This window comes from Pseudomonas moorei (genome assembly GCF_008801475.1).
Classification (GTDB): domain Bacteria; phylum Pseudomonadota; class Gammaproteobacteria; order Pseudomonadales; family Pseudomonadaceae; genus Aquipseudomonas; species Aquipseudomonas moorei.
The window spans coordinates 1-113,796 of sequence record NZ_VZPP01000008.1; the positions used below are offsets into that span (position 1 = coordinate 1).

Below are 113,796 nucleotides of genomic sequence, written 5' to 3' on the forward strand. Positions count from 1 at the left end.
AGGTCTTGAACAGCTGGTTCTTGGCGGCGATGGATTTGATCATCGCCAATGCATCGGCTTCGCTCAGGCCATCTTCCAGGCCCAGCACGCTGGTGCCCTTGATGCTGTCGGGAATCACGCTGGCGCTGAGGGCTTCGAGGGAATCGAAGCCGAGGCTGTTGAGCATGGCTTGCTCGTCACCGGCGCGCGGGCCGATGTGGCGGGCGATGAATTCGTTACGGGTGTCGAGGAGGGTGGTCATACAGAATCCTCACGCGTCGGTCTGGTCTTGGATCAGGCGTTCGTAAGCGGCTTGATCGAGCAAGCGGGAAATCGCCGACGCGTCAGCAGGCTGGAAGCGGAAGAACCAGCCTTCGCCCAGCGGATCTTCGTTGACCAGCTCAGGGTTCGCGTCGAGCGCCGAATTCACTTCCACCACCTCACCGTCCAGTGGCATGCCGATGCTGCTGGCGGCCTTCACCGACTCCAGCACCGACACTTCGGTGCCAGCGTCGAAGCCGCCCAGTTCAGGCACCTGGACAAACACCACATCCCCCAGTGCCTGTTGGGCAAACGCCGTGATGCCAACGGTCACCGTGCCGTCAGCTTCGGTGCGCAGCCATTCGTGGTCGACGGTAAAACGCAATTCGCTCATATCTACTCCTCATTGTTCTGACTCATTCGCTGCAAGTGGCGAATGACGATGGGCAGGCTCGGTTGGGTGGCGAGCGTGGCTGAAGGAGTCGTAGCAAGGGCGGTGCCAATTTTGATTTATTGTTATAAATCAATGACTTGATGATGGATTTGGCTGTTTTGCGGTTTGCTCGTGTATTGAAATCAATACAGGCAGACCAGCAACAGGGGGCGGAGTCCGGGCCAGACGGGTTGAGGTGGTTTTGTCTTGGATTCGATACGCCGTATCGATTTGCATACATTGTTGGGCGGCACTCGAACCCTATGGGAGCGGGCTTGTCGGGTCGCCGCATCGCAGCGATTTCGGTGTGTCAGGTAACGAAAATGGTGACTGACATGGCCTCATCGCGGGCAAGCCCGCTCCCACAGGGATTTTCAGTGTTGCTGAAACCGGCTGTCAGGCCTTGTTGGGAATCCCGTACTTGCGCAAGCGAACGGCGATGGCGCTATGGGAGGTCTGCAAGCGTGCCGCGAGCAATCGACTGGACGGATAGCTGCGATACAACTGCTCAAGCAGGTCCTTTTCAAAACCTTCGACAGCCTCTTCCAGGCTGCCCACCTCGCCATCGTTCCGGCGCTCCACAGCGGTCCTGGCAATGTCGAGGTCGTCGAGGTCGACCAAGGGGTTTTCGCAAATCGCCGCCGCGCGGAAGATCACGTTTTGCAGTTGCCGCACATTGCCCGGCCAGCGGTTGCCGAGCAGGGCGGGAAAGGTGCTCGGCGCCAGGCGGCAGACCGGCCGCTGGATCTGCGCGCACGCTTGCTGCATGAAGTGCTGGGCCATCAGCAGGATGTCATGGCCGCGTTCGCGCAGCGGCGGCACTTGCAGGTTGAGCACGTTGAGGCGGTAGAACAGGTCTTCGCGAAAGTGCCCTTCGCTGACCATTTTTTCCAGGTCGCGGTGGGTCGCGCTGAGGATCCGCACGTTGACTTTGACCTCGCGATCACCGCCCACGCGGCGGAAGCAACCATCGCTCAAAAAGCGCAATAACTTGGCCTGCAGGTACGGCGACATTTCCCCCACTTCGTCGAGGAACACCGTGCCCTGATCGGCCAGCTCCAGCAGCCCGAGTTTGCCGCCCCGTTGGGCACCGGTGAAGGCGCCGGGGGCGTAGCCGAACAGCTCGCTTTCGGCCAGGCTCTCCGGCAGTGCCGCGCAATTGAGGGCCAGGAACGGCTTGTCACGACGACCGCTGATGGCGTGGCAGGCGCGGGCCACCAGTTCCTTGCCAGTGCCGGTTTCGCCCTGGATCAGCAGCGGTGCATCGAGGGCCGCGACCCGTTGGGCCCGGGCTTTCAGCGCACGGATCGGCGGCGATTCGCCCAGCAGCGCATCGAAGCCTTCGGCGTGATCGTGGTGCAGCGCCGACAGGCGTTCGCCGATGCGGTTCGGTTGATAGAGAGTGAGCAGGGCGCCGGCATCGGTGATCGGCATGGCGTCGAGCAGCAAGGTGTGGCCGCCGAGGCTGACTTCGCGCATGGGCAGACGAAAGCCGTGGGCGATCAGCGTCGGTTGCAAGTCGGGATCATCGAACAGCGTGCCCAGGGATTCACCGGCCGGTTCGCGACCGCACAAGGCGATCAAGGCCGGGTTGGCCAGCAGCACATGACCGCGATCATCCACCGCCAGCACCGGGTCGGAACTGGCGGCGAGCAAGGCATCCAGTTGCAGGCGCCGGCGTTGTCCCGGAAGGATGTCGACCAGGGTCACCGCTTGTACCCCGCGCACGCCGAACAGCGCTTCGCGCAACTCCTCCAGCACTTCGGCGCCGAGGGTCGGGGCATCGATGTAGACGTTTGGCGGCACCATTTCCACGGCGTCGAGGTTGAAGCTGCGACCGCCCAGCAGGGCCAGGACTTCCTGGGTAATGCCGACGCGGTCGATGAAGGTGACGTGGATGCGCATAGGTGGCCTTGACCGGTGATGAAGCGAAACGTTGCGTCGATGAGTATGGCGGGCGCCGTTTGAATTTGGCGAGCCGTCAATGCTTCTCGGGGGCTGGCGTTTGGCGGGAACAGGCCGCCAGGTCTTCGAGAAACGCCTGCAGGATCGGCGGTGGCGCCGTGCCGCGACGGGTGATCACGTCGAACGGCGACATCAGCTGCAAACTGGCGGGCGCCAGTTGGTGCATCTCGCCGGTCTTGATCCACTGCGCGGCAAAATGCGCCGGCAGAAAGCCCAGGTAAGCGCCGGAGATGATCAGGATCGCCAGGGCCTCGATGTTGTCCACGGTCGCCGCCGCCTTGCTCACGCCCAGGTGTTCCAGGTCGTATTGCTGCATGTAGCCGCGCACGACGATGCGGCTGGCGGCAATCTCTTCGAGCAGTTCGTCACCCTCGGCCTTGCTGCCAAACAGCGGATGCCGCCGCCCGCAATACAGCCCCAGCGCTTCCTGGTACAGCGGCGAATGCAGCAGGCCCGGCACGTAGATCGGGAAGTGCCCGATGGCCAGGTGCAGTCGCCCGTCGAGCACGCGCTCTTCCAGTTCGGCGGGGGTGCCGACGTACACGTTCAGGTGCACATCGTGGCCACGGGAGACGAAGCGCTGAGTGGTGCGCGGGATCGGCGAGTCGGGGTCGGTGATGGTGGTGTCGATGATCCCCAGGTTGAGCTTGCCGCTGATGTGCTGCTTGAGCACGTCAGCGTCCATGCAGAAATTTTCCACCGCCGAGAGCAGGCGCTGGGTGGCTTCATGAATCGCCACGCCTTGCTCGGTCAGGCGAAAGCCGCTGCGCCCGCGCTGGCAGAGTTTGACCCCAAGCCGGGTTTCCAGATGGGTCATCTGTTCGCTGATGGTCGACTGGCCGGCGTTCAACGCCGCCTGCGCAGCGGAAAACCCGCCGCAGCGGACAATGGTGGCAAAGACCCTGAGTAACTTCAGGTCGACATCGTGCAGTTGAATCACCTGGGACCTCCCGCCTGTGGATGCATCGGCAATGCCGATATGAGTATCTGATGTTTAGCATTTTTTCCACGAAAAGCTGCGCCCATAGTCACTCCAACGGCGGTCGCCTTGCAGTCCGCCAGGCCGATAACAAGAAGTGGAGAGGCTAGAAATGTCGAACAATGGTTATGAATCCGGTCGCCTGAACCTGCCATTCGTGGGTCATTGCACCTTTGGCAAGTCCCCGGTGTGCACCGACTGGGATGCCCTGGATGCCGACGTCGCGGTGCTCGGCGTGCCCAATGACATGGGCACCCAGTGGCGCTCCGGCGCACGCTTCGGACCACGCGGGATTCGTGAGGCATCGACGCTGTTTTCCTTCGGCCATGCCGGTGCCTACGACCACGAAGACGACGTGATGTACCTGACCGCCGCCGACGTGCGCATGGTCGACGTCGGTGATGCCGACATCGTCCACACCGATATGGAAACCAGCAACAAGAACACCGAATACGCCGTGCGCAAGATTCTCGATGCCGGTGTCATGCCGGTGGTGCTCGGTGGTGATCACTCGGTGCACGCCCCGGTCATCAAGGCGTTTGAAGGCCGCGGCCCGATCCACATCATCCACTTCGATGCGCACCTGGATTTCGTCGACGAGCGTCACGGCGTGCGTTACGGCCACGGCAATCCGCTGCGCCGCGCATCGGAAATGAACCACATCGTCGGTATGACCCAGATGGGCATCCGCAACGTCTCGTCGTCCAACCGCGACGACTACGAAGCGGCCCATGAAGCCGGTTCGAAAATCCTTTCGGTGCGCGATGTGCGCCGACTCGGCGTCGAAGGCGTGCTGGCGCTGATTCCGCAGAACATCAACTACTACATCACCATCGACATCGACGGTTTCGACCCGTCCATCGCCCCCGGCACCGGCACCCCGAGCCACGGCGGCTTCCTCTACTACGAAGTGCTGGAAATCATCCAGGCCCTGGCCAAGCGCAGCAAAGGCAACATCGTCGGCATGGACCTGGTGGAGGTTGCACCAGTCTACGACCCGACCGGCATGACCTCGATTCTCGCCGCGCAACTGCTGCTCAACAGCATCGGTTTCATCTTCCACGAGCGGGGCAAGGTGCGTGCGGCCCAGAGCGAAGCCACCCCAGCCTGATATCGAAACCACTAAACCCGGCAGGACCCGACTGCCGGGCAGAGAGAATAAAAATGGACACGATCGTCAAAAGTTACCTGCAAAAATTCGGCGTCTCCGAGGCCACCCAGACCTTCCTCGGCAAGGTCCAGAAAATGTTCATCGGCGGTGCCTGGGTCGAGGCCAGCGATGGCCAGACGTCCGAAGTCATCGAGCCGTCGACTGAAGGCCTGATCACGCGCATTCCCATGGGCACCACCGCTGATCTGGACCGTGCCGTGCAAGCCGCCCGAGCCCAGTTCGACGGCGGTGCCTGGCGCCAGGCCAAACCGGCCGAACGTGAACGGCTGATGCAACGCCTGGCCGACCTGATCGAACAGAACGCCGCCGAGCTGGCGGAAATCGAATCGATCGACATGGGCAAGTCGGTCGCCTTCGCCAAGGACGTCGATATCCAGGGTACCGTCGATACCCTGCGCTACTTCGCCGGCTGGGCCACCAAGCTGCACGGGCGTACCGTCGAGCCGTCGTTGCCGGGCAATTACCTGGCCTACACCCGCAAGGAAGCGGTGGGCGTGGTCGGTGCCATCGTGCCGTGGAACTTCCCGCTGCAAACCATGGCCTGGAAGCTTGGCGCGGCCCTGGCCACCGGTTGCACAGTGGTAGTCAAACCGGCTGAGCTGACTTCGCTGTCGGCCCTGCGTTTTGCCGAGCTGGTACAGGAAGCGGGCATCCCGGACGGGGTGATCAACATCGTCACCGGGCGCGGCAGCGTGGTCGGCGCAGCCATGGCCACCCACCCTGGCATCGACAAACTGACCTTCACCGGCTCGACCCCGGTCGGCCGTACCGTGGGGCGCGCCGCGCTGGACGACATGAAGCGCCTGACCCTGGAACTGGGTGGCAAATCACCGGTCATCGTGTTCGCCGACGCCGACATTCCGGCGGCGGCGCAGGCGGTCGCCAACGGGGTGTTTTTCAACTCGGGACAGGTATGCGACGCGGGCACACGGGCCTATATTCACAGCAGTGTCTATGACCAATTCCTGCGCGAGTTGATCGCCTATACCCGCACCCTGAAGATCGCGCCGGGGATGGACCCGGACTGCTTCATCGGCCCGCTGGTCTCGGCCCTGCAAAAGCAGCGCGTGACCGAGTACATCGAAACCGGCAAGCAGGAGGGCGCCCAGTTGGTCTACGGCGGCCAGCCGGTCGAGGGCCCTGGCTTCTTCGTCGAGCCGACCATTTTCGCCCATTGCCGTAACGACATGCGCATCGTCCAGGAGGAGATTTTCGGTCCGGTGCTGGTCACCGCACCCTTCGACGATGAGGAACAGGCACTGGCACTGGCCAATGACTCGCCCTATGGCCTGGCGGCGGCCCTGTATTCCAATGACCTGGGCAAGGTGCACAGCCTGATTCCGCGTCTGAAGGCAGGCTCGGTCTACGTCAACGCCCACGGCACCCTCGACCCGTCGATGCCGTTCGGCGGCTACAAGCAGTCCGGGTTCGGCAAGGACCTGGGCGCCGAGCAGCTGGACTACCTGCTCGAGACCAAGGCGGTCTGGATCACGCTGCCCTGAGCCATTCCTGCCTGCCGGGCACCAAGGACAATGCCAGGCAGGCAAAGGGGACACCTGTGGCGAGGGAGCAAGCTCCCTCGCCACAGGACCCGAAAAAATGCGGTTTTTTCGTCATGATCTTCCAACAATAAGAGTCCATCATGAACACAAACGCCAAGTCCGCCCCGAGCGTGTCGGTCCTCGATGACAAAATCGTCGTCGAAAGCCATTCGATTGACTTCATCCCCGAGAACGAGCGCACCGACAAACTGTCGAGCCAGGGCCCGTTCTGGTTTCTCGGTAACTTCACCTTTTTCACCATGACCATCGGCTTCGTCGGCCCAAGCGTCGGCCTGACCGCGCTCTGGACCACGCTGGCCGGTACGCTGGGCATCATGTTCGGCACGCTGTTCATGGCCTTTCATGGATCCCAGGGCCCACACCTGGGTCTGCCACAGATGATCCAGTCCCGCGCGCAGTTCGGTTATCGCGGGGTGATTCTGGTGCTGTTGGCGACACTGTTCGTGTTCGCCGGCTTCAACATCGTCAACCTCGTGCTGATGATGCAGGGACTGCACACGCTATTCGGCTTCAACCCCGCCGCGATTGCAGTGGCGGTGACAATACCGGCGGCGGTGCTGGCGATCCTCGGGCATGACTGGATGCACCGCAGCTTCAAATGGGCACTGTACCTGTCGTTGCCACTGTACGGCCTGGTGACCCTGGCGGTGTTGATGGGCTGGGTGCCGGATGCGGTGTTGCCGGCGCTCGGCGCCGGAGAAGTGGCCCCGGCACCGTTGGGTTTCAACTGGACCGGTTTCATCGCGCAATTCGCGGCCGCGGCGAGCTACAACATCGCTTACGCCCCGTACGTATCGGACTACTCGCGTTACCTGCCGAAGAACACCTCCAGCGGCAAGCTGATCGCGGTGGTGTTCCTGGGCGCTTCGTTGTCCGGTGCCTGGATGATTTCCGTGGGTGGCTGGCTGGCCGATCACCTGCACTCCACTGACGTGCTGGTGGCCCTCGGGCAAGTCGGCAACACCGTGTCGCCGCTGATGGGCACGGCCGTTGTGGTGATCACCATCCTGGCGTTCCTGCCGGTGATCGCGATGAACATCTACAGCGCCAAGCTGACCACCCTGACCTGCGTCGACTCGATCAAGCACATCGAACCGACCCGCAAGGCGCGGATCCTGGCCATCGCCTTTGTGATCCTGTTGCAACTGGGCGTGGCCCTGAGCATCCAGAGTTCCGGCAAAGGCCTGTCGGTGCTCGGCATCTACCTGGTGGTGATGCTGTACTTCCTGGTGCCCTGGACCTCGGTCAACCTCACCGACTACTTCTTCGTGCGCAAGGGCCGCTACGCCATCCCGCACTTCTTCATGCCCCACGGCAACATCTACGGCAGCTGGGGCCTGCGTGGCATCGCCGCTTACGCCATCGGCTTCGTCTCGATGATTCCGTTCTTCTACATCTTCGACGGCGTCGAACAGCGCGAAGTGTATGTCGGCCCACTCGCCAAGGCCCTGGGCAGCATCGACATCGCCTGGCTGGTCGGGCTGATCGTATCGGGGGTGGCCTACTACTGGCTGAGCCGCTCGATCGATCTCAAGCGCGAAGAAGCGGTCATCCAGCACATCGAGAAAACGTCCCCGCAATTCACCACTGGCGACAAATTGACCAAGCCGTCGAAGCCCGTTTTCAACGAATCGACGGTCCGGAGATAAATCATGGCTACGCAAAAATACGACTACATCATCATCGGCGCAGGCTCGGCAGGTTGTGTGTTGGCCAACCGCCTGAGCGAAGACCCGGCCACCTCGGTGCTGGTCCTGGAATTCGGTGGCAGCGACAAGAGTGTAGTGATCCAGATGCCCAGTGCGTTCTCGATCCCGATGAACACCAAGAAGTACAACTGGCGCTATGAAACCGAGCCGGAAACCTACCTCAACGGCCGTCGCATTCACTGCCCACGGGGCAAGGTGCTGGGGGGCTCGTCGTCGATCAACGGCCTGGTGTACATCCGCGGTCATGCCTATGACTTCGACGAGTGGGAATCCCTCGGCGCCCAGGGGTGGGGCTATAAAAACTGCCTGCCGTACTTCAAGCGCGCCGAGAGCTACGAGTCCGGCGGTGACAGCTATCGCGGGCAAACCGGACCGTTGCACACCACCAATGGCAACCACATGAAAAACCCGCTGTACGGGGCCTGGGTCGAAGCCGGCGCAGAAGCGGGCTACATCAAGACCGATGACTGCAACGGCTACATGCAGGAAGGTTTCGGCGCGATGCACATGACCGTGAAAAACGGCGTGCGCTGTTCCACCGCCAACGCCTATCTGCGCCCGGCCATGGACCGTTCGAACCTGACGGTGATCACCCACGCGATGACCCGCCAGGTCATCCTCGAAGGCAAGCGCGCCGTGGGCATCATCTATGACCACGGTGGCCAGACCCACCAGGTCTATTGCAACAAGGAAGTGCTGATTTCGTCCGGGCCCATCGGCTCGCCGCACCTGCTGCAACGTTCCGGCATCGGCCCGGCCGAGGTCCTGCGCAAGGCCGGGATCAATGTGCGTCATGACCTGCCGGGGGTAGGGGAGAACCTGCAGGATCACGCCGAGGTGTACATCCAGTTTGGCTGCAAGGAACCGGTGACGCTCAACAGCAAGATGGACCCGCTGAGCAAACTGATGATCGGTTTGCGCTGGCTGCTGTTCAAGGATGGCCTGGGGGCCACCAACCACTTCGAGGCCGGCGGTTTCATCCGCTCCGACAAGGGCTTGCGCTGGCCGGACATTCAGTTCCACTTTCTGCCGGCGGCCATGCGTTACGACGGCAACAAGCCGATCAAGGGCCACGGTTTCATGGTGCTGACCGGGCCGAACAAACCGAAGAGCCGCGGCTACGTGCGCGTGCGCTCCGCCGACCCTTACGAGCATCCGGAAATCCGTTTCAACTACCTGGAGCGCGAAGAGGACCGCGAAGGTTTCCGCCGCTGCATCCGCCTGACCCGCGAGATCATCGGCCAGAAAGCCATGGACCGCTTCCGCGATGGCGAAATCGCCCCCGGCGCGCACCTGACCAGCGATGAAGACCTTGATGCGTTCGTGCGGGACAACCTGGAGAGCACCTATCACCCTTGCGGTTCGTGCCGCATGGGCGAGGACGAATTGGCCGTGGTGGACTCCGAGTTGCGCGTGCATGGCATCGCCGGGCTGCGGGTGATCGATTCCTCGGTGTTCCCGACCGAACCGAACGGCAATCTCAACGCGCCGACCATCATGCTCGCCGAACGGGCATCGGACCTGGTGCGCGGACGCAAGATGCTGCCGGCGTCGGATGTGCCGGTGGGGCTGGTCGAAAACTGGGAAAACAGCCAGCGTTCGACCCTGCCGGGGCGTAACGTGCGGGTCTGAAGGCACTGCAACCCAAGGTGGTAGCGGGCTTGCTCGAGAAGGCGGTGCTTCATTCAACATTCATGTCGACTGACACGGCCGCTTCGCGAGCAAGTCCGCTACCACATAGGGTCGTGTTGTTTTCAGGAAAATATTACCTCTCGATTGAGCCTCCATTGCTAGTCTGTAGATCCTTGAGACCGCAATGGAGCACCCTCATGGCTATCCAGGCCCTGCGCGCCGACGCCTCGCACATCGACAAGATCGCCCCGTTATTCGACGCCTATCGCGGCTTCTACGGTCAGCCATCGAACCTGCCGCAATCCCGTGACTTCATCGCCGAGCGCATCGCCCGTGACGAATCGGTGATCTTTTATGCCGAGGACACCAGCGGCGAAACCCTGGGTTTCGTGCAGATGTTCCCGACCTTTTCCTCCATCGACGCGCACCGCACCTGGTTGCTCGGCGACCTGTTCAGCGCGCCCGCCGCTCGCGGCAAAGGCGTTGGCACCCTGTTGATGAACACCGCCCGCGACTTCGCACGGTTGAGCGGCGCCAAGGGCATGACCCTGGAAACTGCCACCGACAACCACACGGCGCAGCGCTTGTATGAGTCTTTGGGGTATGTGCGCGACCCGGGCTACTACACCTACTGCCTGGATTTGAAGCAGGGCTGAGCCCGGCGCTTCAAATCGCGGATGGCCCTTAACCGAACACCGGCCGGAAGAAACTGCGCTCATAGCTGAGGATGCAGCGGGTTTCTTCGGCATACTTGAACGCGGCGATGCACGCCGGGTCGTTCATCGACTCTTGGCGATAGGTTTCGTAAGCCGCCAGACTGGGGAAGGTGAACATCGCCAGGGCAATGTTGTTGGCACCCTCGGAGGGCAGGAAGTAGCCGTGATGCTGGCCACCGAACTTCTCCACCAGGGGAATCCACAGCTTGCCGTAGTGCTCGAATGCGTCGAGCTTGTAGGGGTCGAGCACGTATTTCAGGTAGCAAGTGACCATCAGTTTTCTCTCCTTATAAAAGTGCAGGCCGGGGTACAAGGGGCACTAGTCTGCCAAGGCCTGTATCAGACTGCCATCAGCGATTTGCGCTCAAGAAGCCGGGAGCAAAAGCTCGCCCTCATAGGCAGGGTGGCGTGCAAGGCGTTTCGCCCATGAACCCGCAACAATCCCTTCGATAAAGGCGCTGGACATGATGAAATGGCCGCCCCTTTCTGCCGTGCGTCATTACTGATCTGGAGCTGTACATGAACAAAGCTGCGGTGCTGACCTTCTTCTTGCTGCTTCAGGCAGGTTTGTCGGGTACGCAAGCCTTTGCGGCCGGTGATGCCGAGGCGGGCGGCAAACTGTTCAAGCGTGTGTGTGGGGGCTGCCATCAGATCGGCGAGTCAGCGCGAGCCTTCTTTGGCCCGCAACTCAACGGCATCATCGGGCGCACGGCCGGAAGCACCACCGATTACCAGTACTCCGACGCCATGAAGTCCTCGGGCGTGGTCTGGACCCGGGAAAAGCTCGCCGCGTACATCGAAGATCCCAAAGCCGTGGTCTCCGGTACACGGATGATCTTCTGGGGCATCAGCGATCAGGAAAAAATCGACGATCTGCTGGCCTATCTTCAGACTTTTCCGGCGCAGTGATCGGCCTGCGAAATGGCCCCCATTTGAACACCCCGTTGCATTCAACCTGACCCACGTATGAATCGCGTCAATCATGAACGCTGCCTTTTCCTTCCAGATTCGCTGGCGCGCATCCAGCAGTCTGAATAGTCCATGTGAACATCCACTTCATTTTTCAGTTTCTTCAAAGAGCGGCATATTTCGTGGGGTGAGAGCGCTTTGCTCGCCTATACTGAAAGATTGAACAGTATGGGTGAGTGCATGTTTCAAGCTATTGAAAAATATGAAAATTTAAAAGCGGCGGTAGCAAGGCAGGTTGCTTGTTAATAGTGTTTTTCTGTGGTGGTTTGGTGTCGTGACGAGGATTTGATATGAACGTCCTGTTGAAAGAACTTCATGCCTATCATCATGAAGTGGCCATGAAAATTACTCAGATCAAAGAGTTACTGAGGAAGCTGAGACATGACACCGATGGTGCTGATGACTGCAAGCTGTTGTTCAAGATGTTGGAAACCTTGCACGGCGATGCAGAGCGACACCACCATGAAAATGAAGAGCTTATTCGGCTGGCCTTGCTAGCGACTGAGGCACCGATTCATCAACGGGTCAAGGATATCGAGCGAGACCATCTGGCATTTGGGCGTATTGCTGGACAGCTGAAAATGTTGGAGGGCACAACCCAGGAAACGAGAGTGATTGCTGACACTGTCGATGACTTCATCAAAAAATATTACGATCACATGGATGCGGAGGAAAATATTTTCTTTCCGGTGGCAGACAAGTGGCTGTCAGACGACCAGTGGCAGGAAATAAAGCGTCAATGGCATTAATTGGAACTCATCGTAAACCTTGAAATTCAGCTACTACGTAGCACTCGACCTCATCCGGTCGTTACGTGGGTATCAAGTCACTCTCCCCGAGCCTCATCGACTCACCGGGGGGCGCGTATATTGACTGTTTTCTCGTTGCAAGTCCCTTCGCTTTGGCGTCTGTGCCGACGACACAAAAATCCTGGACTATCGACCAACGGCCACATGAGCGACATCGTGTTTGCATGGGGCAAAATCTTCCAGGTTGGTCAAGTCCATGCAATGACGCACGGCCATCCCTTTAGCATTTCCACTCACTGACGCAATTGCGCACAGTGATCCTGTTCCGCTTGTCCCGCCGTATACCACACGTAATCAGCGCTCTCGGCGCTCACGGTCTTGCCGGCTTCGGCTAGGATCAACACCAGGCTGTCCTGGCTGGCGCCGAGATCCTTCAAATGCAAAGGCACGCCCAGGTCCTTGCGCACATGGAACGCCCCGGCCAGTAACAGGGCAGGGGTTGGCGCCGCCAGCAGGCGCTCGGCCATGCGCCGGTCGCGCTGCTGCTGGACCGCGAGCATGGCCGGCAGCAGCGTTTCAGGCAGCAACCCGCAGTGGGACGCGCGCAGGTCGTCCAGCAAGGTGGCTTGAACCTGCGGCGTGTTGGACGCTGCACCACTCAGGGTCGGGGGCTGTTGGTAGATCTGCAGGATCTGCGAGCGGTCGAGGTTGGCTGACAACAGCGGGTACGGTTGACGCAACGCATAGTTGACCACGGCCCCGTAAACGCCCCAATCCCAATTGGCTTGCCAGGCCAGCGCCTGATAGGGATCGGTCGGTGGTTGACCGGCACGGCTGGCGGCCTGCGCGGCATCGACCCTGGCCTGTTGGTCGGGGTTGAGCATTTCCATCAGCAGGCTGCCCTGGGGACGTTGTGCCGCCAGTTCGCGCAGCAGCCAGAGTTGCAGGGCGTGGTGGTCGGGGTTGTCGTGTTGTTCGCCGACCAGCACCCGCGGCGCGTTGGCCAGGCGATCGACCAGTTGCTGCGGCGTGAGGCTGCGACCGCTGGCGAGTTCGCGGATGACCCCGAAGTCGGCGTGATCCCGCCCTTGCGGGGCCATCGGTGGCGGCGTCGGTGCCACGAGACGGGATTGGCAGGCCACCAGCAGGCTGAACAGGCAGAGCAACAGAATGCGCATGGGATGTCCTTGTGAGTCGATGGTTGCCTCGCGCACAACGGACACAGGCAGGTCAGCGCGCGATAATCAATGGATGGCCACGTTCCGGGTGCCGCTGAATCAGCACTTGCAGGCCATACACCGCTTCCAGGGTTTCGGCCGTCAGGACTGCGTCCGGAGTACCGTAGGCGCGGGGGCGACCGTCTTGCAACAGCAGCAGGTGATCGCAATAACGTGCCGCCAGGTTGAGGTCGTGCAGGATCACCAGGACGGCCACACCGCGCCCGGCGAAATCGCGCACGGTTTGCAGGATGGTGTGCTGGTGCAGCGGGTCGAGCATCGAGGTCGGTTCGTCGAGCAACAGAATCTGTCCCTCGGCACCGGGCCACAATTGCGCCAGCACGCGGGCCAGGTGCACACGCTGGCGCTCACCCCCGGACAGGGCCAGATAACTGCGTTCGGCCAGGTGCAAGGCGTCGGCGGCACGGAGCGCCTCGGCGACGATTTCGCCATCGCGCACGCGACCACTGGCGTGGGGCAAGCGACCCATGCCCACCACTTGATTGACCGTAAAAGCAAAGTTCAGGCTCGAACTCTGCGGCAGTACCGCCAGGCGTCTGGCCCGCTCCTGACCTGGCCAGCCGGCCAGCGGTTGTCCGTCGAGGCTGACTGTACCTTCGCTGGCGGGCAGCTCATCGCACAAGGCCGCGAGCAGGGTACTCTTGCCGGCGCCGTTGGGCCCCAGGACGCCGAGGACGTGCCCCGCCTGCAACTGGATATCGATGCCCGCCAGCACGGTGCGACGGCCGCGCTGTACCGCCAGGTTGTTTGCCCGCAGCATCAGGAGCGCCCCCGTACCAGCAAGTAAAGGAAGAAGGGAGCACCGATGAGGGCGGTGACGATGCCAATCGGCAACTCGGCCGGCGCCAGCAGCAGGCGCGCGACCAGATCGGCCAGCAACAACAGGCTGGCCCCGGCGAGCAAGGACGCCGGCAACAAGACGCGGTGATCGGGGCCGACCAGCAGGCGCATCAGGTGGGGCACCACCAGGCCGATAAAACCGATCAGGCCCGCGGCCGCCACCGCCGCACCGACGCCCAGCGCGGTGCACAGCACCAGCTCCAGTTTGATCCGCTCGACGTTGAAACCCAGGTGACGGGCTTCCGATTCGCCCAACAGCAGCGCATTGAGTGCCGCCGCGCGACGCGGCAACCACAACGCCACGCCGATCGCGACGATCAGCAACGGCCACAAGCGCGGGTAGCTGGCGCCATTGAGGCTGCCCAGGTTCCAGAACGTCAGGGTGCGCAGCGTGGCGTCATCGGCCAGATAGGTGAACAGCCCGACCCCGGCACCGGCCATGGCCGTCATGGCCACACCCGCCAGCAACATGGTCGCGACGTCGGTCTGGCCATTGCGACGCCCGAAGCGATAAACGATCGCTGTGACGATCAGGCCGCCGGCGAAGGCGCAGACCGACAGCAGGTACGGCTCGATGATCGGCGGCAGACCACCGAGCAGGCTGCCGCCGACGATGGCGAGGGCCGCACCCAGCGCCGCACCACCGGACACGCCGACCAGCCCCGGGTCGGCCAGCGGGTTGCGGAACAACCCCTGCATGGCCACACCCGACAGCGCCAGCACCGAACCGACCGTGATGCCGAGCAAGCTGCGTGGCAGGCGGATCTGGCCGAGGATCAGCTCCGCTTGTTGGGTGTCGCCTCCGTTCAGTGGCAATCCGAGTAGCCGAAACCCGGCCAGCAAGGTATCACCCAGCGGCAAGCTGACCGGCCCGAGGGCCAGGGACATCCAGAACACCAACAGCAGCAACAGGCCGAGGCCTGTCAGCAACGGGCGCGGCCGGATAACCGCCGTCATCGCTGGCCCCCGGCAGTCTGGGCCAGGCACGCATTGGCGCAGAGCAGAAGGGGTTTGATAGGCATCAGGGACTTCCTTGGTCGATCAGAGACATTGACGGTGGGTGCTAAGGCATCGAAGCCTTGGTAGCCGGAGATGATGCCACCGACGCCCGGTTTGCGCACACGCCAAGGCTCCGCGTCCTGGTCCCGGCTGCAAGCTCAGCGGCGCCACAGTTTGCTGATTGCAGAGAAGATCAGGCTTTGCTGGCGGCCAGATAAGCGCCCAAGCGTCGTCCCATTTCCTCGCCCAGTGCCTGCAAGCCACTCAACGGACGGACCATCACCTCGAAATCGACGATTTTTCCTTCTTCGTTGAAACGGATCATGTCGATGCCTTTGAGTTGTTTTTCGCCAACCATGGCGCTGAACTCCAGCACCACATTCAAGCCGTCGTCCGTGGCCAATTCGCGGTGGTAGGCAAAGTCCCGGAAGACGTTGAACACTGTGTTGAGAATCATCGAGACCACCGGCGCGCCGGGATACGGCGTGTGCGCCATGGGCGAGCGGAACACCGCGTTGGGGTCGAGCAAACCGGGCAGGGCATTGAGGTCGCCGCTGCGGATCATCTCGTGCCACTGGTTCAAGGACGCTGCGGCATTGGGATGCAGTTTCAGTCCGGACATTTTCAACTCCTGTTTATTGTTGTGGTTCAAACCTTGTCTGATGCGCTGGCTCGACAGCGCCGGGCAATGGCCCGGGCGGCATCGTCGGCCCACACACTGTAGATCGCCGGGCCTGGATGAAAACCGTCCCGCGCCATCGAACCGGCCACGGGCGCCAGCCGGGTCGTCAGCATCGTACAGTGATCGTTGCCCGCGGCCAGCCCGGCGAGCCGAGTGTTGAAGCGCGCCGCCCGGTTGCCCAGGTACCAGCGTAGCGGTTGCGGCAAGGCGGGAAACAGGTGCATGGGCGGGAGCGGGGACAGGATGATCTGCTTCACCGCGAATTGGTCGCGCAGCACGTCCATCAATCGCTGTTGCAGGGCGATCCACTGCTCGGCCGACAATTGACTCGTGACATCGTTGACACCAATGGACAGCAGCGCCACGTCGAAGCGTTCCGGCGCACGCTGTGCGAGCAGATCCAGCAGCGCCTGGGAGTCCAGCCCGGAGCGCGCCCAGAGCTTCCAGAACACCTGATGATCCGTGGCCAGGCGGCTGACCAACTGGCCGCTCAACGCTTCGGCCTGGGTCGATGCACCCACTCCGGCTGCGGCGCTGTCACCGAGTATCAGCACACGCAGCTCCTCGCCGACGCCAGACACACCTTCGCGTTCGCCCTCGGCTTCCGGCAATTTCGGCGTGACCCGCCGGGTGTACATACCCTGCATGAGCAACACGGGACCGAGCACGATTTTGGCCAGCGTTTCAGTCTTGCTCATGGAGAGGATCCTGTGAGGGGAGCCATAGATTCGCTTAAATATCGCCCACGAAAAAGCCCGGCTGATCAGGCCGGGCTTTTGCGGGGTGCTACGGTAGAGCGAGCGGCTTAGGCAGCGCGATTCTCGATCAGGCGATCGGAACCACCTTCGGCGACAGTGTTGCCTTGCAGATGGTCGGAGCCATCGGCGGCTACGGTGTTGCCTTGCAGATGATCGGAGCCATCGGCAGCGACGGTGTTTCCTTTCAGGTGGTCGGAACCATCGGCGGCGACAGTGTTGCCTTGCAGGTGGTCGGAGCCATCGGCGGCGACGGTGTTGCCTTGCAAATGGTCAGAACCATCGGCAGCGACGCGGTTTTCGATCAGGCGGTCAGAACCCCCTTCAGCCACACGGCTTTCAATCAGACGATCCGAGCCGCCTTCAGCGACGACAGGTTGAGCAGAGGTAGCGGCAAAAGCGTTCACTGCAAAGATCGAAAAAGCGATGCTGAGGAGGGTTTGGCGTTTCATGATCGTGTGCTCCGGGGGTGTTGTTTGTCTGGTATGGAGCTCATGTTACGCCGCGGATTTTTTAAGAGAACTTCATTGAGTCAATGGTGACTATCGACGCAGTCAATGACTGTACCGCTGGCTTTATGTAGGAGCCGGCTTGCCGGCGAAGGCCCTCTCAAGGACGCCATCGACAACCGCGAATACCGCTGGCCTCATTGTTCAGTGATACACAGCTCCCCGGTGGCGCGTATCAGCGCCTGGCCATGCAACGCATCCTTGATCAGGCTGGAACGCTGGGCGGCCAACCAGGCCGGGCAGTCCGGATCCACGCGATAAGGCATGAAATCGGCGTATTGCTGTAACAGACGGTTTTGCAACTCGTCCAGTTGGGGCCTGATTTTATTGAGGTCTGGCCGTGGCTCGTCAGGCGCCTTGCTCGCCGCTTGCCACTGCGCCAGCAACCCGTACTGCACCAGCTTGTTGGCTTCGATCTGGGCGGCGACCAACTCGGCGGCGTCGTCCGGGTCCAGTTTGTGTTCGATTGCCTGCCTGCGGGCATTGGCGATGACCAGCGTCTCCCGGGCGGTATCCTGGATCGGCTTGCCACTGTCCCATTTGGTCAACGCCACCTGATCTGCAAGATTCAAGCGCTCATTGATCGTGGCCAGCAACGGTTGCAGCGTATCGGGTGCCGGGGTGGCAGCGCCGGCCTGGGTGCCGCTGGCGAGAACGCCGAGCAGGGCGCCCGTCAGCAACGGCGAAAGGCGTGGGAAGTGGAGCATAAGCAGACCTCATCGGGAGCGGAGTTCACACAGGGGTGTTATGTAGCACAGGCACGACGAGGGGACGAGTGGTCGCGGCGCAATCAAGCGGACTCAGGCGCGGCCAGCCGCCGCTCAATCTGCGCTAGCTCCCAAGTGCTGAGCAGACTCACCGGGTCGGTGCCGTAACGCTGCCAACCGGCGAGCGCACGACCGTCCGTGCTCAGGCAATGCAGGCAGTGGCGCAGCTGATGCGCCTCGACCTCAAGCATCAGGCGCCAACCCTCGATGTCGACCAGCACCTGGCCGGCCACGGCTTGTTCGTTCAGGCGCTTTAGCGTGCGTATGCCTTGGGCGACGTCACGCAATTGCTGATAAACCTCGCGAGCGGTCAAGGGGGGCACAGGTGTCTCCGATAGATGCATGGCAGGGTGGAGTGGGGTGCCACAGGATAATCGATCAAGCACAAAACGGGCGCCCAAGAAAAAGCCCGGCTGATCAGGCCGGGCTTTTTGCGGGGTATTGCGCCAGGGCGAATGGCTCAGGCAGCGCGGTTCTCGATCAGGCGATCGGAACCACCTTCGGCGACGGTGTTGCCTTTCAGGTGGTCGGAACCATCGGCGGCGACGGTGTTGCCTTGCAGGTGATCGGACCCATCGGCAGCGACGGTGTTGCCTTGCAGATGATCGGAACCATCGGCAGCGACGGTGTTGCCTTGCAGGTGATCGGAGCCATCGGCAGCGACGGTGTTGCCTTGCAGATGGTCCGAACCATCGGCAGCGACGGTGTTGCCTTGCAGATGATCGGAACCATCGGCAGCGACGCGGTTTTCGATCAGGCGGTCAGAACCTCCTTCAGCCACACGGCTTTCAATCAGACGATCCGAGCCGCCTTCAGCGACAACAGGCTGAACAGAGGTAGCGGCAAAAGCGTTCATTGCAAAGACCGAAAAAGCGATGCTGAGGAGAGTTTGGCGTTTCATGATCGTGTGCTCCGGGGGTGTTGTTTGTTGGGTATGGAGCTCATGTTACGCCGCCGGTTTTTTAAGAGAACTTCATTGATGTGATGGTGAACATCGACGGGATTGATAGGGGAATCGACTTACCCTTCGCGTGCGTGATGATCCGAAGTGACTCAGGCAGCGACCGGCATTCCGTCTGTCGCAGGATTTGAACCGGCGTTGATTTATCGCGTCATACAGTTCGCGATATCAACCCTATGGAAGCAACCATGCTTTTGAAGAACAAGAGTCTCATTGCTGTAATGTCCTGCGCCCTGATGCTGGCAGCCGCTCCGTTACTCCCTGCTGATCTGTCGATCATGAACGCCGCCTACGCGAAGGATGGTGGTGGTGGTGGTGGTGGTGGTGGTGGTGGTGGCCATGGCGGTGACGGTGGTGGTCATGGCGGTGATGGTGGTGGCCATGGCGGTGATGGTGGTGGCCATGGCGGTGATGGTGGTGGCCATGGGCTGAGCAGCGATCATGCCGGCAAGGCGGTTCGTGACCACGGGATAAGCGGCAACCACTATGGCAGTGATCGCAATCACGATCGTGGTCATGGCGCGACCACCTCGGGCATCGCCCATTCCAAAGATACCCGCGGCGTAACCAAAGCCTCGGCTATTTCGACCTCGACTCCAGGGGACCACAACACAAAAGGCTTGAGCCGCGCCGGCACGTCGGGAACGAAAAAGTCCTATTGAGTCAGTGGCTGTTGAGTCTTCAATCGCCATCGCGGCTGGCCGGGCAAACCGGCTAGCCGCCGTCCATAGTCAATCCGGCCGCTCGTCATCCGCAGGCACCACTTTCCAACTGTCATCCGGATCAAACAGCTTCATCGACTGCGCCAGCTTCTCGCCGTCAGGCCCCAGGTCTTTCTCGAATACCTGACCGTCATGGCTGATCATGAAACTCATCACGCCACTCTCGCCGTATTGTGCCGGCCAGGCGATCAGTGCAAAGCCCCGACTCATCTTGTCGCCGATCAGGTAGCTATAGGCGCCGCCCGGTGCCGAAGGGCCCTGGCCATCGAGGATGCGGAAGTGGTAACCATGCCAGTCCTGGCCGTCAATGGTCTTGCCGAACTCGGGGCCCAGCGGGCTAATCTGACCACTGTTGTCGTCCGCCCAGTAGAGCCCGTCGTGCTTGCCCGGGGTGCTGAAGATTTTCTGCGCGTATTCAAGTGCACCGTCACCGTCACGATCCACTGACGCGTAGTCCATCTGGGCGTCGTGATAGGCCAGTGCCGACTGCACGGCGGCGAGTTCGTTGCGGCCAATTTGACGGGCACGGATCTCGGCACTGCCGGCCTTGATGTCGAAGCGCCAACCTTGTGCGCTTTTGACCATGGGAATGGGCAGTGTCCAGTGGTCACTGCCCACCGACAGAATGGCCTTGCCATCACTGGTTTTTTCAATGACGTGTTGCTCGCGGTATTGCTTCAAAAACGCATCCACGTCTTTGCGCTCCGCGCCTTCGCGGGGGATGTAGGTGCGCCATTCGTTGCCCAGTAACTCGGTCAGGCGTTTCTGATCGGCGTGTTTTGTGCCCAGTGCTTCGACGAACGCCTGGGCGGCCTTTTCAGGGGTGGGAAACGCCTGCTGTGCCATGACCATGCAGGACCAGGCCAAACCGGCCGTGATCGCCAGGGCACTACCAAGCAGGCCTTTGAGAGCCGGTACTCGAGGATGGTTATTCAACGGCGGCCCCCCCTTTGACGCGCTGGTGGAGTGGAAGGCCGACTGATCTGCTGGCCGGCTGAACGCGAGGCGCTGGGGCGCTGAACGGATGCCTGACTGGCCCGGCCACGACTGGCTTGCAGGTTGGCCTGGGACGGTGAGCGCGCGCCAGCGAAGGCATTGTCGGGGGCGCTGCCCCGGCTGGCGGGCTTCGCGGCCGGCCGGTTTTGCGTGGTCTGGCGTGCCTTTGCATTGTCCTGTGCGCGTTGATTGCCTTGCGCCGTCTCTTTCCTGGGCTGCTGATTGTCCCGGGTATTCCTGGCCGTGCCCTGGCTTCTGTCAGTCGCTTTCGGTCTGTCTGTGGCGTTGGCTCTGTCTGATGCCCTGGATTTGTCTGCACCGGCTTGTAACCGATTGCCCGAGTCTCGCGCCTGGGCTTCGCGCGCACGATCCCGGGCTTCGAGGTTGCTGGTGGCGGGCCGTTCGATGCCGTGCTTGTCCATTGAGCTACGGGCCTTTTCACGCGCCTGAGCGCGCTGGGCATCTTCCCCCCGGTAGGCCTGACGCTGATTGGCGCCGTCCAGTTGACGGCCGTACTGTTCGCGGCTTCTGGTGTCCCGGTAGGGCACGCCATTGCGATGCACGGGGTTGTGCTGCCAGCTGTTATTGGTGATTCGGTTGTTGCCATTGATGTTGTTGTAGCGATTGACGTTGATATCGACGTCGTTATTGCCCCAGTCGCATTCACCCCACAACGCGCCGACGATTGCCACCCCGGTCCCGAACGCCAGCCCGGCCATCAACGCCTGGCCGGGGTAATAGGCCGGCGGCGGTGGGTAGTAAGCCGGCGGCGACGCCGGATAGGGCCAGGTGCCGTAGGTGGTGGTCGGATTATAGGTGGGGACGTACACCACCTGCGGATCGGCGGGCTGAATGATGATGGTGGAGCTGCTGCTGGCAGGGGCCGGAGCGGGGGCCGAACTCGTCGCGGCGGGTGCCGGTGCCGGGGCGGGAGCCGCCACATTCTGGATGGTCACGTTCTGATACTGGTTGCTCTGCAGGTTGCCGGCGGCTTGCGCCTGGCGACGCAAGCGTTGCACGCCCTCCATGACATCGTCCGGTTGCGCCAGGAAGGCATCACCCAAGCGCTGTACCCACACGGGGTCCTGTCCCAGCGTCGCCAGCACCTGGGGGAAGGCGACCAGCGCCTGCACGCTGGGGTCCCATGGTTGGTTCGCCACTTGCTTGACCGCGTCATCGCCCTTGGCGTCCGGATTGGCTTTGGACCAGGTGACCGCTTCGGTCACTTCACCAGGGTAGGTCGTAGCCATCAGTACCTGTGCCAGCAGCGGGTCCGGGTAAAGCGCAATCGGCGCCAGCATTTGATCCAGCTGCTCTTGGGTAAACACGGCATCTTTAACGGGCGCCGGGGCCGGTGCACTGGCGGCTGGGTCGGTGGTGGCGGCATCCGCTGCCTGCGCAAAGCAAGGGGCGCCGCTCAAAAAAACGAGCGTGGACAACGCATAAAGAAATGGAAGGCGCATCGCAGCTCCCTTTGGTCTGGCAGATTTGAAAGGAGTGAATCCATGCCAGGGAGGTGACAACTGACTTTGCAAGCCACGACCTCGATGCCGTGCAGTAATAGTAGCAAACAAAAAATGTCTGCCACTGAATCGGCGGTTCAGTGAGGGGAGCGAATGACTACGCGGTAAGGATGTGTATGCCTGATGGGGGTGGTCGGTCGACCACCCCCGAAAATCCACGAAGGTTATGCACGCGGAAAAGAGGGACCTCAGTCGCCCGTTTTCACCTTGGGAATGTACGCAGCACTGCCGGCTTCATGGGAGTGAGTCAAGCGGGCGCCGTTGTTTGGCCTGGTGGTGATCAACTGATGATCGGCAGTCAGATAGCCCAGGGGCAATCGATTGATGTCCTCGTACGGCTCGACAATGATCGTGCGTTCGGGATTCCAGCGCTCGCCACTTTTCTTTTCCAGCCACGCCATGAGTGCCGCGCTGTCACCGCTGTGCGGAATGTCCGAATCCGGCTGAACGTAATAAAACGGTGAGCTATGGTTTTGCAGGTACATGGGCAACTTGTTGTCGACGTCCACCAACACCAGGCGCCATTCGTTCCACGGCGCCGTTTTGCTGGCTTCGGCACGCACATCCTTGCTGAACTGCATGACCCCGCCGTCTCCGCCGTTGGTCCAGGGATAGACGATCCCCAGAATCAACAACAAAAAAACAGCCGCGCCGGCAATGCCCTTGGTCCAGCCTGGGCCGCTGACTTTACCGGCAGCCTCTCGCTCGGCCATGCGCCGGGTAACCCACCAGGCCGCCAGCAATTGGGCAAACGGCACCAGTGGCAATACGTAATAGCTGCGTCGACTGCCGCTGGCGGTAAAGAACAGGAACAGCAGCCCCAGGCCGCCAATCAGCCAGCGAACGTTGGGCTCGGTGTGCTTCCAGCTGCGCACGGCCACCCACAGGCCGAGTATCCAGCAGGGAGCCCAGGGCAGGGTGTAGACCGGCAGATAAAGCAGATAGGTGTAAATCGGCCCAAATTGGTCGAAAGGCTTAAAGAATCGGACCACGTTTTCCCGAAAGACCAGATCAAGCCCGCTCTGTTCGTAGCTTGGCGTGCCGTAGCGATGCGACAGCAGGAACGGAAGCATGTAGAACGCGCCTGCCACCAGGAGCGCCAGGCACAGGCGGGGATTGAGATGGTTTTTCCAGCGCCCTTCGCCCAGCAAGTGCGGCAGCAGGATCAGCCCGGGAAGAATGAACCCGATCAAGCCCTTGAACAATGAGGTCAGCGCCAGTATCAGGAAAAACACGATGTAGCGACTCAGGCGCGTATCGTTCGGACCGCGCCAATACCACCAGACCGCGCCCAGGACACCGCAAACCGTGAGGATATCCGCCGTGGCGACCCGGGCCCAGAACACGAAAAAGAACGTCGTCGCCAGAAACCAGCCAGCGATCAGGCCGGTGCCTTTGCGATACAACTGTTCACCGATCAGGTAGACCAGCCAGACACTCACCCACGCCGACAAGACTGAGGGCAGACGCAGCGACCAATTCCCAAGGCCACCCATCAAATGGGCAGTGGCGGTAATCAACCAATAGGAAGGCAGTGGCTTGTCATAATAGGGCGTGCCCTTGAGATAAGGGTCGAAATAATCGCCAGTTTGCAACATCTGCAGGGCGATGTTTGCCCAGCGGGTTTCCGGGCCCCAAAGCTCTCTGGCACCTAACCCGAAAAGCATCAAGAGTGCGGACACGCCCAGCAGAAGTATCAGCGCACCCTGTTCACTTTTGAGAAAACTGACTAACGTTTTTTTCATGAGAGTTTCGCACTTTGCGCTCGCCGTGACGTCGGAGAAGCGGCTGGATCTTCAAGGCTATCGGTTGAAATGTGATGGAATTGTCAGTAGATCGCGAATAAATCATTAGTTGCGATTCAAATGCAGTTAACACATGTATTAATGCAGGACTGTGAATAACTGCATAAACAGTTGTTCATGTAAGTCCGCTAGAACGGGGAGGGGCGGTGGATTTGGCTTGATTGGCCCCTTCGCAGCGCCGAGAACGCTGCGATGACGCCGTGTGGTCAGTTGCTTTTAGCTGAAGCCAAATAGTAGGCAACTAATGCGTTGGCATGACCATGGCCGATGCCGTGTTCGGATTTGAGTAAGGCCACCAACTCCATATGCTTCTTGCCACTGACTGATTCGAGCAGATTCAGCCAGTGAGTGACGGGGTGCCCGTACTTTTTTTCAATGGAGGGGAAGTAAGACGCCGGCCCTTTGATTTTTGAGTCTTCGGTCATTAGGCAAACTCCTTTTTGTCAGGGAGGCTTTGTCGGGTGATGACGGCAAACCGGGCGGGTTTGCGAATCCGCAAGCAGTATAGGCAAGGTTGCAAATTTGCCATGACAAGGGACCGCTAAACTCGCTGCCAGGGCTCAAGTCGGACACAGGTTGGACAATCAGGGTGAAACTAATGCGAACACGAAAAAGCCCGGCTGATCAGGCCGGGCTTTGCGGGGTAGTGCGGAGCGAATGGCTTAGGCAGCGCGGTTCTCGATCAGGCGATCGGAACCACCTTCGGCGACAGTGTTGCCTTGCAGGTGATCGGAGCCATCGGCAGCGACGGTGTTGCCTTGCAGATGGTCCGAACCATCGGCGGCGACGCGGTTTTCGATCAGGCGGTCAGAACCACCTTCAGCCACACGGCTTTCAATCAGATGATCCGAGCCGCCTTCAGCGATTACAGGTTGAGCAGAAGTAGCGGCAAAAGCGTTCACTGCAAAGATCGAAAAAGCGATGCTGAGGAGGGTTTGGCGTTTCATGATCGTGTGCTCCGGGGTGTTGTTTGTTTGGTATGGAGCTCATGTTACGCCGCGGATTTTTTAGGAGAACTTCATTGACGTGATGGTGAGCATCGACGGGATTGATAAGGCGAACAGCACACTGCTTGTGGGCGTGATGAAGTGGCGCACCTGTGCGGCAGCGCATTGATTACATTGGGTATCAACTGTAATTCGCGATCACGCCATTATCAGCAATGCCCAGGGGAAATAGAGTCCGCCTGACGATTTCGTTTACTGCGTAGTTAAGGTGCCTTCCATGATTCAGAGCATGATCAAAACAGCGGGTCTGGCCGCACTCCTTGTCGCAAGCGCGGCAATCCCGCTCGCCCAGGCTCAACCCTTGCCAATCGATAAAGTCGGTGCCTTGCATAACGAAGACGTGGAATGGCGCAGCTTTCCGGCTTTCCCGAAAGAAGTGAAACTCGCCGTTATCGCCGGCGATCCCGGTAAACCTGCGCCTTATGTAGTGCGAGTCAAAGTGCCCAGCGGCACCAAACTTATGCCCCATACTCATCCGGAAGATCGTATCTATACCGTCATGTCCGGTGTGTTCTACATCGGCTTCGGTACTGTTTTCGATCCAGACAAACTGGTGGCTTATGGTCCGGGCAGCGTAGTGATACTCCCGGCCAATACACCGCACTTTCACTGGGCGAAATCAGGCGAGTACATCTCGCAAGTCTACGGAACGGGGCCGCTGGGGCTTGAATACATCGATAGCCATGACGATCCGCGCAACGCGTCGAAGTGACAAAACCGTACCCACACCAATACCCCTGTAGGAGCGAGCCTGCTCGTGAAAAACCCAAGGTCGGCGCAGGTATTGTTTTCATGTCAATCCATTCAACGGCGAGACCAAGGGAGTGCAGGTGAACATCCATACCGTTGCGTATATATCGGGTTGTATCAAGCATCGGCCCCCGGATCATCCAAACGCCGGGGCAGGGGAGTATCCGAGCGTTCACCCACGGCTGATACCCTGTATTCATTTTTGAAACTGGCCGGGAGCCTTGCATGAAAGTTGGCGTGATCTCCGATACCCACGGCTTGCTCCGCCCCGAAGCCCTGGCGGCGTTGCGGGGCTGTGAACGGATCATCCACGCCGGTGACATCGGCAAACCGGAAGTTCTCGAACAACTCGCGTCGATCGCGCCCCTGCACGTCGTGCGCGGCAACAATGACCAGACGGCCCCGTGGGCAGCACACATCGCCGACCATCTGTCTTTCGACCTCAATGGCTGGCGTACCTTGCTGGTCCACGACCTGGCCGACGTCCCGGCAGCGCTGGAAGCCGGCACAAGGCTGGTGATCACCGGACATTCCCATCAGCCACGCATTGAATGGCGTGACGAACGACTATTCCTCAATCCAGGCAGCGCGGGGCCCCGGCGGTTCAAGTTGCCGGTGACATTGGTGTTGCTGGAAGTGGAGAAGGGGTCTATTGAGCCGCGATTGGTTTCGTTGTTGGAATGAGGGGGCTGAAGGATTGGCCGTTCCTTGCCCTTGACGGAGGGGGCGGCAGGTACTGTTGAGTCGACAGCGGAACCCTCTGGAGGGTGTTCAATTCGTAAAGCGCTTTTTGCACCACAATGACACCAGAATGCCTGTGGCGATCGACACCATTGGAATGCTTGAAGCAACGCTCAGTGTTGGAAACACCAACAGTATTTGCGAGTCGTTACCGCCGAGCATCATCGAAGCCCCAATCCCCATCAAAATACCCGCCAACAAATGAACGCCAGCCTTTGATGGGGTAAAGGCCTCGAAACGGAAATTTTTCCGGTATACGGTAAAACTCAGCATGCCGGCCAACAACATGACAAACACTGCAATACGCCGGGCGCTGATTGCCATATCGGCTTGCCAGAACATCCGCGAAACATCGTAAAAGAACACACTCGGTGTCCATAGCGGCTCAAACGCATAGAGCGCACTCGTCAACGCACCCAGCAGCATGCTGGAGAAAACCAGGTGTTTATTACCCTGTATGGCGACCAGAAAAATCAGCACCAGCGCCACAACACCGATCAATAGCCAGTAATGGCGGTTGGAAATTTCCGGCATCAGGAGGGTCTTCTGTTCGGGCATCATGCGCATGTAATACCAGAGCACGATGCCCAGGACCCAGCCGATCACGGTGAACAGCTTATTGACATTGCCACAGGCAAACCGGGTCAGCGTACCTACGCTGCAACCGTTGTTCAACACCGATGCCACCCCGAACAACAAGCCTCCCGAAACCAGTAAAGGATAGGAAATACCCGGCGAGTACAGCGGCAGGCTGACCTCGGAGAAACGATAGAGCGGGGCCAGCAGCAACCCGAACAATCCACACGATGTCAGTGCCACAAACAATGTCGGACGCCCCGCCAGCAATTGTTCGCTCGCTTTGACAAGGCACATGCCCATGCGCTGCGAAACCCAGCCAATCAGAAACGCTAATACCAACGCCATCAATAAAGAGAAAACCATGTTCGTGCGCCACCGCTGATTTGGATGGACCGGGCCTTACCAGGCATTAGCGTAGCTCTCGATCTGGCTACCTGTGTATCGGACACGGCCCTGAGCTGACGGTCGCTTTGTATCGCCCACTGGTTTTGTAGAGGTTGAAGGAATGCGCTTGGCCAATTGCTGCCGGTCTCGAAGGGCTATAGTCGACCTACTGCGGACATTGGGTCAGCCCCTTAACTGAATTTCGTTTGACGGTTTTCTTGGTCGTGATGATTTTATGCTTTGTCCAGATTGAGTTTATTGATGCTTACTCAACTGTGTAAGCAGGGTTCCAGGTTTGTTTCAGTTGTTTTGTTTGTATGGTGCTGAGAGTTTCGATTTGATGTAGTCCATATCTAGAGCAATATGTGAAATTTGCAGGTTATTTAACCGATTTAAGAGCTGAAGTTTTTAAGCGGCTGTACTGCGTCGCCTCTTGATAAAAAGTCAATGGTGTCATGTTGCACTATTGCGGATCTCGCTCTGTAAATTAACGTGGCATAGTCATTGCTGATTGAGTGCGCGTAACCGGTTGTCGTTAGCTGACGCGTTAATGCATTGCCAGAAATAACATCAATGTATCGTGTTGAAGCCATCGGTTATGTGCATCGTTTGGTGCGCATGCTGCACTGTGAAAGGGCTATGCTTGACGCGATAAGGCATTTGCAAAATCGGAGATCCTCATGAATGAAGTCTTTCGTGATCACACGCGTGTGGCGGCAGCAATAGCGGCCGTTGTCGACGCTGTGGGGCGCCAGGACTTTTATGCCATCGTGCTGGAGACGCTGGGACAATATATTGACTGTGAGCGTTGGCTGGCTATCAAGTACAGCAGGTTTTCTGCCCCCGAGTTCATTGTCAACACCTCTTTGAGCCACGAGGCGGTTGATCAATATATGAGTCACCTCTACAGGATCGACCCTTTGCTTCGGCTAGTGACAGAAGAGCGTGTGCCCTCTGTTGTAACGTTTTCACTCATGCAAAGTGAGGATGATTCCAACGTTTATTACGATGAAATTTTCAAGTCGGGGCAGATTCTGGACGAGCTGACGCTGATGCTGCCTGTCATCGGAGGCGGCTATCTGGGTTTCTGTTTCGACCGCGAGTACACCCTGTTCAATGAGGATGAAATCGCCTTGTTCACCGCCCTTTACCCCATCATCGTCGCTGCGCATTCCGCGCACATGCGAACGGAGTTTCTGGAGGGGCTCGGCGCCCTGTTCGGGAATGGAAAGGTCGGCGTTCTCACGTTGGGCAGTGATAACAGGATCCTCTATCAAAACCCCGCATGGCACGCTTTGACCGGTCATGCATTCGGAAACGAAACGCTGGAATTCATATTGAGTCAGCCTGAACTGATTGCGGTTCATGTTGAGGGCTTGATTGCCCACTGGGAATATTCCAGAAATGTATCCGCTTCTACGACGAACGTCAGAGCAGTATTTCTCGAACAAAAAAGCGAAGGGTATATACAAACGGATGTCAAAGAGTTCTTCGAACAATTCTATGATGCTTATCACCTCAGTCCGCGCGAGCGACAACTGGTCGAAAAAACCTTACGCGGGTATTCGATGCCCGTGATCGCGGAAAAACTGGACCTTAGTCTGGGAACGGTCAGGAATTATAAACAGCGGTTGTACGCCAAACTCGACATCACCAGCGAACGGGAAATATTTTCTTTATTCATGATGCACATGTTCGGGCAGTCATAACGGCAGCTAGTGCAGATTAGCACTATTGGTGCAGTCGGTGACGGGGGATAACATCGCCCTCAAGGCTCGGCACGCAGCCCCGCAACAACGGTCATTCAGCGGCCGGCCTACAACGATAACAATATGAACTTGAAGACTCGCGGATTACGCGAGCGGCGGGAGTATGCCCATGAACAGCACACCGGTTGGCAGGGACTATTGTCAGGAAAAAGGTCATCACCTCCAACGTGAACTGAACTTTTCCTCCACATTTTCCCTGGCCTTTGCCTTCATATCGCCCATTGTGGCGCTTTACTCCATCTTCGGAATCGGCATTTTAACGGTCGGCCCTGCCTTCTGGTGGGGTTTGGTGGTAGCCATGGCAGGGCAGCTGCTAGTGGCGTTGGTCTTCGCCATGCTGGTATCGAGATTTCCATATGAGGGCAGTATTTATCAGTGGTCCAAGTACCTGCTCGGCAGTCGCTTTGGCTGGTTTGCAGGCTGGACTTACATCTGCACGCTGCCGATCACCATTGCAACGGTAGCCCTTGGTGGCGCGGGATTCGTGGCGCAGCTGTTCGGCATCGATGCGACCGACAAGATGATCAGTGTGCCGATTGCGCTGTTTCTCATTGCATTCGCCACGTGGGGTAATACTCAAGGCCGAAAGATTTTCTCGACCATCGTCTGGCTGTGCATTGCAGCCGAAGTGATCGGTTCGGTCGGCATCGGCGTGCTGTTGCTGGTGGAGTTCAAAGTCAACGCGCTGTCCATCCTGATTCCCGACGCTCAGGTGTTTGCCTGGCCGGAACCAGGTATCTCCGGCTTTTTCTCGTCGAAAGTAGCGCTCGCCATTGCTTACTGCGGTTGGGCATTCGTGGGTTTTGAAAGCGCCGGTGCCGTCGCTGAGGAAGTCAAGGATCCTGAGCGAGCGGTGCCCAAGGCGATGCTGTTTTGCCTGCTGTCGGTTGGCGCGGTGGTGGCATTTTCGGCGTTTTCGCTGATCTTGGCGTTGCCCACCCTGGAATTCCCCGCGGGAAGCGACCCTGTCACGGTGACGCTGATCACCCATCTGGGGCAGATCGCTTACAAGGGCATGCTGGTGCTGTTCATCATCGGATTTCTGGCGTGCATGCTGGGCATTCAGGCGTCGGTATCCCGGGTCATTTGGGCGTTCGCTCGGGACAGAACCATTCCCTGCTCGGATTTCCTCCGACAGTTGAGTGGGGACGACAAATTGCCAACGCGCGCTTTTCTGTTGACCGGCGGGTTATCGGCACTGTTGTTCATGTTGTCTTTCACCAATATTTATCCGCTGTTACTGGCGTTCAGTATTGCCGGGTTTTATCTAGCCTTTGCATTCCCGCTGGTGGGCGCTTGTATCAGCGTATTGAAAGGCGACTGGCGAGAAGGGCCGTTCTCTCTGGGTCTTTTGAGTATTCCCGCCATCTTCGCGGCCACCGGTTGGACCCTATTTGAAGCGGTCAATATTTCATGGCCTCGTTATCCGGAACTTGCCTGGTACGAAAACTGGGCGGTACCGATCATGATTGTTTTCCTGGCGATGGCGGGTTGGGTTATTTATTCGAAATGGGCCTCGCCTTCTTATGCGCACTCTATGTTACGCGCCGTCGCGGATAACGAATAAATCTGGCGAGCCGGTGATGCAAATACATGAAACCGTGAACAGCGAAAGATACCTGACACTTCGTGCACGACTGGACAATGGATTACGGAAACGACTGACACACTCCAGTCCTTCACTGGAGAAACTGTATAACGCCATGGCTTACGGCGTATTTGAACCGGGTAAATGTTTGCGGCCAATACTCGCATACAGTGCGTGTGAAGCCATGGGAGGGCCGCTTGACGCTGCGGACGGTGTCGCTTGCGCGGTGGAGCTGATGCACGCCTATTCCTTGATACACGACGACCTTCCTGCGCTGGACGACGCGCTTGTTCGTCGAGGGAAGCCGGCGTTGCATGTGGCCTACGGCGAAAGCACGGCCTTGATTGCAGGGGATGCCTTGCAGGCACTGGCGTTCGAATCGCTGGCGCAACCATCGACGGTCAGTGTCGGGATTCGGCTGCAAATGGTGGCGGTCATGGCCAGGGCGGTCGGCCCCGCCGGTCTTGCAGGTGGCCAGTTTCTCGACATCACGCTGGCCGGTGCCCGACCGACCCCGGAACAAATCGCTGAAATGCAGCGTTTGAAAACCGGGGCTTTGATCGAGGCCAGTGTGGTGATGGGCGCGATGGCGAGTGGCGCAAACGTGGAAACGAGCCATTTCGTGGCCCTGAGAAAATACGCCGAACAAATCGGCCGGGCCTTTCAGGTGCGCGACGACATTCTGGATGTCGTCGCCGATCCGGTGGCCTTGGGGAAAGCGGTTCACGCGGACCAGCCTGCCGATAAGTCCACGGCAGTTTCTTCATTGGGACTGGAGGGGGCGCGGCATTATGCCTGGCAACTTCTGCAGGGGGCGTTAACGGCATTGGAGGCATTTGGCCCGGAAGCTGATGCACTTCGACAACTTGCACATGTTGTCGTGGAGCGCGACCTCTAGCGATACGAACTTTCGTTCCTTCTTTCATTTAATAACGATAGCAATAGTGCAGATTTGCAGTATTTGAATTCTCCCGTCATGGGTTGAATATGACGGCTATGGCGCTCGAACGCTGATCAGTATTTGACGCGCTTATTTATAAAAACAACGACTGAGGTAATCGTAATGACGATCGAAAGAATGAATTACCCCGACGGTTATTTTCCAGTGGATGAATATCAGGGTCGCTGGAAAAAAGTGGAAGATGAAATGCGCCGGCAGGGTTATGAACTGGCCATTGTCTGGGGCAAGACAGCTGGCCATTATGAGCGGGCCATGGAAACACTTTGGTTGACCAACTTCTGGTCGGAACACTCTGGCCAGGAACCGGATTCCCCAATCTGGAACGCGCGAGGTTTCTGCTGCGTGATACTGGAACTCGGAAAGGAACCGGAACTGCATGCCGACGTGGCGACAGTGCGTCGTCGTATGGTGCGTTGTGGCGATTATTTCTTCAGTGACGACCCGATCAGCAGCGTCGCCAAGGCACTGAACGCGCGCAAGCCACGTCGCAGCGTCGTGTTCGTCGGGTCCGACAATCTGCCGATGAAATACGCCAGGCAGCTCGCGGAGCAGACGCCCGGCATCGAGTTCGAGTATGACGATAACCTGATCCGCCGTTGCCGCCGGATCAAGAGCCCGCGAGAGCTGGACATGTTCCGCGAAGCGGGGCAAATGGTCTCCAGCGCCTTGTACCGCGTGTGCGACAGCCTTTACGCGGGCAAGACTGCGGCCGAGGCGGCGGCAGAGGGCGCTTATGAGCTGACACGTCGTGGGGGAGGCTGGCTGCGGATTCCGGTTAACTTCGGCAACGACGAGGACAGTCAGTTCTTCGAACGTGATCCCATGTACGGGTACTCCATGGGCGCGCCGAGCAAAGGCGATATGGTCCGGACCTGGATCTATGGGCCCACCCATCAGGGGTACTGGCTCGACCCCGGACGCTCGTTGGTCTGCGGCGGCAAGCCCACTCCGGAGCAGCGCTCGCTGCTGGTCGACTCCTACGCCATCACCGAGGCGGTGATGAACTCCGTGAAGCACGGAGCCCGCGTGCTCGACGTGGTGGGCGAGGCCGAGCGTGTGCAGGCACGGGTGGCCGAAGAAGAGGACCTGGCCGCCAAGCAATGGCCGTACTTTGGTCACGGCAATGGCTCCATGTGGGAACACCCGATCATCAACCGGGATTCGGTCACGGCAGACGATATTTTCGAAGAGGGGATGGTCGCCTCCGGGGAATCCTTCATGACGCGAAAAGGTGTCGGCAGCGTGGGGTGGGAGCAGAACTTCATCGTCACCCGGACCGGAATCGAGTTGCTGACAACGACCCCGGTTTTCTGGTTCTGATCGCTAGGCGCACTGTTTGACGTTTCAGGGTGCCGCTCCCATCGACCCAGGTGCGGTGCCCTTTTTTATGGAGGCCCCCATGAACATTTTGCTGGCGCAATTGCCCATCGCGGACGCACACGTCGAGATCAACCTGAGCAACATGCTGTCGATAATCCGCAATGCCCCGCTCGATACGGATTTGATCGTGTTTCCCGAAACGACACTCTCAGGTTTTCCAACCAGGGACGAGATTGATAGCACTGGACTGACCACCCGTAGCAAGCCCATCCGACTCCTTCAGGAGGCGGCACGCAAAAGCAATACCGCCATCGCTTTCGGTTTTTGCGAAGTGGCTGACGGGCGGGCGTATAACACCGCGATGTTGATCAATGGATCGGGGCGCATTGCCCTCAAATACCGCAAGACTCATCTTTGGCCCGATACGGACTGGGGCGTTTTCGATGCCGGCTCGCAGTACGCGGTGTGTGAAATCGCCTCGTTACGCGTGGGCATGCTCATCTGCTACGACATCGAGTTTCCGGAGACCGCCCGCTCGCTGGCCCTGTTGGACGCCGACCTCATCCTCGTACTGGACGGCAACATGGACCCCTACGGCCCCGTACACCGGCGCGCCGTGATCACCCGCGCCATGGAAAACCAATGCTTCGTCGTTATGGTGAACCGGATTGGTGAAGGCAAGGGCCTGTCATTTCCTGGCGAGAGTGTCGCCGTCGATCCGTTCGGAAACGTGCTGGTCGAGGCCACCGACGGACATCCTGTCCGTGTCACGCTGGACCGCGGGCGGATTGAAGAGAGCCGCAACAGCTATCGCTATCTGCGCGACCGACGTCCCGTTCCACTGGGCGTCGAACGGTCTTCTAGTGAAGACGGCGTCGCCAACACGGTCAGCGTCATTCCTGGGTGATCATGCAAATCGGGTCCGGCGACTGCTGAGGTGCGGAGCAGGAATCTCATGTTTTCACGGGTCAGCAGCCGAGCATCGCTGGTGCTCTGACGAACGTGCATCAAACGTGAGCATCCGCCGACCCATGTTCACGCGTTGCCAGCCAGACGAGTGACCAACCCGGCGTCCATGCAACGACGCAGCACCTCGTTGAACAACCAGCGAAAGAGCTCGCTGTCCCGAAAACGGCCGTGTCGATTTTTGGAAAAGATCGAGTGATTAGGGACTTCATCTTCAAGGCTCAAACGGCAGCACCAGCGATACGCCAGGTTCAAATGGGCCTCTTCGCACAACCGCCGCTCTGAGCGAATGCCGTAGCAATAGCCCACGATCAGCCATGCGGATCATCAACTCAGGATCAATCGATGGACGCCCAATCGGGCTGTACCAGCTCGCGCCTCGTACTTCGAGTATGGGCCGTCGATTTCGAGCTCACGAACGAGCATTCTTCAGCGCTGTGGATGGGTTCAGTTGTGGAGGAGCGCCTCTATCATCCGCTATCCCTCGTCACGTTGGCTTCGACACAGCCCGATGTGAATGCACCACGGGGTACTCTGGCTGCCGCTTTTAACAACGAACGGCTCCTGCCACGAACCGAAGGAACGGCAAACGGGGATTGGGATGGCAATGTCCTGTTAGCCCGACAGGGCAAGGCACAGAAAACAATGTCCGACTGATCGCGACAGGCAACAATCGACCCAAAATCTGGCAATCACTATCACTGCCGAGCCGGGTGACTCATCCCGCTTTAAAACATCAATTTTGCTGAGTTCCAGAAAGTTTGAATTACGCGAAATATTAGTATTTACACCATCATGCTCAGTTGTCGAAAACCATCTTTCGTGCGCGGCATGATTAATGCCGTCAACATTGCGCCGGCGTAATTTCAAGCCTTACACTTTAAGGCCATTTAAAAATAGAAATTCCGCCGGGCACATCCATCGCTCATGTTGCGTAGCGAGTATCAGTTTCAATGACAGGAATAAAAAATGAGTTATGAAGAGTTCTCTGACGAGCCTGAAGACGAAGGCTTCAGTCAACTTGCGCGTGCAGCGGCAGCCTCCCGCTGCACGTGGGTGAGTGTCATCGTTAATATCGCGCTTTCGCTGACCCAGATTGCCGTTGGACTGCTATCGAAATCCCAAGGGCTTGTAGCCGATGGCATTCATTCATTATCCGATCTGATCGCTGACTTTGTCGTGTTGTTCGCCAGCCACAAAAGCAAGCAGGAGGCCGACGAAGGTCATCCCTATGGGCATCTGCGTTTTGAGACCGCCGCGTCCATGGTATTGGGAATACTGTTGTTGATCGTGGGTGTTGGCATGATTGGCTCCGCGGTGCTGAAGCTTGAAACCCCCGAATCAATTCCGACGGTGCACGCGGTCGCGTTGTGGGTTGCCTTGGGAGCGTTGGTCGCCAAAGAGTTGTTATTTCGCTTTATGCTGAGGGTCGCCAAAAAAGTTAAGTCCAGCTTGTTGGTTGCCAACGCCTGGCACGCGCGCTCCGACGCCGCTTCCTCCTTGGTGGTGGGCATAGGCATTGTCGGTAACCTGGCGGGATACCCGATTCTTGACCCCATTGCTGCGCTGGTGGTCGGTGGCATGATTGCCAAAATGGGCTGGACCTTCACTTGGGATTCATTGCACGACCTGATGGACCGTGCGGCTGATGAGCAAGAGATCGCAGCGATCCGCGAAACGCTCCAACAAACACCAGGTATCAAAGGTGTCCATGATCTACGTACTCGAAAAATGGGCGACATGATCATGGTGGACGCTCATATCGAGGTGGATGCCTCAATTACTGTTGAGCATGGTCATGCCATCGCCGTGGCGGCCAGGGAGAACGTGATGCAAAGGCACCGCGTTTTGAACCTGATGACGCACGTTGACCCTTGGCATCGCCCGGACCTCGATCATTGATCATTTGCAATACATCTCTGAAGAGTGACGGTAGGGTTATCACGCAAGAGTTTGTATTAAGGTCATTACAATAAAACCTTGATTATTCACGCACGCATCACATTTTTTTCACGTCTTGCAATGCCTGAAATATACAGCCGGGCTTGTGACTGGGAGCGGATCTCAGTTGTTTTAAATGAGTGGATACCGTACTAAATGCCCTGAATATTTAAACAATGACGCCGATAGTATCAACTCAAACTACTGCTCCTTAAGGGGATTAACATGACATCGGCAATAAGCACTTCGACCCATATCACCCTGCCTCAAGCCGCCGCCATCAAACTCGAAAAGCCCCCAACTGTGCAGATAGATAGCGACGGCGATCATGACGGGAGTAAACCGGGCGAAGTCGAGCTGCCAAAAGCTACCTCAGGATCTGTGGGTACCCGCATCAATACCACTGCGTAATGGGCCCCAGGCGTAAACTCAAGACATTAACGTCTGAGAACAAAGCCTGCAGTCCTTCTCATCCGACAAAAAAACGGGCGCCTTCAGCGCCCGTTTTCACTCACTGCGCCCCCTGCGCCCGCAGTCGCCGCCCGATCACATCCATCAAGTCACACCCATCCCGCAGGAAGGATCGCGGGATGGTAAGCAGGACGGCCTGCGTCAGCTATGTCCCGGAGTTTGCACCGAGAAAATTCTGGCGGCGGGCCAAGCACCTCAGCGACAGTAAGTCCTGCCTATTGATTACTCAGTGTAATAAGTGAAATTCAATTCATGGGCTCTATCGCTTTTTGCTCTAGTAATAAGATGCCTCCATCAAACCATCCCTACTGGAGAATCGCGTGAAAAAAACCATTATTGCCGTACTGCTGGCTGCCGCCGCTAACTATGCCAACGCCGGCACGGTATTGGTTGTACTGTCGGATCAGGCTCAACTGGACCTGAAGGACGGCAAGGTCATGCAAACAGGTTTCTTCCTGAATGAGTTAATGCAACCGGTGCAGACCTTCATCGCGGCGGGTCAAACCGTCGTATTTGCCACCCCTAGCGGCAAGGCGCCAACCGCGGACCAGAAGTCCAATGATGTGAGCTTCTGGGGCGGCGATGAAAAGGCCCGTCAGGAAAGTCTCGCGCTGCTGGATACGCTGAAGCTGACCTCGAAGAGCGGCTCGCCGGCAATCAGCTTCGCGCAGGTTCAGAAAATCGGCTACGACAAGTTCGATGCCGTATTCGTGCCTGGCGGCCATATCCCGATGCAGGATCTGCTGAAGGACAAGCAACTGGGCCAACTGCTGACCAACTTCCATGAAAAAGGCAAGATCACCGGCTTCACCTGCCATGGCACCATAGCCATGTTGTCGGCGATCCCGGACGCGCACGGTTTTGTCTCCGCGCTGGAATCGGGCAAACAGCCGGCAGCGCCAGCCAACTGGATTTACAAGGGCTACAAAGTCACCGCCTTCACCGACGCGGAAGAGGAGCAGGCCAAAGGTTTCCTCGGCGGCGGCCATATGAAACTGTTCCCGCAAGATGGCCTGACGGCAGCCGGTGCTAACTTCTCCGAAGCCAAGCCGTGGAGCGAGAACGTGATCGAAGACCGCGAAGTCATTTCCGGCCAGAACCCTCAATCGGCCAAGGCAGTCGCCGTGGCGATGCTGGCGAAACTGAAGTAATCCTGAGCGGTCGCTCCGGGCAAGTCGGGTCGTAGGTGCTGTGGGTCGATCTGCTTCGGCTCCAGCACCACCGTCTATTCCGACACGCTGCAAACTTATGTGTCGGAAGCTGACACCCGCACATTAAGTCCAAGCCCGAGGGTGGCTTCGTAATTCCCTCGTTTAGAGATTTACCACCCGACAGTTTTTGTTCCTGCCTTCCAGTGCGTTGCTTCAAATTCTTGTGCCAACGACGCTATTTCTTGGTAGAGGGTCTTGTACAAAGAACCGGATCGGTCCGAGCCAAAGTCAAGGTGTGATCGATAATCTGCAAAGTCGCACCTCAACTGTCTGCTGATATGCGTTCGACCTGAACAATTATTTGCATGGCACCGGACTAACCCGATACCAAAGTCTTAAGCGACCGGAAATGACCCGGTGAGGCTGGCGACAGACAGAAATTGGCCGATTGCTGATGGTCATAGATGGCTGCAATTGACCGATGTCGAATAAAAAAACGCTCGAGAAAAAAGGGGCATTGCAACGTGGGCGCCGTCCATTTCAGGAGCTGGCTTGGCGGGTCGCCGTATCGCAGCGATGGTCGTTAACAATAAAGCCGGTGGACTGGAAAAACGCGGCGCACTCCAGGGCATCGACAGCAAGCTGGCTCCACAAGTATTGCGTTAGCGTTGTATCCCGGGATTCCGTGAAGAACAAAAAATGCCTCGTCCGACAAAACAAACGGGCGCGGTCAGCGCCCGTTTCCCACTCACTCCGCCGCCTGCGCCCGCAATCGCCGCCCAATCACATCCATCAAATCACACCCATCCCGCAGCGGAATGGCCAGCAATCTGGAAAAATCCGACAACACCACCGTGTCGCAACCGATCTCGGCGCGAAAGGCAATGTTCTCCAGCACCTGCGTCACCGTGCGAATACGGTAATCGGCCATGGCTTGCAGAACGTCGAGTGGGGCTTGGGTATCAATGAACAGCGAGGCGGGAATCATGTCGATTCCGGTGAGAGGCATGTATCGATTCATTCTGAATGATCTCTGTCTGATTGGCTCAAGGCCGTCAATTGGTCATTCTCTGTTGTCAGGTCGCCAAACCCGAATCGCCATTTGGGCGACGGCGCAGACTATAAGCGGCATGGAATCCGTGCGGTAGGTGAGTCATTCCGAGCTTTTTGTAGGACCCATGACGACAAAACCTCGGACTTTTCCCCCCATGCCAGAAATCCCGACCCAACCCTCAAATGTTCATTGCCCCAGGCTCGTAACTCACCGAAGCTATCCTCATCAGCCCTCACGTCGTCGAGATGGACCTCCACCCCATGCAAACCCCCACCCAACCCCTGCGCCCGCTCTGGAAAACCTACCTCCTGTTCCTCGCCCCCATGGTCCTGTCGAACTTCCTTCAGTCCATGTCCGGCACCGTCAACAGCATCTACATCGGCCAAATGCTCGGCACCCAGGCCCTGGCGGCCGTGTCCGGCATGTTCCCCATCGTGTTCTTCTTCATCGCCCTGGTCATCGGCCTTGGCGCGGGGGCAGGGGTGTTGATCGGGCAGGCCTGGGGTTCGCGGCAGACGCATCTGGTGAAGGCCATCGCCGGCTCGACGCTGTTGTTGGGCCTGTTGATCGGTTTGGTGGCGGCGGTGGTGGGGAGTGTGTTTGCGCGGTCGTCGCTGGTGGGGCTGGGGACGCCGGGTGATGTGCTGGACGATGCGGTGGCGTATGCCCATGTGATGTTGTGGTTCATGCCGACGCTGCTGGTGTTCGTGTTGTTCACCCAGTTGCTGCGCGGGGTGAGCGATACCTTGTCGCCGCTGCTGGCGCTGGTGGTCTCGACCTGTATCGGACTGGCGCTGACGCCGGCGTTGATTCGCGGCTGGCTGGGGTTGCCGCCGATGGGGATTCAGAGTGCGGCGTTTGCCGGGTTGGCGGGCAACCTGGCGGCGATGGGCTGGCTGGCGTGGCGCTTGATTCGTAACGGGCATCCGCTGGCGCCGGACCGGGAGTTTTTCGCGGCCATGAAGCTGGACATGGCGATTCTCGGCAAGGTACTGCGCATCGGTTTGCCGACCGGCTTGCAGATGGTGGTGTTGTCGCTCTCGGAGCTGGTGATTCTGGCGCTGGTCAACCAGCACGGTTCCCAGGCGACGGCGGCTTATGGCGCGGTGACGCAGATCGTCAATTACGTGCAGTTCCCGGCGCTGTCGATTGCGATCACGGCATCGATCCTCGGCGCGCAGGCGATCGGGGCAGGGCGCATCGAGCGAATCGGCTCGATCTTGCGTACCGGGCTGATGATCAACTTGTGCCTGACCGGTGGCCTGGTGGTGTTGGGTTACGGGCTGTCGCACTGGTTGCTGGGCTTGTTCCTCACCGAAGAGGCGACGCGAAGCATGGCTGAACACCTGTTGCACATCATGCTCTGGAGCCTGCTGGTGTTCGGCTTCCAGGCGATCATCGGCGGCATCATGCGCGCCAGCGGCACGGTGATGGTGCCGGTGGCGATTTCCATTGTGTGCGTGGTCGGCGTGCAGTTGCCGGCGGCGTACCTGCTGGATGCGCGGTTCGGGCTGCAAGGGGTGTGGATGGCGTTTCCGCTGTCATACTTGGGGATGCTGGCGTTGCAGACGCTGTATTACAACCTGGTGTGGAAGCATCAGAAGATTGAGCGGTTGGTGTAGTTCTGTCGGAATCCGCCTGGGGGGTGTTGCGGCGCGAATGAGGGCGATCCGCTGCAACGGGTTTCAGGTGGATTTAGCCGCCGTTCTTTGCTTTAGTCCTTCTACTGCCGGCTGGCATGCGATTGACACCTCAACCCCTGAGGAAGCCCTGGCCCGGAGAGCTCCATGAACGTTCGATTCACTCGTCTCACCGCTGTGGCGGCCCTCTTCGCGGCGGGTATCCTGCCCGTCGCCGAGGCGGTGGAATACGCCGATGTGAACACCACGGCCAGTACCATCAGCTTTACCTATGACCAGATGGGGTCGAGTGTGTATGGCACCTTCTCCAGGTTCCAGGGCAGCCTCTATTTCGACACGGTCAGGCCCGAGTCGGCCCACGCCAGATTGATCATCGAACTCGACAGCATCGACGCGGGCAGCAGCGACGCGAACAGTGAATTGAAGAAGACCGCCTGGTTTGATACCGCGGCTTATCCGCAGGCGATTTTCGAGTCGACCGGTGTCAAGGACCTTGGCAATAACCGCTATCAGATCACCGGTAACCTCACGCTCAGGGGCAAAACACGGGAGGTGGTGGTGCCGGTTCTGCTGAAGGCGGAGAACGCCATCGGCATTTTCGACGGTCAGTTAACGCTTAAACGCAGCGACTTCAGCATCGGCGAAGGGGAGTTCGCCAGCGGTATGGTTTCCGACGACATCAACATCCGGTTTCGCATGGTCGCGCCCCAACGCAGCGATCATGCATTGCCCGTTACTGAAGGGAGATAGTCATGCCAAAAAAAATCATCATTGCATTTGATGGCACCTGGAACCTGCCGGATCAGGCGCCGGAAATCGACGGCGATTCCAGCACCAACGTCGTTAAGTTACATGACGCGATCCTGCCGGCGCACAAGGACGGCACGGTCCAACTGGCGGTGTATATCCCCGGTGTGGGCACCGATTGGTACGACAAACTGGAAGGCGGCGCCTTCGGGGTGGGCCTGTCCAAGAAGATCAAGGAGGGTTACCTGGCCCTGGCCAAGAGCTACGAAGACGGTGATCAGGTGTACATCATCGGCTTCAGTCGCGGCGCCTATTCGGCGCGCAGCCTGGTGGGGCTGATTCGAAACGTCGGGCTGCTGACCAAAAAACACCTCAATCGTATCGACGAAGCCTACAGCCTGTACCGCACCCGAGATTCCAGTGCCGACACCGAAAACGCCCAGTATTTTCGGCAAAGTTACTCGCGGGAAATCGAGATCCACTTCCTGGGCGTCTGGGACACGGTCGGTGCGTTGGGTGTTCCGTTCAAATCGGCCGAGTGGTTCAACCACAAATATTACGAGTTTCACGATACCGAGCTCAGCGGGATTGTGCGCAATGCCTTCCATGCCGTGGCCATCGATGAGCATCGGGAAAATTACGAATGCACACTGTGGGACCCGATTGCCAAGCCCAATCAAGTCATGGAACAGCTTTGGTTCTGTGGGGCCCATGCCAATGTCGGAGGCGGCTATACCGATAACAACCTGTCGGACATCCCCCTGCGCTGGATGGCCGATAAGGCCATGGACTGCGGGTTGGAGCTGGACCCGATGAAAATTCCCCGGCAACCCAAAACGCTGCCTGATATCACGGATTCCTACAGTGATTTTCTCGGTGGAACCTACCGTTTGCTCAATGCCCGGTATTTCCGGCCCGTCGGCACCAAAACGTTCGGTCAGGAATGCATTGATGACAGCGTGCAGCAGCGCGTAACCACCGTTGGCACGTATCGCCCGAAAAATCCGGTGGGTGTGTTTTTATCAGGCGATTACCGGCCGGTGAACAAGATCAGTTGATCCAGTGTGGCGATGGAACCGGGGGGCGGCGTGCGGCTGACTGAGCATGTCAGCCCCATACCGCAACGCCTCCCGTGGATCGACCAACGCAGGCCAGTAATGCGCCCGGGCACGTTATGATAGGCAGCCCCGCGATCAACGCTTTACCCCAGCCCCCGGAGTCAGCCCGCGCAATGCCCCAGATCAGCCACTTCAAAACCCCGTGCCCCGAGCACATCAACAGCCAGATCCTGCAGATGGTGGTCGATAACCTGACCGACATCAGCATGGTCGCGATCCCGCCCAGCAACCTGTTGTACAACGTCTACCAGTATGCGATCGGCTATGAGGTGCACCTGTATCTGGAGGCGTTGAACGGGGCGAAAGGGATCGATGTGGAGTTGCTGGTCGCCACCGATCTGGACGATCCGGACAAGGTCATCGGTTTTTTGCTGTACCTGCCGGTCAAGGATGATCCCGAGGCCTGCGGCGTCGCCTATATGGCGGTGGATGCCAGCCATCGGCGCCAGGGCGTTGCGCGCAAAATGCTGCGGGAGATGGTCGGTCGCTATCCCCATGCCGAGCTGACCTGCGCGGTGGCCAAGGTGCCGTACTTCGAAGCGATGGGCTTTCAGGTCGTGGGTACGCGCGCGACCCAGGTGCTGATGAACACCCGCGACCACGGCACCGACGGCCTGATGGCGCTGCTGGATGTGGCGTCGATCTACAGCTCCCTGGAGGTGCGGCAGATTCATACCTATCTGCTGCAAAAGCACGGCAAGCGCGCCATGCTCGACGCGGAAAAACAGCGTGACCGGCATCTGGACCAATTGACGCGCAAGGCCAGCGAGTTCGTGCGCGATCGGTTGGGGGAAGACGCCGTGCCAGCCACCGGCCCGCGCTTGCGCCTGGTCTGATAACCCGATCAAAACTGCAGGAGCGAGCCTGCTCGCGAAAAACGCCCGGACACCACGGGCATTCAGACAGCCGGCGTTATCGTTGACGTCCACCGCGGGCAAGCCCGCTCCTACAGGGTGCGGATGTCAGGCAGCACAAAGCCCGGCCATATGCCGGGCTTTTTCTGGTCTGGAAGTCGCGCAGTTAAAAAAGAGCCTCAAAGCTCTTTGATGGGGAGGAAGTGGAGCCATTGAGGCTCAATATGCGCGTGATGCAGGCGGTGAGCTTGATAGGGGTTCAGTACACTCACCACCTGCGCAACGGCTTGAGCAAGCAAGCGGCTGCGCAGAATCATCGTAGAAAGTTGGGGGTTCGACCTCAAGTACCGCTAGTCGAATCACCCCCATAATTGTCAGCTTTTACCCTGCCGCGCACCCGGCCAACCGGCCTGCTGCAAGGCGTCGAGCAGCGTCGGGGCATCCAGTCCCGGTACGGCATGCCCATTGCCTTCGGCGCTGTCGGCGGCCAGCAGGGCGTTGATGATGGCTTCCTCCACCGCTTCGGTGGCCGCCAGGAACAATTCGCTGATGTGATCGTTATTGACCATGCTCAGATTGCCCGTGGTGGGCGCACGTTTGCTCTCGTAGGCGGCGGGCGGCACGTGCGCGTTGCCGGTGGAAAAGGCGATAAAGATGTCACCGCTGTGGTCTTCGTTGCCACCGCCGGTGCGGGCCAGGCCGAGGCTGGCTCGTTGCGCCAGGCGTGTGCATTGGTGTGGCAGCAACGGCGCGTCGGTGGCCAGGCACACCACGATCGAACCCATGCCCGGATGCGGCAGCGACGCCTTGAGGAACGGCGAATCCACCTGTTCCATGTAGCGCCCGACCGGGTAGCCATCGACGCGCAACTCACCGCGAATGCCGTGGTTGGCCTGAACGATGGCGCCGACCGTCCAGCCGCCCTGAGCACTGTCCAGCCGTCGCGAAGCGGTGCCGATGCCGCCCTTGAATTCATGGCAGATCATGCCGCTGCCACCGCCGACATTACCCTCGGCCACCGGGCCGCTTTCTGCCGTTCGCAGGGCTTGGGCGACGTGCTCGACCTGCACATGGAAGCCGTTGATGTCATTGAGCAAACCGTCGAAGGTTTCCAGCACCACCGGCATGTTCCAGTAGAGCCGGCCGTCGTCCGGTTGCTGTTCACGGTCCAGCACGATCAGCGCATCACGCACCACCCCCAGGCTGTGGGTGTTGGTAAAGGCGATCGGACTGGTCAACAGACCCGCTTCGCGAATCCATTCCAGACCGGTCGCGTCGCCATTGCCATTGAGCACATGGACGCCGGCAAAGCACGGTTGCAGGCTGGTCGAACCGGCACGGGGTTCGATCACGGTGACACCGGTGAGGATGTCACGACCCTTGGCGCTGCGGCCGCGTACATTGCTGTGGCCGACGCGCACACCGGGGACATCGGTGATGGCATTGAGCGGGCCGGGTTGCAGTTGGCCAATCTGGATATTGAGGTCGCGGGCACGTGGTTTCATCGGTTTACTCATCTTCGAATTCGTGGGTTGAAAGTGTCTGACTAACAGCGCTGATCCACTTGTGGGAGCGAGCTTGCTCGCGAATGCGGCGTATCAGGTGAAGTGATGTCGACTGACCCTAAGCCTTCGCGGGCAAGCCCGCTCTCACAGGGGCCGTGGTGTGTCATTCGCCGTTCTTGACCTTGCTCCACACCCGCGTCCGCACCCGTTCGGTAGCCGGTGGCAAGGGTTGCAGGGTGAACAGGGTGGCCAGGGCTTCGGCCGACGGGTAGACCGCAGGGTTGTTACGGGTCGCCTCGGCCACCAGGGCCGTCGCGTTGCGGTTGCCGTTGGGGTAGTTGAGGTGATTGCTGACCGGGGCAATGACATCGGCACGCATCAGGTAGTCGATAAAGGCCAGCCCTTGTTGCGGATGCGGAGCATCCTTGAGCAATACCAAGGTGTCGAACCACACCGGTGCGCCTTCCTTGGGCAGGCTGTAGGCGATCTTCACGCCATTGCCGGCCTGCTCGGCGGTGGCCTTGGCTTCCAGCATCGCGCCGGACCAGCCCACCGCGACGCAGATATTGCCGTTGGACAGATCGCTGATGAATTTCGACGAGTTGAAGTAGGCGATATGCGGCCGCAGCTTGAGCAGCAACGCTTCGGCCTTCTTGTAGTCCTCGGGGTTGGTGCTGTTGGGCGGCAGGCCCAGATAGTGCAAGGCGACCGGCAACATTTCCGAGGGCGAATCAAGCATCGCCACGCCGCACTGGCCGAGCTTGGCCAGGTTCTCCTCCTTGAACACCAGGTCCCAGGAATCCACCGGTGCCTTGTCACCCAGGGCCGCACGGACCTTGTCGACGTTGTAGCCGATGCCGTTGGTGCCCCACAGGTACGGCACGGCGTACTGGTTGCCCGGATCGTTGTGGGCCAGTTTCGCCATCAGATCCGCGTCCATGTTGGTGAAATCCGGCATCTGGGCATGGGGCAGCGGGGCGAGGGCGCCGGCCTTGATCAGGGTCGGCAGGCTGAAGTTACTGGCCACCACCACGTCGTAGCCGCTGCGGCTGGTCAGCAGTTTTCCTTCCAGGACTTCGGCGCTGTCGAAGGTGTCGTAGACCGGCTGGATACCGGTGTCACGCTTGAAGTCATGCAGTGTGTTCGGGCCGATGTAGTCGTACCAGTTGTACACGTGCACGGTCTCGCCATCGGCGGCGACCGCCGACAACGAGATCGCCAGACAGGCGCTAAACCCCAGATTGAAATACGAGCGGTGACCACTCATGATGCGGCACTCCTGGCCTGCTGCAGGCCGGTGATAATCAGGAGTCTGCAGCGTATCGACCGGGGTGGCCGTCACCCATTCCCATCATGGGTTACTCGAAAGGGGTAGTGCGTGGACGCGTTGTTGAAAGAGTTACCGCTGCACCAGGGGCTGGCGCGGGTATTCGGTTCGGTGGGCCAGGACGGGTTCTGGCGGGCGCTGGTGGACACCCTGCGTTTGCTGGTGCCGCTGGACAACGCGCTGGTCGCGGTGATGCAGGCGGGAAGGGTGCCCGGCCTGCTGATCGATTTCGACTCCCGGGGCGCTGCCGACGAGCATGAAGAGCTGGCGGATTACTGCGCCGGGATGTACCTGCTCGATCCGTTTTACCTGGCGGTGTGCGCGGGCATCGCCGATGGCTTGCACAGCCTCGACTCGGTGGCGCCCGACCAGTTCCAGCAGAGCGAGTACTACCTGAGTTATTTCCGCTCCGTGGTCGGCGGCGACGAGTTGCAGTTCATGCTCAACGTCGACGGCGCCGTGCTCGGTTTATCACTGGGGCGTTCGACACGCTTCAGCCTCGAAGAGCAGGGCCGCCTGCTGTGCGTGCGCGATTGGGTGCTGGCCGCGATGCGTCGACATTCGCAATTGCTGCCGCCGCAAGGGCCGGCGGCCGAGGCGGTGGCCGGCGATCTGGCGACCTTGCTGGACCGCTTCGATGCACGCCTGTCGGCACGGGAAATCGAAACCGCGCGCCTGATTCTCCAGGGCTTCTCCAGCAAGGCCATCGCCCAGCAAATGGGCATCTCGCCGGAGACGGTGAAAGTGCATCGACGCAACCTCTATCACAAGCTCAATGTGAACGGCCATGGCGAGCTGTTTGCGCTGGTGTTGCGGCCGCGCTGACGCGTTAGTTTTTGCAGGGGCCGCGTACAACCATGGGGCGGTGGTGTTTCAGCTTTGCAATTTGAACACCAGCGCCTTCAACCCGCATTCGATGTCGGCATCCGGAAACTCCGGCGGATTGTCCAGCCGCTCTATGAATTGCAGGCTCGGCGCTTCGCGGGTCACGCCGTCGATCAGGAAGTCGGCACCGAAGGCCGGGTCGTTCATGCAGGCCAGAACAGTGCCGTTTTCAGCGAGCAATTCCGGCAGGCGGCGCAGCACGCGCTGGTAGTCCTTGGTCAGCAGGAAGCTGCCTTTCTGGAACGACGGCGGGTCGATGATCACCAGGTCGTACGGGCCTTTGCCAATGACTTTGCCCCAGGACTTGAACAGGTCGTGGCCTAGGAACGTCACCTTGCCCAGGTCATGGCCGTTGAGCCGGTGATTGTCGCGACCACGGCTCAGGGCCGGGCTGGACATGTCGAGGTTGACCACGTGGGTCGCGCCGCCTTCGATGGCTGCGACAGAGAAGCCGCAGGTGTAGGCGAACAGGTTCAGCACCCGTTTGCCCTCGGCGTTGGCCCGTACCCAGTCGCGGCCGTAGCGCATGTCCAGAAACAGGCCGGTGTTCTGTTTGCGTCCCAGGTCCACCCGGTACTTCAGACCGCCCTCGACAATCGTCAGCTCGTCGATTTCTTCCCCGAGCAACCATTCGGTGGTGCTTTGCAGCAGGTAGCGATGTTGCAGCAGCAGGGTATGCGCGCCGGATTGCGCCCAGACGTCCGACTGCGTGAGTGCCAGCAGAAGCTGTTTCAACGCCTCCAACTGCGCCGCTTCCGGCTCCTTGAACAACGCCACCAGCACCACGCCCTGCAGCCAGTCGACGGTCAACTGCTCCAGCCCCGGCCAGCAGCGGCCACGGCCGTGGAACAGGCGGCGGGTTTCGGCGGGGGCAGCCGCCAGGGCGGTCAGCAAATGTTCGCGGAGGGTGGCGAGGGCTTCAGGGTTCATCGGGTCAGGTCGGTCATTTGAAGGGGGCGGCATTTAACCATAGTTGCGGCACGGGCGGATCACCCAAACCCTGTAGGAGCGAGCCGGCTCCGGGCGGCTCGCTCCTACAAGGGATCGGGTAGGCAGTTATCACGATTTATTTAACTTTACGTGAGGATTTGGCGACCTTGTGCCTCCCATACTCGGCCCCAACGAACAACAACAGCCGGGAGCCCGTCATGTCGCCGCTACCTGCCTCACCCAGAGCCAGCCATCCTCGATGGCTAAGGCTGACCCACTGGCTCAACGCCCTGGCGGTGCTGGTCATGGTCACCAGCGGTTGGCGCATCTACAACGCCTCGCCGATCTTCGATTTCAGCTTTCCCAAGTCGATCACCCTCGGTGGCTGGCTCGGTGGTGCGCTGCAATGGCACTTCGCCGCCATGTGGTTCCTGGCGATCAACGGCCTTGTCTACCTGGCGTTCAACCTGTTCAGCGGTCGTCTGAAACGACGCTTTTTCCCGGTCTCGCCCAAAGGCGTGTTGCAGGACCTGTGGGCCGCGTTGCGGGGCAAACTCGGTCATGCCGACCTTAGTCATTACAACCAGGTACAGCGCGTGGCCTACCTGTTCGTGATGGTCGACATCACGCTACTGGTGCTCTCCGGGCTGGTGCTGTGGAAGTCCGTGCAGTTCCCGCTGCTGCGTGAACTGATGTGGGGCTACGAAGGCGCGCGCCGCGTGCACTTCTTCGCCATGGCGCTGTTGGTCGCGTTCGTGGCGGTGCATCTGGTGATGGTCGCACTGGTGCCAAAAACGCTGGTGGCCATGATCGTTGGACGTAAGGAGCACGTATGAAAAAGCGCATTCAAGGATCGGGTCTGGATGAGTCGTCCATCCTGACCGACGCCCGGAAGATCCTCGCCCCGCAAATCGAAGACCGCTCGCGCCGTTCGTTCCTGCTGCGCGGCCTGACCCTCGGTGGCGTGGCGATGTTGTCCGGCTGCAACCTCACCGACAACGAAAGCGTCAACACCGCCTTGTCGTCGATGTCGCGCTTCAACGATCGGGTGCAGGGTTGGCTGTTCAACCCCAACGCCATGGCGCCGACCTATCCGGAATCGATGATTACCCGGCCGTTTCCCTTCAATGCCTTCTATGGCATCGACGAGGCACCGACGGTGGACGAGGAGAGTTATCGCCTGGAAGTGACCGGCCTGGTCGCCGACAAGCGCAGCTGGCGCCTCGAAGAGCTGCGCGCGATGGCGCAGACCGACCAGATCACCCGGCACATATGCGTCGAAGGCTGGAGCGCGATCGGCCGCTGGGGTGGTGTGCGCTTCAGCGATTTCCTCAAGCGCGTGGGCGCCGACACCGATGCCAAATACGTCGGCTTCAAATGCGCCGACGACTACTACACCAGCATCGACATGGCCACGGCACTGCATGCACAAACCTTGCTGACGCTGACCTACGACGGCGCGGTGTTGCCACGCGAGTACGGCTTCCCGATGAAGCTGCGCATGCCCACCAAGCTCGGCTACAAGAACCCCAAACACATCCAGGCGATTTTCGTCAGCAACACCTACAGCGGTGGCTACTGGGAAGACCAGGGCTACAACTGGTTCGGTGGCAGCTGACGGGCGCCCGGCCATTTCCTTTGTACACACCCCACGCATCAAGGAGTTTCATCATGAAAAAGCTGACCACCGTTGTTCTGTCCATGTGCCTGGCTGTCGGCGCTGCCAGCGTGTTTGCTGCCGATACGATGAGCAATGACAGCATGAGCAAAGACTCGATGTCCAAGGACGCCATGTCCAAGGACACGATGAAAAAAGACGCGATGTCCAAGGACACGATGAAAAAAGACACGATGTCCAAGGACGCCATGTCCAAGGACACGATGAAAAAAGACAACATGTCCAAGGACAGCATGAGCAAGGACACGATGAAAAAAGACAACATGTCGCAGTAAGCCCGGATAGCTATAGACCCTGTAGGAGCGAGCCTGCTCGCGATGGATTTGAGAACACCGCGGGGTGTCAGACACCCCGCGTTTTCTTTGACGTCCATCGCGAGCAGGCTCGCTCCTACAAGTCTTTCGCTCGTCTTGGCGGGGGTATGACTTGAAGTCATGCCCCCATGATTTTTAATGGTTACAGCCCCGCAAACCCCCAGTGTTAAAAAATCGCAAACCAGCTCATCAACAACAAAAAAGAGCGTTTGCAACCATGACTCATCATCACTGCCGCGTCTTCGCCAGCGACCTGCTGCGCTCTTCGATCCCGACCCTTTGCCACGCCATGGCCCACGCCGGCGTGCGCTGCTGACCACCCCCAAACAAATCCCTCTGCGTCCTGAATAGAGAATCGACCCATGAAAGAACTCGACCTGTACATCGGTGAAGGCTTCGAAGGCCCTGGCGTGAACGCCGCGCACATCAACATCCTGATCGGCCCGCGCAACGGCCCGGCAGGGCAAGCGTTCGCCAATAGCCTGGCATCCCCAAGCCAGGGTCATTGCCCGTTCATGGTGATCGCCCAGCCGAACATCCCGGTCAAGCCGATGACCCTGTACGTCAACAAAGCCGCGATCGGCAGCGATCTGCACGGCAACGCCACCTGGGGCGCGTCCCAGGCCGGTATCGCCAAGGCCGTGCTCGAAGCGTTGCTCGACGGCACCCTGCCGCCGGAGGCCGAAGACGAGTGGGCCATCGTCACCGCCAACTGGGTCAACCCGGCCTGCGATGACCTTGATGCGGTGTACCTGAACAACTACAACGCCTGCCGCACGGCGATCCGTGCCGCGCTGACCGGCCAGCCGGAAACCGCGCAACTGGCCGACGTGGTCAATCACATCAGCAACCCTTTCTACACACCAAAAGCCTGAGGTCCGCGCCATGCAATACATCCGTTTGGGCAACTCCGGCCTGCAAGTCTCCCGCCTGTGCCTGGGCACCATGAACATGGGTACCCCGGACTGGAAACCGTGGATCTTCGATGAGAAGAAAAGCGAGCCGATCGTCAAGCACGCCCTGGACAACGGCGTGAACTTCATCGACCTGGCGGACTTCTATTCCGCCGGTGTCGGCGAAGAAGTGGTAGGGCGCATCGTCAAGCGCCTGGCCCGTCGCGACGACCTGGTGATCACCACCAAGGTCGGCTACGGCACCCGCACCGGGATCAACGCCAGCGGCCATTCGCGCAAGCACATCATGGACAGCATCGATGCCTCGCTCAAACGCCTGGACATGGATTACGTCGACGTCTTCATGCTGCATTACTTCGACGTGAACACCCCGGTCGAAGAGACCATGGGCGCCCTGAACGACATCGTGCGCTCCGGCAAGGCCCGTTACATCGGCGTGTCGACCATGCTCACCGGGCAGCTGGCGAAAATCCTCATGGCCTGCGAGCGTAACGGTTGGGTCAAGCCGATCAACATGCAGCTGCAACTGAACTGCGCCTACCGCGAAGAAGAGCGCGAGATGATCCCGTTCTGCCGCGACCAGGGCCTGGGCGTTTCGGTGTTCAGTCCGCTGGCCCGTGGCTTGTTGACCGGTGACGTGCAGTCGACCCGCAACCAGACCGACTTTTTCACCCAGCAGATGTACAGCGACGAAGCCTCGTTCGAGATCGCCCGTTCGGTGCAGCGCGTAGCCCGCGCTCGCGGCGTGTCCAACGCGCAGATCGCCCAGGCCTGGGTCGCCAACCACCCGGGTGTGGATTGCATGCTCGTCGGCGCCGACACCACCGAGCAATTCGACAGTGCCCTGGCGGCCCTGGAGACCAAGCTCGACGCCGAAGAATTGCATGAGCTGGAGCGCAACTACACGCCGTGCGACGTGATCAACGATTACACCGCCGGCAAACGTATCTTGCGTACCGCCCGTCCGGGCCTGGAACGCTTCAACCTGACCGAGGCGGTGGCATGAGCGCATTGATCCGTCACGGCAACTTCATCGATGGCCAATGGTCCAGCGGTGGCCCGACTTACCCGGTATTGAACCCGGCCACGGGCGAGTTGATTGCCGACGTACAAAAGGCCGGTGCCGAAGAAACCAACCTGGCCATTGCCGCCGCCAACCGCGCGCTGCCGGCGTGGCGCAAGCTGACCGCCAAGGAACGCAGCCAGCGCATCAAGCGCTGGGGCGAATTGATGCTGAGCAACCAGAAGGAGTTGGCGACACTGCTCAGCCGCGAACAGGGCAAGCCATTGGCCGAAGCCATGGGCGAAGTGGTCTACGCCGCGAGTTTCCTCGAGTGGTTCGCCGAGGAAGCCAAGCGTGCCTACGGCGACGTGATCCCGAGCCACAAGGCCGATGCGCGGATCATCGTGGTCAAGGAAGCCATCGGTGTGGTCGCCGCGATCACCCCGTGGAATTTCCCGTTGGCCATGGTCACCCGCAAGGTCGGCCCGGCGCTGGCGGCTGGTTGCACGATGATTCTCAAGCCGTCGGAAGAAACCCCGTTGTCGGCGTTCGCGTTGGCGGTACTGGCCGAGCAGGCGGGCATTCCGGCCGGTGTGTTCAACGTGGTGTCCGGTGATGCCGTCGCCATTGGCGGCGCGCTGCAAGCCTCCGGCATTGTGCGCAAACTGTCGTTCACCGGCTCCACCCGAACCGGCAAATTGCTGATGCGCCAGGCCGCCGACACCTTGAAAAAGGTCTCGCTGGAACTGGGCGGCAACGCGCCGTTCATCGTCTTCGACGACGCCGATATCGACGCGGCGGTCAAAGGCGCGATGGCCTCGAAATTCCGCAACACCGGGCAAACCTGCGTCTGCGTGAACCGCTTCTTCATTCAGGACGGTGTCTACGAAGCCTTCACCGGCAAGCTCGCCGAAGCCGTGGCCGCCATGCGTGTCGGCAACGCCCTGGAAGGTGAAACCGAACAAGGTCCGTTGATCAACAGCGCAGCGCTGGCCAAGGTCGAACTGCACGTCAGCGACGCGCTGGAGAAGGGCGCCAAGGTCTTGTGCGGCGGCCGTCGACATGCCTTGGGTGGCACGTTCTACGAACCGACCATCCTTGCCGAAGCCAACAGCGACATGCTGATCGCCCAGGACGAAACCTTCGGCCCGGTGGCCGCCTGCTTCCGCTTCAAGGACGAGGCTGAAGTGCTGCAACGGGCCAACGACACACCGTACGGTTTGTCGGCCTACTTCTACAGCCGTGACATCGGCCGCGTGTGGCGCATGGCCGAAGGCCTGGAAGCGGGCATGGTCGGGATCAACGAGGGGATCATCTCCACGGAGGTGGCGCCGTTCGGTGGCATCAAGGAATCGGGCCTGGGTCGCGAGGGTTCCAGGTACGGTCTGGATGACTACCTGGAAATCAAATACCTGTTGATGGGTGGTCTCTAAGGACGCACACCCCCTGTAGGAGCGAGCCGGCTCGCGATGGACTGGAGAACACCGCGGGGTGCCAGGCTCCCCGCGTTATCGTTAACGATCATCGCGAGCAGGTTCGCTCCCACAAGGGGGGCATCGTTGCCCTAGGGATTACTGACCAGTTCCAGCCACTCGGTAAACAACCGCACCTTCGACAAGCCCCGTTTGTCGTTCGCCACGTCCAGCCAATAGCCGTACGGCCCGACTACTTCCACCGGGGTGATGGGCAACAGGCTGCCGTTGGCCAGTTCCTTTTCGATCATCTGCCGGTCGATCACCGCCAGGCCGCCACCGGCCAGTGCGGTATGGATCACCTGATCCAGGGTGCTGAATTCCAGGCCTTGCCCGGCATCGACATCTTCCCGGCCCATCGCCGCCAACCAGTTCTCCCAGACCTTCAAGCGCTTGCCGTTGTGCAGGATGTGCAGCAGCGGAAATTGCTGCAGGTCCGGTGCCTGGCCATCGATGAACAGCTCCGGGCTGGCCACGGCGATGTGCCGTTCCATCACCAGCAACTGGCTGTGGCATTGGGGGGCGGCTTCGAGGCCGAAGCGGATGTGGCAGTCGATTTCGGCGAGGCTGTCGTGACTGGCCTGATGGGTGACGCTCAGGCTGATGTCCGGGTAGCGCTGGCAGAAGGCGCGCAAGTGCGCCGATAGCCAGCGAGTGGCCCAGGTCGGCGGGGCGACGATGCGCAGGCGCTGACGCAGGTTGGGCACGCGCACCGCCTGCAGGGCACGCTCGATGTGGTCGAAGGCGTCGCTCAGGTGCGGCGAGAGGGCGATGCCGGCCTCGGTCAGGGACAGGCCCTGGGGCGTGCGAATGAACAACGCCACCCCGAGGTAGTCTTCAAGCTGCTTGATCTGCCGGCTGACCGCGCCCTGGGTGACATTCAGGCCCAGGGCGGCCTGGCTGAAACTGCGATGCCGCGCGACCTCTTCGAAGACGCGCAGCATGTTGAGCGAGGGCAGTTGACGCATGGAAGAAGGGGCTCCGTACCTGACGCCGACATGGCTGATGTTCTGGGTGCCTATATGACGGTTAGCAAGGGGCCGATGCAAGTGTTGATTGGGCTGACGCCATCGCGGGCAAGCCCGCTCCCACAGGGATCACCTGACCTGTGGGAACGGGCTTGTCGGGTCGCCGCATCGCCGCGAAGGCGTTCTCACGAACGCCAAATACGCCGGATCAGAAGTAATACCCGATGTTCATGTACAGCTGATTCTCCCACTGGTTCGTGCCCCCGGCACCCAGGCTCTGGGTGTAGCTGCTGCCGCCAATGTACGGATCGTTTTTGCCGAACAGCCATTCGGTGGCGATCCACAGTTTGTTCAGCGAAAACGACGTACCAAGGATCATCCGTTGCGAGGTCTCGAAGTCGCTGGCGGATTTGTCGAAGGCGCTGTAGTTGGCGTAGAGCTTGACGCCGCTGATCTGGTCGAACAGGTACTTGCCGGCCACGTCGTAGCTGACGTCGGCCACATACAGATTGCCGCGGCTGGCAACGTTGTAGGTGCCGTCGTAACCGCCGAGGGTCACCAGTTCATCGGAGCCGAGGTTGCGGGGTGACATCTGCTGGCGCGCCGCCTGCAATTGCACGCCCCACGGACCATTCTTGCCCATGTAGTGCACGCCCACGACGTTGCGTCGGCCGTTGTTGTCGGTGTCCTTGTTCTCCAGCGTCGAGGTCAGGCCGGAGAGGCCGACTTCGGATTTCCATGGCCCCAGGTCCAGGGCCTTGGCCACCCGCAGCACCACGGTGTTGCGTTCCTGGTTGTGGCTGCCATCGGCGACATAGCTGTCGGCTTCGGACACCACGCTGGAGTAGGTAACCCCGTTGCTGGTGCCTTTGCCTTGCCACGCCGGACGCAGGTAGTAACCGGCCTGGACGTTCCAGTCACCCGATTGCTGGATGTACTTGGCGCCGACCTGTTGCACGTCTTCCAGGCCGATGACGTTGCCCAGGGTTTCGTAGAAGGTGCTGCCGAAATACGGCTGCAAACCGAACGGCACGGTGTTCAGGCCCACTTGCACCTGCTGGTCGGGGTTGAACTTGTAGCCGGCCCAGGCGTACTTGGCGAATTGGATGTCGCCGTAGTTCTTGGTGTACTGGTAGGGATAGGAACGCCCGTAGAAGCGGTACTGGGCTTCACCGATCCAGGTGTCGGAGTTGTATTTGGCGCTGAGGAACACCGTGTCCAGGCCGAACTTCTGAATGTCGCGATCCGGGTCATAGTCCCATCGGGCACGCACCGCGCCGCCGAGGTCGAGGTTGTCGGTGACTTGCACGGCCATGGCCGGTGCCGCCAAAGCGCCGAGGACAGGAATTAAAGCAATGGAACGGATAGCGCGTGGGGTGATTGTGCGCACGGTCTTACTCCCGATTTCTGATTTTTATGGGCAACAGCAACCCCGGCCGCGGCGAGCGCCGCAGCACGGGGCAAAGGGTTTTGGCTTCGCCGGGCCTAAGGCCTGATCAATCTCAACGCCGGGCCATCCACCGGCACGGCGGGTATCGCCGATGCACCGGGCGCGGCCGCGAGCAGCGTCTGGGTGTAGCTGTTTTGCGGTCGCAGCAGCACCTGTTCGGCGGTGCCGTATTCGACGACTTCACCCTGGCGCATCACCGCGATGTAATCGCTGATTTGCGCGGCCACCCGCAGGTCGTGGGTGATGAACAAAATGCTCAGGTTCAGTCGCTGTTGCAGTTCGGCCAGCAACTCCAGCACCTGCTTCTGCACCGAGACATCCAGCGCCGAGACGCTTTCATCGGCGATCAGCACTTCGGGGCGCATGGCCAGTGCCCGGGCGATGCCGATGCGTTGGCGCTGGCCGCCGGAAAACTGCCGGGGTTTGCGTTTGAGGGCGTCACGCTTGAGCCCCACCTGTTCCAGCAAATCACCGGCCTCGGCCCACGCATCCCCGGCCGACAAGCCGCGCAGTTGTGCGGCGCGGGCGATGATGTCGCCGACCCGGTGACGTGGATTGAGCGAGCCGTAAGGGTCCTGGAAAATCATCTGGATGCGTCGCCGGTTGGCGGCCAATGCCGAGCCGCGCAGGGCCAGGAAATCGGTGTCACCGACCCAGACGTGACCGCTGTCGCTGTCCACCAGGCGAATGGCCGCCTTGACCAGGGTGCTCTTGCCCGAACCGGACTCGCCGACGATGGCCAGGGTCTTGCCCCGTGGCAGTTGCAGCGAGACATCCCGCAGGGCCGCCACCGATCGACCGCCGACGTTGTAGGTCTTGGTCAGGTGTTCGATGCGCAGTGCCAGCTCTCCGTCGGCGCTGGGCACGTGCAGTTCCGGGTGCAGCGCCGGGACGGCGGCGATCAATTTGCGCGTGTACGGATGCACGGGGGCGTTGAGCACCTGATCGCGCTCACCGATTTCCACCAGGCGGCCACCTTCCATCACCGCGATGCGATCGGCGATTTCCGCGACCACGCCAAAGTCGTGGGTGATGAACAGAATCCCGTGCTGACCGCGTCCACGCAATTCACGCACCAGTTTCAGCACTTGTGCCTGGGTGGTGACGTCGAGGGCCGTGGTCGGCTCGTCGGCGATCAGCAGGTCCGGGCTCATCGCCAGGGCCATGGCAATCACCACGCGTTGGCATTGGCCGCCGGACAACTGGTGGGGAAAGCTGTTGGCGATCCGTGGCGGGTCGGGCAAATGCGTCGAGTCGAGCAGGGCGAGCATGCGTTCCCGGCGCTCGGCGGCGGGCATCTGCGGTGCATGAATGTCGAAGATTTCCTCGACTTGCTGACCGATGCGGATGGCCGGGTTCAACGCCGCCATGGGCTCCTGGAAAATCATCGCGATGCGATTGCCGCGCAACCGGCGCAAGGAGTGTTCGTCCATGCGGCAGATGTCGCCGCCGAGAAAATCGATGACTCCTTCGCTGTGCCGCAAGCCTTTGGCGTAGTCGCCCATGATGGCGGCCGAGAGCACCGATTTGCCTGAACCGGACTCGCCGATCACGCAGAGAATTTCGCCTTTGCGCACATCCAGGTTAATGCCTTGCACGGCGTGGGTGCGGTCGGCGCCGGCAGGCAGTTCGATGGAGAGGTTCTCCACCCGCAGCACTTGTTGCAGATTTTGATGTGGGCTCATGCTCAGCTCCTTGTGCCTTTCTGGGCGTGTTCGTCCAGACCGTCCGCCAGCAGGCTCAGGCCCAGCATCAGGGTGGAGATGGCAATGCACGGGAAGATCACCAGGTGCGGGAACGCGATGGCCATGCTGCGACCTTCGTTGATCATGCCGCCCCAGTCCGGGGTGGGCGGTGGCAGGCCGAGGCCGAGGAAGCCGAGGGCGCCGATCATGATCGCGGTGTAGCCGATGCGCAGGCAGAAATCGACGATCAGTGGGCCGCCGCAGTTGGGCAGGATTTCCACCAGCATGATGCGCAGCGAACCCTCGCCCTGGGTGATCGCACTGAGTACGTAGTCCCGGGAACGGATATCGATGGTCAGGGCGCGCATGATGCGGAAGATCGCCGGGGCGCTGGTGAAGGTCACCGCGATCAGGATGTTCAGTGCCGAAGCACCGAGGGCGATGATGATCACGATGTACAGCACCAAAACCGGGAACGACAGCACGGTGTCGGCGACGTAGGACAGGAACCCGTCGACCTTGCCATTGAAGTAGCCGGCGCACAGGCCCATGGCGATGCCCACGGCGAAGGCCGTCAGCGTCGCCAGGATCGACCAGAACAGTACGGTGCGCGTCCCCCAGATCAGTCGCGAAAGAATGTCCCGGCCAATCAGGTCGGTGCCCAGCAGGAAGCTTTGACCCGAGCCGTAGGCGGTCATTGGGGTCAGCAACGGGCTGAAGCTTTCCAGCGGGTCATGGGGGGCCAGCCACGGGGCAAACGCCGCGATCAGCACCCAGCCACCGACCAGCAGCAAACCAAGCAGGGCCAGGGGATGTTTGAACGATTGCAGGAAGCTCATTGGCCACCTCCGCCAAGACTGCGCAAGGTGATGCGCGGGTTGAGCCAGGTGTAGGCCAGGTCGGAAAAGATTTTGGTCGCGCCGACCACCGCGCCACTGATCATCGCGCAGGCTTCGATCAGGTAGACGTCGTGGTTCAGCGAGGCGGTGTACAGCAACGAACCGAAGCCCTTGTAGGCGAAGAACACCTCGACCACGATCACGTTCGACAGCAGCCACGGGATGTACAGCATGATCACCGTGATTGGCGCGATGAGTACATTGCGCAGGGCGTGGCGCAATACGATGCGCGAGGTCGAGGCGCCTTTGAGGCGAGCGGTGCGGATGTACGGCGCCTGCATCACTTCGACCATCGACGCGCGGGTGATGCGGGCCAGGTAACCGATGCCGAACAGGCACAGCACCATCAGCGGCAGGGCCAGTTCGGCGGCGTTGAAACCGTCGCTCATGCTGCTCACGCCCGGCAGCCAATTGAGCCAGAACACGAAAATCGCCGAGACGAACACCGCACTGGCGAAGTCCGGAATCGAGGTGGTGACGATCGACAGGAACGACACCAGGCGATCAACGAAAGAGCCCTGGCGGATGCCGGCCAGAATACCCAGGGTCAAGGCCACCGGCACCATCACCAGCAGCGCCAGTCCGGCGAGGGTCAGGGTCTGCCCCAGGTTCGGCAGCAGCAGGTTGATCACCGGCTCGCGAAAGTGCACGGACGTGCCCCAGTCGCCACTGACAAAATCCTTCAGCCAAACCAGGTAGCGCCACAGGAAGGGCTGGTTGTAGCCATGTTCCACCAGCCACGCGGCGCGTTGGTCGGCGGCGGAGTAGGGGCCGAGGACGTTGATCGCCACGTCCTCGATGTTCAACTCTAGGGCGACGAACACGATCAGCGACACCGACAAAAGGGTCGCGATCAACGCCAGTAATTTGCGTAACAGAAATTCAGCCATGCTTGCAGGCTCCAGCTAATCAAGGGATGCCGGCCCGCCGCACCCTGGGGTGGGCGAGCGCGTAGGGGGCTGCGCGTCAGGCGCTCAACCAGACTTCATCCATTGGGTAGAAGTCCGAAGGGTGAACCTTGAACCCCTGGACCTTCTTGCTGGTGGCGGTGAACTTGTCGGCCCAGAACGGCTGCACCATCACGCTGGCCTCCTGGAGGATGCGTTCGACGTCCTGCATGGCGAGGGCGCGCTGCTTCGGATCGATGATGCCCATGGCCTTGTCCAGCGCGGCGTCGAACGCCGGGTCGCTGTAATGGCTTTCGTTCCAGGCGGCGCCGCTGCGGTAGGCCAGTTCCAGGGACATCACGCCCAGCGGACGGTGTGCCCAATAGGTCAGGCTGAACGCCGCCTTGTCCCAGATCGGCCAGTACTGGGTGGCCGGAATCACTTTGAGGTTGATGCGGATTCCGGCCTCCAGGCAGTTCTGTTGCAGGATCTGCGCGCAGTCCTGCTCGTAGCGGCCCTGGGTGTTGCCGACGATCAGGTCGATGTCGATGCCATTGGGGTAACCGGCGTCGGCCAGCAGCTTTTTCGCCCCGGCCACGTCCCGTTCGCGTTTGGGCAGCGGCGCGTATTCCGGGTGTGACGGCGCGACATGGTGGTTTTCGCCAAGGGTGCCCATGCCGCGATAGGCGATTTTCAGCATCTGCGCGTTGTCGGCGCACAGCGCCACGGCTTTGCGGATACGCACATCGGTGAACGGCTTCTGGTCGCAAGCCATGCGCATGACCACGGTTTGCGCCGACTTGCAGCTGAGCAACTGCGCGCCCGGCAAGCGCTTGGCCAGGTCCAGCTCGGCCACTGTGACCCGATAGAGCACATCGACCTGACCGGCCTGCAAGGCCGCCAGATGGGTCGAAATGTCGGTGCCCATGTCGACGTAACGCAGCTCGTCGAGGTTGGCCGGTTTGCGCCAGTAGTCTGCCCGTTTGGCGAAGGTCGCCTGTTTGTTGACGGCAAACGACACCAGTTTGAACGGGCCGGTGCCGATCGGGTTTTTCGTCCAGTCGTCACCGGCCTTGAAGCTGCGGTGCACGAGGGTACAGGTGAAGGCGCTGAGCATTTCCGGGATGGCCAGGATCGGACGCTTGAGCACCAGGCGGAACTGGTACGGACCGGTTTTCTCGAAGGAATCGATGTCCTGGAAGGCCGTGCGGTTGACCGACTTGGAGTCGGCGGCGATCCAGCGATGGATGTTGTGTTCGACATCGTCGCTGGTGAACTCGTCGCCGTTGCTCCACTTGACGCCCTGGCGCAGGTTGAAGGTCCAGACCTTGAGGTCTTCGGACGGGCTCCAGCTCTCGGCCAGGTACGGATGGGTGATGTTGTCGGCGTCGACCCAGGTCAGGAACTCCAGGGAGTTGCGCAGCAGGTTCGAGGCTTCGATCCAGGTGATCAGCATCGGGTCTTGGATTTCCTGGATGGCGCAGGCAAAGCGCAGGCTGCCACCTTGGCGCGGCGGCTGTTGCTCGGCGGCGAACGCCGGGTCGCTCAGTAATGCCGAACCGACGAAGGTGCTGGCGCTGGCGACGGTGACGCCCAACAGGACGGCGGTACGCAGGAATTGTCGACGGTTGATCTGGCCATTCGTTACCTGTGAGCACAGGTCTTCCACGGCTGGGTGCGGCGCGGCGCCGTCCAGTGTCTTGAGCTCGTTCATAAAGCCTCTCCGATACGTAGCAAAGTGCGTTTTTCGACTGGCCGCAGCGAGGGCAGGCAGTCTGGAACTCGGGGGATCAAGTCAGCGAAAGAGTCAGCGCCGGGCACCGGGCAGGCGCAGGCGAGGCGGGCGTGAAGCCGGCGGAACAAGGGGGAGGAGGGAGCAGGTGAGGTAAGGCATTGGGGCAGTTCTCATGTTGTTTTTATTAGAGATGCCATCAGTTTTGTCACCGGGGAAAAGATCGACAAACGATTAATTCAGCGAGCAAACGTTCGATAAACGCATGTTACTGGCGCAACGCTAGGTCAGCGCCTGAAATAGACGGGTGAAAGACAGCCCCTGTGGGAGTGAGTTTGCTCGCGATTGCGCTGTGCCAATCGACTTTTATGTGTCAGATACTCCGCTTTCGCGAGCAGGCTCGCTTCCACAGACAAGCCATCTGCGGGATGTGGAAATTGTCCGACACAACACAAAAACGCATGTTGCTCGGGAAATTTTCTCCAAGGCATGGGATGCTTTGCCCCTGGTCAGCCTTCCACGAGTGCCTTTTTCATGAAACGCAAAATGCCCGGCCTGAATGCCCTCAAAGCCTTCGAAGTGGCCGGTAGCACGGGCAGCTTCACCCGGGCCGCCGAGTTGCTCAATGTCACCCAGAGCGCGGTCAGCCGGCAGGTGCGTCAGCTCGAAGAACAGTTGGGCGAGCACCTGCTGGAGCGTCGTCACCATCACCTCGAATTGACCAGCGCCGGGCGGATTCTGCTGCGGGCGTTGCATCAGTCCTTCGACAAGATCGAGTTGACGGTGCGCAGCATCCAGCAGAAAACCCATGCCAATCGCCTGCACATCAATGCGCCGCCGACCTTCACCCATCGCTGGCTGATGCCGCGCCTGGGCAGGCTGCGCGAGCAGCACCCGGACCTGGAATTGAGCATCACCACGCGGTTGCAGGACAGCCTGGCGGAAACCAGCACCCTGGATTGCGCGATCCGTTTTGGCGATGGCGAGTGGGATGGCCTGGACAGTTCGCTGCTGTTCCAGGAACGCCACATCGCGGTCTGCACGCCATCGCTGTATGCGCGGGAGTGGACCGAGCAGGGCATCGACCTCAACCGCTTGACGCTGCTGCACGTGCTGGCCCGGGAAGACCAGCGCTACCTGACCTGGAAGCACTGGCTGGACGCCGCCCGCATCACCGGCGTCGACACCCAGGGCGGTTATGAATTCGATTTGCTGGACCTGGCGATCCGCGCGGCCGTCGATGGCCTGGGCATCACCATTGCCGACTGGCACATGGTGGCTTCGGAACTGGCGGCCGGTCAGTTGACCCAGGTGCTCAACGTGCATGTCGACGGGCACCAGTCCTATTGGCTGGTGACCCGGCCGGAGCAGACGCAGATGCCGCAATTGCAGGCGTTCAGCCAGTGGTTGCAGGAGGAAATCTGGTTGGCGCAGCGGCAGTTGGAGCCCTCAACCGCCGCCATTTGAAACACCACCAATCCCTTGTGGGAGCGAGCAGGCTCGCTCCCACAAGGGATCTCCATCGTTTGTGGAGTAACCTGCATTTTTAGAATGTTACACCGCTCAATAAATCGTTTGTTCAACACGAGCCGTATGCCAAAACTGCTCGAACTGGATAAAAACAACGATGGGCGATTCACATGCGACTCGAGCGAAACTTTATTAATGGTCAATTCATTGAGCCGGCCAGCGCTTCGCTGATTGCGGTCTACGACCCGGCGACCGAAGAACAGGTCGGTCAGGTCTCGGCTGCCACCGCCGATGAAGCCACATTGGCCGTCGAAGCGGCGGCCGCCGCGCAGAAAAGCTGGGGCCAACTGACCAGCATCGAACGCGCCGAACACCTGCGCTCCTTTGCCGACGCTCTTGAAACCCGCGCCGAAAGCATCGGCGAAGCCCTGGCCGCCGAGTCCGGCAAGAGCCTGGCCGACGCCAGCAACGAAGCGCGCTACGCGGCACAGATCACCCGCTATCACGCCGAATGGGCGCGCCGCATCGAAGGCGAGATCATTCCCAGCGACACCCCCGACGAAAACCTGTTCCTGCACCGCGAACCGATTGGCGTGGTCGCGTGCCTGATTCCGTTCAACTACCCGGTCTATACCCTGCTGCGCAAAATCGCCCCGGCGCTGATTGCCGGCAACACCGTGGTCGTGCGCCCGAGCAACAACACACCGATCTCGGCCTTCGAAATCGCCAGGGCGGTGCAGCAATCCGGAATGCCTGCGGGCGTGGTCAACATCCTGACCATGGATCACGCCACCGCCGCCGTGGTTTGTACCCATAAGGCCGTGGGGCTGATCACCTTGACCGGCAGCGTCAACGCCGGTCGCATCGTGCTCGACTACTGCAAGGCCAATATCGCCAAGCCGTCCCTGGAACTGGGCGGCAAGACCCCGGCCATCATCGAAGCCGACGCCGACCTCGAAGCGGCCGCCACGGCGATCGTCGCCTCCAAGACCACCCACTGCGGCCAGTTGTGCACGGCGGTAGAGCGGGTCTACGTGCAGGAAAGCGTCCACGACCAATTCCTCGCCTTGCTCAAGGCAAAAATCAGTGCCGTGGCATTCGGCGACCGGGCCAAGGAGCCAGGCTTCATGGGGCCACTGGTCAACGCCAGCTCGCAACAGAACATTCATGCCATGGTCCAGCGCGCCATCGCCGACGGTGCGGTGCTGGAAACCGGTGGCGTATTGCCTGAAGGCAAGGGCCATTTCTACCCGCCGACCCTGCTCAGCCACTGCCGCCAGGACATGGAAATCATCCAGGAAGAAATCTTCGGTCCGGTGCTGCCGGTGCTCAAGTACCGCGACATCGACGAAGCCCTGGCCATGGCCAACGACCACCAGTTTGGCCTGGCCTCGGTGCTTTATACCGAGAACTACCGCACCACCATGAAAGTCGCCAACGCCATTGAGGCGGGCGAGCTGTACATCAATCGCACCCCGGCCGATCCGTACCAGGGCTTCCATGCCGGCTGGAAACGTTCCGGCCTGGGCGGTGATGACGGCAAGCACGGCATGCTCGAATTCACCCAGACCCGTCTGGTGGTGATGAAGTACTGATTCACCCGTAACACGCCTCACGCTGTCTCTATAAAAACAATTAACAGGGACGCCCGGACCCACCGGGCGCCCGAGGTTTACTCGATGTCCAAGCATGCACCTACTGCTGCCGCTGTTCAGGGTTCGAACGCGGGTTCAAAAAGCCACAGTGACAAGGGAAGTCGCTATGTCCAACTGATGCTGCTGGTACTGGCCGCCGGTGCGATCTACCCGATCCTGTACCTGCGCCAGGTCTACCAGACCACCATGCTCGACGTGTTCCACATCAACCACAGCGAGCTGGGTTACCTGTACTCGATGCTCGGCACGATCTTCCTGCTCAGCTACTTGCCCAGTGGCTGGCTGGCCGACCGTGTTGCGCCGCGCTTCCTGATTTTCTTCTCGCTGGTCGCCACCGGAGCCTTGGGCCTGTGGTACTCCACGGCGCCATCGATGACCGGCCTGATGATCATCTTCGGTTGCTGGGGGCTGACCACCGGCCTGACCTTCTGGGCCTCGGTGCTCAAGCGGGTGAAGATGATTGCCCATCACTCCGAGCAGGGCCGTTTCTTCGGCATCCTCGACGGCGGTCGCGGCCTGGTGGAAGCCTTGCTGGCAACCGTTGCCCTGGGCTTGTTCGCCTTTGCCACCGAAACCCGTGGCGAGTCGGCAGCCGAAGGCTTCAAGCACGTGGTCTACCTCTATGCCTTCACCTGTATCGCCATCGGCTGTGTGCTGGTGCTGATCAAGGACCCGAAGTCGATGGAGGACACCGCGGCGGTGGAGAAGGGCAAGTTCAACCTGCTCAGCGACCTGGCCACGCTGGTGAAAATCCCCGAGCTGTGGCTGGTCACCGCCATCGTGTTCTGCGGTTACCACATCTTCTGGGCCACCTACAGCTTCTCCGACTACCTGCAGGGCGGCGGCATGACCGCGGTCATGGCCGGCACCATCACCACCATCAAGCTGTGGATGCGTCCCATCGGCGGCATCGGCGGGGGCTGGCTGGGTGACAAGTTCTCGAACATTTCGGTGCTGGTCGTGGCGCTGTTGCTGGCCACGCTGGCGATGGTCGGCCTGATCGTGTTCCCGGCGCTCAACAGCATGGGCCTGCTGATCGGCACGGTGATCTTCATCGGCCTGATGACCTACGCCATTCGCGGCCTGTACTGGGCGATCCTCGACACCTGCAACATTCCGCTGCGCATCACCGGCCTGGCCATCGGCATTGTCTCGGTGGTGGGTTACCTGCCGGATGCCTTCATTCCGTTGATCAATGGCTACCTCACCGAACATTTCCCCGGTGCCTTTGGTTACAAGCTGTATTTCGGCTACATCGCGTTCGTCGGCCTGCTCGGGACCCTGGCGGCCCTGACCCTGCGTGCACGTATCCATCGTCAATCTTTGAAAACAGGTGCCTGAGATGAAAATCGTCGCCCTTGAAACCCACATTGTTGCCGTACCACCACCGCACGTTGGCGGCATGTACTGGCTGTTCGTCAAGATCAAGACCGACTGCGGCATCGAAGGCGTGGGTGAAATCTACGCCGCGACCTTCGGCCCCAAGGCCATGCTGCCCATCATCGAAGACGTGTTCGAACGCTACCTGCTCAACCAGGACCCGCACCACATCGAGCGCTTCTTCCGCCAGGCGTACTCCAGCGGTTTCACCCAGCGTCCGGACCTGACCATGATGGGCGTGGTCAGCGGCCTGGAGATGGCCTGCTGGGACATCATCGGCAAAGCGGCGAACAAGCCGGTGTACGAGTTGCTCGGCGGCAAGGTTCACGAACGCCTGCGGTCCTACACCTATCTGTACCCGGTCAACAGCCAGGGCGAGTACGACTACGACGACCCGGACCTGGCCGCCGAGTGCGCCATCGAGAACATGAACAAAGGCTTCACCGCCTTGAAATTCGATCCGGCCGGGCCGTACACCGCGTACTCCGGGCATCAGATTTCCCTGGAAGTGCTGGAGCGCTGCGAAACCTTCTGCCGCAAGATCCGCGAAGCGGTGGGTGACAAGTGCGACCTGCTGTTCGGCACCCACGGGCAAATGGTGCCGTCCTCGGCGATCCGCCTGGCCAAGCGCCTGGAGAAGTACGACCCGCTGTGGTTCGAAGAACCCGTGCCACCGGGCCAGGAAGAGGCCATGGCGCAAGTCGCGGCCAAGACCAGCATCCCGATTGCCACCGGTGAGCGCCTGACCACCAAGTACGAATTCTTCAAGCTGCTGCAGGCGGGCGGTGCGTCGATCCTGCAGATGAACGTCGCTCGCTGCGGCGGTCTGCTGGAAGCGAAGAAGATCGCCAGCATGGCCGAGGCCTATTACGCACAGATCGCCCCGCATCTCTACAACGGGCCGATTGGCGCCGCCGCGAGTTTCCAGCTGGCGACCTGCACGCCGAACTTCCTGATCCAGGAAAGCATCATGACCTGGGGCGGCTTCCATGCCGAAGTCCTGACCAAACCGTTGCAGTGGGAGGACGGCTACATCATCCCGTCCACCGAGCCGGGCCTTGGCGTGGAGCTGAACATGGATGTGGTGCGCAAGCATTCGCCGTACACCGGCGAGCGCTTGCACCTGCAGATGGCGCCGACCCCGGCTGACGTCAAGGACACATCGCCGGCCAAGGGCTGACGGGGACCTTCTGTAGGAGCGAGCTTGCTCGCGATGGATCCGAGAACGCCGCGGGGCGTCAGATGCGCCGCGTTATCGTTGACCCCCATCGCGAGCAAGCGCGCTCCAACAAAGAACCGTTTTTTTGAATAACGACTTACGCGGTAACCGTGCATGACATACGACTACATCATCGCTGGCGCTGGCGCCGCAGGCTGCGTGTTGGCCAATCGCCTCTCGGCCTCCGGGAAACACACGGTACTGCTGCTGGAAGCGGGCGGAAAGGACAGTTCCCTGTGGTTCAAGATCCCGGTCGGCTTCGCCAAAATGTATTACAACCCGACCTTCAACTGGATGTACTACAGCAAGCCGCAAAAACAGTTGGGTAACCGCGAAATCTACGCCCCGCGCGGCAAGGTGCAGGGTGGTTCGGGCTCGATCAACGCGATGATCTACGTGCGCGGCCAGGCCCACGATTTCGACGATTGGGCGGCCAACGGTAACGACGGCTGGGGCTTCAAGGACGTGCTGCCGTACTTCCGCAAACTGGAAAATCATCCGCTGGGCGACAGCGAGTACCACGGCGGCAGCGGCCCGATCAGCATCACCCCGATGAAGGGCCAGACCCACCCGATCTGCGACGTGTTCCTCGAGGGCTGCAAGGAGCTGGGTTACCCGCACAGCGACGATTTCAACGGGCCGAAGTTCGAAGGCGCGGGGATCTATGACGTCAACACCCGCGACGGCCAGCGTTGCTCCAGCAGCTTTGCGCATCTGCATCCGGCATTGAGCCGGCCGAACCTGACCATCGAGCATTACGCCCTGGTCGATCGGGTGTTGTTCGAGAACGGCCGTGCGACGGGAGTTTCCGTCACCCAGCACGGCGTGACCCGGACCTTTATCGCCAACAAGGAAGTGATCCTCTGCGCCGGCGCCGTGGACACACCGAAGATTCTGCAATTGTCCGGTGTGGCCGATCAGGCGCTGCTGGCCAGGCACAACATCCCCTTGGTCAAGCATCTGCCGGCGGTCGGGCAGAACCTGCAAGACCACCTGTGCGCCAGCTATTACTACAAGGCCAATATCCCGACGCTCAACGATGAGCTCAGTTCGCTGTTCGGCCAGTTCAAGCTCGGCCTGCAATACCTGTTCACCCGCAAGGGCGCCCTGGCGATGAGCGTCAATCAGGCCGGCGGTTTCTTCCGTGGCGATGAGCAGCAGGCCAATCCCAACCTGCAGTTGTACTTCAACCCGCTGTCGTACCAGATCCCGAAAAACAACAAGGCCAGCCTCAAGCCCGAGCCGTATTCCGGCTTCCTGTTGTGCTTCAATCCGTGCCGGCCAACCAGTCGCGGGCATATCGAGATTGCCTCGAAAAACCCTCGGGATGCGGCGTTGATCGACCCCAACTACCTGAGCACGCAAAAGGACATCGACGAGGTGATCCAGGGCAGTCGGCTGATGCGCAAGATCATGCAGGCACCAGCCCTCAAGGGCATCACGGTCGAAGAAGTGTTGCCAGGCCCGGCGGTTGAAACCGACGAGCAGATGCTGCAGTACTTCCGCGACAACAGCGGCTCGATTTATCACCTGTGCGGTTCCTGCGCCATGGGGGCGGACACTCAGACGTCGGTGGTGGACAAGCGCCTGAAGGTGCATGGCCTCGATGGCCTGCGGATCGTCGATGCGTCGATTTTCCCCAACGTAACCTCCGGCAACACCCATGCCGCCGTGCTGATGGTGGCGGAGAAGGGCGCTGATCTGATCCTGCAGGACGCCTGACTTTAGCGTTTACCTGTATCAAAAATGAATTTCCGCCGTTTCCGCTGCTCCTACCTGTAGGCAGCGGAATTGAGCCCGCACATTCATTGAGACAATCAGGGAGCGGCACGGTCATGAGTCGAGTACCGACAGCGGGCGAACACCTTCCTGGCGGGTTGATCCTGGTGGTCGAGGATGACCCGCTGATTCTGGAGTTTCTCTGTGAAGTCCTGCAGGACGAAGGCTTTGTGGTGCAGCCGCAGACCAGTGCGGACGCTGCATCCCGGTACCTGGAACAGCATGCGCAGAATGTGCGGATGCTGCTGACGGATATCACCATGCCAGGCAAGCTCAATGGCGCGGACCTGGCCAACCTGTTCGGCGATCGCTGGCCGGGCAAACCGATCATGATCATGTCCGGCTATGAAACCCCCGAAAGCTCGGGCGTGCGGCACGCGGTTTCGTTCATCAAGAAACCCTGGGCGCTGGGACAGTTGCTGGACTGTGTACAAAACGCATTGCAGGGTAATCCTCCGTTGCATTGATCCTGTACATTGGCCGTCACACCCGCCAGATCCTTTAGACAGGAAGGACCGCCTTGTCCGCTCAATCCTCTGTTTTCCATAACCCGTACCGCGCCTTTCTGTTCGATATGGACGGCACCGTACTGACTTCCATCGCGGCCGCCGAGCGCGTCTGGGCGACCTGGGCCGAGCGTCACGGCGTCGATGTCGAGACCTTCCTGCCCACCATCCACGGTGCCCGTGCCATCGACACGATCAAGCGCCTGGCGTTACCCGGTGTCGATGCCGAAGCCGAAGCGGCGTGGATCACCCAGGCGGAACTCGAGGATGTCGACGGGGTGGAAGAGGTGGTCGGCGCGGCGTTGTTTCTCCAGTCTTTGCCGGCGCAGCAATGGGCCATTGTCACGTCCGCGCCGAGGGCGCTGGCCTTGCGCCGAATGGCCGCAGCCGGGATCCCCGAGCCACAGGTGATGGTCACGGCCGAGGACGTCAGCGCGGGCAAACCAGATCCGGCGGGTTATCGCTTGGCGGCCCGGCGGTTGGGGGTCGAGATCACCGAGTGCCTGGTGTTCGAAGATGCCACGGTGGGGATTCTCGCCGCCGAAGCGGCAGGGGCGGATTTGCTGATCATCACGGCCACCCATGAACAACCGATCGACATCCAGCACCCGACCTTGGCCGGTTATGACGTGGTGGCCGTTTCTGTGGATGCCGCCAGTCTGATTCGCCTGCGCACACGCTGACGGGGTTGCAGGCGCTGGCTTGTCGGAACGCCGCCCGGATAAACGCGGCGCACCTGAGTCCATCGCCAGCAAGCTGGCTCCTGCACGTTACACAACCTCGCCTATACCGGCTCGTTCATCAAAGATGATCGGCATCAATCACTGCCTTGGCGAACGCCTGTGGATCTTCCTGGGGCAGGTTGTGGCCGATGCCGCCGTTGATCAGACGGAACTCGTACTTGCCGGTAAAGCGCTTGGCGTAATCCTCGGGGGCCGGGTGCGGCGCGCCGTTGGCATCGCCTTCCAGGGTGATGGTCGGCACGCCAATGGACGGCGCGGTGGCCAGCTTCTGCTCCAGGGCTTCGTAGCGGGATTCACCCTGAACCAGGCCCAGGCGCCAGCGGTAGTTGAACACGGTGATGTCGACGTGGTCGGGGTTTTCCAGCGCCTTGGCGCTGCGGTCGAACGTGGCGTCATCGAACGCCCATTTCGGCGACGCCGTTTGCCAGATCAACTTGGCGAAATCGTGGGTGTTTTTCTCGTAACCGGCACGACCGCGGTCGGTGGCGAAGTAAAACTGGTACCACCACTGCAATTCAGCCTTGGGCGGTAGCGGGTTCTTGCCGGCCGCCTGGTTACCGATCAGATAGCCACTGACAGACACCAACGCCTTGACCCGTTCCGGCCACAGCGCCGAGACAATGTCAGCCGAGCGCGCACCCCAATCGTAGCCACCGAGCACGGCTTGCTTGATCTTCAATGCATCCATGAAGTCGATGACGTCGCTGGCCAGCGCAGCCGGTTGACCATTGCGCAGGGTTTTATCGGACAGGAAATGCGTATCGCCATAACCCCGCGCATAGGGCATCAACACGCGATAGCCCTTGGCGGCCAGCAAAGGGGCGACCGCGTCGTAGCTGTGGATGTCGTACGGCCAGCCGTGCAGGAGAATCACCACCGGTCCGTCGGCCGGGCCCGTTTCAGCGTACGCGACGTTCAACAGCCCGGCGTTGACGTGCTTGAGCGGGCCGAACGGCGAGGGCGCCGCGTAGGTAGCGCTGGCCTCGGTCGCGGCTGGCTGAGCGGCGGCGGTCGATTGCGCGTGGGCCGTGCCGAGCGCGCCGAACAGGCTGAGGGCGAGGATCGACGCGCCGAACAGGTGACGGCGGGTTTTCCCGGTTTCGTGGTTCTGCAGTGCCATCGTCATGTGGATGTCTCCCTTGCAAGCCGTTGGTCAGGAGTTCTGGATGATCCCCTTCAAACCTTGCCTGCATTGGAACGCGGCGATGTATCTGGCCTGTGTCCGGTGCGCAGGCCAGATGCAAGCGGATGTATCGCGATGTCATCCGGATACACTGTGATACATCACGCCACGGGCGGACCGACGTTGTATTCCTCGTCCGTGACTTTTTCCATCCAGACCACACTCACACCGTCCAGCGCTTCCTGGACGCCGATGTGGGTCATCGAGGTGGTGGCGCTGGCACCGTGCCAGTGTTTGTGGTCAGGCGGGCACCAGATGACATCGCCGGCACGGATTTCCACGATCGGTTCGCCTTCACACTGGGTCCAGCCGCAGCCTGCGGTGACAATCAGCGTTTGCCCCAGCGGATGGGTATGCCAGGCGCTGCGGGCGCCGGGTTCAAAGGTGACGCTGACCACGGAAACCCGGGCGGGTGGCGGTGGGGCGTTGAGCGGGTCCATGCGCACGCTGCCGGTGAAGCAGGCTTCAGGGGCTTTTATCGAGGGCTGCGAGCCTACGCGCTTGAGGATCATGATCGGGTCCTATTGATAAATGAACAGGTGCGCCCGGGTTCAGTCATCTGCAGGGGGAATCGACGCTTTGATGACGACCCAGGGGGCATTCAGCACAGCCGTATCAATCTGCGCCTGCCCGCGGGCGAGCGCAACGTACGCGTCGGGTCATTCGGTGTGGAACGGCAAAAAACGCCGCCGAAGGTGTTGCGTTTATCCTTGTTTAATAATAACTGGCTGTTTTCAAACAAATATTTTCTGTTTGGGCTTCACAGGTGCAACGAAAGTTGATAAATTTCCGCCCACTCTCGCACAGGGCCTCACGGGGCTTTAAGTCGCAGATACAGGGGCGTCGCCAAGCGGTAAGGCAGCAGGTTTTGATCCTGCCATGCGTTGGTTCGAATCCAGCCGCCCCTGCCATATTCCTGATGTTCATTCAGTTGCAACTCAGTCGGCAGCTTGAGAATGATCATGAAAAAACGCCAGTCCGAATCGGTCTGGCGTTTTTTTTGTCCGCGATAAAACCCTCCGTTGCCCATCCTTCGTCCCCTCCCGCGGCCACCGATAATGGCCATTACGATCCCCTTTTGGCCAACGCCACGCTATGAAGCGTGCAGTCTGTCAGCAAAAATCGGAACCAGGCTGCCGACCCGGCGCCCCTCGAATCCATAACTAGAATCTTTGATCTTCCTTGCCCTTGGCTGTTTGCGGGCCGCTGCCGTCTCAAAACATAAAAACCAGAGCTGACATTGGGGAACTGATCCATGGACACTATGAAACGCATTTTGGGCGCCACGGTGTGTGGGCTGACGTTGCTGGCCAGCGCCGTGCACGCCGAACAGCGCGAGTTGAGGGTGTACAACTGGGCGGACTACATCCTGCCGTCCGTGCCCAAGGACTTCGCCGCGCAAAGCGGCATCAAAGTCACCTGGGACACCTTTGACACCAACGAGTCCCTGGAAGCCAAGCTGCTGACCGGCAACTCCGGGTACGACCTGGTGGTGCCGTCGAACCAGTTCATCGAAACCCAGATCAAGGCTGGCGTGTTCCAGAAGCTGGACAAGTCCAGGCTGCCCAACTGGAAGCACCAGGACCCGGCACTGCTCAAGTTGCTGGACAAGAACGACCCCGGCAACCAGTACGGCGTGCCCTATATGTACGGCACCGTGTTGATCGGCTTCAACCCGGCCAAGGTCAAGGCTGCGTTGGGTGAGAACGCACCCGTGGACAGCTGGGATCTGGTGTTCAAGCCCGAGAACATGGAAAAGCTCAAGTCCTGCGGCGTGGCCATGCTCGACTCGCCGTCGGAAATCCTGCCCCTGGCCCTTCATTACCTGGGGCTGGACCCGAACAGCCAGAACCCGGACGACTACGAAAAAGCCAAGGCACTGATGCTGAAGATTCGGCCTTACGTCACCTACTTCAACTCCGCCAAATACATGACCGACATCGCCAACGGCGACATTTGCGTGGCCATCGGGTACTCCGGCAGCTTCTACCAGTTCGGCAATCGCGCCAAAGAAGCGGGCAACGGCGTGGTCGTGGATTGGCGCCTGCCGAAGGAGGGGGCGCCAATCTGGTTCGATACCTTCGCCATTCCCAAAAGCGCGAAGAACGTCGAAGAAGCCCACGCGTTTCTCAACAATTTGCTGGACCCGAAAGTCATCGCCCCCATCAGTGACTTCCTGGGGTATCCGAACGCCAACAAGGATTCGCTTGCCCTGATCAACAAGGACATCACCGGCAACCCCGACCTGACGCCGACCCCCGACGCCCTGAAGACCCTCTATGTCGTGCAGCCGTTGCCGCAGAAGCTGGAGCGGGTGCGCACCCGGGTCTGGACCAGCATCAAGTCGGACAAGTAGCCGATCCACGGTGGGAGCGGGGCGGGGCGCTCCCACCTCGGCCCGTCGCTTGCGGCAACCCGACCCTAGAACGTGCAGACGGCATCGGAAAACACCACCCGGCCAAACTGCGCATTCGCATCCAGGGGGGTGATGGCCAGCAATTGGTCCAGGCGAATCTCCTGTTGAGCGTCATCCGTCTGCAGCAGGATGAACTCTTCCTTCTCGCTCGAGGTGCGCGTGGTCAGTGCCTTGGCCACCAGGCGTGCGCCGTCCTTCAACTCGATGTCCAGTCGATAACCGCGCATGCAGGCGATTTCGAGATAGTCATAGAGGTCGCAACTCATGGGCTGGTATTCGTTCATGTCGATTCTCCTGGCAACGCAGCGGTTCGATTGAGCATAGACAGGGCGAGTCAGTAACGATAACGCGTGTGGTCTGGAAAAACGCGGCGTACTGAAGTCCATCGCCAGCGGGCTGGCTCCTACAGGACTGTGCCGTGAGATAGACTCACCCCGGGTCTTCTGAACGCAGGAGTGACACGCGTGGCAGGATTGCAATGGATTCGCTGATCACCGCTGCGGCGCAAGCGCTGGCGGCGGGTGACCCGCTTGGTGCGCTGGACCGGGTGGCGTTGCGCGAGGATGCACCGGCGCTGGCGCTGCGTGGTATCGCCATGGCGCAACTGGGCGATCTGGCGCGGGCCAGGGCACTGGTGCGCAGGGCGGCGCGGGCCTTCGGGCCGAAAGAGGCGGTGGCGCGGGCGCGCTGCGTGGTCGCTGAGGCGGAGATCGCGCTGGCCTCGCGGGAGCTTGGCTGGCCGGTGAAGGCGCTCGACGCCGCGCGGGTCACGCTGGTGGCCCACGGCGATTCCGTCAACGCGGCCCATGCGCGCTATCTGCAGATCCGCCGCTTGCTGCTGATCGGACAGCTCGATGAGGCGCAGGCATTGCTCGCGGACCTCGATCCGGCAATCCTGCCTCCCGCATTGCGGGCCACCCATGAACTGGTGGTGGCGGGAATTGCGATGCGCTGTCTGCGTTCCCAAGCGGCACGGGCGGCGCTCGTCAGGGCCGAACTCGCCGCCCGCCAGTCGGGCATTCCCGCGCTGTGCGCTGAAGTCGACAGCGCGGCACTTTTGCTCAACAGTCCCGCCGCGTGCTTAATCTCCCAAGGCGAACCACGACCCCTGTTGCTCGACGAAGTGCAAGCGCTGCTGGCCTCGACATCGTTGGTGGTCGACGGCTGCCGCTCTGTCGTGCGCAGCGCGGGCATGTCGGTTTCCCTGGCCACGCGTCCGATCCTCTTCACCCTGCTGCGAACCCTTGCCGAAGCCTGGCCGGCGGACGTGTCGCGGGAAACACTGATCGCCAAGGCCTTTCGCCTGAAGCTCAGCGATGAATCCCACCGGGCCCGTTTGCGCGTGGAAATCGGCCGCCTGCGCGCGGCACTGAAACCCCTCGCCAGCGTGACCGCCAGCAAACGCGGATTTGCCCTGGTCCCCCAGGTTTCAACCGATGTGGTGTTGCTCATGCCAGCGGTCGAAGCGCGACATGCCGCGGTGTTCGCCTTGCTCGCCGACGGTGAGGCCTGGTCGAGCTCGGCACTGGCACTGGCGTTGGGCAACAGCCAGCGCAGCGTGCAACGGGCACTCGACACACTGGCGACGGCGGGCAAGGTGCAGTCGTTTGGTCACGGCCGGGCACGGCGCTGGGTGACTGCGCCGGTGCCCGGTTTCGCGACGACCTTGTTACTCCCCGGACCGCCGCCCGGTGGCTAGGATGAACGCCACAACCCCTAGCGAGGAACACCCTCATGAAACAGTCAGCCGCCGAAATCCTCCGTGAATATGGTCCCTTTGCCGATGTCGATAAGGTGCACGGCCTGACCTGGGACGGCCGGCAGGTATGGTTTGCCAGCGGAGAAAAAATCAATGCCCTCGACCCCGACACCGGCAAGACCCTGCGCTCGATCGACGTTGCCGCCCACGCCGGCACCGCCTTCGATGGTGAGCACCTGTTCCAGATTGCCGAGGACCGCATCCAGAAAATCGACCCGCATACCGGCCGGATACTCGGCACCATCCCGGCCCCCGGTGGCGGCAATGACTCAGGCCTGACCTGGGCCGAAGGCACCCTGTGGGTGGGGCAGTATCAGGCGCGGAAAATCCATCAGATCGACCCCGAGAACGGCGCGATTCTGCGCACCATCGAGTCCAACCGGTTCGTCACTGGAGTGACCTGGGTTGAAGGCGACCTGTGGCATGGCACCTGGGAAGCCGAAGAGAGCGAACTGCGCCGCGTCGATCCGCATTCGGGCGAAGTCCTCGAAAGCCTGAAGATGCCGGCCGGTATCGGCGTGTCGGGGCTTGAGTCCGATGGTGGCGAGCGGTTCTTTTGCGGCGGTGGCATGAGCGGGAAGGTGAGGGTGGTGCGCCGGCCTTCCTGATATTTTCGTCTACGAGTCGGGCTTGGTGATCCTGGGAAAAGATCATCAAGCCCGAGTGCCTCTATCTGCACACAGCATCCCGCTGTCCTGAAAATGTACGCCTATGTACAGGTCGTGTACGCCATGGATTCCGAGGTGTACAGTTGAGCGCAATTCTCAGGTAAAGGCGCCAGCCAAGATGTCGCAGACAGGAAAGGGCAAAACCAAGGCTCAGGATGCAGGATGGCGGGGTTCGGTCGATGGCTGGCTGGACGCCGCCTACGATGCGTTGAAGGAATCCGGTGTCGATGCGGTGCGGGTGATGCCGCTGGCCAAGCGCCTGAATTTGTCGCGCACCAGCTTCTATTGGTTCTACGAAGATCGCGAGCAATTGCTGGCGGCACTGCTGGCCCGCTGGCGGGACAAGAACAGTGGCGGCCTGGTCGGGCAGTGCGAGAGTTATGCCGAGAGTATTTGCGAAGCGATCCTCAACGTCTTCGAGTGCTGGTTGAACCCCGAGCTGTTCGACTCGCAATTCGAATTCGCCGTGCGCAGCTGGGCGCTGCAATCGGCGGAGGTCACCGCCGAAATTGCCCTGGCCGATGAGGCGCGCATCAATGCCCTGACCGCGATGTTTCGCCGGTTCGGCTACGAAGCCGAGGCCGCCGACGCGAGGGCCAGGACGATCTACCTGACGCAGATCGGCTACATCTCGATGAAAACCAGCGAGGACATCGTGGTGCGTTTTCGCCGCATCCCGCAGTACGTCACCGTGTTTACCGGCAAGGCACCGAAGCGGCGTGAACTGGATCGTTTCTTCGGCAAGTTCGGTTACGCGGAAAAAGAACCCGGCGTGTTCGGTCCGCTGGTTGAAACCATCGAGGAGCCGGCAGCCGATGAACAATAGAACCCTGGGCATCATTGGCGGTACCGGCTGGCTGGGCCGCGCGATCGCCGAGGCGCTGCTCGACAGCGGTTTCATCGAGCCTGCCGCGCTGCTCATTTCCAACCGCTCGGGCCGCAGCACGTTGCGACCGGACGTGCGGGTGCTGGCCGATAACCAACAGTTGGTGGCGCTCAGCGATGTGCTGGTGCTGTCGATTCGGCCGGAGCAGTTTCGTGAACTGCGGATCGACGCCAGCGGCAAACAGGTGATTTCCCTCATGGCCGGGATCCCGGCCGCCGTCATCAGCGCCGCCACCGGTGCGCAAACGGTGGTGCGGGCCATGCCGAATGCGGCCGTGGAGATCAGGCAGTCGTACACCCCGTGGTACAGCACCGGCGCGCTTGGCGACATGGATCGTCAGTGGCTGCAGCAGTTGTTCGAATGCGTGGGCGCGGCGGATGAAGTGCCGAACGAAGACTGCATTGATTACCTCAGTGCGTTGTCCGGCACCGGGCCGGCGTTCCCCGCCTTGCTGCACCAGGCGCTGGCGAGTCAGGCGGTGGCGGCGGGCATTCCCCATGACATTGCCCAGCGTGCCGCCCGAGGCGTGGTGGTCGGAGGCGGGCAGATGCTTGCCAGTCGTGATCCGCTGCAAATGATCGAAGCGCTGATGGCTTACCGTGGTGTGACGGCGGCGGCCTTGCAGTCGATGAGCGAACAGGGCATTGATGCCATCGTCGGTCGGGCCTTGCAGGCCGGCGCGGAGGTTGCGCGGCGGGGGATGTAGCGAATTCCGATAAAGGCTCTGTGGCGAGGGAGCTTGCTCCCTCGCCACAAGTGAATCGCAGGATCAGAGATCTTTCACCAGCCGCAACGCATCGTAGATCGCCGCATGGGTGTTGCGCGCGGCCACGGCGTCACCAATCCGGAACAGCTGGAATTGCCCCTGGGGATTGGTGACGATGTTTTGCGCCTTGCCGGCGATGAGGTCGTGCTGTTCCACCGCGCCGCCGTTGCTCGAATGCGGGCGAAGCTCGAAGTACAGATCGTCCAGGGGCAGGGTGCCGTGGTTGACCACCACCTGATCGACGATCCGCTGCTTGTGCACCTGGCCGTAATCGCTGCCGAAGGTCGCGAGCAGGCGACCATCGCGTTTCTCGACCGTCTCGACGCGGTAAGTCACGGTGAAGGTGACGTCCAGATCCTGCAGGCTGCGCATGTAGGGCACCAGGTTCATGGCCATGACTTCCGGTGCGAACGAACGGTCAGGCGTCACGATCTCCACGGTCGCGCCGCTTTTGGCGATGACTTCGGCCGCCTGCAACGCGGCATGGTCACCGGCATCGTCGAAGATCAATACATGGCGGCCGGGCTTGATGTCACCGGAAATGATGTCCCAGGTCGACACCACCAACTCGTTGCCCTGGGTCAGCATCTCAGTGTGGGGCAGGCCGCCGGTGGCGACAATCACCACGTCCGGTTCGTGGGCCAATACCGTGTCGGCTTCGGCCCAGGTGTTGAAGTGGAACTTGACCCCCAGGCGCTCGCACTGGGCCATGCGCCAGTCGATGATGCCGATCATTTCGCGGCGTCGCTCATTGAGGGCCGTCAGACGGATTTGCCCTCCGGGTTGATCGGCGGCCTCCAGCACCGTCACATCGTGCCCGCGTTCACCCGCGACCCGCGCCGCTTCCAGGCCCGCAGGGCCGCTGCCGATCACCAGGACTTTGCGCTTGACGGCAGCCTTGGGAATCTCGTGAGGCATGGTGGTTTCCCGGCCGGTCGCCGGGTTGTGGATGCAATAGGCCGCGCCGCCCTGATAGATGCGGTCCAGGCAGTAGTTGGCGCCCACGCAAGGGCGAATGTCTTCCTCACGCTTTTCGATGATCTTGCGCACGATGTGCGGGTCGGTCATGTGCGCCCGGGTCATGCCCACCATGTCGACCTTGCCCGAGGCAATCGCGTAGCGCGCAGTGGCCACGTCCGGAATCTTCGCGGCGTGGAAGGTCGGGAAACCGGTGGCCGAGCGAATTTCGCCGGCGAAATCCAGGTGCGGTGAATTGCGCATGCCCTGGATCGGGATGACATCGGTCAAACCGGCGTCGGTATCGATGTGGCCGCGCACCACATTGAGGAAGTCCACCAGCCCGCTGTCCTTGAGCATGTGCGAAACCTGCATGCCTTCGCTGGCATTGAAGCCCCCCGGCAGTTGCTCGTCACCGGTGTAACGCACGCCGAGCAGGAAGTCTTCGCCCACCCGCTGGCGAATGCCCCGCAGGATGTCGAAGGTAAAACGCATGCGGTTTTCCAGCGGACCGCCGTAGGGGCCGTCGAGTTCGTTGGTCAGCGGTGACCAGAACTGGTCCATCAAATGCCCGTAGGCCTGCAGTTCCAGGCCATCCATGCCGGCCGCCTTCATGCGTTCGGCCGCGTCCACGTAGTCCTTGATGATTCGCTCGATGTCCCAGTCTTCCATTTTTTTCGGGAAGGACCGGTGCGCGGCCTCGCGGTGGTGGGAAGGCGACACCACGGGCAGCCAGTCGGCCTTGTCCCAGCGGGTGCGCCGGCCCAGGTGCGTCAACTGGATCATCACCGCCGCGCCGTGTTCATGGCATTCGTCGGTCAGGTCCTTGAGCCATCCGACCACTTCGTCCTTGTAGGCCAGTACGTTGTTGAACACCGGCGGACTGTCGCGCGAGACCGCCGCGGAGCCGGCGGTCATGGTCAGGGCAACACCGGCCTTGGCACGTTCGACGTGATAGGCGCGATACAGGTCCTTGGGCATGCCGTCCACCGGATAGGCCGGTTCGTGGGAGGTGGTGATGATGCGGTTTCTGAGGGTCAGGTGCTTGATCGTGTACGGCTGCAGCAAGGGATCGCTGGACATGGTGGTGCGCTCCAAAGTGGGCTTCATCAGGCTCGGCGACTTGAAATTAGGATAACTGTACATGTGTGTCAATCCTTCATGACACAGGTGTACATTTTACTTGCGCGGGATAAAAGTCGTGGATAAGATCGGCGCACAAGGAGAAGGGATCGGTCAAACCGACCTGCCGCGCAAGGCTGCATTTTTCACGACCGTAAGGCCGTTCAAATTAAGACAAACCTGCCAATAACAACCAAAACAGGAAGACGCTTGATGAACGCTCATTCGCCGTATCGAAAAACAATCTGTGCCGGATTGATCAGTGTTGCGCTCGCCGCCGGCGCTGCGCTGGCGCAAGCCGCGGAACCCGCGCCGGTGCGTATAGGCTGGGTCAACTGGTCGGACACCGAGATCACCGTCAAGCTGGCCACCACGGCCCTGGAGGACCATCTCAAGCAGCCGGTGAAACTGGTCATGGCCGACATCGGCATCCAGTTCCAGGCGTTGGCCAACGGCAATATCGACCTGATCCCGATGGTCTGGCTGCCGAGCACCCACAAGGCCTTCTACGACAAGTACAAGGACAGACTCGAAGACCTCGGCGTGCTCTATGAAGGGCGGATCGGCATGGCCGTGCCCACCTCGATACCGGTCAGCGAGGTGGCCAGCGTCGAGGACCTGAACAAGCCCGAAGTCAGGGCGAAGTTCGACGGCAAGATCCTCACCTCAGAGGTGGGCAATGGCCAGTACAAGCTCACGGTCAAAGCCATCGACGAATACAAGCTCGACGGCTACAAACTGGTGGCGTCCTCGGAAACCGGCATGCTCAACGAGCTCGATCGCAACCTCAAGCGGGACAAATGGTCGTTGGTCAATGCCTGGAGCCCGCACTGGATGTTCTCCAAATGGTCGCTGCGTTACCTGGATGACCCCAAGCAAATCTTCGGTGGCGCCGAGCAGATCCACGCCATGGCCCGCAAGGGTTTCAGCCAGGAGTACCCGGAAGTGGTGTACTTCTTCGCTCACTACTCGATTCCCAGGGCCGACCTGGAAGCGCTGATGATGCAGTCGCGGCAGAGTTCTCCCGACAAGGTCGTCGCCGACTACTACGCCGCCAACAAGTCGCGCTTCGAAGCGATGTTCGAGGGCAGCGAGCAGAGGGTCAGCAGTCGGCAGCCTTGAGACCGCCTTCGCTGGCTTGCCGGTGAAGGCGTCCATGAGATCGCTATCGCCAGCAAGCCGGCTCACAGGATTAGTTGAAAACCGGCAGCAGGCGCACGTGTGGCCGATCGATCAAGTCGCAGAAAATCCGCGCTAAGTGGCCATGGAAGGTTGCGGCGCGCGATGACAATTCAGGCACCAAACGACGCCTGTCACCAGCAGTGCGATGGCGGCCAGCTCATACCCGTCGGGTAGCCGTTGCTCCCATAAAAAACCAAAAACGAGCGCCGCCAACGTTTCGATCACGAGCACTTGCCCACTGAGTGCCAACGGCAGGAGCCGGCTGGCCTGGTTCCAGCATGCCCCTCCCACCACCGACGACAAAAGTGCCACGCCACCGGCCACCATGAGCCAATGCAGACCCTCGGACGTACCCGGTGTGTCTGCCTGAAAACCGAATACCGGTACCGCCAACAGCAGTGATTGAGCACCGGTCACTACCCCGGTCAACAGTGCCCAGTCAGGGGAGGAGACGCCGGCCACTTGCACTAACCGCCGGGTATTGCTGACCGCGAACCAACTCCAGGTCAGCAATGCGCCTGACGCGCATAAAATCCCGGCGATGTTCGTCGATGTATCGTGCCTGTCGCCATTGATCAGTGCGTGCCAGCTGATCAGCACGACCCCCGCGACAGCGCAGCAAAGCGAAGGGAAGAGCTTTCGCAAGGAAACGGCGTTGGCGTCATGACGCCCGGCCAGGGTGACGAGCACCGGAATGAGCCCGACGATCAGGGACGTGGTAGCGATGCCCACCAACTGGACACCGGTGCCCACCAGTGCGTAGTAAACGAGGTTGCCGATCAGGCTCAGCCAGAAGAGCGATTTCCAGTCGGCGACGGTGAGACTGGCGCAGACACGCCTCCAGCGCGGCATGAGCAGGACGGCCGAGAGGGCGCCGTAGCACAGGAACCTCAGGACCGCGAACTGCAAGCCGCTCAACCCCGGCGTCAGCTGTGGGCCGAGGAAAATCACCCCCCAACACAGGCCCGCGCACACCCCGTAGCCGGCGCCCTTCAACAGTGATCGATCAGCAAACATTTCACCCGCGCCCCCACACCGCAAAGCCTGCAGTCTGGAGCGATTGATCCGGGAAATATTGTCGATAACTCCTGGCTTTTTTACCCAGGCTGTTTTTGAGCCTTGCGATAAACCGCCGGGGTTGTAGCGCTCACACGCTGCATGGCACGGGTCAGCGCCGCCTGATCGGAAAAACCGGCACGCAAGGCGATGTCCGCTATTGGTAATGCGGTGCCACGCAACCATCGTTGAGCTTCGTGAATGCGCAACTGCGTCAACCAGGCTTGAGGGCTCATCGCGAACAATTGCCGGAATCGCTGGTGGAGCTGGCTCATGCTCATGTTGGCTGCTTGAGCCATGGCCTCGTTGCTCCAGTTGGCGCCAGGGTTTGCGCGCAGACGGGCGATCAACTGCTCCATGGGCGACGAAAAGGCGGTATCCGAGCCGAGCGATGACAGCAGCAGGGGGGCCAGTTGGGAGGCACCGATGGACAGTTGCTCTTTACCGATCAACTCGGCGAATTCGATCAGACGCCGGGTCGCCGGGGGGATTGGCACGTATATTTGCCGGGCCAGACGCTCCATCTGGAGCGTTTCCAGCGTCGTCGCTGCACAGTCCAACACCAGAAAACGGCTATCAGCCTGAGCGAGCTGCGAGTGCACTGAGCCAGGCGCTACGAGCGCCGCCAGCGACGGATCGATGCAGCCCCCGCGACCGTCCACGTCTATTTCCATCCGACCACACAGCGGCAGTACCCATTGTGCAAAGTCATGGTGGTGGTGAGGGTTTTCCCCCTCGTAGCGTCGAACTTCAAGGCTTGGAAACATGGGTGCACCATTGCGGCTGTCTGGCGATTCTAGGTTTGGCGTTCCACCGTGCCCGTGCACCGCACGGGTATCAGCGTCAGACGTGGGGCAGCGGATTCTAGCACCTGCCGATCAACCCGTTAATCACGCAGGTTGGTGGCTGGACACTTGCGCAAGTAGGCAAAACCGGGCGCTTTATCTATGGCGCTGGTGAAGGGATCGGCGGTCCCAGGGCGTCTGGCAGACAGAATGCACCCTGTGTGGACGGCCGACCCTATGGCGTGGAAAGGGCTATACGCTGCCTTCTACATCGTCCAGGCTGAAGGTCTCGGTGTGGTCATCATAGGAGAAGATTTCAGCGTAACGCCCCCAGGTGATCACGCTCTCCAATGTTTTCTCCACAAACGCATCGGTCAGTGAATCCTCCAGTTCCTGCTCAAAACGCACCCGCGGCGCGCGGTGGCCGTTTCGTTCCTGCAAGACCTGGCGAATGCGCGCGGCCAGTGGCACGTGTTTGACCAGGTGTTCGGCAAACAGGGCTTTGCGTTCCTGGGTTCCGTAGTCAGCGAATAGCTTGCCGGCCTCGGTGAGGGTGATGTCCGCGCCCTTGAGTTCGGCAAAGCCCAGGTGCTCCAGCATTTCTGCGACCGGGAACAGGTCGTCCACCTCCAGCAAGCGCCGTTCTGCGACGTCGGGCAGGCCTGCTTCACCGTTATACGGCTCGGCCGCCAGCGTTTCGATCAGGCCGGCGATGAGGTTGGTGGAAACTTCCGGCAGCGGGCTGCCCATTTTCAGTTCGGCTTTGCCGGTGCTGGCATCGGCGCTGCGGCGGTCTGTCATCAAGGCATAGATGTCGTCGACCATTTGCCGAAAGGTCGGGTCCAGGCGGTTGCGCGGATGCTCGAAAGGCACTTTGATTTCGGCGACCACACGCCCTGGGTTTGATGACAGGACCAGAATGCGGTCGCACATCAAAACCGCTTCTTCGATGTTGTGGGTCACGATCAGGATGGATTTGATCGGCAGTTGCTTGCCGCTCCACAAGTCCAGCAGGTCAGTGCGTAGGGTCTCGGCGGTCAGCACGTCCAGTGCGGAAAAGGGCTCATCCATTAACAGCAGGGTGGGGTTCACCACCAGGGCGCGGGCAAATCCGACCCGTTGGCGCATGCCACCGGACAACTCCCGGGGGTAGGCGTTTTCGAACCCGTCGAGGCCGATCAGGTCAATCGCCGCCAGTGCGCGCTTGCGGGCAGCCTTGCGTTCGACCTGGAGCGCCTGAAGACCGGCTTCCACGTTTTCGAGGACCGTCAGCCAAGGGAACAGCGCAAAGGTCTGAAAGACCATCGCGACACCTTCGGCCGGCCCGGTGAGCAAGTCACCGTTGTAGCGAACTTCCCCCGACGACGGCGCTATCAGGCCGGCAATGATGCGCAGCAAGGTGGATTTGCCGGAACCCGAGCGGCCCAGCATGCCGACGATCTCGCCTTCTCGCAGGGTCAGGTCGACATCGCTGAGCACTTGCAACTCGTCCTTGCCCTTGCCAAACGCCCGGCTCACGTTGTTCAGCGCATAGATTTCGGGGGATGCCTGTGTGTGTTCTGTAAAGGTATTCATGACATCGAATCCCGTTAGTTGAGACGGAGTTTGTTTTCAGCAATGGCGTACATCGGCCGCCATACTGCGCGATTGAAGGCCACGACGAAGAGCGACATCACCACCACGCCCAAGGCGATTTTAGGGAAGTCACCGGCCGCCGTGTTCTCGGCAATGTAGGCGCCCAGGCCATGTGCCACGACCTTGTCCTGTCCCCATGAAACGAATTCGGACACGATACTGGCGTTCCACGCGCCGCCCGAGGCTGTAATCGCTCCGGTCACGTAATACGGGAAGATGCCCGGCAGCATCACTTTGCGCCACCACAACCAGCCGCGAATGCGGAAGTTGGTTGCGGCCTCGCGGAAGTCATTGGGGAATGCGCTGGCGCCGGCAATAACGTTGAACAGGATGTACCACTGCGTGCCCAGCACGATCAGCGGACTCAGCCAGATGTCCGGGTTCAACTGGTAGCGCAGGATCACGATGACAAACACCGGGAACAACAGGTTCGCAGGAAAGGCTGCGAGGAACTGCGCCAGTGGCTGGATTTTTTCCGCCAGGTGCGGACGCAAACCGATCATCACCCCCAGCGGCACCCAAATCAGCGAGGCCACGGCAATCAACAACGCCACCCGAACCAGGGTAATCAGCCCCATGCCGAGCACATGCCCGACTTCACCGAGTGTCACTTCGCTGCTCATGTAGAGGGCGATGTGGTACAGCGTGTAGAGGGTCAGCGCGGCAATCAGCGCGCCCCAGAGCCAATCGATCAGGCGTGAGGTGGCCGGGCTCGAAGACACGGCGGTGCGGTTCGAGCGCGGCAGGCTGAAACGTCGATTGCCGATTCGGCCGATGGTTCGGGTGATGGGACGCAGCACGCGCTGGACCACGCGCGTGCGCTGGATCAGCTTCAGCACCCATGATTCCGGCGAACCTGCCTGGGACGCGGTGTTTTCCATGCGGAATTTATCGGCCCAGGCCACCAGCGGCCGGAACAGAAACTGGTCGTAAATCAGGATGACCGCGATCATCGCCAGAATGACGTAGCCCACGGCGTGCAGGTTTTGCTGCTGGATGGCGACCGCCAGGTATGAACCCACGCCAGGCAGCATCACGGTCTTGTCGCCGACGGTGATGGCTTCGGAGGCCACCACGAAGAACCAGCCACCGGACATGCTCATCATCATGTTCCAGACCAGCCCCGGAATGGCGAAAGGCACGTCGAGCTTCCAGAACTTTTGCCAGCCGGACAATTGAAGGTTGCTGGACACTTCTTCCAGGTCTCGCGGCAGCATGCGCAGTGACTGGTAGAAGCTGAACGTCATGTTCCATGCCTGACTGGTAAAGATGGCAAAAATGGCGGCGAATTCAGCGCCGAGCACCCGCCCTGGAAACAGCAGCAGGAAGAACGTCACGGTGAACGAGATGTAGCCCAGTACGGGCACCGATTGCAGGATATCCAGCACCGGCACCAGCAGTTTTTCGGCCCGTCGGCTTTTGGCGGCCAGGGTTCCGTACAGCAGGGTGAACACCAGGGACGCGGCCATCGCCGCGAGCATGCGCAAGGTCGTGCGCATTGCATATTCGGGAAGGTTGGTCGGGTCGAGTGAAATGACTTCACCCTGCAAGGTGGACATCGGCGCCCAGGTTTCCCGTGCTGCTATCGAGAAAAACAGCAAGAAACCGATCACCAGCGGCAGGGCGACCAGATCCCAGCGGTTGGGCAGCAGTCGCAAGGCCGTGGCCGGAATGTAATGACGGAATACTTTGTTCATATTCAGTGATTCCAACAGCGTTGTATGTGAGGTTCATGACCATCAGCCAACACGTTCTCGAGCACACGCGCCTGAATCTGCTCATAGGCAGTCTAAGCACAACATACGCTTGAAGGTTGGTAAAACAGCTGAGAGAGGTCACGCAAACAAACGCTGAAGGCAGGAACAGAAACCGCACGTTTCATCAGCAAGGAAAATTGCTGGATAAATCCTTCACACGGCTCGATTCAGCTTGGCTTCTGTGTACATGACCCACCGAGAATGGGCAGGGTCCATGGTCGGATACTCCTGTGGTGGGTTGATATGGATAGGCAGGCTGGATAAGCGAAATGATAGTCCTTCGACTCTAACGCCGCCCAACTGTCAATTTGTGAGTGGCTGGCACCTGGGGCCGGCTGTCAACTCATCGCTTTCCAGAGAAAAGTATACGGATCAAATTGTTACAAGAGATGAAAAAAACGTAATTTTTGAAGGTTAAAAAATTCACATTTTTATGCAGGGGGGGCGCGCGAAACTTCTTTAGGAGCCGTGCCGACGAGTCTACGCCGGGATCAACGAAGGGCCGAGAGCCTAATCAATGTAGTGAGTCGGGCAGGGGGGAGCAACGTCGCGCTGTGTGCCTCATGCCCAAGGGGTTTCAGTGCATTATTTTTGCACTCTGGCCATCCGCCGACCGCTCATGAAGCACAGGGAACCACCCATCGCAGTCAGTGCGCTTAAGGCATAGAACATTGTGGGCGCCGCAGTGTGCATCAGCAGGAAGCCACAAATTACCGGACTCAGGGCACCACCGAAAGCCGCCAAGTTTTGGGCACCGTAGTAGCTGCCGCGCAGCTCTTCCGGGGCCAGGGTGTCGACGAAGAGGAATTCGGCCGGGTAGATGATCATTTCACCCAGCGTGAAAACGAACATCGCCACGCACCAACTCAGCATGTTGTCAGCCAGGCTGAAGCCGATCAGGCCGCAGATGAACAGGCTGGTGCCTCCGGCAATCCAGTAGCGCAGCTTTTCGCGATTGAGGAACCGGCCGATCTGGTACTGCAACAGGATCACGCTGATGGCGTTGCAGGCGAGCAGGGCGGCCATGATTTCCAGGGCACGTTTGGAGTCGTGGGTCACCAGCAGGTATTGCGACAAGTAGAGGGTGTAGCGCCCGTGCACCACCGTACTGAGCAGGCAGCCGCCAGTGAACATGATCAGGGTGCGGTCGTTTTTCAGGGTGACCAGCGTCTTGAAGAAGCTTTGCGGTTTACCAATGGCCGGTGTCTGCGCGGCATCGCTGGGGATGCCTACCATCAGGAAAATGCTGAAAAACGCGATGCCGGCGGCGATCAGGAACGGCGCAATCGGATAGACCCCGGCGATCACCACGCCGAGCATGGGGCCGGTGGCATAGCCGATGTTGGTCAGGGTGTAGCGCAGGGAAAACGCCTTGGCACGCTGGCCCATGGGCAGGTTTTCGCTGAGGATCGCTTTTGAACCGATGAGAAACAGCGCTGACGCGGTTTCGGTGACCACCAGGCTCATGGTGGTCAGATAGAGATTTTGGGCAAAGGTCAGCAGTACGAAACCGATGGCGCTGGAGAGCATCGCCAGGATCAGCAATCGGCGCTTTTCCAGGCGGTCGATGACATAACCGCCATACAGCGCCAGCAGCGTGGCGATGAACACCGCGATACCGAGCAGCAAACCGACGTCCTGTTGGTTGAGGCCCAGCTTGTGGCTCAGGAACAGCGTGAGCAAGGGGCTGGTAATGGCGCGACTGACCACGATGGTCAGTGAAACGATCATCAAGCGGCGAATAACAAGCGAGTAAGTGGCCACGGTGGTGCAAATGTCCTTATTCAGGTTTTTGGTGTTCGACCAGTCGCCGGACCTCATCGCGAGCAGGTTCGCGATGAGGTCCGGCGCACGACGCAGTACTCAAATCAGCCACCGCTCAAGCGTGCGCACCGATTCCAATTCCTCAATTCGCCACAACTGCCCCAGCAAGCCTTCAGCCTGTTGTCGCGGTAGCACCCGCATCGTCAAGCTGAAAAACTTCTCCTCCAGCGCCACGTCACTCAGTGGATTGCCTGGCGCGCCCAATGGCACTTCAACGCACAGGCTTGCCTGCCGACCATCCACGGTCCGCAGCGTCACCACGGGCTCGCCATCCTCTGGCCGTTGCGGGTCCACTTCCAGATGGATGCGCGATAGCCATTGGGTCATGCGCGGGGCGCTGCGTTGGTCGTCGTCATAGGCCTGCAACCGGCAATGCCCCTGCACCAGCCGCGCGGCCAAGGCATATGGCAGGCTCATCTGTGCGGCTGCGAGGCTGCTGACGTCCTGACCGCCACACATGTCCTGAAGAAACCCGCACAGGGAAACCCGCACGTCTTCGACCTGGTCGACCGCCACATTCAGTTGATCCAGCAGCAAACCAAGGGCGTCGATGGCCGAATGGGTGCCGCGACAGGAGGCATAGGGTTTGATCGAGCAGCGGGCGAGCTTCCAAACCACACCGAGGTCCGCATCCAGCGCTTCGGGCGTCGCGGTCGCTGGAGCGAGGGTTTTCAGAAAACCACCCCAGACTTCCTCGAACAACTGCGTCGGCCCGCTGATGCCCTGTTGCGCAAACCGCGCCGCCAGCAGTCCCCCTTCGGCGGCGCGCCCGCTGTGCAGTTTCTTGCTTTGCGAACCATCGTGGATGAAGGCCCACAGGCCACCGCTGAAGCTGCCGGCGATGCCCAGCGCCGCCAGGGTTTGCCGCGCATCCAGGCCAAGGATGCGAGCACTGGCCGCCGCTGCGCCGAACACCCCGCAGGTCGCAGTGGAATGCCAACCGGCGCCGTTGTGGGCTGAATAGCCACCGCAGGCTTCGAGCACCCGGCGACCGACTTCGTAGCCGATCACTACGGCAGTGATGAACTCACGACCACTCACCGGCTGTGGGAGCATTGAAACCGCCGCCATCACCGCCGGCAGGACGACGGCACCGGAGTGATCGCAGCCGCCGGTGTCGTCCAGCTCCAGAGCATGGGCGGCGACGCCGTTAAGCATCGCTGCCTGAGCCGGGCCAACCTGCAGGTCCGTGCCCCAAACCGGCACGTCACCGGTTTCACTGGCAAACACCTTGCGCGCCTGTTCCGCGACACCGCCAGCGGCTCCGGCCAGCGTTGCACCGAAGGTATCGAGGATGTGCCGCTTGGCCTGTGTCACCAGCGCAGGCGGTAGATCTTCAAACCGCAACTCAACACAGAATTGCGCCAGACGTTGCAGGCGTTCGCTCATGACACGTAATCCCGATAATGCCGCTCATAAACTGACGCCGGGTGATCCTCGGCGACCGGCGCTGCGGTGTCTGCCCACCACTGTGCGACCTCGGCACCCGTGGCGATCCACACGTCATCGTGCTGTTGAATGCCTTCGATCAATTCGCGCAATACGCCGATGCGTCCCGGCGTGGCGATGATTTCCGGGTGCAGGCGCAGCACGTAGCAAAGGCCAAAACGGTGAAATCCGGCGAAGTCCATTTGCAGGTTGCCCAGGGTGTGGCTGTAGGACGCGATCCGCGATTGCGCCGGAGGCACTGCCGGGCTGAGGTTGAAGGCGAAGTAAGGCTCGTCCTCCAGTTCATAATGCAGAGGCAGTTCAATGACCTCAGGTGCAGTCGGGTGAGCGAATGGCAAGTCATCGCCGCGCCACGACGAGGACCAGCGAATGCCCTGATCCTTCAAAGCCTCGATGAACCCCGGCGCACCATTGCCCGTCGGGATGCGAAAACCGGCTGGACGTTGGCCGGTCAGCTCCGCCAAGGTCTCACAGCCCTTGGCGATGTCGTCGCTTTGCGCGGCCAGGTCCAGGGTGTCGTAGTTCTGATGACGATAGCCGGCGCAGGCGATCTCATGGCCGTCGGCCTGGATCGCCCGAATATGGCCGGGGTTTTCTTCGGCGACGATACCGGGGACAAACCAGGTGCTGGACACACCGAGTTCCTTGAAAAGGCCGAGCAAACGCTCCACGCCCCGTTGTGTGCCGTAGCGCCAGACCGACAATGTCTTGTCGCGCCCGGCGACTTCCGGGGCTTGCGTGAGGATGCCGTGGATGTCGTTGTAATCGACGGTCAGTACCACAGCGCAGCGATAGCCTTGGGGCCAGACAGCGGAATCAACCATGGTGATGCTCCTTGAGCCACCACTGGGCGACATCGCGGCAGGTGGCGAACCAGACGTCGTCGCGCTGACGCATGTGTTCGAAGAGTTTTTCCAGCAACAGGATGCGGCCCGGTTTGCCGGTGATCTTGGGGTGGAACAGGGTCGTCAGGCATAACCCTTCATTCATTGCGCCGTCGTATTCGCGGCACCAGTTGTCGAGGGTCAGCTCATAGCTGGCGGTACGGTCCAGCCCCGAAGGGAAGTCCGGCGCACGGGTGTAGGCGAGGGAGGCGTAGTCGTCCATTTCCCAACGACCGGGGATCTCCACCAGTGGCGTGGTGTGGCCGGGTACGTTGACCAGGTACGGCCGGTCATCGCCGCGCATGCTGCTGGAGTACGTCACGCCAGCCTCCACCAGCACCGCCGGGGTTTCGGCGCGCCAGTCGCCTGAAGGCGTGCGAAAGCCTTCGGCGCGAATGTTCAGGTGTTTCCAGAACACTTCACGGGACAGCTTCATGACGTCCTTTTGCTGCTCCAGCGTCAGGGCGTAAAACGATTCGTGTTTGTAGCCGTGGTAAGCCACTTCATGCCCGCGTTCGACAATGGCCTGGCACTGTCTTGGCCAGTTCTCCACGACCCAGGCCGGGACAAAGAACGTCGTCGGGATGCGGAAGTCGTCGAGCAGATCGAGCAATCGCGGCAATGCCCGGTAGGGGCCATAACCGCCGAAACCGAAGTATTCCGGCTTGCGCCAGATCGAACCGTTGAGCATGGCATCGCCAGTCGGGCCGTCGAGGTCGAAGGCCAGGGCGAGGCAGGCTTTGTGGGGGGCGGGCCAGGTGGCTGGGGGTGAGGAGGACATCGGTGATGCTCCAACTATTTATAAGTAAACACCGGACCCTGTGGGAGCGGGCTTGCCTGCGATGAGGCCGACACATTCAACCCTCGATCAGCTGACAAATCGCCCTCGCGGGCAAGCTCGCTCCCACAGGTATGTCGGTCGGCCACAAAATTGTGATCGAACCAGACCTTTGTGGGAGCGAGTTCGCCCCCACAAAGGACAGGTCCTTATTTGCCGGCGTTGACGGTCACGGTCTGGATCGCACCCAGTTCCAGATCCCACTTCTTCAGGATCGCCTGGTAGCTGCCGTCATCCACCATGCTCTGCAATGCGACTTTCACCGCTTCGCTCAGCTCAGGCTTTTTCTTGCTCACGCCCAGGCCGGTGAACTGCTTGGAAATCGGCAGGCCAACGGTCTTGTACATGTCCTTTTCCTGGGTTTTCAGGTACGGCAGGGTTTCGCTGCCCTGCATGGCGGCGTCAATGCGGCTCTGACGCAACTGAGCGCGGGCGTCGGCCGAGCCTTCGGTGCCGATCACGTTGATCGCCGGTTTGCCGGCGGCTTCGCAGTTGGCCTTGCTCCACTCGGCGATTTCCGCCGGGAAGGTCGTACGGCGGCTGGTGCCGACTTTCTTGCCGCACAGGTCGATGATTTCGTTGGTGGCTGCGTTTTTCTGCAAGGTGTAGAACTGCGGGCCGCTGGTGAAGTAGTCGACGAAGGTCACGCTGGCCTGACGCTCGGCGGTGTCGGTCATGCCTGACAACACCATGTCCACGCGGTCGGTGGTCAGCGCATTGATCATTTGCTCAAAACCGGTTTCCTGCCATTTGATCTTCACCCCCAAACGCTGGGCCAGCGCATTGCCCAGGTCGTAGTCGAGGCCGGTGAGGGTGTTGGTGGCCGGGTCCTTGAAATCCATCGGCGGGTAGTTCGGCATGATCGCGACGACGATCTCGCCCTTGTCCTTGATGCTGGCCGGTAATTCGGCGGCGAAGGTGAAGCCGGAGGCCATGACACTGGCGAGTACTGCTGGGATAACGATTTTCTTCATGGTCGTTCTCTTATGAGTGTTGTGAGCGCCAAGGGGCACTTAGGTTCGAACGGCAGAAATGAAGCTTTGGGTGCGAGGGTTTTGCGGACTTATTAGTATTTCTTCGGGGCTTCCAGCCTCCACGATCTGTCCGCCGTCCATGAACACCATGCGGTTGGATACTTCGCGAGCGAAGCCCAGTTCATGGGTGACGACGATCATGGTCATGCCGGTCTGCGCCAGATCGCGCATCACCGACAGCACCTCACCGACCAGTTCCGGGTCGAGTGCCGAAGTGGGTTCATCGAATAGCATCAGCTTGGGGCGCATGGCCAAGGCACGAGCAATGGCGACACGTTGTTGCTGACCACCCGAAAGTTCGATCGGGTAGCTGTTGCGTTTGTCGGCCAGGCCGACACGGGCGAGCAGTTCCACGGCTTCTTCGTGCGCCTCCTTGGGCGAACGCTTGAGCACCTGGCACGGCCCTTCGATGATGTTTTGCAGCACGGTCATGTGCGGGAACAGGTTGAAACGCTGGAACACCATGCCGGTCGACAGGCGCTGACGGGCGATCTGCGTTTCGTTGAGTTCATGCAGCTTGTTGCCGACGACCCGGTAGCCGACCAGTTCGCCGTCGACCCAGAGGCCGCCCTTGTCGATCTTTTCCAGCTGGTTGACGCAACGCAGCAAGGTGCTTTTGCCGGAGCCGGACGGGCCGATGATGCACAGTACTTCGCCTTGCTCGACTTCGATGTTGATGTCCTTGAGCGCGTGGTACTGGTCGTAATATTTGTTCAGGCTCACGGCCTTGACGATGCTTCTCATGTCGGGTTCCTCAAGAGCGCTTGCCGGCGCCGCGGGCGAAACGACGCTCCAGACGGCTTTGACCAAAGGACAGGACGGTGACGGTGGCCAGGTACCAGATACCCGCGACAATCAGCAGCTCCATCACGCGGGCGTTGGCGTAGTAGATGTTCTGGGCGTTGTAGAGCAGCTCCGAGTACTGGATGACGCTCGCCAGCGAGGTCATTTTCACCATGCCGATGAACTCGTTGCCCACGGGTGGAATGATGATCCGCATGGCCTGCGGCAGGATGATCCGGCGCAACGCTTGCAGGCGCGGCATGCCGATCGACTTGGCGGCCTCGTACTGCCCGGTGTCCACGGAGAGAAGACCGGCGCGCACCACCTCGGCGGTGTAGGCGCCCTGGTTGATGCTCAAGCCGAGCAGGGCGGCCACGAACGGCGTCATCAGGCTCACGGTGTCCAGTTCGAACAGGCCGGGGATGCCGATGGTGGGGAAGATCAGTGCCAGGTTGAACCACAACAGCAGTTGCAGGATCAGCGGCGTGCCGCGAAACAGCCAGGTGTAGGTCACTGCCACATAGCGCAGGATCGGGTTGGCCGACATGCGCATGATCGCGGTGATCACCCCGAACACGATGCCCAGCGCCATGGCCAGCACCGCCATGACGATGGTGTTGAGCAAGCCCCACATGATCGCCTGGGACGTGAGGAACTGGCCGATGTACGACCATTCGATCTTGCCTTCTGCGAAGGCCCGCACCAGACCCAGGATTGCAATGACAATCACCGTGGCGAAGAAAATGCGCCCGTAGTAGCGGCGTGGTACATGTTGGTACTGGGTGATGTCGAACTGGTTTTCCGCCAGTTTGCGCTCCGCCTGGAGTCGCTCTGCTTGTGTCTGACTCATGTTGGTTCTCCGTACACGTTATTTCGGCTCAAACACAGACCCACTGTGGGAGCGAGCCTGCTGGCGATGGTGGTCAACGATAACGCTGGCAACCTGACACCCCGTGGTGCTCTCGGGTTCATCGCGAACAAGCTCGCTCCTGCAAGGGTTTGCGTTTGGCTCAGAGGCGGAAGCCCTGATAGTTCTCGGTCCACGCCTGCTGGGTGGCCAGAGCGGTTTTCAGGCGGCCGATCTGTTCGCGTACCTGCTGCGGCGCGGTGCCACCCCAGCCGCTGCGAGCAGCGATGGCGGCTTCCAGGGTCAGGCTGTCGCGGACCTCGGGGGTCAGGCGTGGGTCCACCTCGGCCAACAGCGCCGCAGAGGCTTCCCACAATTCGATGTCGTGTTTTTCGCAGGCCTGCACCAGCGCACCGGTGATTTCATGGGCTTCCTTGAACGGCACGCCGCGTACTGCCAGCCAGTCGGCGACTTCGGTGGCGAGGGTGAAGCCCAACGGCGCCTGGCGACGCAGCTCTTCGACGTTGACCTTTATGGTCGCGACCATTCCAGCCATGGCCGGCAGCACCAGCAGCAGGGTGTCGACGCTGTCGAGCACGCCGTTCTTGTCTTCGCTCAAATCGCGGTTGTAGGACAGTGGCAAGGATTTGAGGGTGGACAGCAAACCCGTCAGGTTGCCGATCAGGCGTCCGGCCTTGCCCCGCGCCAGTTCGGCGATGTCCGGGTTTTTCTTCTGCGGCATGATCGAACTGCCGGTGGCGTAGGCATCGTCCAGCGCGACCCAGCGGAACTGCCGCGAAGACCACAGGCAAAACTCTTCGGCGAGACGCGAGATGTTGATGCCGAGCATGCTGGCAATGAACAGGAATTCGGCGACGTGATCGCGGCTGGCGACGGCGTCGATGGAGTTTTCGCACACTCCGCTGTAACCCATTTCTTTGGCTGATTGCTGGGGCTGGCGAGCGATGGCAGAGCCGGCCATGGCGGCGGCGCCCAGTGGCGACAGCGAGGTGCGCGCGTCCCAATCCACGAGGCGCTGCACGTCACGCAGCATCGATTGCGAGTGAGCCAGCAGATGATGGGCAAACACGATCGGCTGCGCTTGCTGCAAGTGAGTGAAGCCGGGGCAAATGCTCTCGATGTGTTGCTCGGCCTGTTCGACCAGCGCCTGCTGCAAGGCCAGCACTTCAACGGCCAGGGTGCGTACGTGGTCGCGCAGGAATAACCGCAGGTCATTGGCAGTCTGGTCATTCCGTGAGCGACCGGCACGCAGCTTGCCGCCCAGCGCGCCAAGGCGCTCGGTCAGCAGGCGTTCGATGAAGGTGTGCACGTCTTCGTCGTCGAGCGTTGGCGCAATGCTGCCGGCGCGGAAGTCAGCGCCGATTCGCTCCAGGGCGTCGAGCATGGTTTGGGTTTCTTGCTCGCTCAAAAGACCGGCGCGCTGCAGTTCCCGGGCGTGGGCCTTGGAACCGGCGAGGTCGTACGGGGTCAGGCGAAAGTAGCGTTCAGGGCAACGGGACAAAGCGGCCAAGGCTTCGGACGGACCGCTTTTGAAGCGAGCACCCCAGAGACGGTCGGTAGTTTGAGACATTGTTGTTTTCCTCGTCGGTAACGTGAACTGAAATCGAAGCGGCCAAGCCGCAATCACCGCTGCGCTATTGAGCCGTTAACAGCGGGCTGAATCAGGCCAGAGCAGTTTTTAAGAGGGCAGTTTCAAAAAGGCGAGAGCTGATCGAAGTGTCAGCTTTTAATGTTTTGAGATCAGTGATTTGGCACTGACGTTCGGGATTTTTTTGACGATTGCAAAGTCTGGTTTTCTGTGTTCATTATTATTAGGCCAGCTATGTTTTTGTTGTTGGGCACAGATTGTTGAATACGGCGCCAGAGGTAAATAGTCATGATGGAAACCCCACTTTCCAATTCCGGAAACCCGCCACCGAAAACGCTGCAACGGGCACCGTTGGCCCTCAGTGGGCTGGACTTCAAACTGCTCAAAGTGTTCAAGGCCGTGGTCGAGGCCGGAGGCTTCAGTGCCGCGCAAAACGAGCTGAACGTGGGGCTGGCAGCCATCAGCAAACAGATTTCCGACCTGGAAATCCGCATCGGCATGCGCCTTTGCACCCGGGGGCGAGAGGGCTTTCACCTGACGGAAGAGGGGCGTCTGGTGTATCAGGCGTCAATAGACTTATTTGCCTCGGTCGACAACTTTCGCGATCGCCTTAGTTCAGCTCAAAACGAACTTGTCGGTGATCTTGGTGTGGGGGTAATAGACAATACAATCTCTGATGCCAATTCACCGTTGGTTTCAGCGATTAGAATAATAAACGAACAGTCTCCCAAGGTTCGATTTCAACTTCAGGCGACGCAACTTGATGAAGTGGAAAGGGGCGTTGTAGAGGGGCGGTTAGTGGCGGGAATTGTTCCGGTTTATCAAAAGCGCGAAGAGTTCGATTACTACGCGCTATACGAAGAACGCTCGGAAGTTTATTGCGCAGTCGGTCACCCTCTGTTCTCCATGGCAGAGGCTGAGATGGGTGCAAATGTGCTCAAGGATTACGAGTGCATCAACCATCGCTACGCGATCCACCGTGACAAACTCAACTATGCCCGCTACGACAGTTTTTCCGCCTCGGCCACCCAGGTGGAGGCTGTTGCGCTGCTGATCAAGACGGGTCGTTTTGTGGGGTTCCTGCCCCAACATTACGCCGCACCGATGGTGGAGCGGGGAGAGTTTCGCGCGGTGTGTCCGGACCTGATCCATATCGTCACGCCGTTCAGTCTGATCCTGCGCCATAACACTGTCCGCAGCCCGTTGGTGAAGGCATTTACCCGGGCACTGGGCGTGGATTTAAAAGCCTCGGTTTGACGGGTTTTTGCAATGGAACATCAACTAACGAACAACGGCGGCCATCAGGGGCGATTGGACCTGGCTTAAAGCTTTCAGCATTGACTGTAATGCGAAGCCGTTTTTTCGAAACGTACGCTCAATACCGGTCTTAGTGTTCCCAATGCCGTGCTGTGAAGAGCGTGAAAATCGCCTGGTCACGGAGCGTCAACAATGATTACCCGACGCCCCTGAACTTCGCGGCCTTCAAGGTATTACAGCGCCAGTTTTTGCAAAAACAGGCTTGTCGTAAACCTTCAAAAACTGGCAACGGTGCAACTCGTAAATGCTGCCACGTGGGCCGCCGGGGGGTTACGAAAATCGCACAGAGGTATAGGCCCTTTGCGAGTCTTGCGCCGAGTAGACGGGATAATCGATATAGCCTTGTGCGCCACCGCCATAAAACGCTTCACGTCCTGCTTCGGCCAGCGGCCAGCCATGCCGCAAGCGATTGACCAGATCGGGGTTGGCTATGAACGGCCGGCCAAAAACCGCCAGGTCCGCCACCCCTTCATCGATCGCCTGCTGCGCTGTTTCATGGGTGTAACCGCCCGACAGGATCAGGGTGCCGCAGTAGGCCGCGCGGATGGCTCTTTGAAAGTCTGGCGTGCCCAAATGGCTGGCGTGCAGATAGGCAATCTCGCGTTGGGACAGGGCTCCGGCGAGTGCGAGCCACGTCGCCTCTTCTTCATCGAACGCGTGCAGATCAGCCAGTCGCGCAAAAGGCGACACGCGTACTCCGACCTTCGTGCGGCCGATCTGCGCACTCACGGCATCGACCGTCTCAAGTAATAAACGCAGGCGATTGGCAATCGTGGGGCCACCGTAACGGTCTTCACGGGTGTTGAAGCTGCCGTTGATGAACTGTTCAAACAGGTAGCCGTTACCCGCATGAATTTCAACGCCGTCAAAACCCGCCGTCATGGCATTTTTCGCGGCCTGTCGAAAGTCTGCGATGACCTGTCGAATACCCTCGGCATCCAAAGCAACAGGCGCGCTCACCGGTACCTGCGCGGGTTGGCCGTCGCTGTCATAAGCGTGCACCAAGGTTTGCGCAGCGGGCACGGCCACTGGCGCGACCGGTGCTCGTCCCTCCAGCAAGGATGAGTGCGAGATCCGCCCTACATGCCACAGCTGGATGACAATCCGCCCTCCGGCTTGATGAACCGCGTCAGTCACGCGTTTCCAGCCTTCAATCTGCGCTGGTGTGTGAATCCCCGGGGTATAGAGATAGCCACGCCCCTGCCCGGACACCTGAGCGCTTTCGGTGATGATCAGACCCGCTCCCGCGCGCTGGGCGTAATAGGTCGCCATGTCCGCAGACGGCACGGTGTCCTTGACGCGGGCGCGGGTCATCGGCGCCATGACGATGCGATTGGACAGCTGCTGACCGGCCAGATTGTAAGTGTCGAAAAGAGATGACATGTGCTGATCCTCCAAAAACGCGCCAGACCTCAAACGTGCGACGGGAAGTGCGGCAAGATGTGCTCGCTGAGCTCGTCGAGTATCTCTGCGTAGGGTTGGCGGCTGACCTTGGGATTAAGCGCGATGTGCGAAATACCGGCAGCCTGCGCTTGCTCCAGGTAATTGCGCAGGCCGTTGCGCCCCGCCCGGAAGCCTCCCTGAATGCGTTGGAATGGCTGGTCCGGGTTGTCGCTGAGGTCGAAATAGCCACCCAGGCCTAACGGTTTGAAAGCATTTCGGCCTTCGATCTCACGTACTTTGGCGTGCCAGCTCTCGCCCATCGAAGCCAATCGCTCGGGGCTTTGCACGCCGGCCAGATAGCCATCGAGGTGTTCGGCCAACCATTCAATGCTCTGCTGCGCCTGGCCGACTGCGATTGAAGGGACGCGGCCATAGGGCGCTTTCGGCACCAGGTCGAGGTTTCCGAATGAATGACCGAATCGCTCGGAGCGAAAACGCGGAAAGTCCTGCTCAATCAGGGTGCGAAACACCGAAAAGGCATCACGGTAACGATCACCACGGGTCTCATAGTCGATACCCAGCATCGGGTAGTCGCTGAATCGATCGCCAGAGGACAGCCCCAACACCAAGCGCCCTTCGCTCAACTGATCCAGGGACGTTGCTTGCTTGGCCAGATACATGGGCTCGTGGGTAGGCAGCACGATACCGGTGGTTCCCAGGACGATGCTGCGTGTGGCTGCGGCCAGGAAGCCGATGTAAACCAGGGGTTCGAAGATGTGTGCCACATCGTTGTAATCCGGGTCGTAGAAAGGAATGTCCCGCATCCACAGCGCGCCAAAACCCAGCGCCTCGGCGCGTTGCGCCATTTCCACGTGGTCACGCATGGTCGGTGCTGCTCGGCCGGCGTGGGTTTCGAGGGGCAAAATCAGGCCAACCGTCAGTGCCTGTGGTTTGAACAGACGCTGAAAACCAGGGTGGCGCTCAAGCGAGGGATGAGCGGTCGGCAGGGCGGCAGGTTGCACGCGCGGCGAGGGTTGGGTGGCGATAGTCATGATGGCAGTCTCGGTGAGTGGCGATGACTGACATCTTTATTGAATCCTCAATTCGGATAAACAGCAGTTAAAGACCATTACCTGGTCCGCTGAGTCCCTAATGATTTCAGGTCTCCCAAGGCACGCCTGGTTCCCAGCGCTCAATCAACAGATCAATAAAGGCGCGGACACGCGGGGACAACTGACGCTTGCTCGGGTAGACGATCCGGATGGGGTCGGGCGACGCACGGTAGGGTTTGAGTACTTCCACCAGGGTTCCGTCGCGCAGGTCGTTACCGGTGATGTAGGTCGGCAAGTGGATCAGGCCAATGCCAGTCAACGCCGCTTCGCGCATGGCTTCAGAACTGTCGATGTTCAGCCGCCCTGGCTGTTCGTATAAATAAAGTCCGGAGGGCGTCTGGTAACGCCAGACACTGGCCTGGCCACTGATGAACGCTATGGTGTCATGCCCGACAAGATCAGCAGGCGTGTGCGGTACGCCGCAACGGGCCAGATAAGACGGCGAGGCACAGGTTGCGAACTGCTGCCAAGCCACGGTTCGGGTTAACAGTTGTGAATCATCTTTTGGCGCGCCAATGCGGATTGCGATGTCGACACCTTCTTCGACAAGGTCGACAAAGCGATCGGTAAACCAGACGTCTGCGCGAAGTTCAGGCCACTGTTTCAGATAAGCATCCAGAATCGGCAGGATATGGCGCTGACCGAAGGAAAGGGGGGCGGTGAGTTTGAAAGTGCCGGTCGGCCGCCCACGGCGCAAGGCCATGGTTGCTTCCACCTCATCGAGATCCTCGAGAATTTGCTTCCAGCGTTCATAGGCAACCCGCCCCTCGTCGGTCAGGCTCAGCTTGCGCGTCGTGCGATTGAGAAGCCGTGCTCCCATTCGACCTTCAAGACGAACGATACTTTTACCTACCGCCGATCGGGTCAGACCGAGTGAAGCGGCTGCCGAGGTAAAACTTCCAGCCTTCACAGCCGAGACAAACGCAGCGATGTCACCGAATCGGTTGGCTTCCATGGGGCGCTCTACTCCAGTGGCTACGCGTGGTGGCGGGAAATGACGTCCCAACGACTGGTTTTTGCTGTCAGCCCGGACTCACAAAATTATCACCCAGCCAACGAGGCAGTGTCTCAAAGTCAAAACTGCTGTCGAATCAAGTTTTGTCTCCTGTTGATGGGGCCATCGAGGGGGGCTGTCGGTCATCTCATCGGGTTACCTGACTTGCGAGCCCACCTTTCGCTGCTACGCTTAATCGGTCGGAGCTGTCCGCGCAAGGCGACATGTTTCGCTCCCCGGATCCCGCTGATCCTGGGCCCATCACGCCACCTTCCATTTTCAGCCGCCGCTGCTGCCGACCGTGCCAGGCCACATTGCGGTCTGCGCTCAAAACCCATGCACATGTGTTGACCCGAGAAGGAACGGAGCAACGGGCGTGATTTTTCACGACCTCATCAATCATTGGCAGGCCACAACGACGGCTCAAACGGGAATTCGCATGTCCTCAGGCATTCTCTGGAGAAGCTGCCATGAGACATCAACAGCAAATCAAGCTCACACGTATCACGCCCGAATACTGGCGGGTCACGTTCCACAACCCGCCGTACAACATCTATGGTCCGGAAACCATGCCGCAGTTGAACGAGGTGGTCACCGCCATCGAGTCCGATCCGAAGCTGGTGGTCGTGGTGTTCGACAGCGACGTGCCGGACTTCTTCCTCACCCACTATGACTTCGTCCCCCCGCTGACTGACACCACCAGTCTGCCCAACGGCCCGACCGGCCTGCCACCGCTGCCCGACATGCTGGTGCGGTTGAGCAAGGCACCAGTGGTGTCGATCGTCTCGATTCGCGGTCGCGCCACCGGTGTCGGCAGCGAACTGGCCCTGGCCAGCGATATGCGCTTTGCCAGTCGCGAGAAGGCCATCCTCTCGCAATGGGAAATCGGCGCCGCACTCGTGCCCGGTGGTGGCCCCATGGCCCGTCTGCCAAGGCTCATGGGACGTGGTCGGGCATTGGAGGTGCTGTTGACCGGCAATGACATCAACGGCGAACTTGCCGAGCTGTACGGCTATGTCAACCGCGCGCTGCCCGACGCAGAGCTGGATAAATTCGTCGACACCATGGCCCGTCGTATCGCCCGGTTCGACAAACAGTCGATTACGGACATCAAGCACCTGGTCGACGCCGCCAGCCTTCCGCCCAAGGAGGCCATCGCGGCTGAATGGGAAGGTTTCATCGGCTCGGTGAAACGTCCAGCGGCGCAAGCCCGCATCAAACAGCTGATGGAGCTTGGGCTGCAGGAAAAAGCCGACGTCGAGAAACGCCTGGCTCACTACACCGGCACCTTGGGTGAGGAGTCGAAATAATGACCCCCTAGGTGCTTAAAGAAGGCGCAGCCACGAGTACTGCTCTGGAAACGTTCCGTACACAGCAGATCTCACCGGCTGCGCCGTCACAGGTATAGCGCTCCACTGGAGCGCTATATTTAGTGCAGACAATCGGGCCAGTGCTCCATGACGCTCTTGTAGCGTGTGTAAAAGCCTTGTTCAGATCCACACATCATTCGTGGCGGTGCGCTCGCCACCTTCGTGGCCGGTATTCAGAACGCCCCGTGGCTCGATCATCATCAGCCTGGCTTCACCCTCCGCGGCCGTCCTGTGTTCCATGCCGCGAGGTACTACATACAGTTCGCCCGGGCCGACGAACACGCTGCCATGGGGCAGGTCGATGCGCAGTACGCCCTCTAGCACCAGGAAGGCCTCGTCGGTTTCCGGGTGGGAATGCCAGATGAACTCGCCTTCGATACGCACGACCTTGAACTGGTAGTCGTTCATTTCGGCGACGACCCGTGGGCTCCATTGTTGGTCGATCAGCGCAGCCTTGTGCGCCAGGTTGATGGCTTGCAAAGGCGCAACGTTCGGCAGATTGGACATGTCGGATCCTCGATCAAATGAGAGTCCTCAGGCTAGCGGAATGCGGGTCAGCGACGCTTGTACGATCCTGCAAGTTGGCCGTGCGTGCGCAGGCGTTCGAGCCAGCGCGAGGGCGGTACGCCGTAACAGCGGGTGAAGTGGCGGGTCATGTGGGCCTGGTCATGGAAACCGGCTGCCAGCGCGGCATCCACCAGGGTGAATCCATCCAGGATCAGCGCACGGAATTGATCCAGGCGGCGCAGGGTCACGAATCGATAGGGGCTGGTGCCATACAGGACCCTGAAATCCCGCGACAGGCTCCAGCGCTCGCGCCCGCTGGCATGTTCGAGCATTTCCAGGGTGATGCCCTGGTGCAGGTGCGCCAGGATGAAATCCCTGGCGCGTTCGGCGGCCCGGTAATCCAGCCGCTTGCGCCCGCGGGGCTTGCCGGCGACGGCCCTCAGGGCCATTGCCAGGTCGAACAGCGCGTCCTGTTCTTCCAGCGCTTCGAGCGGATGATCCATTGCCTGTACGAACGTTTCGCTGGCCTGGTACAGGCGTGGATCGTTCGACAGCCCGCCGGCGATGTACGGCAACGGTTCTCCGCCGAGCACTTGCTGAATCAGGGCTGGATCGACATAGGCCATGCGATAGCGAAAGCCGGCTTCGGTGCCGGCCATGCCGTCATGCAGTTCGTCGGGATGCAGGACGAGGGTATTTCCCGGCAGGCCATGGCGCAGGGACTTCCTGTAATGGAAGCTCTGCACGCCCGAGAGGGTTCGTCCGATGGAATAGGTGTCGTGACGATGCGGATCATAGCCATGACCGCCGAACCAGGCTTCGATTCTTTCCACTCGTCCGGGTTGGGTATTGCGCAGGACCCAGTCGGACGCTGGGAGTGGTGTCTCTCGATCCATGGGAGTATCCGCAAAGGTGTGCCTCACGTCGGCGAACGTCAGCCGACAGCACAACGATACCCTTGAATCGTGGTGTGTGGCCAACAACGTGCAGGCGTCGGGATGCCCGGACCTGGCGGCAGTATCCGGATGACTTGCGTGGCGAAACCGCAGAAAGACCAACGGGTGGTGGCTACTTCGCCGCCGCTGCCGGCTTGATATCTCCGCAGAAAATATCGACGTTGCCATCGGTCGCCGCCGTCCGCACGACGATGGAGTAATCGCCGGCAAGCAGGGTAGACAGCGGGACCGGTGCGCTCCTGGAGAACGACCAGCCGCGTACGGCCTGGCGTTCGGTGTTGACCTTGTCGTTCATGGCATAGGCGACGGGCCCGGGTTTTTCGCAACTACCCTTATTGATGAAGGAATAGAGGCGCAGGGGCAGCGAAGCTCCGTTGGGAACGCCACTGATGAAGAAGCTGAGGCCGGTCTGCTTGCCCCAGTCGGACAAGGCGACATTGCCAATCTGGCCGGTGTTCTGCCGGGTGGCCACCAGCGTGACGGACGCGCTCTGGTTGGATGAGGTGGTGCAGCCGAACAGACTGGCCGTGGCCACGAGCGCTGCAAGTGAGTGTCTGAATTTCATTGCCAACCTCCTGCACAGAAGAACCGCAATGGGTGATTAAGGGGTATAGCTCATTAATCGCTGTCCCGGGACTGCAATGCTGTCCACTCAAGGTCGAACACTGACATGTGGCGAGGGAGCAAGCTCCCTCGCCACAGATTAATGATTACGACGCTTGCTTGAGCACCGGCGCACGTTTGCCGAGCTTCATCAGCCAGAAGTAGCTCAACGCGGGCACCAGCAGCCCCACCAGCCAGGCCAGGTCGACGCCGTCGAGCGCCGTGGCCACCGGACCGACATAGAGCGTGGTGTTCATGAACGGAATTTCCAGGGCGATCGCCAGCACAAAACTGCCACAGGCGATCCAGTTGACCCGGCCATAGATCCCGTTGAGGTCGAAGATGTCATCGATCCGGTACTGACCTTTGCGCAGGCAGTAGTAGTCCACCAGATTGATCGCCGTCCACGGGATCAGGAAGTAGCTCATGAAGAAAATGAAGTTGAGGAAGAAAGTGATGAAGTCGTCCTGACTGATGGTGCACAGGGCGGTGGCCACCAGGCTGATCACCAGCATGAACAGACCGCGCACCCGCGGTGTCACTTTCAGGCGGGCGAAGGGTTCGATCACGGTGATGGTCGACATGAAGGCGCCATACAGGTTGAAGACGTTGATCGACACCTGGCCGTAGACGATGAAGGCGAACAGCAGCAGGGCACCACTGCCGAACAGCCCGGCGACATGGCCGCCGACGTTACTGGAGAAGTCGCCGATGCCGACACTCAGGATCGCCCCGAGAATCATCATCCACGCACCGCCGCTGACCGTGCCGGCGTAGCTGTACCAGAACACCTTGGCGGTCGGCGTTTGGCTGGGCAGGTAACGCGAGTAGTCGGCGACATACGGCGCATACGACAGCTGCCAAGTAACGGCAATGCTCACGGCCACCAAAAACTTCGACAGCGAGAACCCGGTCGGCAGCCATTGCTCGGCCGGAATCGACAGTTGCAGGGCGAACAGCGTGGCGACGACGAACACCAGCAGCGAAAGAATCGACAGCAGCTTCTGCAAGCGGTGAATCAAACGGTAGCCATAGAGCGCGACGACGAAGCACAAGGCGCCGATCAGGCAGATGTTGCCATTGGCGGGCAACGGGCTGACCGACTCCATCGCCTGGGCGGCGAGCAGGGTGTTGCTGACGAAGAACCCCAGATAGATCAGCATCACGAACAGCAGCGGCAGCACCGCGCCGAGCACGCCGAACTGGGCCCGGCTCTGGATCATCTGCGGGATGCCCAGTTTCGGTCCCTGGGCGGAGTGCGAGGCCATGAATATCGCCCCGACCAACGAGCCGATGATGATCGCCAGGGCGCTCCAGAACAGGTTGAGCCCCATCACCACCGGCAGCACACCCGAGGCGATGGTGGTGATGTTCATGTTGGCGCCGAACCAGATGAAGAACAGTGAGCCCGGCTGGCCATGACGTTCGGCTTCGGGGATGAAATCGATGCTTCTTTTTTCAACGTGCATGGCGATCACTCCTGAGTCCGGACGAGGTGGGTTTGCAGTCGGGCGATGGTGCTTTGCAGTTCATGGGGCTGATGGGCGAACTGGTCCGGGTGCTCGGGATTGAGGCTCACGTAGTCACGGTTTTCCAGGGCACGCCGGCATTCGCCGGTGCTGAGGATTTCGAGGGAGTAGACCCAGTTAGCCATGATCAACAGCGCCGAATAATGCCCGGCCTGAGTGGTCGTGGTGCAGGCATCGCTGACCAGGCGAATGTGATAGCCGAGGGCAAAGGCATCGAACACCGTGGTCAGCACGCAGACATCGGTGAGCACGCCGCCGATGATCAGCGTGTCGACGTCCAGTGCCTTGAGCCGGGCATCGAGGTCGGTACGGTGGAAGGCGCTGTAGCGGCCTTTGTCGACGATGGCTTCACCGGGACGCGGGGCGAGGCTCCGGATGATCTGCACTTGCCGTGTGCCGGCGCGATAACCGCTTGGGCCGCCGTCGGCCGCGCGGGGTTCGCCGCGTGGCAGATCACTGCCGTCGGCCTGGTTGATATGGCGGGTATAGATAACGGGGACCCGCTGCTGGCGGGCGCTTTCGAGCAGTGTGGCGGTGTTGGCCAGCACCGAATCGAAGTGTTCGAGGACGAAACCGTCCTCCTGTTGCATGTCGATGATCAACAGTGCGTTTTTATTGTTCATAGAGCAAACCTGATCATGGGCCGGACACTGTTGCGTCCAGCCAGCCCGATAAACACCGGGCCGAAGCACAATGCACCGCAAACGCGAGGCTACCGCCCGACGCCGAGGTACGTGGATTCCTGTTGGGGAGTGCTTAGTGAACTATTTGCCAGAAGCCGTTCTGCTTGGCCGAAACACTGGCGCGCAGACGCTTGAAATGCAGGTGCGAAGCGGTCCATTCACCGCGCAGGTAAGCCCGCGCGGCGCCGGAGGGTAGGGCGAGTGATTGGAGACGACCATTGAACATGGGAATCAACCCTGTAGGAGCGAGCCTGCTCGCGAAAAACCTGAGAACACCGCGGGGTGTCTGACCCCCAGCGTTATCGTTGACGAACATCGCGAGCAAGCTCGCTCCTACAGACAGCAACGCCGAGGACTCAGCGGAACGCCGGGACCACGTGTTTGATAAACAGCTCCAGGGATTTCTTCTTCTCGGCGTGCGGCAGGCTGTTGTCGCACCAGAAGCTGAACTCGTCGACACCCAATTCCTGATAGTACTTGATGCGCGGAATGATCTCTTCCGGGGTGCCGATCATGGCGGTCTTGTGCAGGCTGTCCAGTTCGAACTCCGGACGGCCGGCGAATTTCTCTTCCGGGCTTGGCGCCAGGAAGCCGTTGACCGGGGTTTCCTTGTTGCCGAACCAGGCATCGAAAGTGCGATAGAACTTGGCGATCGCCTTGGCCCCGACTTTCCAGCCTTCAGGATCGTCAACCGAGTGCACATGGGTGTGACGCAGCACCATCAGTTGCGGGCGCGGCACGTTCGGGTTGTTGTCCAAGGCAGTCTGGAACTTGTTCTTCAGGTCCAGGACTTCTTCGTCGCCTTTCATCAATGGCGTCACCATGACGTTGCAGCCATTGGCCACGGCGAAATTGTGCGAGTCCGGGTCACGGGCGGCGATCCACATCGGCGGGTTCGGCTTCTGGATCGGCTTGGGCACGCTGGTGGAGGTCGGGAATTTCCAGATGTCGCCGTCATGGGCGTAGTCGCCTTGCCACAGCGCGCGGACCACCGGAACCATTTCCCGCAATGCCTGGCCGCCGCTTGATGCGGGCATGCCACCGGCCATGCGGTCGAATTCAACCTGATAAGCGCCACGGGCCAGGCCCACTTCCATGCGCCCGTTGCTGATCACGTCCAGCAATGCGCATTCGCCAGCAACCCGGATCGGGTGCCAGAACGGCGCGATGATGGTGCCGGCGCCCAGGTGGATGGTGGTGGTCTTGGCGGCCAGGTAGGCCAGCAGCGGCATCGGGCTCGGCGAGATGGTGTATTCCATGGCGTGGTGTTCACCGATCCAGACGGTGCTGAAACCGCCGGCTTCGGCCATCAGGGTCAGCTCGGTCAAGTCTTCGAACAGCTGGCGGTGGCTGATGCTTTCGTCCCAACGTTCCATGTGTACGAACAGGGAAAATTTCATGACGCTTACCTCGGATCTTTTGTTGTCGGCCTGTCGACTGCGGGCCTGTTGCCTGGAATGAGCGCGGGGCTCCCCGTTGTTCTCGCCAGTGTAAAGCGCGTTCCTGAGGACGGCTGTTCGGCTGATGGGTTATTGGTATACCATAATATGGAATATCCGCAAAATATTTCTCTCCGACGGTCACATTCTCACCTCACAAGGAAGGCGAGCTCGATGAACATAAAACAAAAACTGATCATGGCTTTTGCGCTGATCGCCAGCCTGCCGGTGCTGCTGGTAGCGGTGTGGATCATCCTTAATGTGCGCAACGAGGCGCGCGAGACCTTCATCGACAGCAGCGGGCGGGAGATCCGCCAGGTGGAAAACGCCATGCAGCTGTTTTTCGAAGGCATCAGCCAGAACGTCGCCTACCTCGCCGAACACCCACAGCTGCAAAATATCGACGCCCATCTCAAGCGCTATCTGTCCAGCGACGCGGCGCAAGTGGCAATGGGCGAGCAGGATCAGCGGCTGTTTGATCTGTTCGCCGGGCTGGCCAGGAGTCACTCGGCGTACGCCTATCTGTCCCTGGGCACGCAGGAGGGCGGGTATGTGTTCTGGCCGGGCGATCCGAAACTTGCCGGTTATGACCCGCGTACCCGTCCCTGGTACAAGACGGCGATGGCCCAGCCCGGCAAGACCCTGCGCACCGAGGCCTATTACTGGGCGGCCGACGATGTGGTGCTGGTCAGCACCGTGCGCAGCTTCAGCAATCGCCTGGGCAGCAACGGCGGGGTGGTGAACATCGATGTGTCGCTCAAGCAACTGACTGACCTGATCAAGCAGATCAAGCTGGGCGAGAGTGGTTACCTGATGCTGATGGAAGGCAACAACACGGTGCTGGTCGATCCCCATGACCCGAGCCACAACTTCAAGAAGCTCGCTGATCTGGGCGATGGTTATCGTCAGTTGGGCGAGGCCGGCAAGGGCCTGGTCGAGGTCGAACTGGCGGGGGAGCGCTACATGGCTTTCGTCTGGCCGTCGGCATCGTTGGGCTGGCGTTTTGTCGGCGTGGTCCGGGAAAGTGAAGTCATGGCCGCGGCCACGCGCCTGACTTGGGTGATTGCCCTCATCGCGCTGGTCAGCGCCGCACTCTTCGCCATGGCCGGCGCCTGGTTTGCCGGTCTGATCGTCAAGCCCATTCGCGGCGTCGCCAGCGGCCTGGAAGGCATTGCCCAGGGCGAAGGCGATTTGACCGCGCGCCTGACCGTGCGTGGTCGGGACGAAACGGCGCAGTTGGCCGGCTGGTTCAATCAGTTTCTCGAAGCCATCCGCACCCTGATCCAGCGCATTGGTCTGGCGTCGGGGCAGATCCACAGCAGTTCGGGAAGCGCCACCGAAGTTTCGGCGGAAATGGCCGATGTCGCTGCACGCCAACGCGAAGCCGTGGACATGGTCTCTACGGCATTCCATGAAATGGTGGCCACCTCCAATGAGGTGGCGCGCTCTTGCAGCCAGGCCGCCGACTCGGCGGATAACGGCCAGCGCCAGGCGCGCACCGGGCAACAGCAGATCGACGCGGCGGTGACCAACGTCGGGCGCCTGAGCGAGGAAATCAGCCACTCCGCCGAGGCGATGCAACAGCTGGAGCAGGACAGCAATGACATTCAGTCGATCCTCGGCACCATTCGCTCGATTGCCGAGCAGACCAACCTGTTGGCGTTGAACGCCGCCATCGAAGCCGCGCGAGCGGGCGAGCAGGGGCGTGGTTTTGCGGTGGTGGCCGACGAAGTGCGGGCGTTGGCCAAGCGCACATCGGACTCGACCAGTGAAATCGATGGCTTGCTCGGCAATCTGGCGCGGCGCACCCATCAGATGGGCAAGCAGATGCATGCCAGCCTGGAGGTGTCCCAGGAGACGGTGTTGTCGATCAATGAAGCGCGGGAGAGTTTCGGGTTGATTCGCGAGTCGGTGGACGTGATCCGCGACATGAACACGCAAATCGCCACCGCGGCGGAAGAACAGCATCAGGTGGCCGAGGATATCAACCGGCACATCAGCCAGATCCACGGTGATGCGCAACTGGTCGCCAGCCTGGCCGATGCCACGCGCCAGGACGCGCAGAACCTGACGCAGCTGTCGCAGACGTTGAATGGCCTGGTCAATCGGTTCCGTACCTAAGGCGTGGCCCCTGCAGGAGCGAGCCTGCTCACGAAAAACGCGCGGACAACGCGGGCATTCAGACAGCCAGCGTTATCGTTGACGTCCATCGCGGGCAAGCCCGCTCCCACAAGGATTTGCGTGGAGCCTGCGGGCGCGAGGGTTGCGGGTCTGATAGCCCGATCAAAACGGTAGGAGCGAGCCTGCTCGCGAAAAACGCCCGGACACCACGGGAGTTCAGACAGCCAGCGTTATCGTTGACGTCCATCACGGGCAGGCCCGCTCCCACAGGGATTTGCGTGGAGCCTGCGGGCACGAGGCTTGCGGGTCTGATAGCCCGATCAAAACGGTAGGAGCGACGGCGGAATCTTTTGAAATCAGGCGATAACGGGCAGGGCGCCCATCTTGCCATGGCAATACACCAGTGGTCCGGCGTTGTGCCGGGGCACGATCAGGTTCTTCACCGCGCCGACCATGATCGCGTGGTCGCCCCCTTCATATTCGCGCCACAGTTCGCATTCGATGACCGCCGTGGCGTTGGCCAGGATCGGGTTGCCCAGCTCGCTCAATGTCCACTCGATGCCTTGCGCCTTGTCTTTGCCCTTGCGCGCGAAGGCATAGGCTTCGCTCTGCTGCCCACCGGACAGCACGTGGATGGCAAAGCGTTTGTTCTTGATCAGTACCGGGTAGGAATCGGAGCTGTAGTTGGGGCAAAACAGCACCAGGGCCGGGTCCATGGACAGCGAGCTGAACGCACTGGCCGTCAGGCCGACGATCTGCCCGTCGTCGTCGAGCGTGGTGATCACGGTTACGCCGGACGGGAACGAGCCCATGACTTGTTTGTAGATGGCGGCATCGATCATTGGACTGATCTCGGGTGTGAAGCGTGGTTTTTATGAGTTTGTAGGTCTGATGGTATACCGTAATACATCGTTTGCAAGGGCTTTTTCTGCTGGCCGATAAACGTACATCTTTGCTCTTGAGGTCAATGAATACGGGGCTTTCAGCTAGGCAGAGGGTAGGGTTTTGCGGCAGGATTGCGCATCAGATGGGCTCGCAAAGACCGGATCAGTCTTGTGAAAAGTTTGGAATACCATAATATGGTGCGCATCTGAGGGGCGGCCAGAGAGTCCCCCCGGTTTGGCTTCATACAAAGATAAGAACAGACAAACTCGAGTTCATGCATATGTCCCAGATGTCCCGGCAAGACCCGTTGATCGAGAATCACACGGTCGACTACGTTCCACTCGCAGAGCGCCACGGGAAGGCCCGCGATCTTTTCACCCTATGGTTCAGCACCAACATTGCACCACTGCCCATCGTCACCGGTGCCATGGTGGTTCAAGTGTTCCATCTCAACTTGTTCTGGGGGCTGCTGGCGATTGCCCTGGGGCACATGGTCGGCGGGCTGGTGATTGCCCTTGCATCGGCCCAGGGCCCGTGCATGGGCATTCCGCAAATGGTCCAGAGCCGGGGGCAGTTCGGCCGATATGGCGCGCTGCTGATCGTGTTCTTTGCCGCCCTGATCTACGTCGGTTTCTTCATTTCCAACATCGTGTTGGCCGGCAAGTCGATCGTCGGCATCGTGCCTTCGGTCCCGGTGCCCGCCAGCATCCTGATCGGCGCCCTCAGCGCCACCGCCATCGGGGTGATCGGTTACCGCTTCATCCATACCCTCAACCGCATCGGCACCTGGGTGATGGGCAGCGCGCTGCTCGCCGGTTTCCTCTATATCTTCGCCCATGACTTGCCGGTGGACTTCTTCACCCGCGGCGGTTTCAACCTGTCCGGCTGGCTGGCCACGGTGTCCCTGGGGATCATCTGGCAGATCAGCTTCTCGCCTTACGTGTCGGACTACTCGCGCTACCTGCCGGCGGATATCGGCATCACTCGTCCGTTCTTCGCCACTTACCTGGGCGCGACCCTGGGCACGATCCTGTCATTTACCTTCGGCGCGGTGGCGGTCCTGGCGACCCCGGAAGGCACTGAAGCAATGGCCGCGGTGAAGCAATCCACCGGGTGGCTGGGGCCGATTCTGATGGTGCTGTTCCTGCTCAACATCATCAGTCACAACGCCTTGAATCTGTACGGCGCGGTGCTGTCGATCATCACTTCGATCCAGACCTTCGCCAGTCAGTGGACACCGAGCATCAAGGTGCGCGTGGTGTTGTCGAGCGTGGTGCTGGCGGGTTGCTGCGTGGTGGCGCTCGGCGCTTCGGCGAATTTCATCTCGCAGTTCATCGGGCTGATTCTGGCGCTGTTGTTGGTGCTGGTGCCGTGGGCTTCGATCAACCTGATTGATTTCTATGTGATCAAACGTGGCTGCTACGACATTGCTTCGATCTTCCGTGCCGACGGCGGGATCTATGGGCGCTTCAATCTGCATGCGATCGTGGCGTATTTCATCGGGATCATCGTGCAATTGCCGTTTGCCAATACGTCGCTGTATGTCGGGCCTTACGCCAATCTGGTTGAGGGTGCAGATCTGTCGTGGCTGGTGGGGTTGGTGGTGACGTGTCCACTGTATTACTGCCTGGCGACCCGTGGGCAGGCTCGGTTGAGCGGGGTGGCGCGGTTTGGTTTTACTGACTGATTGATGTTTGGTGTTTGTCTGGAATGCCCGGCCTTTGGCCGGGCATTTTTGTTTTCTGGTGTTGTTCGGGGAAGTTGCCGCCAGAATCCCCTTCATCTGTTGCACAAAACGGATAAAGGTCTGCACCCCGCGGATAGTCCGTCATACCCCTCCGTCCTAGCATGACCCTGCCTGAACAATAACAACGGAGGCGGCGGCCATGACCCTGCGACCCGAATATCTTCACTCCCTGCTTGAAGACGACCCTGCCCAAGGCCTCTATCGCTGCAAGCGCGAGATGTTCACCGACCCGCGCCTGTTCGATCTGGAGATGCAACACATCTTCGAAGGCAACTGGCTGTACCTGGCCCATGAAAGCCAGATCCCCAATATCAATGATTTCTACACCACGACCATGGGGCGCCAGTCGATCTTCATCGCGCGCAACAAGGACGGTGTGCTCAACGCTTTCCTCAACGCCTGCAGTCATCGCGGCGCGACCCTGTGCCGGCACAAGTCCGGCAACAAGAGTTCCTATACCTGCCCGTTCCATGGCTGGACGTTCAACAACTCGGGCAAGCTGCTCAAGGTCAAGGACCCGGCCAATGCCGGCTACCCGGCGAGCTTCAACTGCGAAGGCTCCCACGACCTGACCAAAGTCGCGCGTTTCGAGTCCTATCGCGGTTTCCTGTTCGGCAGCCTCAAGGCCGATGTGGTGCCCCTGGTGGAGCACCTGGGCGAGTCGGCGAAGATCATCGACATGATCGTCGATCAGTCGCCCGATGGCCTGGAAGTGCTGCGCGGCTCTTCCAGCTACATCTATGAAGGCAACTGGAAACTCACTGCCGAAAACGGTGCCGACGGTTACCACGTCAGCTCCGTGCACTGGAACTACGCGGCGACCCAGAACCAGCGCAAACAGCGCGAGGCCGGTGATACCAACCCGACCATGAGCGCGGGCAGCTGGGCCAAGCAGGGCGGTGGTTTCTATTCCTTCGACAAGGGCCACATGCTGCTCTGGACCCGCTGGGCCAACCCCGAGGACCGTCCGTTGTACGAGCGTCGCGACGAACTCGCCCAGGACTTCGGCAAGGCCCGCGCCGACTGGATGATCGAGAACTCGCGCAACCTGTGCCTGTACCCGAACGTGTACCTGATGGATCAGTTCAGCTCGCAGATCCGCATTGCCCGGCCGATCTCGGTCAACCGCACGGAAATCACCATCTACTGCATCGCCCCCAAGGGCGAGAGCGACGCTGCGCGTTCGAGCCGGATTCGCCAGTACGAAGATTTCTTCAACGTCAGCGGCATGGCCACCCCGGATGACCTGGAGGAGTTCCGCTCCTGCCAGACCAGCTACCAGGGCAGCGTCACCACCTGGAATGACATGTCCCGCGGTGCCGAGCACTGGATCGAAGGTGCCGACGAAGCAGCCAAAGAGATCGACCTGCACCCGCTGCTCAGCGGCGTGCGCACCGAAGACGAAGGCCTGTTCGTGCTGCAACACAAGTATTGGCAGCAGACCATGCTCAAGGCCCTGGCGGACGAACAGTCCGGGCTGATTGCCGTGGAGACCGTGCAATGACCATCACCTATGACAGCGTGCGCGATTTTCTCTACCGCGAAGCGCGTTACCTCGATGACCGGCAATGGGATGAGTGGCTGGAGTTGTACGCCCCGGACGCCACATTCTGGATGCCGTCGTGGGACGACAACGATGAGTTGACCGAAGACCCGCAGCGGGAAATCTCGCTGATCTGGTACGGCAACCGCACCGGCCTGGAAGACCGCGTCTTCCGGATCAAGACCGAGCGTTCCAGTGCGAGCATTCCGGACACCCGTACCTCGCACAACATCAGCAACATCGAGTTGCTCGAACAGGCCGACGGACTGTGCAAGGTGCGCTTCAACTGGCACACCCTGAGCTTTCGCTACAAGACCGTCGACAGCTATTTCGGCAGCAGTTTCTACACCCTCGATGTGCGCGGTGAAAACCCGCTGATCAAGGCCAAGAAAGTGATCCTGAAGAACGACTACGTTCGTCAGGTCATCGATGTCTATCACCTGTGAGGCGGCCGTCATGACCCATTCCATTGCGTTCAACTTCGAAGACGGCGTCACCCGGTTCATCGACGCCGATGCCGGCGAAACCGTGGCCGATGCCGCGTACCGTCAGGGCATCAATATTCCGCTGGACTGCCGCGACGGTGCCTGCGGCACCTGCAAGTGTTTTGCCGAGGCCGGTCGCTACGACTTGGGCGAGGAGTACATCGAAGACGCCCTCAGCGCCGATGAAGCCGAGCAGGGCTTTGTACTGACCTGCCAGATGCGCGCTCAGAGCGATTGCGTGGTGCGGGTGCCGGTGTCGTCGGAGGTCTGCCGCACCCAGCAAGCCAGCTATGACGCCACCATCAGCGCTGTGCGCCA

105 protein-coding genes, 1 tRNA gene and 3 pseudogenes (1 of these 109 only partly in view) are annotated in these 113,796 nt (G+C 60.3%); 51 read left to right on the forward strand and 58 right to left on the reverse strand.

Going from position 1 to position 113,796, the window contains the following annotated elements; translation table 11 throughout:
- The 4 genes from F7R06_RS16210 to F7R06_RS16225 form a co-directional block, all read right to left on the reverse strand.
- Positions 1 to 241: hypothetical protein (locus F7R06_RS16210; protein ID WP_151149682.1), on the reverse strand; the 241-nt coding region annotated here is incomplete at its 3' end.
- A 9-nt stretch (positions 242 to 250) separates the two neighbouring features.
- Positions 251 to 634 (reverse strand): glycine cleavage system protein GcvH, encoded by a 384-nt coding sequence (gcvH, locus tag F7R06_RS16215; RefSeq protein WP_090323437.1) that lies wholly within the window; start codon positions 632 to 634, stop codon positions 251 to 253.
- Positions 635 to 1,069: 435 nt separating this feature from the next.
- A complete protein-coding gene (locus F7R06_RS16220; protein ID WP_090323435.1) occupies positions 1,070 to 2,578 on the reverse strand; it encodes a sigma-54-dependent transcriptional regulator in 1,509 nt (502 codons plus the stop codon).
- Between the two features lie 76 nt (positions 2,579 to 2,654).
- Positions 2,655 to 3,578 carry a LysR family transcriptional regulator gene (locus F7R06_RS16225; protein WP_090323434.1) on the reverse strand — a complete coding sequence of 308 codons (924 nt, stop codon included), beginning with the start codon at positions 3,576 to 3,578 and terminating at the stop codon, positions 2,655 to 2,657.
- Positions 3,579 to 3,729: 151 nt separating this feature from the next.
- On the opposite strand from F7R06_RS16225, the gene speB reads away from it, so the two are divergent.
- The 5 genes from speB (at position 3,730) to F7R06_RS16250 (ending at position 10,347) form a co-directional block, all read left to right on the forward strand.
- Entirely contained in the window at positions 3,730 to 4,728 is a 999-nt protein-coding gene (speB, locus tag F7R06_RS16230; RefSeq protein ID WP_090323432.1) for an agmatinase, read from the forward strand.
- A gap of 53 nt (positions 4,729 to 4,781) precedes the next feature.
- Positions 4,782 to 6,290, forward strand: coding sequence for an aldehyde dehydrogenase family protein (locus F7R06_RS16235; RefSeq protein WP_090323430.1), 1,509 nt, complete (start codon positions 4,782 to 4,784; stop codon positions 6,288 to 6,290).
- Between the two features lie 140 nt (positions 6,291 to 6,430).
- The gene (locus tag F7R06_RS16240; protein ID WP_090323429.1) at positions 6,431 to 7,999 is read left to right on the forward strand and encodes a purine-cytosine permease family protein; all 1,569 of its coding nucleotides are present in this window, start codon (positions 6,431 to 6,433) and stop codon (positions 7,997 to 7,999) included.
- Positions 8,000 to 8,002: 3 nt separating this feature from the next.
- Entirely contained in the window at positions 8,003 to 9,691 is a 1,689-nt protein-coding gene (gene betA, locus F7R06_RS16245; RefSeq protein WP_090323427.1) for a choline dehydrogenase, read from the forward strand.
- 197 nt (positions 9,692 to 9,888) lie between these two features.
- Positions 9,889 to 10,347, forward strand: coding sequence for a GNAT family N-acetyltransferase (locus F7R06_RS16250; protein ID WP_090323426.1), 459 nt, complete (start codon positions 9,889 to 9,891; stop codon positions 10,345 to 10,347).
- A 28-nt stretch (positions 10,348 to 10,375) separates the two neighbouring features.
- Here the strand turns inward: F7R06_RS16250 and F7R06_RS16255 are convergent, their stop codons facing one another.
- Complete coding sequence (locus F7R06_RS16255; RefSeq protein ID WP_090323424.1) at positions 10,376 to 10,681, reverse strand: NIPSNAP family protein; 306 nt, start codon at positions 10,679 to 10,681, stop codon at positions 10,376 to 10,378.
- Positions 10,682 to 10,926: 245 nt separating this feature from the next.
- On the opposite strand from F7R06_RS16255, the gene F7R06_RS16260 reads away from it, so the two are divergent.
- Both F7R06_RS16260 and F7R06_RS16265 read left to right on the forward strand, forming a co-directional pair.
- On the forward strand, positions 10,927 to 11,316 hold the full coding sequence (locus F7R06_RS16260) for a c-type cytochrome (RefSeq protein WP_090323422.1): 390 nt from the start codon (positions 10,927 to 10,929) through the stop codon (positions 11,314 to 11,316).
- A 350-nt stretch (positions 11,317 to 11,666) separates the two neighbouring features.
- Positions 11,667 to 12,125, forward strand: a complete 459-nt coding sequence (locus tag F7R06_RS16265; RefSeq protein WP_090323420.1) for a hemerythrin domain-containing protein — start codon at positions 11,667 to 11,669, stop codon at positions 12,123 to 12,125.
- Between the two features lie 293 nt (positions 12,126 to 12,418).
- On the opposite strand, the gene F7R06_RS16270 is transcribed toward F7R06_RS16265, so the two are convergent.
- The 9 genes from F7R06_RS16270 to F7R06_RS16310 form a co-directional block, all read right to left on the reverse strand.
- Positions 12,419 to 13,303 (reverse strand): ChaN family lipoprotein, encoded by an 885-nt coding sequence (locus tag F7R06_RS16270; protein ID WP_090323419.1) that lies wholly within the window; start codon positions 13,301 to 13,303, stop codon positions 12,419 to 12,421.
- Between the two features lie 52 nt (positions 13,304 to 13,355).
- Positions 13,356 to 14,123, reverse strand: a complete 768-nt coding sequence (locus tag F7R06_RS16275) for a heme ABC transporter ATP-binding protein (protein ID WP_090323417.1) — start codon at positions 14,121 to 14,123, stop codon at positions 13,356 to 13,358.
- Positions 14,123 to 15,106, reverse strand: coding sequence for a FecCD family ABC transporter permease (locus F7R06_RS16280; protein ID WP_162493945.1), 984 nt, complete (start codon positions 15,104 to 15,106; stop codon positions 14,123 to 14,125). Before F7R06_RS16280 ends, F7R06_RS16275 begins: the two co-directional genes overlap by 1 nt.
- A 289-nt stretch (positions 15,107 to 15,395) precedes the next feature.
- Entirely contained in the window at positions 15,396 to 15,824 is a 429-nt protein-coding gene (locus F7R06_RS16285; RefSeq protein WP_090323415.1) for a nuclear transport factor 2 family protein, read from the reverse strand.
- A gap of 26 nt (positions 15,825 to 15,850) precedes the next feature.
- Positions 15,851 to 16,582: an SGNH/GDSL hydrolase family protein gene (locus F7R06_RS16290; RefSeq protein WP_090323413.1), complete on the reverse strand. Its 732-nt coding sequence runs from the start codon at positions 16,580 to 16,582 to the stop codon at positions 15,851 to 15,853.
- 107 nt (positions 16,583 to 16,689) lie between these two features.
- A complete protein-coding gene (locus tag F7R06_RS16295) occupies positions 16,690 to 17,091 on the reverse strand; it encodes a hypothetical protein (RefSeq protein WP_090323412.1) in 402 nt (133 codons plus the stop codon).
- Positions 17,092 to 17,285: 194 nt separating this feature from the next.
- Complete coding sequence (locus F7R06_RS16300) at positions 17,286 to 17,855, reverse strand: chorismate mutase (RefSeq protein ID WP_090323411.1); 570 nt, start codon at positions 17,853 to 17,855, stop codon at positions 17,286 to 17,288.
- A gap of 83 nt (positions 17,856 to 17,938) precedes the next feature.
- Positions 17,939 to 18,238, reverse strand: a complete 300-nt coding sequence (locus F7R06_RS16305; protein ID WP_090323409.1) for a DUF7693 family protein — start codon at positions 18,236 to 18,238, stop codon at positions 17,939 to 17,941.
- A gap of 137 nt (positions 18,239 to 18,375) precedes the next feature.
- Positions 18,376 to 18,816, reverse strand: a complete 441-nt coding sequence (locus F7R06_RS16310; RefSeq protein WP_090323408.1) for a hypothetical protein — start codon at positions 18,814 to 18,816, stop codon at positions 18,376 to 18,378.
- A 248-nt stretch (positions 18,817 to 19,064) separates the two neighbouring features.
- Between F7R06_RS16310 and F7R06_RS31100 the strand changes: the two genes are divergently transcribed.
- Positions 19,065 to 19,538, forward strand: coding sequence for a hypothetical protein (locus F7R06_RS31100; protein WP_245706711.1), 474 nt, complete (start codon positions 19,065 to 19,067; stop codon positions 19,536 to 19,538).
- Between the two features lie 69 nt (positions 19,539 to 19,607).
- Here the strand turns inward: F7R06_RS31100 and F7R06_RS16320 are convergent, their stop codons facing one another.
- From F7R06_RS16320 to F7R06_RS16340, 5 genes and pseudogenes are all read right to left on the reverse strand, one after another.
- Positions 19,608 to 20,450, reverse strand: coding sequence for a DUF2950 domain-containing protein (locus F7R06_RS16320; protein WP_090327424.1), 843 nt, complete (start codon positions 20,448 to 20,450; stop codon positions 19,608 to 19,610).
- 80 nt (positions 20,451 to 20,530) lie between these two features.
- A complete protein-coding gene (locus tag F7R06_RS16325; RefSeq protein ID WP_090323404.1) occupies positions 20,531 to 22,057 on the reverse strand; it encodes a DUF3300 domain-containing protein in 1,527 nt (508 codons plus the stop codon).
- 248 nt (positions 22,058 to 22,305) lie between these two features.
- The gene (locus F7R06_RS16330) at positions 22,306 to 23,862 is read right to left on the reverse strand and encodes an ArnT family glycosyltransferase (protein WP_090323403.1); all 1,557 of its coding nucleotides are present in this window, start codon (positions 23,860 to 23,862) and stop codon (positions 22,306 to 22,308) included.
- Positions 23,863 to 24,128: 266 nt separating this feature from the next.
- Positions 24,129 to 24,347, reverse strand: coding sequence for a DUF4287 domain-containing protein (locus tag F7R06_RS16335; RefSeq protein ID WP_090323401.1), 219 nt, complete (start codon positions 24,345 to 24,347; stop codon positions 24,129 to 24,131).
- Positions 24,348 to 24,587: 240 nt separating this feature from the next.
- A pseudogene (locus tag F7R06_RS16340) lies at positions 24,588 to 24,869 on the reverse strand (hypothetical protein); the annotation flags it as partial.
- A gap of 277 nt (positions 24,870 to 25,146) precedes the next feature.
- On the opposite strand from F7R06_RS16340, the gene F7R06_RS16345 reads away from it, so the two are divergent.
- Both F7R06_RS16345 and F7R06_RS16350 read left to right on the forward strand, forming a co-directional pair.
- Positions 25,147 to 25,641, forward strand: coding sequence for a cupin domain-containing protein (locus F7R06_RS16345; protein WP_090323398.1), 495 nt, complete (start codon positions 25,147 to 25,149; stop codon positions 25,639 to 25,641).
- Positions 25,642 to 25,904: 263 nt separating this feature from the next.
- Positions 25,905 to 26,363 carry a metallophosphoesterase family protein gene (locus F7R06_RS16350; protein WP_090323397.1) on the forward strand — a complete coding sequence of 153 codons (459 nt, stop codon included), beginning with the start codon at positions 25,905 to 25,907 and terminating at the stop codon, positions 26,361 to 26,363.
- Positions 26,364 to 26,450: 87 nt separating this feature from the next.
- On the opposite strand, the gene F7R06_RS16355 is transcribed toward F7R06_RS16350, so the two are convergent.
- Positions 26,451 to 27,362, reverse strand: coding sequence for a YeeE/YedE thiosulfate transporter family protein (locus F7R06_RS16355; protein WP_090323395.1), 912 nt, complete (start codon positions 27,360 to 27,362; stop codon positions 26,451 to 26,453).
- Between the two features lie 701 nt (positions 27,363 to 28,063).
- On the opposite strand from F7R06_RS16355, the gene F7R06_RS16360 reads away from it, so the two are divergent.
- The 5 genes from F7R06_RS16360 (at position 28,064) to F7R06_RS16380 (ending at position 33,928) form a co-directional block, all read left to right on the forward strand.
- A complete protein-coding gene (locus F7R06_RS16360; RefSeq protein WP_090323393.1) occupies positions 28,064 to 29,092 on the forward strand; it encodes a helix-turn-helix transcriptional regulator in 1,029 nt (342 codons plus the stop codon).
- Positions 29,093 to 29,261: 169 nt separating this feature from the next.
- Positions 29,262 to 30,719 (forward strand): APC family permease, encoded by a 1,458-nt coding sequence (locus F7R06_RS16365; protein WP_159437816.1) that lies wholly within the window; start codon positions 29,262 to 29,264, stop codon positions 30,717 to 30,719.
- A gap of 16 nt (positions 30,720 to 30,735) precedes the next feature.
- On the forward strand, positions 30,736 to 31,638 hold the full coding sequence (locus F7R06_RS16370; protein WP_159437815.1) for a polyprenyl synthetase family protein: 903 nt from the start codon (positions 30,736 to 30,738) through the stop codon (positions 31,636 to 31,638).
- 165 nt (positions 31,639 to 31,803) lie between these two features.
- Positions 31,804 to 33,021, forward strand: coding sequence for a M24 family metallopeptidase (locus tag F7R06_RS16375; protein WP_090323389.1), 1,218 nt, complete (start codon positions 31,804 to 31,806; stop codon positions 33,019 to 33,021).
- Between the two features lie 79 nt (positions 33,022 to 33,100).
- Positions 33,101 to 33,928, forward strand: coding sequence for a nitrilase-related carbon-nitrogen hydrolase (locus F7R06_RS16380; protein ID WP_090323387.1), 828 nt, complete (start codon positions 33,101 to 33,103; stop codon positions 33,926 to 33,928).
- Positions 33,929 to 34,080: 152 nt separating this feature from the next.
- On the opposite strand, the pseudogene F7R06_RS16385 reads toward F7R06_RS16380, so the two are convergent.
- Positions 34,081 to 34,363, reverse strand: a pseudogene (locus F7R06_RS16385) (transposase); the annotation flags it as partial.
- Between F7R06_RS16385 and F7R06_RS16390 the strand changes: the two are divergent.
- The 3 genes from F7R06_RS16390 (at position 34,333) to F7R06_RS16400 (ending at position 37,550) form a co-directional block, all read left to right on the forward strand.
- Complete coding sequence (locus F7R06_RS16390) at positions 34,333 to 34,644, forward strand: hypothetical protein (RefSeq protein ID WP_090323385.1); 312 nt, start codon at positions 34,333 to 34,335, stop codon at positions 34,642 to 34,644. The pseudogene F7R06_RS16385 and the gene F7R06_RS16390 sit on opposite strands and share 31 nt — an antisense overlap.
- 312 nt (positions 34,645 to 34,956) lie before the next feature.
- On the forward strand, positions 34,957 to 35,889 hold the full coding sequence (locus F7R06_RS16395) for a cation diffusion facilitator family transporter (protein WP_090323384.1): 933 nt from the start codon (positions 34,957 to 34,959) through the stop codon (positions 35,887 to 35,889).
- A gap of 830 nt (positions 35,890 to 36,719) precedes the next feature.
- Positions 36,720 to 37,550, forward strand: coding sequence for a type 1 glutamine amidotransferase domain-containing protein (locus F7R06_RS16400; protein ID WP_090323382.1), 831 nt, complete (start codon positions 36,720 to 36,722; stop codon positions 37,548 to 37,550).
- Positions 37,551 to 38,298: 748 nt separating this feature from the next.
- Here F7R06_RS16400 and F7R06_RS16405 read toward each other — a convergent pair.
- Complete coding sequence (locus F7R06_RS16405; protein ID WP_090323380.1) at positions 38,299 to 38,571, reverse strand: hypothetical protein; 273 nt, start codon at positions 38,569 to 38,571, stop codon at positions 38,299 to 38,301.
- A 293-nt stretch (positions 38,572 to 38,864) separates the two neighbouring features.
- On the opposite strand from F7R06_RS16405, the gene F7R06_RS16410 reads away from it, so the two are divergent.
- The 4 genes from F7R06_RS16410 (at position 38,865) to F7R06_RS16425 (ending at position 42,945) form a co-directional block, all read left to right on the forward strand.
- Positions 38,865 to 40,226, forward strand: a complete 1,362-nt coding sequence (locus F7R06_RS16410) for an MATE family efflux transporter (RefSeq protein WP_090323379.1) — start codon at positions 38,865 to 38,867, stop codon at positions 40,224 to 40,226.
- A 165-nt stretch (positions 40,227 to 40,391) separates the two neighbouring features.
- The gene (locus F7R06_RS16415; protein WP_090323377.1) at positions 40,392 to 40,994 is read left to right on the forward strand and encodes a YceI family protein; all 603 of its coding nucleotides are present in this window, start codon (positions 40,392 to 40,394) and stop codon (positions 40,992 to 40,994) included.
- Between the two features lie 2 nt (positions 40,995 to 40,996).
- Complete coding sequence (locus F7R06_RS16420; protein ID WP_090323376.1) at positions 40,997 to 42,049, forward strand: DUF2235 domain-containing protein; 1,053 nt, start codon at positions 40,997 to 40,999, stop codon at positions 42,047 to 42,049.
- Between the two features lie 173 nt (positions 42,050 to 42,222).
- Positions 42,223 to 42,945, forward strand: a complete 723-nt coding sequence (locus tag F7R06_RS16425) for a GNAT family N-acetyltransferase (RefSeq protein WP_090323374.1) — start codon at positions 42,223 to 42,225, stop codon at positions 42,943 to 42,945.
- A gap of 392 nt (positions 42,946 to 43,337) precedes the next feature.
- On the opposite strand, the gene F7R06_RS16430 is transcribed toward F7R06_RS16425, so the two are convergent.
- A complete protein-coding gene (locus F7R06_RS16430; protein WP_090323372.1) occupies positions 43,338 to 44,468 on the reverse strand; it encodes a DmpA family aminopeptidase in 1,131 nt (376 codons plus the stop codon).
- A 163-nt stretch (positions 44,469 to 44,631) separates the two neighbouring features.
- The gene (locus tag F7R06_RS16435) at positions 44,632 to 45,735 is read right to left on the reverse strand and encodes a polyamine ABC transporter substrate-binding protein (RefSeq protein WP_090323371.1); all 1,104 of its coding nucleotides are present in this window, start codon (positions 45,733 to 45,735) and stop codon (positions 44,632 to 44,634) included.
- A gap of 111 nt (positions 45,736 to 45,846) precedes the next feature.
- Between F7R06_RS16435 and F7R06_RS16440 the strand changes: the two genes are divergently transcribed.
- Positions 45,847 to 46,620, forward strand: a complete 774-nt coding sequence (locus F7R06_RS16440; protein ID WP_090323369.1) for a helix-turn-helix transcriptional regulator — start codon at positions 45,847 to 45,849, stop codon at positions 46,618 to 46,620.
- Between the two features lie 48 nt (positions 46,621 to 46,668).
- Here F7R06_RS16440 and F7R06_RS16445 read toward each other — a convergent pair whose 3' ends face one another.
- The gene (locus F7R06_RS16445) at positions 46,669 to 47,610 is read right to left on the reverse strand and encodes a class I SAM-dependent methyltransferase (protein WP_090323367.1); all 942 of its coding nucleotides are present in this window, start codon (positions 47,608 to 47,610) and stop codon (positions 46,669 to 46,671) included.
- 218 nt (positions 47,611 to 47,828) lie between these two features.
- Here F7R06_RS16445 and F7R06_RS16450 point away from each other — a divergent pair, with 218 nt between their 5' ends.
- The 6 genes from F7R06_RS16450 to F7R06_RS16475 all read left to right on the forward strand — a co-directional run bounded on the left by F7R06_RS16450 (position 47,829) and on the right by F7R06_RS16475 (position 52,952).
- Complete coding sequence (locus tag F7R06_RS16450) at positions 47,829 to 48,446, forward strand: cytochrome b/b6 domain-containing protein (RefSeq protein WP_090323366.1); 618 nt, start codon at positions 47,829 to 47,831, stop codon at positions 48,444 to 48,446.
- Positions 48,443 to 49,228, forward strand: a complete 786-nt coding sequence (locus F7R06_RS16455; protein ID WP_090323364.1) for a molybdopterin-dependent oxidoreductase — start codon at positions 48,443 to 48,445, stop codon at positions 49,226 to 49,228. Before F7R06_RS16450 ends, F7R06_RS16455 begins: the two co-directional genes overlap by 4 nt.
- A 53-nt stretch (positions 49,229 to 49,281) precedes the next feature.
- On the forward strand, positions 49,282 to 49,563 hold the full coding sequence (locus F7R06_RS16460) for a pentapeptide MXKDX repeat protein (protein ID WP_090323362.1): 282 nt from the start codon (positions 49,282 to 49,284) through the stop codon (positions 49,561 to 49,563).
- Between the two features lie 401 nt (positions 49,564 to 49,964).
- Positions 49,965 to 50,477 carry a formaldehyde-activating enzyme gene (fae, locus tag F7R06_RS16465; RefSeq protein ID WP_090323359.1) on the forward strand — a complete coding sequence of 171 codons (513 nt, stop codon included), beginning with the start codon at positions 49,965 to 49,967 and terminating at the stop codon, positions 50,475 to 50,477.
- Between the two features lie 10 nt (positions 50,478 to 50,487).
- Positions 50,488 to 51,522, forward strand: coding sequence for an aldo/keto reductase (locus tag F7R06_RS16470; RefSeq protein ID WP_090323357.1), 1,035 nt, complete (start codon positions 50,488 to 50,490; stop codon positions 51,520 to 51,522).
- Complete coding sequence (locus tag F7R06_RS16475) at positions 51,519 to 52,952, forward strand: NAD-dependent succinate-semialdehyde dehydrogenase (RefSeq protein ID WP_090323356.1); 1,434 nt, start codon at positions 51,519 to 51,521, stop codon at positions 52,950 to 52,952. The genes F7R06_RS16470 and F7R06_RS16475 overlap by 4 nt, the downstream gene beginning before the upstream one ends.
- Before the next feature lie 131 nt (positions 52,953 to 53,083).
- Here the strand turns inward: F7R06_RS16475 and F7R06_RS16480 are convergent, their stop codons facing one another.
- The 6 genes from F7R06_RS16480 to F7R06_RS16505 form a co-directional block, all read right to left on the reverse strand.
- Positions 53,084 to 53,959 carry a LysR substrate-binding domain-containing protein gene (locus tag F7R06_RS16480; protein ID WP_090323353.1) on the reverse strand — a complete coding sequence of 292 codons (876 nt, stop codon included), beginning with the start codon at positions 53,957 to 53,959 and terminating at the stop codon, positions 53,084 to 53,086.
- A gap of 208 nt (positions 53,960 to 54,167) precedes the next feature.
- The gene (locus F7R06_RS16485; RefSeq protein WP_174552478.1) at positions 54,168 to 55,349 is read right to left on the reverse strand and encodes a hypothetical protein; all 1,182 of its coding nucleotides are present in this window, start codon (positions 55,347 to 55,349) and stop codon (positions 54,168 to 54,170) included.
- Positions 55,350 to 55,444: 95 nt separating this feature from the next.
- Entirely contained in the window at positions 55,445 to 57,094 is a 1,650-nt protein-coding gene (locus F7R06_RS16490; RefSeq protein WP_090323351.1) for a dipeptide ABC transporter ATP-binding protein, read from the reverse strand.
- A 2-nt stretch (positions 57,095 to 57,096) separates the two neighbouring features.
- Complete coding sequence (locus F7R06_RS16495; RefSeq protein ID WP_090323349.1) at positions 57,097 to 57,933, reverse strand: ABC transporter permease; 837 nt, start codon at positions 57,931 to 57,933, stop codon at positions 57,097 to 57,099.
- A complete protein-coding gene (locus F7R06_RS16500; RefSeq protein WP_090323348.1) occupies positions 57,930 to 58,883 on the reverse strand; it encodes an ABC transporter permease in 954 nt (317 codons plus the stop codon). The genes F7R06_RS16495 and F7R06_RS16500 overlap by 4 nt, the downstream gene beginning before the upstream one ends.
- Before the next feature lie 76 nt (positions 58,884 to 58,959).
- Positions 58,960 to 60,594, reverse strand: a complete 1,635-nt coding sequence (locus F7R06_RS16505; protein WP_090323346.1) for an ABC transporter substrate-binding protein — start codon at positions 60,592 to 60,594, stop codon at positions 58,960 to 58,962.
- Positions 60,595 to 61,146: 552 nt separating this feature from the next.
- Here F7R06_RS16505 and F7R06_RS16510 point away from each other — a divergent pair.
- The 7 genes from F7R06_RS16510 to F7R06_RS16540 all read left to right on the forward strand — a co-directional run bounded on the left by F7R06_RS16510 (position 61,147) and on the right by F7R06_RS16540 (position 69,304).
- Entirely contained in the window at positions 61,147 to 62,079 is a 933-nt protein-coding gene (locus F7R06_RS16510) for a LysR substrate-binding domain-containing protein (protein WP_090323344.1), read from the forward strand.
- Positions 62,080 to 62,252: 173 nt separating this feature from the next.
- On the forward strand, positions 62,253 to 63,677 hold the full coding sequence (aldA, locus tag F7R06_RS16515) for an aldehyde dehydrogenase (RefSeq protein WP_090323342.1): 1,425 nt from the start codon (positions 62,253 to 62,255) through the stop codon (positions 63,675 to 63,677).
- 84 nt (positions 63,678 to 63,761) lie between these two features.
- Positions 63,762 to 65,078: an MFS transporter gene (locus F7R06_RS16520; protein ID WP_090323340.1), complete on the forward strand. Its 1,317-nt coding sequence runs from the start codon at positions 63,762 to 63,764 to the stop codon at positions 65,076 to 65,078.
- 1 nt (position 65,079) lies between these two features.
- Complete coding sequence (locus F7R06_RS16525) at positions 65,080 to 66,297, forward strand: mandelate racemase/muconate lactonizing enzyme family protein (RefSeq protein WP_090323339.1); 1,218 nt, start codon at positions 65,080 to 65,082, stop codon at positions 66,295 to 66,297.
- 153 nt (positions 66,298 to 66,450) lie between these two features.
- Positions 66,451 to 68,058 carry a GMC family oxidoreductase gene (locus tag F7R06_RS16530; protein ID WP_090323338.1) on the forward strand — a complete coding sequence of 536 codons (1,608 nt, stop codon included), beginning with the start codon at positions 66,451 to 66,453 and terminating at the stop codon, positions 68,056 to 68,058.
- 113 nt (positions 68,059 to 68,171) lie between these two features.
- Positions 68,172 to 68,582, forward strand: coding sequence for a response regulator (locus tag F7R06_RS16535; protein WP_090323336.1), 411 nt, complete (start codon positions 68,172 to 68,174; stop codon positions 68,580 to 68,582).
- A 53-nt stretch (positions 68,583 to 68,635) separates the two neighbouring features.
- Positions 68,636 to 69,304 carry an HAD-IA family hydrolase gene (locus F7R06_RS16540; RefSeq protein WP_090323335.1) on the forward strand — a complete coding sequence of 223 codons (669 nt, stop codon included), beginning with the start codon at positions 68,636 to 68,638 and terminating at the stop codon, positions 69,302 to 69,304.
- Positions 69,305 to 69,422: 118 nt separating this feature from the next.
- Here F7R06_RS16540 and F7R06_RS16545 read toward each other — a convergent pair whose 3' ends face one another.
- Positions 69,423 to 70,490 carry an alpha/beta fold hydrolase gene (locus F7R06_RS16545; protein WP_090323334.1) on the reverse strand — a complete coding sequence of 356 codons (1,068 nt, stop codon included), beginning with the start codon at positions 70,488 to 70,490 and terminating at the stop codon, positions 69,423 to 69,425.
- Positions 70,491 to 70,648: 158 nt separating this feature from the next.
- Positions 70,649 to 71,059 (reverse strand): (R)-mandelonitrile lyase, encoded by a 411-nt coding sequence (locus tag F7R06_RS16550; RefSeq protein ID WP_090323332.1) that lies wholly within the window; start codon positions 71,057 to 71,059, stop codon positions 70,649 to 70,651.
- A 324-nt stretch (positions 71,060 to 71,383) separates the two neighbouring features.
- Here F7R06_RS16550 and F7R06_RS16555 point away from each other — a divergent pair.
- Positions 71,384 to 71,458: transfer RNA gene (locus F7R06_RS16555), tRNA-Gln, on the forward strand.
- 344 nt (positions 71,459 to 71,802) lie between these two features.
- Positions 71,803 to 72,903, forward strand: coding sequence for a polyamine ABC transporter substrate-binding protein (locus tag F7R06_RS16560; RefSeq protein WP_090323331.1), 1,101 nt, complete (start codon positions 71,803 to 71,805; stop codon positions 72,901 to 72,903).
- Positions 72,904 to 72,968: 65 nt separating this feature from the next.
- Here F7R06_RS16560 and F7R06_RS16565 read toward each other — a convergent pair whose 3' ends face one another.
- A complete protein-coding gene (locus F7R06_RS16565; RefSeq protein ID WP_090323329.1) occupies positions 72,969 to 73,247 on the reverse strand; it encodes a Rho-binding antiterminator in 279 nt (92 codons plus the stop codon).
- A gap of 194 nt (positions 73,248 to 73,441) precedes the next feature.
- Here F7R06_RS16565 and F7R06_RS16570 point away from each other — a divergent pair, with 194 nt between their 5' ends.
- The 4 genes from F7R06_RS16570 to F7R06_RS16585 all read left to right on the forward strand — a co-directional run bounded on the left by F7R06_RS16570 (position 73,442) and on the right by F7R06_RS16585 (position 76,982).
- Entirely contained in the window at positions 73,442 to 74,662 is a 1,221-nt protein-coding gene (locus tag F7R06_RS16570; protein ID WP_090323327.1) for a helix-turn-helix domain-containing protein, read from the forward strand.
- Positions 74,663 to 74,697: 35 nt separating this feature from the next.
- A complete protein-coding gene (locus F7R06_RS16575; RefSeq protein WP_090323326.1) occupies positions 74,698 to 75,330 on the forward strand; it encodes a Vgb family protein in 633 nt (210 codons plus the stop codon).
- Between the two features lie 178 nt (positions 75,331 to 75,508).
- Positions 75,509 to 76,216, forward strand: coding sequence for a TetR/AcrR family transcriptional regulator (locus F7R06_RS16580; protein ID WP_090323324.1), 708 nt, complete (start codon positions 75,509 to 75,511; stop codon positions 76,214 to 76,216).
- Positions 76,206 to 76,982, forward strand: coding sequence for a pyrroline-5-carboxylate reductase family protein (locus F7R06_RS16585; protein WP_090323323.1), 777 nt, complete (start codon positions 76,206 to 76,208; stop codon positions 76,980 to 76,982). The genes F7R06_RS16580 and F7R06_RS16585 overlap by 11 nt, the downstream gene beginning before the upstream one ends.
- Positions 76,983 to 77,045: 63 nt before the next feature.
- Here the strand turns inward: F7R06_RS16585 and F7R06_RS16590 are convergent, their stop codons facing one another.
- Positions 77,046 to 79,082 carry an NADH:flavin oxidoreductase gene (locus F7R06_RS16590; RefSeq protein WP_090327419.1) on the reverse strand — a complete coding sequence of 679 codons (2,037 nt, stop codon included), beginning with the start codon at positions 79,080 to 79,082 and terminating at the stop codon, positions 77,046 to 77,048.
- Positions 79,083 to 79,334: 252 nt separating this feature from the next.
- Here F7R06_RS16590 and F7R06_RS16595 point away from each other — a divergent pair, with 252 nt between their 5' ends.
- A complete protein-coding gene (locus F7R06_RS16595) occupies positions 79,335 to 80,243 on the forward strand; it encodes a glycine betaine ABC transporter substrate-binding protein (protein WP_090323321.1) in 909 nt (302 codons plus the stop codon).
- A 132-nt stretch (positions 80,244 to 80,375) separates the two neighbouring features.
- On the opposite strand, the gene F7R06_RS16600 is transcribed toward F7R06_RS16595, so the two are convergent.
- The 12 genes from F7R06_RS16600 to argH all read right to left on the reverse strand — a co-directional run bounded on the left by F7R06_RS16600 (position 80,376) and on the right by argH (position 94,786).
- A complete protein-coding gene (locus F7R06_RS16600) occupies positions 80,376 to 81,320 on the reverse strand; it encodes a DMT family transporter (RefSeq protein WP_090323320.1) in 945 nt (314 codons plus the stop codon).
- An 80-nt stretch (positions 81,321 to 81,400) separates the two neighbouring features.
- On the reverse strand, positions 81,401 to 82,126 hold the full coding sequence (locus F7R06_RS16605) for a helix-turn-helix transcriptional regulator (RefSeq protein WP_090323318.1): 726 nt from the start codon (positions 82,124 to 82,126) through the stop codon (positions 81,401 to 81,403).
- Between the two features lie 270 nt (positions 82,127 to 82,396).
- Positions 82,397 to 83,719, reverse strand: coding sequence for an ABC transporter ATP-binding protein (locus tag F7R06_RS16610; RefSeq protein WP_090323316.1), 1,323 nt, complete (start codon positions 83,717 to 83,719; stop codon positions 82,397 to 82,399).
- A 14-nt stretch (positions 83,720 to 83,733) separates the two neighbouring features.
- A complete protein-coding gene (locus F7R06_RS16615) occupies positions 83,734 to 85,476 on the reverse strand; it encodes an ABC transporter permease (protein WP_090323315.1) in 1,743 nt (580 codons plus the stop codon).
- Positions 85,477 to 86,121: 645 nt separating this feature from the next.
- Positions 86,122 to 87,300 carry an MFS transporter gene (locus F7R06_RS16620; protein WP_090327416.1) on the reverse strand — a complete coding sequence of 393 codons (1,179 nt, stop codon included), beginning with the start codon at positions 87,298 to 87,300 and terminating at the stop codon, positions 86,122 to 86,124.
- A 99-nt stretch (positions 87,301 to 87,399) separates the two neighbouring features.
- Positions 87,400 to 88,749: an MmgE/PrpD family protein gene (locus F7R06_RS16625; protein ID WP_090323313.1), complete on the reverse strand. Its 1,350-nt coding sequence runs from the start codon at positions 88,747 to 88,749 to the stop codon at positions 87,400 to 87,402.
- Positions 88,746 to 89,633: a polysaccharide deacetylase family protein gene (locus F7R06_RS16630; protein ID WP_090323311.1), complete on the reverse strand. Its 888-nt coding sequence runs from the start codon at positions 89,631 to 89,633 to the stop codon at positions 88,746 to 88,748. Before F7R06_RS16630 ends, F7R06_RS16625 begins: the two co-directional genes overlap by 4 nt.
- A complete protein-coding gene (locus tag F7R06_RS16635; protein ID WP_090323310.1) occupies positions 89,626 to 90,474 on the reverse strand; it encodes a polysaccharide deacetylase family protein in 849 nt (282 codons plus the stop codon). The genes F7R06_RS16630 and F7R06_RS16635 overlap by 8 nt, the downstream gene beginning before the upstream one ends.
- A gap of 206 nt (positions 90,475 to 90,680) precedes the next feature.
- Positions 90,681 to 91,505: an ABC transporter substrate-binding protein gene (locus F7R06_RS16640; RefSeq protein WP_090323308.1), complete on the reverse strand. Its 825-nt coding sequence runs from the start codon at positions 91,503 to 91,505 to the stop codon at positions 90,681 to 90,683.
- 39 nt (positions 91,506 to 91,544) lie between these two features.
- Positions 91,545 to 92,309: an amino acid ABC transporter ATP-binding protein gene (locus F7R06_RS16645; RefSeq protein WP_090323307.1), complete on the reverse strand. Its 765-nt coding sequence runs from the start codon at positions 92,307 to 92,309 to the stop codon at positions 91,545 to 91,547.
- A 10-nt stretch (positions 92,310 to 92,319) separates the two neighbouring features.
- Positions 92,320 to 93,198, reverse strand: coding sequence for an amino acid ABC transporter permease (locus tag F7R06_RS16650; RefSeq protein ID WP_090323305.1), 879 nt, complete (start codon positions 93,196 to 93,198; stop codon positions 92,320 to 92,322).
- A 160-nt stretch (positions 93,199 to 93,358) separates the two neighbouring features.
- Complete coding sequence (argH, locus tag F7R06_RS16655) at positions 93,359 to 94,786, reverse strand: argininosuccinate lyase (protein WP_090323304.1); 1,428 nt, start codon at positions 94,784 to 94,786, stop codon at positions 93,359 to 93,361.
- 309 nt (positions 94,787 to 95,095) lie between these two features.
- Here argH and F7R06_RS16660 point away from each other — a divergent pair, with 309 nt between their 5' ends.
- Positions 95,096 to 96,061: a LysR family transcriptional regulator gene (locus F7R06_RS16660; RefSeq protein ID WP_090327414.1), complete on the forward strand. Its 966-nt coding sequence runs from the start codon at positions 95,096 to 95,098 to the stop codon at positions 96,059 to 96,061.
- A 330-nt stretch (positions 96,062 to 96,391) separates the two neighbouring features.
- Here F7R06_RS16660 and F7R06_RS16665 read toward each other — a convergent pair whose 3' ends face one another.
- The 3 genes from F7R06_RS16665 to F7R06_RS16675 form a co-directional block, all read right to left on the reverse strand.
- A complete protein-coding gene (locus F7R06_RS16665; protein WP_090323302.1) occupies positions 96,392 to 97,504 on the reverse strand; it encodes an alkene reductase in 1,113 nt (370 codons plus the stop codon).
- 29 nt (positions 97,505 to 97,533) lie between these two features.
- Positions 97,534 to 98,556 carry an LLM class oxidoreductase gene (locus tag F7R06_RS16670; RefSeq protein WP_090323301.1) on the reverse strand — a complete coding sequence of 341 codons (1,023 nt, stop codon included), beginning with the start codon at positions 98,554 to 98,556 and terminating at the stop codon, positions 97,534 to 97,536.
- A gap of 106 nt (positions 98,557 to 98,662) precedes the next feature.
- A complete protein-coding gene (locus F7R06_RS16675; RefSeq protein ID WP_090323299.1) occupies positions 98,663 to 99,571 on the reverse strand; it encodes a LysR family transcriptional regulator in 909 nt (302 codons plus the stop codon).
- A 509-nt stretch (positions 99,572 to 100,080) separates the two neighbouring features.
- On the opposite strand from F7R06_RS16675, the gene F7R06_RS16680 reads away from it, so the two are divergent.
- Positions 100,081 to 100,920 carry an enoyl-CoA hydratase/isomerase family protein gene (locus tag F7R06_RS16680; protein ID WP_090323298.1) on the forward strand — a complete coding sequence of 280 codons (840 nt, stop codon included), beginning with the start codon at positions 100,081 to 100,083 and terminating at the stop codon, positions 100,918 to 100,920.
- Positions 100,921 to 101,100: 180 nt separating this feature from the next.
- Here the strand turns inward: F7R06_RS16680 and F7R06_RS16685 are convergent, their stop codons facing one another.
- The 7 genes from F7R06_RS16685 to F7R06_RS16715 form a co-directional block, all read right to left on the reverse strand.
- A complete protein-coding gene (locus F7R06_RS16685) occupies positions 101,101 to 101,487 on the reverse strand; it encodes a cupin domain-containing protein (RefSeq protein ID WP_090323296.1) in 387 nt (128 codons plus the stop codon).
- A 47-nt stretch (positions 101,488 to 101,534) separates the two neighbouring features.
- Positions 101,535 to 102,383, reverse strand: coding sequence for an AraC family transcriptional regulator (locus tag F7R06_RS16690; protein WP_090323295.1), 849 nt, complete (start codon positions 102,381 to 102,383; stop codon positions 101,535 to 101,537).
- 172 nt (positions 102,384 to 102,555) lie between these two features.
- Positions 102,556 to 103,008: a hypothetical protein gene (locus F7R06_RS16695; RefSeq protein WP_090323293.1), complete on the reverse strand. Its 453-nt coding sequence runs from the start codon at positions 103,006 to 103,008 to the stop codon at positions 102,556 to 102,558.
- Positions 103,009 to 103,153: 145 nt separating this feature from the next.
- Entirely contained in the window at positions 103,154 to 104,515 is a 1,362-nt protein-coding gene (locus tag F7R06_RS16700) for a purine-cytosine permease family protein (RefSeq protein ID WP_090323292.1), read from the reverse strand.
- A 5-nt stretch (positions 104,516 to 104,520) separates the two neighbouring features.
- Positions 104,521 to 105,198, reverse strand: a complete 678-nt coding sequence (locus tag F7R06_RS16705) for a cysteine hydrolase family protein (protein WP_090323291.1) — start codon at positions 105,196 to 105,198, stop codon at positions 104,521 to 104,523.
- 133 nt (positions 105,199 to 105,331) lie between these two features.
- A complete protein-coding gene (locus tag F7R06_RS30915; protein ID WP_167361809.1) occupies positions 105,332 to 105,484 on the reverse strand; it encodes a hypothetical protein in 153 nt (50 codons plus the stop codon).
- A 130-nt stretch (positions 105,485 to 105,614) separates the two neighbouring features.
- Positions 105,615 to 106,658, reverse strand: a complete 1,044-nt coding sequence (locus F7R06_RS16715) for an LLM class flavin-dependent oxidoreductase (protein WP_090323288.1) — start codon at positions 106,656 to 106,658, stop codon at positions 105,615 to 105,617.
- 369 nt (positions 106,659 to 107,027) lie between these two features.
- Here F7R06_RS16715 and F7R06_RS31480 point away from each other — a divergent pair.
- Both F7R06_RS31480 and F7R06_RS31485 read left to right on the forward strand, forming a co-directional pair.
- A pseudogene (locus tag F7R06_RS31480) lies at positions 107,028 to 107,912 on the forward strand (cache domain-containing protein); the annotation flags it as partial.
- Positions 107,913 to 108,113: 201 nt separating this feature from the next.
- The gene (locus F7R06_RS31485; RefSeq protein ID WP_390959907.1) at positions 108,114 to 108,818 is read left to right on the forward strand and encodes a methyl-accepting chemotaxis protein; all 705 of its coding nucleotides are present in this window, start codon (positions 108,114 to 108,116) and stop codon (positions 108,816 to 108,818) included.
- Positions 108,819 to 109,174: 356 nt separating this feature from the next.
- Here F7R06_RS31485 and F7R06_RS16730 read toward each other — a convergent pair whose 3' ends face one another.
- Positions 109,175 to 109,660 carry a flavin reductase family protein gene (locus tag F7R06_RS16730; protein WP_090323285.1) on the reverse strand — a complete coding sequence of 162 codons (486 nt, stop codon included), beginning with the start codon at positions 109,658 to 109,660 and terminating at the stop codon, positions 109,175 to 109,177.
- Between the two features lie 323 nt (positions 109,661 to 109,983).
- Here F7R06_RS16730 and F7R06_RS16735 point away from each other — a divergent pair, with 323 nt between their 5' ends.
- From F7R06_RS16735 to benC, 4 genes are all read left to right on the forward strand, one after another.
- The gene (locus tag F7R06_RS16735; RefSeq protein WP_090323283.1) at positions 109,984 to 111,390 is read left to right on the forward strand and encodes a purine-cytosine permease family protein; all 1,407 of its coding nucleotides are present in this window, start codon (positions 109,984 to 109,986) and stop codon (positions 111,388 to 111,390) included.
- A gap of 199 nt (positions 111,391 to 111,589) precedes the next feature.
- Positions 111,590 to 112,954, forward strand: a complete 1,365-nt coding sequence (gene benA, locus F7R06_RS16740; protein ID WP_090323281.1) for a benzoate 1,2-dioxygenase large subunit — start codon at positions 111,590 to 111,592, stop codon at positions 112,952 to 112,954.
- Positions 112,951 to 113,439: a benzoate 1,2-dioxygenase small subunit gene (gene benB, locus F7R06_RS16745; RefSeq protein WP_090323279.1), complete on the forward strand. Its 489-nt coding sequence runs from the start codon at positions 112,951 to 112,953 to the stop codon at positions 113,437 to 113,439. Before benA ends, benB begins: the two co-directional genes overlap by 4 nt.
- 10 nt (positions 113,440 to 113,449) lie before the next feature.
- Positions 113,450 to 113,796, forward strand: the beginning of a protein-coding gene (gene benC, locus F7R06_RS16750; protein WP_090323278.1) for a benzoate 1,2-dioxygenase electron transfer component BenC. The gene runs 667 nt beyond the window's last position; 347 of the gene's 1,014 nt are visible here — the first part of the coding sequence; it begins with the start codon at positions 113,450 to 113,452; the stop codon falls past the right edge of the window.

Excerpts from the sequence above, each read along its gene's own strand:
- gcvH (WP_090323437.1), bottom strand. The coding sequence starts at position 634 with ATGAGCGAATTGCGTTTTACCGTCGACCACGAATGGCTGCGCACCGAA.
- F7R06_RS16220 (WP_090323435.1), bottom strand. The coding sequence starts at position 2,578 with ATGCGCATCCACGTCACCTTCATCGACCGCGTCGGCATTACCCAGGAA.
- speB (WP_090323432.1), top strand. The coding sequence starts at position 3,730 with ATGTCGAACAATGGTTATGAATCCGGTCGCCTGAACCTGCCATTCGTG.
- F7R06_RS16235 (WP_090323430.1), top strand. The coding sequence starts at position 4,782 with ATGGACACGATCGTCAAAAGTTACCTGCAAAAATTCGGCGTCTCCGAG.
- F7R06_RS16240 (WP_090323429.1), top strand. The coding sequence starts at position 6,431 with ATGAACACAAACGCCAAGTCCGCCCCGAGCGTGTCGGTCCTCGATGAC.
- betA (WP_090323427.1), top strand. The coding sequence starts at position 8,003 with ATGGCTACGCAAAAATACGACTACATCATCATCGGCGCAGGCTCGGCA.
- F7R06_RS16250 (WP_090323426.1), top strand. The coding sequence starts at position 9,889 with ATGGCTATCCAGGCCCTGCGCGCCGACGCCTCGCACATCGACAAGATC.
- F7R06_RS16255 (WP_090323424.1), bottom strand. The coding sequence starts at position 10,681 with ATGGTCACTTGCTACCTGAAATACGTGCTCGACCCCTACAAGCTCGAC.
- F7R06_RS16260 (WP_090323422.1), top strand. The coding sequence starts at position 10,927 with ATGAACAAAGCTGCGGTGCTGACCTTCTTCTTGCTGCTTCAGGCAGGT.
- F7R06_RS16265 (WP_090323420.1), top strand. The coding sequence starts at position 11,667 with ATGAACGTCCTGTTGAAAGAACTTCATGCCTATCATCATGAAGTGGCC.
- F7R06_RS16270 (WP_090323419.1), bottom strand. The coding sequence starts at position 13,303 with ATGCGCATTCTGTTGCTCTGCCTGTTCAGCCTGCTGGTGGCCTGCCAA.
- F7R06_RS16275 (WP_090323417.1), bottom strand. The coding sequence starts at position 14,123 with ATGCTGCGGGCAAACAACCTGGCGGTACAGCGCGGCCGTCGCACCGTG.
- F7R06_RS16285 (WP_090323415.1), bottom strand. The coding sequence starts at position 15,824 with ATGTCCGGACTGAAACTGCATCCCAATGCCGCAGCGTCCTTGAACCAG.
- F7R06_RS16290 (WP_090323413.1), bottom strand. The coding sequence starts at position 16,582 with ATGAGCAAGACTGAAACGCTGGCCAAAATCGTGCTCGGTCCCGTGTTG.
- F7R06_RS16295 (WP_090323412.1), bottom strand. The coding sequence starts at position 17,091 with ATGAAACGCCAAACCCTCCTCAGCATCGCTTTTTCGATCTTTGCAGTG.
- F7R06_RS16300 (WP_090323411.1), bottom strand. The coding sequence starts at position 17,855 with ATGCTCCACTTCCCACGCCTTTCGCCGTTGCTGACGGGCGCCCTGCTC.
- F7R06_RS16310 (WP_090323408.1), bottom strand. The coding sequence starts at position 18,816 with ATGAAACGCCAAACTCTCCTCAGCATCGCTTTTTCGGTCTTTGCAATG.
- F7R06_RS31100 (WP_245706711.1), top strand. The coding sequence starts at position 19,065 with ATGCTTTTGAAGAACAAGAGTCTCATTGCTGTAATGTCCTGCGCCCTG.
- F7R06_RS16320 (WP_090327424.1), bottom strand. The coding sequence starts at position 20,450 with ATGGTCATGGCACAGCAGGCGTTTCCCACCCCTGAAAAGGCCGCCCAG.
- F7R06_RS16325 (WP_090323404.1), bottom strand. The coding sequence starts at position 22,057 with ATGCGCCTTCCATTTCTTTATGCGTTGTCCACGCTCGTTTTTTTGAGC.
- F7R06_RS16330 (WP_090323403.1), bottom strand. The coding sequence starts at position 23,862 with ATGAAAAAAACGTTAGTCAGTTTTCTCAAAAGTGAACAGGGTGCGCTG.
- F7R06_RS16335 (WP_090323401.1), bottom strand. The coding sequence starts at position 24,347 with ATGACCGAAGACTCAAAAATCAAAGGGCCGGCGTCTTACTTCCCCTCC.
- F7R06_RS16345 (WP_090323398.1), top strand. The coding sequence starts at position 25,147 with ATGATTCAGAGCATGATCAAAACAGCGGGTCTGGCCGCACTCCTTGTC.
- F7R06_RS16350 (WP_090323397.1), top strand. The coding sequence starts at position 25,905 with ATGAAAGTTGGCGTGATCTCCGATACCCACGGCTTGCTCCGCCCCGAA.
- F7R06_RS16355 (WP_090323395.1), bottom strand. The coding sequence starts at position 27,362 with ATGGTTTTCTCTTTATTGATGGCGTTGGTATTAGCGTTTCTGATTGGC.
- F7R06_RS16360 (WP_090323393.1), top strand. The coding sequence starts at position 28,064 with ATGAATGAAGTCTTTCGTGATCACACGCGTGTGGCGGCAGCAATAGCG.
- F7R06_RS16365 (WP_159437816.1), top strand. The coding sequence starts at position 29,262 with ATGAACAGCACACCGGTTGGCAGGGACTATTGTCAGGAAAAAGGTCAT.
- F7R06_RS16370 (WP_159437815.1), top strand. The coding sequence starts at position 30,736 with ATGCAAATACATGAAACCGTGAACAGCGAAAGATACCTGACACTTCGT.
- F7R06_RS16375 (WP_090323389.1), top strand. The coding sequence starts at position 31,804 with ATGACGATCGAAAGAATGAATTACCCCGACGGTTATTTTCCAGTGGAT.
- F7R06_RS16380 (WP_090323387.1), top strand. The coding sequence starts at position 33,101 with ATGAACATTTTGCTGGCGCAATTGCCCATCGCGGACGCACACGTCGAG.
- F7R06_RS16390 (WP_090323385.1), top strand. The coding sequence starts at position 34,333 with ATGGACGCCCAATCGGGCTGTACCAGCTCGCGCCTCGTACTTCGAGTA.
- F7R06_RS16395 (WP_090323384.1), top strand. The coding sequence starts at position 34,957 with ATGAGTTATGAAGAGTTCTCTGACGAGCCTGAAGACGAAGGCTTCAGT.
- F7R06_RS16405 (WP_090323380.1), bottom strand. The coding sequence starts at position 38,571 with ATGAATCGATACATGCCTCTCACCGGAATCGACATGATTCCCGCCTCG.
- F7R06_RS16410 (WP_090323379.1), top strand. The coding sequence starts at position 38,865 with ATGCAAACCCCCACCCAACCCCTGCGCCCGCTCTGGAAAACCTACCTC.
- F7R06_RS16415 (WP_090323377.1), top strand. The coding sequence starts at position 40,392 with ATGAACGTTCGATTCACTCGTCTCACCGCTGTGGCGGCCCTCTTCGCG.
- F7R06_RS16420 (WP_090323376.1), top strand. The coding sequence starts at position 40,997 with ATGCCAAAAAAAATCATCATTGCATTTGATGGCACCTGGAACCTGCCG.
- F7R06_RS16425 (WP_090323374.1), top strand. The coding sequence starts at position 42,223 with ATGCCCCAGATCAGCCACTTCAAAACCCCGTGCCCCGAGCACATCAAC.
- F7R06_RS16430 (WP_090323372.1), bottom strand. The coding sequence starts at position 44,468 with ATGAAACCACGTGCCCGCGACCTCAATATCCAGATTGGCCAACTGCAA.
- F7R06_RS16435 (WP_090323371.1), bottom strand. The coding sequence starts at position 45,735 with ATGAGTGGTCACCGCTCGTATTTCAATCTGGGGTTTAGCGCCTGTCTG.
- F7R06_RS16445 (WP_090323367.1), bottom strand. The coding sequence starts at position 47,610 with ATGAACCCTGAAGCCCTCGCCACCCTCCGCGAACATTTGCTGACCGCC.
- F7R06_RS16450 (WP_090323366.1), top strand. The coding sequence starts at position 47,829 with ATGTCGCCGCTACCTGCCTCACCCAGAGCCAGCCATCCTCGATGGCTA.
- F7R06_RS16455 (WP_090323364.1), top strand. The coding sequence starts at position 48,443 with ATGAAAAAGCGCATTCAAGGATCGGGTCTGGATGAGTCGTCCATCCTG.
- F7R06_RS16460 (WP_090323362.1), top strand. The coding sequence starts at position 49,282 with ATGAAAAAGCTGACCACCGTTGTTCTGTCCATGTGCCTGGCTGTCGGC.
- fae (WP_090323359.1), top strand. The coding sequence starts at position 49,965 with ATGAAAGAACTCGACCTGTACATCGGTGAAGGCTTCGAAGGCCCTGGC.
- F7R06_RS16470 (WP_090323357.1), top strand. The coding sequence starts at position 50,488 with ATGCAATACATCCGTTTGGGCAACTCCGGCCTGCAAGTCTCCCGCCTG.
- F7R06_RS16475 (WP_090323356.1), top strand. The coding sequence starts at position 51,519 with ATGAGCGCATTGATCCGTCACGGCAACTTCATCGATGGCCAATGGTCC.
- F7R06_RS16480 (WP_090323353.1), bottom strand. The coding sequence starts at position 53,959 with ATGCGTCAACTGCCCTCGCTCAACATGCTGCGCGTCTTCGAAGAGGTC.
- F7R06_RS16490 (WP_090323351.1), bottom strand. The coding sequence starts at position 57,094 with ATGAGCCCACATCAAAATCTGCAACAAGTGCTGCGGGTGGAGAACCTC.
- F7R06_RS16495 (WP_090323349.1), bottom strand. The coding sequence starts at position 57,933 with ATGAGCTTCCTGCAATCGTTCAAACATCCCCTGGCCCTGCTTGGTTTG.
- F7R06_RS16500 (WP_090323348.1), bottom strand. The coding sequence starts at position 58,883 with ATGGCTGAATTTCTGTTACGCAAATTACTGGCGTTGATCGCGACCCTT.
- F7R06_RS16505 (WP_090323346.1), bottom strand. The coding sequence starts at position 60,594 with ATGAACGAGCTCAAGACACTGGACGGCGCCGCGCCGCACCCAGCCGTG.
- F7R06_RS16510 (WP_090323344.1), top strand. The coding sequence starts at position 61,147 with ATGAAACGCAAAATGCCCGGCCTGAATGCCCTCAAAGCCTTCGAAGTG.
- aldA (WP_090323342.1), top strand. The coding sequence starts at position 62,253 with ATGCGACTCGAGCGAAACTTTATTAATGGTCAATTCATTGAGCCGGCC.
- F7R06_RS16520 (WP_090323340.1), top strand. The coding sequence starts at position 63,762 with ATGTCCAAGCATGCACCTACTGCTGCCGCTGTTCAGGGTTCGAACGCG.
- F7R06_RS16525 (WP_090323339.1), top strand. The coding sequence starts at position 65,080 with ATGAAAATCGTCGCCCTTGAAACCCACATTGTTGCCGTACCACCACCG.
- F7R06_RS16530 (WP_090323338.1), top strand. The coding sequence starts at position 66,451 with ATGACATACGACTACATCATCGCTGGCGCTGGCGCCGCAGGCTGCGTG.
- F7R06_RS16535 (WP_090323336.1), top strand. The coding sequence starts at position 68,172 with ATGAGTCGAGTACCGACAGCGGGCGAACACCTTCCTGGCGGGTTGATC.
- F7R06_RS16545 (WP_090323334.1), bottom strand. The coding sequence starts at position 70,490 with ATGACGATGGCACTGCAGAACCACGAAACCGGGAAAACCCGCCGTCAC.
- F7R06_RS16550 (WP_090323332.1), bottom strand. The coding sequence starts at position 71,059 with ATGATCCTCAAGCGCGTAGGCTCGCAGCCCTCGATAAAAGCCCCTGAA.
- F7R06_RS16560 (WP_090323331.1), top strand. The coding sequence starts at position 71,803 with ATGGACACTATGAAACGCATTTTGGGCGCCACGGTGTGTGGGCTGACG.
- F7R06_RS16565 (WP_090323329.1), bottom strand. The coding sequence starts at position 73,247 with ATGAACGAATACCAGCCCATGAGTTGCGACCTCTATGACTATCTCGAA.
- F7R06_RS16570 (WP_090323327.1), top strand. The coding sequence starts at position 73,442 with ATGGATTCGCTGATCACCGCTGCGGCGCAAGCGCTGGCGGCGGGTGAC.
- F7R06_RS16575 (WP_090323326.1), top strand. The coding sequence starts at position 74,698 with ATGAAACAGTCAGCCGCCGAAATCCTCCGTGAATATGGTCCCTTTGCC.
- F7R06_RS16580 (WP_090323324.1), top strand. The coding sequence starts at position 75,509 with ATGTCGCAGACAGGAAAGGGCAAAACCAAGGCTCAGGATGCAGGATGG.
- F7R06_RS16585 (WP_090323323.1), top strand. The coding sequence starts at position 76,206 with ATGAACAATAGAACCCTGGGCATCATTGGCGGTACCGGCTGGCTGGGC.
- F7R06_RS16590 (WP_090327419.1), bottom strand. The coding sequence starts at position 79,082 with ATGTCCAGCGATCCCTTGCTGCAGCCGTACACGATCAAGCACCTGACC.
- F7R06_RS16595 (WP_090323321.1), top strand. The coding sequence starts at position 79,335 with ATGAACGCTCATTCGCCGTATCGAAAAACAATCTGTGCCGGATTGATC.
- F7R06_RS16600 (WP_090323320.1), bottom strand. The coding sequence starts at position 81,320 with ATGTTTGCTGATCGATCACTGTTGAAGGGCGCCGGCTACGGGGTGTGC.
- F7R06_RS16605 (WP_090323318.1), bottom strand. The coding sequence starts at position 82,126 with ATGTTTCCAAGCCTTGAAGTTCGACGCTACGAGGGGGAAAACCCTCAC.
- F7R06_RS16610 (WP_090323316.1), bottom strand. The coding sequence starts at position 83,719 with ATGAATACCTTTACAGAACACACACAGGCATCCCCCGAAATCTATGCG.
- F7R06_RS16615 (WP_090323315.1), bottom strand. The coding sequence starts at position 85,476 with ATGAACAAAGTATTCCGTCATTACATTCCGGCCACGGCCTTGCGACTG.
- F7R06_RS16625 (WP_090323313.1), bottom strand. The coding sequence starts at position 88,749 with ATGAGCGAACGCCTGCAACGTCTGGCGCAATTCTGTGTTGAGTTGCGG.
- F7R06_RS16630 (WP_090323311.1), bottom strand. The coding sequence starts at position 89,633 with ATGGTTGATTCCGCTGTCTGGCCCCAAGGCTATCGCTGCGCTGTGGTA.
- F7R06_RS16635 (WP_090323310.1), bottom strand. The coding sequence starts at position 90,474 with ATGTCCTCCTCACCCCCAGCCACCTGGCCCGCCCCCCACAAAGCCTGC.
- F7R06_RS16640 (WP_090323308.1), bottom strand. The coding sequence starts at position 91,505 with ATGAAGAAAATCGTTATCCCAGCAGTACTCGCCAGTGTCATGGCCTCC.
- F7R06_RS16645 (WP_090323307.1), bottom strand. The coding sequence starts at position 92,309 with ATGAGAAGCATCGTCAAGGCCGTGAGCCTGAACAAATATTACGACCAG.
- F7R06_RS16650 (WP_090323305.1), bottom strand. The coding sequence starts at position 93,198 with ATGAGTCAGACACAAGCAGAGCGACTCCAGGCGGAGCGCAAACTGGCG.
- argH (WP_090323304.1), bottom strand. The coding sequence starts at position 94,786 with ATGTCTCAAACTACCGACCGTCTCTGGGGTGCTCGCTTCAAAAGCGGT.
- F7R06_RS16660 (WP_090327414.1), top strand. The coding sequence starts at position 95,096 with ATGGAAACCCCACTTTCCAATTCCGGAAACCCGCCACCGAAAACGCTG.
- F7R06_RS16665 (WP_090323302.1), bottom strand. The coding sequence starts at position 97,504 with ATGTCATCTCTTTTCGACACTTACAATCTGGCCGGTCAGCAGCTGTCC.
- F7R06_RS16670 (WP_090323301.1), bottom strand. The coding sequence starts at position 98,556 with ATGACTATCGCCACCCAACCCTCGCCGCGCGTGCAACCTGCCGCCCTG.
- F7R06_RS16675 (WP_090323299.1), bottom strand. The coding sequence starts at position 99,571 with ATGGAAGCCAACCGATTCGGTGACATCGCTGCGTTTGTCTCGGCTGTG.
- F7R06_RS16680 (WP_090323298.1), top strand. The coding sequence starts at position 100,081 with ATGAGACATCAACAGCAAATCAAGCTCACACGTATCACGCCCGAATAC.
- F7R06_RS16685 (WP_090323296.1), bottom strand. The coding sequence starts at position 101,487 with ATGTCCAATCTGCCGAACGTTGCGCCTTTGCAAGCCATCAACCTGGCG.
- F7R06_RS16690 (WP_090323295.1), bottom strand. The coding sequence starts at position 102,383 with ATGGATCGAGAGACACCACTCCCAGCGTCCGACTGGGTCCTGCGCAAT.
- F7R06_RS16695 (WP_090323293.1), bottom strand. The coding sequence starts at position 103,008 with ATGAAATTCAGACACTCACTTGCAGCGCTCGTGGCCACGGCCAGTCTG.
- F7R06_RS16700 (WP_090323292.1), bottom strand. The coding sequence starts at position 104,515 with ATGCACGTTGAAAAAAGAAGCATCGATTTCATCCCCGAAGCCGAACGT.
- F7R06_RS16705 (WP_090323291.1), bottom strand. The coding sequence starts at position 105,198 with ATGAACAATAAAAACGCACTGTTGATCATCGACATGCAACAGGAGGAC.
- F7R06_RS30915 (WP_167361809.1), bottom strand. The coding sequence starts at position 105,484 with ATGTTCAATGGTCGTCTCCAATCACTCGCCCTACCCTCCGGCGCCGCG.
- F7R06_RS16715 (WP_090323288.1), bottom strand. The coding sequence starts at position 106,658 with ATGAAATTTTCCCTGTTCGTACACATGGAACGTTGGGACGAAAGCATC.
- F7R06_RS31485 (WP_390959907.1), top strand. The coding sequence starts at position 108,114 with ATGGTGGCCACCTCCAATGAGGTGGCGCGCTCTTGCAGCCAGGCCGCC.
- F7R06_RS16730 (WP_090323285.1), bottom strand. The coding sequence starts at position 109,660 with ATGATCGATGCCGCCATCTACAAACAAGTCATGGGCTCGTTCCCGTCC.
- F7R06_RS16735 (WP_090323283.1), top strand. The coding sequence starts at position 109,984 with ATGTCCCAGATGTCCCGGCAAGACCCGTTGATCGAGAATCACACGGTC.
- benA (WP_090323281.1), top strand. The coding sequence starts at position 111,590 with ATGACCCTGCGACCCGAATATCTTCACTCCCTGCTTGAAGACGACCCT.
- benB (WP_090323279.1), top strand. The coding sequence starts at position 112,951 with ATGACCATCACCTATGACAGCGTGCGCGATTTTCTCTACCGCGAAGCG.